At 34.5% G+C, this 115,343-nt stretch carries 90 protein-coding genes (2 of these 90 only partly in view); 47 read left to right on the top strand and 43 right to left on the bottom strand.

What is annotated here, in order from left to right:
• Positions 1–773: the 3' portion of an IMP dehydrogenase gene (gene guaB, locus BLV35_RS12415; protein WP_091090514.1), read on the top strand. 700 nt of this gene lie to the left of the window's left edge; 773 of the gene's 1,473 nt are visible here — the last part of the coding sequence; its start codon lies off the left edge, out of view; its stop codon occupies positions 771–773.
• An 88-nt stretch (positions 774–861) separates the two neighbouring features.
• Here guaB and BLV35_RS12410 read toward each other — a convergent pair whose 3' ends face one another.
• The 5 genes from BLV35_RS12410 to BLV35_RS12390 all read right to left on the bottom strand — a co-directional run bounded on the left by BLV35_RS12410 (position 862) and on the right by BLV35_RS12390 (position 7,772).
• Positions 862–1,596 (bottom strand): hypothetical protein, encoded by a 735-nt coding sequence (locus tag BLV35_RS12410; protein WP_091090510.1) that lies wholly within the window; start codon positions 1,594–1,596, stop codon positions 862–864.
• Positions 1,597–1,878: 282 nt separating this feature from the next.
• The gene (locus BLV35_RS12405) at positions 1,879–3,003 is read right to left on the bottom strand and encodes a lactonase family protein (protein ID WP_091090507.1); all 1,125 of its coding nucleotides are present in this window, start codon (positions 3,001–3,003) and stop codon (positions 1,879–1,881) included.
• A gap of 88 nt (positions 3,004–3,091) precedes the next feature.
• Entirely contained in the window at positions 3,092–5,332 is a 2,241-nt protein-coding gene (locus BLV35_RS12400) for a cation:proton antiporter (RefSeq protein WP_091090503.1), read from the bottom strand.
• Positions 5,333–5,664: 332 nt separating this feature from the next.
• Positions 5,665–7,011, bottom strand: a complete 1,347-nt coding sequence (purB, locus tag BLV35_RS12395) for an adenylosuccinate lyase (RefSeq protein WP_091090499.1) — start codon at positions 7,009–7,011, stop codon at positions 5,665–5,667.
• A gap of 68 nt (positions 7,012–7,079) precedes the next feature.
• Positions 7,080–7,772: an SIR2 family NAD-dependent protein deacylase gene (locus BLV35_RS12390; RefSeq protein WP_091090710.1), complete on the bottom strand. Its 693-nt coding sequence runs from the start codon at positions 7,770–7,772 to the stop codon at positions 7,080–7,082.
• Positions 7,773–8,161: 389 nt separating this feature from the next.
• On the opposite strand from BLV35_RS12390, the gene BLV35_RS12385 reads away from it, so the two are divergent.
• Positions 8,162–8,833: a TrmH family RNA methyltransferase gene (locus BLV35_RS12385; protein ID WP_091090496.1), complete on the top strand. Its 672-nt coding sequence runs from the start codon at positions 8,162–8,164 to the stop codon at positions 8,831–8,833.
• On the opposite strand, the gene BLV35_RS12380 is transcribed toward BLV35_RS12385, so the two are convergent.
• The 8 genes from BLV35_RS12380 to BLV35_RS12345 all read right to left on the bottom strand — a co-directional run bounded on the left by BLV35_RS12380 (position 8,828) and on the right by BLV35_RS12345 (position 17,859).
• On the bottom strand, positions 8,828–9,343 hold the full coding sequence (locus tag BLV35_RS12380) for a MepB family protein (protein ID WP_091090492.1): 516 nt from the start codon (positions 9,341–9,343) through the stop codon (positions 8,828–8,830). The two genes, BLV35_RS12385 and BLV35_RS12380, sit on opposite strands and share 6 nt — an antisense overlap.
• 373 nt (positions 9,344–9,716) lie before the next feature.
• Complete coding sequence (locus BLV35_RS12375) at positions 9,717–10,115, bottom strand: hypothetical protein (protein ID WP_176980615.1); 399 nt, start codon at positions 10,113–10,115, stop codon at positions 9,717–9,719.
• A gap of 238 nt (positions 10,116–10,353) precedes the next feature.
• Positions 10,354–10,893, bottom strand: a complete 540-nt coding sequence (locus tag BLV35_RS12370) for an STM3941 family protein (RefSeq protein ID WP_091090488.1) — start codon at positions 10,891–10,893, stop codon at positions 10,354–10,356.
• Positions 10,894–11,696: 803 nt separating this feature from the next.
• Positions 11,697–15,041 carry a preprotein translocase subunit SecA gene (gene secA, locus BLV35_RS12365; protein ID WP_091090484.1) on the bottom strand — a complete coding sequence of 1,115 codons (3,345 nt, stop codon included), beginning with the start codon at positions 15,039–15,041 and terminating at the stop codon, positions 11,697–11,699.
• An 84-nt stretch (positions 15,042–15,125) separates the two neighbouring features.
• A complete protein-coding gene (locus BLV35_RS12360) occupies positions 15,126–15,347 on the bottom strand; it encodes a DUF2795 domain-containing protein (protein WP_007138072.1) in 222 nt (73 codons plus the stop codon).
• A gap of 198 nt (positions 15,348–15,545) precedes the next feature.
• Positions 15,546–16,115, bottom strand: coding sequence for a cob(I)yrinic acid a,c-diamide adenosyltransferase (locus tag BLV35_RS12355; protein WP_091090479.1), 570 nt, complete (start codon positions 16,113–16,115; stop codon positions 15,546–15,548).
• Positions 16,116–16,170: 55 nt separating this feature from the next.
• The gene (locus BLV35_RS12350) at positions 16,171–17,028 is read right to left on the bottom strand and encodes an ATP-grasp domain-containing protein (RefSeq protein WP_091090476.1); all 858 of its coding nucleotides are present in this window, start codon (positions 17,026–17,028) and stop codon (positions 16,171–16,173) included.
• 144 nt (positions 17,029–17,172) lie between these two features.
• Complete coding sequence (locus tag BLV35_RS12345) at positions 17,173–17,859, bottom strand: ABC transporter ATP-binding protein (RefSeq protein ID WP_091090473.1); 687 nt, start codon at positions 17,857–17,859, stop codon at positions 17,173–17,175.
• Positions 17,860–18,282: 423 nt separating this feature from the next.
• Between BLV35_RS12345 and BLV35_RS12340 the strand changes: the two genes are divergently transcribed.
• The gene (locus tag BLV35_RS12340) at positions 18,283–18,942 is read left to right on the top strand and encodes a hypothetical protein (RefSeq protein ID WP_091090471.1); all 660 of its coding nucleotides are present in this window, start codon (positions 18,283–18,285) and stop codon (positions 18,940–18,942) included.
• Positions 18,943–19,003: 61 nt separating this feature from the next.
• Here BLV35_RS12340 and BLV35_RS12335 read toward each other — a convergent pair whose 3' ends face one another.
• The 5 genes from BLV35_RS12335 to BLV35_RS12315 form a co-directional block, all read right to left on the bottom strand.
• Positions 19,004–19,783, bottom strand: a complete 780-nt coding sequence (locus tag BLV35_RS12335; protein ID WP_091090468.1) for an O-methyltransferase — start codon at positions 19,781–19,783, stop codon at positions 19,004–19,006.
• 129 nt (positions 19,784–19,912) lie between these two features.
• Entirely contained in the window at positions 19,913–20,299 is a 387-nt protein-coding gene (locus tag BLV35_RS12330; protein ID WP_091090464.1) for a hypothetical protein, read from the bottom strand.
• Between the two features lie 205 nt (positions 20,300–20,504).
• Complete coding sequence (locus tag BLV35_RS12325; protein WP_091090461.1) at positions 20,505–22,367, bottom strand: ABC-F family ATP-binding cassette domain-containing protein; 1,863 nt, start codon at positions 22,365–22,367, stop codon at positions 20,505–20,507.
• Between the two features lie 230 nt (positions 22,368–22,597).
• The gene (locus tag BLV35_RS12320; protein ID WP_176980614.1) at positions 22,598–23,869 is read right to left on the bottom strand and encodes a DUF445 domain-containing protein; all 1,272 of its coding nucleotides are present in this window, start codon (positions 23,867–23,869) and stop codon (positions 22,598–22,600) included.
• A gap of 122 nt (positions 23,870–23,991) precedes the next feature.
• Positions 23,992–24,999 carry a T9SS C-terminal target domain-containing protein gene (locus tag BLV35_RS12315; RefSeq protein ID WP_317040175.1) on the bottom strand — a complete coding sequence of 336 codons (1,008 nt, stop codon included), beginning with the start codon at positions 24,997–24,999 and terminating at the stop codon, positions 23,992–23,994.
• Positions 25,000–25,122: 123 nt separating this feature from the next.
• Here BLV35_RS12315 and BLV35_RS12310 point away from each other — a divergent pair, with 123 nt between their 5' ends.
• The 16 genes from BLV35_RS12310 to BLV35_RS12235 all read left to right on the top strand — a co-directional run bounded on the left by BLV35_RS12310 (position 25,123) and on the right by BLV35_RS12235 (position 38,172).
• Positions 25,123–26,286: a glycosyltransferase family 2 protein gene (locus BLV35_RS12310; RefSeq protein ID WP_091090452.1), complete on the top strand. Its 1,164-nt coding sequence runs from the start codon at positions 25,123–25,125 to the stop codon at positions 26,284–26,286.
• 84 nt (positions 26,287–26,370) lie between these two features.
• Positions 26,371–27,681, top strand: coding sequence for a dihydrolipoamide acetyltransferase family protein (locus BLV35_RS12305; protein WP_091090449.1), 1,311 nt, complete (start codon positions 26,371–26,373; stop codon positions 27,679–27,681).
• A gap of 173 nt (positions 27,682–27,854) precedes the next feature.
• Positions 27,855–28,628, top strand: a complete 774-nt coding sequence (locus BLV35_RS12300; protein ID WP_091090446.1) for a 3'-5' exonuclease — start codon at positions 27,855–27,857, stop codon at positions 28,626–28,628.
• 69 nt (positions 28,629–28,697) lie between these two features.
• Entirely contained in the window at positions 28,698–29,309 is a 612-nt protein-coding gene (locus tag BLV35_RS12295; RefSeq protein WP_091090442.1) for a fumarylacetoacetate hydrolase family protein, read from the top strand.
• A complete protein-coding gene (locus tag BLV35_RS12290; RefSeq protein WP_091090440.1) occupies positions 29,309–29,653 on the top strand; it encodes an Hpt domain-containing protein in 345 nt (114 codons plus the stop codon). The genes BLV35_RS12295 and BLV35_RS12290 overlap by 1 nt, the downstream gene beginning before the upstream one ends.
• Before the next feature lie 102 nt (positions 29,654–29,755).
• Positions 29,756–31,009, top strand: a complete 1,254-nt coding sequence (locus BLV35_RS12285; RefSeq protein WP_091090437.1) for a CinA family nicotinamide mononucleotide deamidase-related protein — start codon at positions 29,756–29,758, stop codon at positions 31,007–31,009.
• A 72-nt stretch (positions 31,010–31,081) separates the two neighbouring features.
• Entirely contained in the window at positions 31,082–31,318 is a 237-nt protein-coding gene (rpmB, locus tag BLV35_RS12280; protein WP_007138096.1) for a 50S ribosomal protein L28, read from the top strand.
• Positions 31,319–31,347: 29 nt separating this feature from the next.
• Positions 31,348–31,530 (top strand): 50S ribosomal protein L33, encoded by a 183-nt coding sequence (gene rpmG, locus BLV35_RS12275; protein WP_016988713.1) that lies wholly within the window; start codon positions 31,348–31,350, stop codon positions 31,528–31,530.
• 75 nt (positions 31,531–31,605) lie between these two features.
• Positions 31,606–31,758, top strand: coding sequence for a DUF4295 domain-containing protein (locus BLV35_RS12270; protein WP_091090435.1), 153 nt, complete (start codon positions 31,606–31,608; stop codon positions 31,756–31,758).
• A gap of 128 nt (positions 31,759–31,886) precedes the next feature.
• A complete protein-coding gene (gene ftsY, locus BLV35_RS12265; protein ID WP_091090431.1) occupies positions 31,887–32,840 on the top strand; it encodes a signal recognition particle-docking protein FtsY in 954 nt (317 codons plus the stop codon).
• Positions 32,841–33,094: 254 nt separating this feature from the next.
• A complete protein-coding gene (locus tag BLV35_RS12260; RefSeq protein ID WP_091090428.1) occupies positions 33,095–34,195 on the top strand; it encodes a sensor histidine kinase in 1,101 nt (366 codons plus the stop codon).
• The gene (locus BLV35_RS12255; RefSeq protein ID WP_091090425.1) at positions 34,195–35,529 is read left to right on the top strand and encodes a sigma-54-dependent transcriptional regulator; all 1,335 of its coding nucleotides are present in this window, start codon (positions 34,195–34,197) and stop codon (positions 35,527–35,529) included. The genes BLV35_RS12260 and BLV35_RS12255 overlap by 1 nt, the downstream gene beginning before the upstream one ends.
• A gap of 130 nt (positions 35,530–35,659) precedes the next feature.
• On the top strand, positions 35,660–35,962 hold the full coding sequence (locus BLV35_RS12250) for a hypothetical protein (RefSeq protein ID WP_091090421.1): 303 nt from the start codon (positions 35,660–35,662) through the stop codon (positions 35,960–35,962).
• Between the two features lie 6 nt (positions 35,963–35,968).
• Complete coding sequence (locus BLV35_RS12245; protein ID WP_091090417.1) at positions 35,969–37,249, top strand: Glu/Leu/Phe/Val family dehydrogenase; 1,281 nt, start codon at positions 35,969–35,971, stop codon at positions 37,247–37,249.
• A gap of 90 nt (positions 37,250–37,339) precedes the next feature.
• A complete protein-coding gene (locus BLV35_RS12240) occupies positions 37,340–37,756 on the top strand; it encodes a GreA/GreB family elongation factor (protein WP_091090414.1) in 417 nt (138 codons plus the stop codon).
• A complete protein-coding gene (locus tag BLV35_RS12235) occupies positions 37,753–38,172 on the top strand; it encodes a hypothetical protein (protein ID WP_091090412.1) in 420 nt (139 codons plus the stop codon). Before BLV35_RS12240 ends, BLV35_RS12235 begins: the two co-directional genes overlap by 4 nt.
• A 108-nt stretch (positions 38,173–38,280) precedes the next feature.
• On the opposite strand, the gene BLV35_RS12230 is transcribed toward BLV35_RS12235, so the two are convergent.
• Positions 38,281–39,351: a serine hydrolase domain-containing protein gene (locus BLV35_RS12230; RefSeq protein WP_091090407.1), complete on the bottom strand. Its 1,071-nt coding sequence runs from the start codon at positions 39,349–39,351 to the stop codon at positions 38,281–38,283.
• A gap of 234 nt (positions 39,352–39,585) precedes the next feature.
• Here BLV35_RS12230 and BLV35_RS12225 point away from each other — a divergent pair, with 234 nt between their 5' ends.
• Positions 39,586–40,029, top strand: coding sequence for a lipocalin family protein (locus tag BLV35_RS12225; protein WP_091090403.1), 444 nt, complete (start codon positions 39,586–39,588; stop codon positions 40,027–40,029).
• Positions 40,010–40,306, top strand: coding sequence for a DciA family protein (locus tag BLV35_RS12220; protein WP_091090399.1), 297 nt, complete (start codon positions 40,010–40,012; stop codon positions 40,304–40,306). The genes BLV35_RS12225 and BLV35_RS12220 overlap by 20 nt, the downstream gene beginning before the upstream one ends.
• A gap of 141 nt (positions 40,307–40,447) precedes the next feature.
• Here BLV35_RS12220 and BLV35_RS12215 read toward each other — a convergent pair whose 3' ends face one another.
• The 3 genes from BLV35_RS12215 to bshC all read right to left on the bottom strand — a co-directional run bounded on the left by BLV35_RS12215 (position 40,448) and on the right by bshC (position 43,900).
• Complete coding sequence (locus tag BLV35_RS12215; protein ID WP_091090396.1) at positions 40,448–40,867, bottom strand: nucleoside-diphosphate kinase; 420 nt, start codon at positions 40,865–40,867, stop codon at positions 40,448–40,450.
• A gap of 110 nt (positions 40,868–40,977) precedes the next feature.
• Positions 40,978–42,249, bottom strand: a complete 1,272-nt coding sequence (locus BLV35_RS12210) for an acyltransferase family protein (protein WP_091090393.1) — start codon at positions 42,247–42,249, stop codon at positions 40,978–40,980.
• A gap of 58 nt (positions 42,250–42,307) precedes the next feature.
• A complete protein-coding gene (gene bshC / locus BLV35_RS12205; protein WP_091090389.1) occupies positions 42,308–43,900 on the bottom strand; it encodes a bacillithiol biosynthesis cysteine-adding enzyme BshC in 1,593 nt (530 codons plus the stop codon).
• Positions 43,901–43,995: 95 nt separating this feature from the next.
• On the opposite strand from bshC, the gene BLV35_RS12200 reads away from it, so the two are divergent.
• Both BLV35_RS12200 and BLV35_RS12195 read left to right on the top strand, forming a co-directional pair.
• The gene (locus tag BLV35_RS12200; RefSeq protein ID WP_074723884.1) at positions 43,996–44,250 is read left to right on the top strand and encodes an autorepressor SdpR family transcription factor; all 255 of its coding nucleotides are present in this window, start codon (positions 43,996–43,998) and stop codon (positions 44,248–44,250) included.
• A 4-nt stretch (positions 44,251–44,254) separates the two neighbouring features.
• Positions 44,255–44,902: an SdpI family protein gene (locus tag BLV35_RS12195; RefSeq protein ID WP_091090385.1), complete on the top strand. Its 648-nt coding sequence runs from the start codon at positions 44,255–44,257 to the stop codon at positions 44,900–44,902.
• A gap of 73 nt (positions 44,903–44,975) precedes the next feature.
• On the opposite strand, the gene BLV35_RS12190 is transcribed toward BLV35_RS12195, so the two are convergent.
• The 6 genes from BLV35_RS12190 to BLV35_RS12165 all read right to left on the bottom strand — a co-directional run bounded on the left by BLV35_RS12190 (position 44,976) and on the right by BLV35_RS12165 (position 54,425).
• Positions 44,976–46,313, bottom strand: a complete 1,338-nt coding sequence (locus BLV35_RS12190; protein WP_091090382.1) for a DUF4302 domain-containing protein — start codon at positions 46,311–46,313, stop codon at positions 44,976–44,978.
• A gap of 71 nt (positions 46,314–46,384) precedes the next feature.
• Positions 46,385–47,245: a zinc-binding metallopeptidase gene (locus BLV35_RS12185; RefSeq protein ID WP_091090378.1), complete on the bottom strand. Its 861-nt coding sequence runs from the start codon at positions 47,243–47,245 to the stop codon at positions 46,385–46,387.
• A 21-nt stretch (positions 47,246–47,266) separates the two neighbouring features.
• Positions 47,267–48,748: a RagB/SusD family nutrient uptake outer membrane protein gene (locus BLV35_RS12180; protein WP_091090374.1), complete on the bottom strand. Its 1,482-nt coding sequence runs from the start codon at positions 48,746–48,748 to the stop codon at positions 47,267–47,269.
• 9 nt (positions 48,749–48,757) lie between these two features.
• Positions 48,758–52,468, bottom strand: a complete 3,711-nt coding sequence (locus BLV35_RS12175) for a SusC/RagA family TonB-linked outer membrane protein (protein WP_091090371.1) — start codon at positions 52,466–52,468, stop codon at positions 48,758–48,760.
• A 160-nt stretch (positions 52,469–52,628) separates the two neighbouring features.
• Complete coding sequence (locus tag BLV35_RS12170) at positions 52,629–53,726, bottom strand: FecR family protein (protein WP_091090368.1); 1,098 nt, start codon at positions 53,724–53,726, stop codon at positions 52,629–52,631.
• Between the two features lie 90 nt (positions 53,727–53,816).
• The gene (locus BLV35_RS12165; RefSeq protein ID WP_091090364.1) at positions 53,817–54,425 is read right to left on the bottom strand and encodes an RNA polymerase sigma factor; all 609 of its coding nucleotides are present in this window, start codon (positions 54,423–54,425) and stop codon (positions 53,817–53,819) included.
• 550 nt (positions 54,426–54,975) lie between these two features.
• Between BLV35_RS12165 and BLV35_RS12160 the strand changes: the two genes are divergently transcribed.
• Complete coding sequence (locus BLV35_RS12160; protein WP_091090361.1) at positions 54,976–56,259, top strand: MFS transporter; 1,284 nt, start codon at positions 54,976–54,978, stop codon at positions 56,257–56,259.
• Positions 56,260–56,263: 4 nt separating this feature from the next.
• On the opposite strand, the gene BLV35_RS12155 is transcribed toward BLV35_RS12160, so the two are convergent.
• Together BLV35_RS12155 and BLV35_RS12150 are read right to left on the bottom strand one after the other, a co-directional pair.
• Positions 56,264–60,325 (bottom strand): DUF7948 domain-containing protein, encoded by a 4,062-nt coding sequence (locus BLV35_RS12155; RefSeq protein ID WP_091090355.1) that lies wholly within the window; start codon positions 60,323–60,325, stop codon positions 56,264–56,266.
• Positions 60,326–60,367: 42 nt separating this feature from the next.
• Positions 60,368–63,673 (bottom strand): Ig-like domain-containing protein, encoded by a 3,306-nt coding sequence (locus BLV35_RS12150; RefSeq protein ID WP_091090350.1) that lies wholly within the window; start codon positions 63,671–63,673, stop codon positions 60,368–60,370.
• Positions 63,674–63,840: 167 nt separating this feature from the next.
• Between BLV35_RS12150 and BLV35_RS12145 the strand changes: the two genes are divergently transcribed.
• The 4 genes from BLV35_RS12145 (at position 63,841) to BLV35_RS12130 (ending at position 69,689) form a co-directional block, all read left to right on the top strand.
• Complete coding sequence (locus BLV35_RS12145; protein WP_091090703.1) at positions 63,841–66,030, top strand: B12-binding domain-containing radical SAM protein; 2,190 nt, start codon at positions 63,841–63,843, stop codon at positions 66,028–66,030.
• 181 nt (positions 66,031–66,211) lie between these two features.
• On the top strand, positions 66,212–66,697 hold the full coding sequence (locus BLV35_RS12140; RefSeq protein ID WP_091090347.1) for an acyl-CoA carboxylase biotin carboxyl carrier protein subunit: 486 nt from the start codon (positions 66,212–66,214) through the stop codon (positions 66,695–66,697).
• 4 nt (positions 66,698–66,701) lie between these two features.
• Positions 66,702–68,144 (top strand): acetyl-CoA carboxylase biotin carboxylase subunit, encoded by a 1,443-nt coding sequence (accC, locus tag BLV35_RS12135; RefSeq protein ID WP_091090343.1) that lies wholly within the window; start codon positions 66,702–66,704, stop codon positions 68,142–68,144.
• A gap of 3 nt (positions 68,145–68,147) precedes the next feature.
• The gene (locus BLV35_RS12130; protein ID WP_091090339.1) at positions 68,148–69,689 is read left to right on the top strand and encodes an acyl-CoA carboxylase subunit beta; all 1,542 of its coding nucleotides are present in this window, start codon (positions 68,148–68,150) and stop codon (positions 69,687–69,689) included.
• 133 nt (positions 69,690–69,822) lie between these two features.
• Here the strand turns inward: BLV35_RS12130 and BLV35_RS12125 are convergent, their stop codons facing one another.
• Positions 69,823–70,257: a DUF4268 domain-containing protein gene (locus tag BLV35_RS12125; protein WP_091090700.1), complete on the bottom strand. Its 435-nt coding sequence runs from the start codon at positions 70,255–70,257 to the stop codon at positions 69,823–69,825.
• A gap of 84 nt (positions 70,258–70,341) precedes the next feature.
• Here BLV35_RS12125 and BLV35_RS12120 point away from each other — a divergent pair, with 84 nt between their 5' ends.
• On the top strand, positions 70,342–70,995 hold the full coding sequence (locus BLV35_RS12120) for an NUDIX hydrolase (protein WP_091090337.1): 654 nt from the start codon (positions 70,342–70,344) through the stop codon (positions 70,993–70,995).
• 118 nt (positions 70,996–71,113) lie between these two features.
• Positions 71,114–71,923: a lysophospholipid acyltransferase family protein gene (locus BLV35_RS12115; protein WP_091090334.1), complete on the top strand. Its 810-nt coding sequence runs from the start codon at positions 71,114–71,116 to the stop codon at positions 71,921–71,923.
• A gap of 92 nt (positions 71,924–72,015) precedes the next feature.
• Here BLV35_RS12115 and BLV35_RS12110 read toward each other — a convergent pair whose 3' ends face one another.
• The 3 genes from BLV35_RS12110 to BLV35_RS12100 all read right to left on the bottom strand — a co-directional run bounded on the left by BLV35_RS12110 (position 72,016) and on the right by BLV35_RS12100 (position 73,931).
• Positions 72,016–72,669 (bottom strand): hypothetical protein, encoded by a 654-nt coding sequence (locus tag BLV35_RS12110; protein ID WP_091090330.1) that lies wholly within the window; start codon positions 72,667–72,669, stop codon positions 72,016–72,018.
• 5 nt (positions 72,670–72,674) lie between these two features.
• Positions 72,675–73,169, bottom strand: a complete 495-nt coding sequence (locus BLV35_RS12105; RefSeq protein ID WP_074723875.1) for an RNA polymerase sigma factor — start codon at positions 73,167–73,169, stop codon at positions 72,675–72,677.
• Between the two features lie 333 nt (positions 73,170–73,502).
• Positions 73,503–73,931 carry a hypothetical protein gene (locus tag BLV35_RS12100; protein ID WP_091090326.1) on the bottom strand — a complete coding sequence of 143 codons (429 nt, stop codon included), beginning with the start codon at positions 73,929–73,931 and terminating at the stop codon, positions 73,503–73,505.
• Positions 73,932–74,126: 195 nt separating this feature from the next.
• Between BLV35_RS12100 and BLV35_RS12095 the strand changes: the two genes are divergently transcribed.
• The gene (locus BLV35_RS12095) at positions 74,127–75,431 is read left to right on the top strand and encodes an NAD(P)/FAD-dependent oxidoreductase (protein WP_091090322.1); all 1,305 of its coding nucleotides are present in this window, start codon (positions 74,127–74,129) and stop codon (positions 75,429–75,431) included.
• 338 nt (positions 75,432–75,769) lie between these two features.
• Positions 75,770–76,990: a 3-oxoacyl-[acyl-carrier-protein] synthase III C-terminal domain-containing protein gene (locus BLV35_RS12090; protein WP_091090319.1), complete on the top strand. Its 1,221-nt coding sequence runs from the start codon at positions 75,770–75,772 to the stop codon at positions 76,988–76,990.
• A gap of 114 nt (positions 76,991–77,104) precedes the next feature.
• Here BLV35_RS12090 and BLV35_RS12085 read toward each other — a convergent pair whose 3' ends face one another.
• Entirely contained in the window at positions 77,105–78,172 is a 1,068-nt protein-coding gene (locus tag BLV35_RS12085; protein WP_091090315.1) for a DUF3810 domain-containing protein, read from the bottom strand.
• A gap of 679 nt (positions 78,173–78,851) precedes the next feature.
• Between BLV35_RS12085 and BLV35_RS12080 the strand changes: the two genes are divergently transcribed.
• Positions 78,852–80,315, top strand: a complete 1,464-nt coding sequence (locus tag BLV35_RS12080) for an aminoacyl-histidine dipeptidase (RefSeq protein WP_091090313.1) — start codon at positions 78,852–78,854, stop codon at positions 80,313–80,315.
• 335 nt (positions 80,316–80,650) lie between these two features.
• On the opposite strand, the gene BLV35_RS12070 is transcribed toward BLV35_RS12080, so the two are convergent.
• The 4 genes from BLV35_RS12070 to BLV35_RS12055 form a co-directional block, all read right to left on the bottom strand.
• Positions 80,651–81,418 (bottom strand): carboxypeptidase-like regulatory domain-containing protein, encoded by a 768-nt coding sequence (locus BLV35_RS12070; protein ID WP_091090307.1) that lies wholly within the window; start codon positions 81,416–81,418, stop codon positions 80,651–80,653.
• A gap of 86 nt (positions 81,419–81,504) precedes the next feature.
• Entirely contained in the window at positions 81,505–83,430 is a 1,926-nt protein-coding gene (locus BLV35_RS12065) for a DEAD/DEAH box helicase (protein WP_091090303.1), read from the bottom strand.
• 203 nt (positions 83,431–83,633) lie between these two features.
• The gene (locus tag BLV35_RS12060) at positions 83,634–84,212 is read right to left on the bottom strand and encodes a non-canonical purine NTP diphosphatase (protein ID WP_091090299.1); all 579 of its coding nucleotides are present in this window, start codon (positions 84,210–84,212) and stop codon (positions 83,634–83,636) included.
• 678 nt (positions 84,213–84,890) lie between these two features.
• Positions 84,891–86,378 carry an FMN-binding glutamate synthase family protein gene (locus BLV35_RS12055; RefSeq protein ID WP_091090296.1) on the bottom strand — a complete coding sequence of 496 codons (1,488 nt, stop codon included), beginning with the start codon at positions 86,376–86,378 and terminating at the stop codon, positions 84,891–84,893.
• Positions 86,379–86,542: 164 nt separating this feature from the next.
• Here BLV35_RS12055 and BLV35_RS12050 point away from each other — a divergent pair, with 164 nt between their 5' ends.
• A complete protein-coding gene (locus BLV35_RS12050; RefSeq protein WP_091090293.1) occupies positions 86,543–88,918 on the top strand; it encodes a hybrid sensor histidine kinase/response regulator in 2,376 nt (791 codons plus the stop codon).
• Here BLV35_RS12050 and BLV35_RS12045 read toward each other — a convergent pair.
• A complete protein-coding gene (locus tag BLV35_RS12045) occupies positions 88,915–89,715 on the bottom strand; it encodes an NYN domain-containing protein (RefSeq protein WP_091090289.1) in 801 nt (266 codons plus the stop codon). The genes BLV35_RS12050 and BLV35_RS12045 overlap by 4 nt on opposite strands.
• A 216-nt stretch (positions 89,716–89,931) precedes the next feature.
• Here BLV35_RS12045 and BLV35_RS12040 point away from each other — a divergent pair, with 216 nt between their 5' ends.
• Both BLV35_RS12040 and BLV35_RS12035 read left to right on the top strand, forming a co-directional pair.
• Positions 89,932–91,194, top strand: a complete 1,263-nt coding sequence (locus BLV35_RS12040) for a cysteate-C-fatty acyltransferase (protein ID WP_091090286.1) — start codon at positions 89,932–89,934, stop codon at positions 91,192–91,194.
• Between the two features lie 119 nt (positions 91,195–91,313).
• A complete protein-coding gene (locus BLV35_RS12035; RefSeq protein WP_143031857.1) occupies positions 91,314–91,712 on the top strand; it encodes a hypothetical protein in 399 nt (132 codons plus the stop codon).
• Positions 91,713–91,812: 100 nt separating this feature from the next.
• On the opposite strand, the gene BLV35_RS12030 is transcribed toward BLV35_RS12035, so the two are convergent.
• The gene (locus BLV35_RS12030; protein WP_091090281.1) at positions 91,813–92,931 is read right to left on the bottom strand and encodes a GTP cyclohydrolase; all 1,119 of its coding nucleotides are present in this window, start codon (positions 92,929–92,931) and stop codon (positions 91,813–91,815) included.
• Between the two features lie 9 nt (positions 92,932–92,940).
• Positions 92,941–93,906 (bottom strand): transporter, encoded by a 966-nt coding sequence (locus BLV35_RS12025; protein ID WP_176980613.1) that lies wholly within the window; start codon positions 93,904–93,906, stop codon positions 92,941–92,943.
• Positions 93,907–94,038: 132 nt separating this feature from the next.
• Here BLV35_RS12025 and BLV35_RS12020 point away from each other — a divergent pair, with 132 nt between their 5' ends.
• The 6 genes from BLV35_RS12020 to BLV35_RS11995 all read left to right on the top strand — a co-directional run bounded on the left by BLV35_RS12020 (position 94,039) and on the right by BLV35_RS11995 (position 101,231).
• Entirely contained in the window at positions 94,039–94,320 is a 282-nt protein-coding gene (locus tag BLV35_RS12020) for a DUF4834 family protein (RefSeq protein WP_091090277.1), read from the top strand.
• 47 nt (positions 94,321–94,367) lie between these two features.
• On the top strand, positions 94,368–96,800 hold the full coding sequence (locus BLV35_RS12015; RefSeq protein ID WP_091090274.1) for a YfhO family protein: 2,433 nt from the start codon (positions 94,368–94,370) through the stop codon (positions 96,798–96,800).
• 65 nt (positions 96,801–96,865) lie between these two features.
• Positions 96,866–98,149 carry a glycosyltransferase family 4 protein gene (locus tag BLV35_RS12010; RefSeq protein ID WP_091090270.1) on the top strand — a complete coding sequence of 428 codons (1,284 nt, stop codon included), beginning with the start codon at positions 96,866–96,868 and terminating at the stop codon, positions 98,147–98,149.
• A gap of 36 nt (positions 98,150–98,185) precedes the next feature.
• Positions 98,186–99,655, top strand: coding sequence for a lipopolysaccharide biosynthesis protein (locus tag BLV35_RS12005; RefSeq protein ID WP_091090266.1), 1,470 nt, complete (start codon positions 98,186–98,188; stop codon positions 99,653–99,655).
• Between the two features lie 444 nt (positions 99,656–100,099).
• Positions 100,100–100,393 carry a hypothetical protein gene (locus BLV35_RS12000; RefSeq protein ID WP_091090694.1) on the top strand — a complete coding sequence of 98 codons (294 nt, stop codon included), beginning with the start codon at positions 100,100–100,102 and terminating at the stop codon, positions 100,391–100,393.
• 49 nt (positions 100,394–100,442) lie between these two features.
• On the top strand, positions 100,443–101,231 hold the full coding sequence (locus BLV35_RS11995) for a hypothetical protein (protein ID WP_091090263.1): 789 nt from the start codon (positions 100,443–100,445) through the stop codon (positions 101,229–101,231).
• A gap of 50 nt (positions 101,232–101,281) precedes the next feature.
• Here BLV35_RS11995 and uvrA read toward each other — a convergent pair whose 3' ends face one another.
• Positions 101,282–104,074 (bottom strand): excinuclease ABC subunit UvrA, encoded by a 2,793-nt coding sequence (gene uvrA / locus BLV35_RS11990; protein ID WP_091090260.1) that lies wholly within the window; start codon positions 104,072–104,074, stop codon positions 101,282–101,284.
• 207 nt (positions 104,075–104,281) lie between these two features.
• Here uvrA and BLV35_RS11985 point away from each other — a divergent pair, with 207 nt between their 5' ends.
• The 5 genes from BLV35_RS11985 to BLV35_RS11965 form a co-directional block, all read left to right on the top strand.
• A complete protein-coding gene (locus BLV35_RS11985) occupies positions 104,282–107,083 on the top strand; it encodes a helix-turn-helix and ligand-binding sensor domain-containing protein (protein ID WP_091090259.1) in 2,802 nt (933 codons plus the stop codon).
• Between the two features lie 1,066 nt (positions 107,084–108,149).
• Positions 108,150–111,194 (top strand): SusC/RagA family TonB-linked outer membrane protein, encoded by a 3,045-nt coding sequence (locus BLV35_RS11980; RefSeq protein WP_091090256.1) that lies wholly within the window; start codon positions 108,150–108,152, stop codon positions 111,192–111,194.
• Between the two features lie 11 nt (positions 111,195–111,205).
• Positions 111,206–112,684: a RagB/SusD family nutrient uptake outer membrane protein gene (locus tag BLV35_RS11975; RefSeq protein ID WP_091090252.1), complete on the top strand. Its 1,479-nt coding sequence runs from the start codon at positions 111,206–111,208 to the stop codon at positions 112,682–112,684.
• Between the two features lie 11 nt (positions 112,685–112,695).
• Entirely contained in the window at positions 112,696–114,321 is a 1,626-nt protein-coding gene (locus BLV35_RS11970; RefSeq protein WP_091090249.1) for a hypothetical protein, read from the top strand.
• Between the two features lie 11 nt (positions 114,322–114,332).
• Positions 114,333–115,343 carry the 5' portion of a glycoside hydrolase family 16 protein gene (locus BLV35_RS11965; RefSeq protein ID WP_091090246.1) on the top strand. 630 nt of this gene lie beyond the right edge of the window, so only the first 1,011 of its 1,641 coding nucleotides appear in the window; its start codon is at positions 114,333–114,335; its stop codon lies beyond the right edge, outside the window.

Raw genomic sequence — 115,343 nt, 5'->3', positions numbered from 1 at the left:
TAGAAAGAGCAACCGCTTTAGTAAATGCGGGTGTTGATGCCATCATTATTGATACGGCTCATGGTCATACGCAAGGTGTGGTAAATACATTGAAAGAAGTAAAAGCTAAATTCCCTCAAATAGATGTTATCGTAGGTAATATTGCCACTCCTGAAGCGGCAAAATTCCTAGTTGAAAACGGTGCTGACGGTGTGAAAGTAGGAATTGGACCTGGTTCAATTTGTACAACACGTATCGTAGCGGGTGTTGGTTTTCCTCAGTTCTCTGCAGTTCTTGAAGTTGCAGCGGCATTAAAAGGAACTGGAGTTCCGGTTATCGCTGATGGAGGAATACGTTACACAGGAGATATTCCTAAAGCAATTGCTGCAGGTGCTGACTGTGTGATGTTAGGATCACTTCTTGCAGGTACTAAAGAATCTCCTGGAGAAACTATTATTTTTGAAGGAAGAAAATTCAAATCCTACCGCGGTATGGGATCTGTAGAAGCGATGGAAGGTGGTTCTAAAGACCGTTATTTCCAAGATGTAGAAGATGATGTAAAGAAACTGGTTCCTGAAGGAATTGTAGGTCGCGTGCCTTACAAAGGAGAACTAAACGAAAGTATGCTTCAGTTCATTGGCGGTCTTCGTGCAGGAATGGGATATTGTGGTTCTAAAGATATTCCGACTTTGCAAGAAACAGGGCGTTTTGTTCGTATCACGGCAAGTGGTATCAACGAAAGTCACCCGCATAACGTAACGATTACAAAAGAGTCTCCTAATTACTCGAGATAATATCAAGCTTAAAGTATAAAAAGGCTGTCTAAAGTGTTAAAACTTTATGACAGCCTTTTTTTTATTCGAAGTGTTGCGCGATTCGCACTTAATTAGTTTCGATTATATTTTTTATTTTTCCATCGTTGTCAATAACTTCAATTTTTCCAATTCCATCTTTATCAACATAGATTTTCAATTTAGGTTTTCCATTTTCATCGTATAGAAATAATCCCGAGCTATTCTCTTTATTTCGTCCTACAAAAAGCCTTCTTTTTGATCCTTCTTTATTCCAAAGCGCATCCATTTTTTCGTCACGCTCTTTTTGGTTTTCAATTTTTTCAAGTTCGTTAAACTTATTATTCCGTTCTACTATATTAGAGCCAATGGGAAATTCATTTATAATTAAACCTCTTTGAATTGATCCTTTTCCGTTTTCGTAACTTTCATCATTTAGGATTTGAATTACTTGATCATCATGGTAATTGTCCATTGTAAATGACATTCCTGAGCTAATTTTATTGTCTTTAGTCTTTCCTGCAAAAATTAAGCCTCCGCATTCATCGCCTTCTTCATTGAAAAAAATCATCCCAGCTGGTCTTTTTCTTTTTGGAAAGTCTACTCCATTCATTCTTCCAGAATGCTGTCTCGTTTCATTGCTTAATACCATTCTTAAACTGCCGTCTTCTCCTATTAAGTTGATTTTTTTTGTTGTGATCTCATCAAAAGTTTCTTTTTTATCTTCTTTTCCAAAAGAAGACAATAGTATTAAGCTAAAAATTAAACTGCTAGCAATTGCATAGATCGTTAAAAAATTGACTCGTTTTTCTAATTTTGATTTCATGTTTTTTGTTAAGTTTATAATTTATTGAATTCTCTTTAGGCGGTTAAAGCGCGCCAAAATCGTTCCTATTTTCAAATATATGCAACCTTTTTAGTTTAAGGTAGTTTATTAGAAACTTATTCTTGTTAATTTTAGAAAGAGTTTTCCTGGCCGTTTATTGTACGCAGCTTGAATTTTTAAATAGATACCGCTGCTTTAGTTTTACTATTTTATTATAGAAAAACAAATAGTTTTATAGTTTATAGGTATTGAAACGGTGTTTTTCGAGCTGTGCGTTTTCTTCTAATAGATTCTCGTTTTTACACAAGAAACATTTTTTATTTTTACTGGTTTACCTACTTTTTTTAGTAAGCCTGTTTCTAAATTTCTTCTGAAAACGACAACGTTTTGGGTGATGACGTTGGTGACAATTATAAATTTACCTGTTTGGTCAATAGCAAATGTTCTGGGATGTTTCCCTAATGTTGATTGGTAACCAATAAGTTCTATAAATCCATTTGGCGCTATTGTATAGATGGCAATATTGTTTTCCTTTCCTCTATTTGATGCGTACAAAAATTTGCCGTCTGGAGAAATATGAATATCTGAACTTTCAAAACCTTCTTTTAGGTTTTTAGAATGAGTTTCGAGTCTTTGGATTTTTTTAAGTTCATTTTCTGCGTAACTAAATGCACAAATAGTTCCTGAAATTTCCTCGATGCAGTAGGCGAATTGTCCATTTGGACTAAAAGTAAAATGTCTTGGCCCACTTCCTAATTCGGTGTTTATTAAACTTGACTTTTCTAAATTCAGCGGTGCTTTTTGAGAATTGTAAAAAGGATAAACTCTTATTTTGTCTGCGCCTAAATCTGTAAGAAATAGACAATCAAATTTTGGAGAGAAAACAGCGGAATGAATATGTGATTTTTCTTGTCTTTTAGAATTTATACTTCCTCCTATAAATTTAATGTTTTGCGCTATTGAATCAATTGCGCCATTTTCTAAAATCGGATAGACAGAAACACTTCCATCGGTATAATTTACATTTACTAACCATTTCCCGTTTTCGTGTACATTTAAGTAAACAGGATTTTCTCCTCCGCTTTGTTGGCTGTTTATGAAAGTCAATGATTTGTTATCAGAATCAAATTTATAGGCTGAAACACTTCCTGCATTTGGAATTTTACTTTCCGTACAAGCATAAATGTACTTTCCATTCGGAGAGATGGTTAAATATGATGGATTTAAAACGTCTTTAACGGACGTTAATTTTGTTAGTTTTCCATTTATGGTGTCTAATTGGTACACATAAATTCCTTCGATTTTTTTGTCCCAATTATAGGAACCAAAAAAAACATATTCTTTTTGAGAGTATAGATTTAGACAAAATAGTAAGCAAATTATTAAGCTGAATTTATCTGCTTTCATTTAAATTTAGGAATTATTCTTTAATTCGAAAGCTATAAATAATATGGTTATGCACTGTAATACAATAGAAATAGGCAAAGCCTAAAAGCTACTCCTTAAAGAACTGATTCAACCTTTTTTTGTCTCCCACTACCCATAAAACATCGTCTTTCTCTAATATTAAGTTGGATTCCGGATTCAGCAAACGTTTTCCACCGCGCTCGATACCCACGACCATACCGTTCGTTCTTTCTCTTATTTTGGATTGGCTGATACTTTTTCCAACAAACTCGTCTCTTTTTAATTCCAGTTGTTGCAATACAATTTCTGCTTTTTTAACATTTTTAGGTGGGTCAAATTCGTGTTGGTGCAAGTAGTTATCAAATTCTTTTACCTGAGCATCAGAACCGATGACACAAATTTCATCACCCGGAAAAAGTCGCTCATTCTTAGTAGGGATTTTTACCATAATCTCCCCTCTTTTTATAAAAGCGATGTTAATCCCCATTTCCTCCCTAATGCGCAATTCTTCTAGTGTTTTACCGGCGATATTAGATTCTTTGGCTATTTGAAAGGTGGTCATGTGACCATCCCAAGGTGTTAAGCTGGCGTAGCGACGTTTTATACTTACCTCGTCTCTGGTATTAAGATTTTTCAGGAAATGACTTTCAATTTTGTGATATTGACGATGCAATTGCTTGGGATAGAAAAAATAAATTGCAACAGCCGTTACCAAGGCAAAAAAGGCAATTATTGGAGAGAAAAAGATATTCAATAAAAAACCAATATAGAATAACGCCAATCCCATCCTAAAAAAGATCATCATCATTATTGGTCCTCTGTACTTGCGTTCTTTAAATAATATTTCGACTTCCTTTACCGCTACACGTCTAAGGGCTAATGCCCATAAAAAAGGTGCGATGATTATAATCGTTATTAATGCAGCAATAGGATTCCCAAATTTATAGTTCTCCACTAATGGCAAAAGATATTTAGAAGACAGCAGGATGATTGCAGTTATAATTATAGTATGAATTATAATTTGTGACATATAAGCTCTTAGTACGATTTGCCAAGTGCTTACAGATCGAATGGCTTGTGCATTTGCACTGTATCGCGCTATTCTTTTTACCCATCTTCTAGGTAGTTTTTTTTCTAAATATTCAGAGAAAGGCACCGCCATTTTTACCATAAACGGAGTCGTAAAAGTGGTCACGGCAGAAACGGCTACGACAATAGGATATAAGAAATCACTGGTAACATTTAGCGACATCCCCAATGTAGCGATGATAAAGGAGAATTCTCCAATTTGTGCTAATGTCATTCCTATTTGGATCGACTGCTTTAAGGGCTGTCCAGAAATTAACGCACCAATTATGGAACTGATGGATTGACCAAAAATAACCACCAAAGTAAGTATTGCTACCGGCCAAGCGTGAGTGTATAATGTTGTAGGGTCGATAAGCATACCAACGGACACGAAGAAAACGGCCGCAAATAAATCCTTTACCGGTTTTACCAAGTGTTCGATATGTTCTGCCTGCGTCGTTTCGGCAATGATAGAACCCATGATAAAGGCACCCAATGCTGGAGAAAAGCCAACATTTGCCGCTAAAATTACCATCATTAAACATAAAGCCAGTGAAATAATCAACATCATTTCATCTGTCAATAGCGGTTTGGCTTTCTTTAATAAAGTAGGAATGAAGAAAATTCCTCCTACAAACCATGCGGTTAGGAAGAATGCTAATTTCAATACAGACTGTAGTAATTCCATACCAGAAAACTGCTGACTTGCCGCAACTGTCGAGAGTAAAACCATCATTAAAATGGCTACAATGTCCTGAACAATAAGCGATCCAATAACGATCCCGGCAAATTTTTGTGATTTAACGCCTAGTTCGTCAAAGGTTTTTAGAATAATTGTCGTCGAGGAAATGGAGAGGATTACCCCAAGAAAAATACTGTCCATTTGGCGCCAACCCATCCATTGACCCACTAAATAACCGACGATAACCATCGTAATAATTTGGGTCATGGCATTGATAGAGGCGGTTCCGCCCACTTTCATCAATTTCTTAAAACTAAATTCGAGTCCCAAACTGAACAGTAGAAAGATTACTCCAATTTCTGCCCACACTTCGACACTTTTAACATCAGATACAGATGGAAAAAAATCAAAATGGGTTCCCGCAAGGAAACCGGCAATCAAATACCCCAAAACTAAGGGTTGTTTTAATTTTTTAAATATTAAAACAGCAATTCCAGCGGTCATAAGAATTAATCCTAAGTCACTTATTAAAGGTTCTAAATGGTGTGATGCTTCAGCAACTGTTGCGACAGTACTCATATTTTATTTTTTTAGGAGCTGTTTCCAGCCTTCCATTTTAAGCTTTTGTATAAAAACTTTTTTATTAGGCATTTGCAGGAGCTTCCTTCGGTCGCTCTGCAATTTGCCATAAAAATAGTTTTTATCCTGCAAGGCTTTCCATTGCAGTCTGGGCTATACTTTTGCCGTTCCTCTTGTCAATCCATTTCAATCAGAGGATTAGCAAAAAAAAAGCTATCGTTTAAAGATAGCTTTTTTTGGAGTTATTCTATTTAAAATAGTAGCTGCCCGATTTATTTTTATGAAATTCAAAAAAATATAAAGAAACAATTTTCTATTCTCTTGTATTGCTATTAGATTCCTACGAAATTACTTGGTGTGATTTGCATTAATTCAGCTCTTACTTCTTCAGTTACATCTAACGTAGCAATAAAACCATGAATCGCTTTTTTATCAATCGCTTCATTTGTTCTCGTCAATCCTTTTAGTGCTTCATACGGATTAGGGTAGGCTTCACGACGTAAAATAGTTTGAATTGCCTCAGCAACTACAGCCCAGTTTTTTTCTAAATCTTCGTGAAATTTTGGTTCGTTCAATAATAATTTATTCAAACCTTTCAACGTAGCTTCAAATGCAATGATGGTATGACCTATTGGTACACCTACATTTCTCAATACCGTACTGTCCGTCAAATCACGTTGTAATCTTGATAATGGTAATTTTGCCGAAAGGTGTTCAAAAATAGCGTTTGCTATTCCTAAATTCCCTTCAGAGTTTTCAAAGTCAATCGGGTTTACCTTGTGTGGCATCGCTGATGATCCTATTTCTCCTGCTTTGATTTTTTGTTTGAAATATTCCATAGAAACATACGTCCAGATATCTCTGTCTAAATCGATGATAATGGTATTGATTCTTTTCAACGCGTCAAAAAAGGCTGCAAAATGATCGTAATGCTCGATTTGTGTTGTTGGGAAAGAGTGGTGTAAACCTAAAATATCCTCAACAAACTTACCACCAAATTTTCTCCAGTCAATTTGTGGGTAAGCCACATGATGTGCATTGTAATTTCCAGTTGCTCCACCAAATTTAGCAGCGAAAGGGATATTAAACAACAAACGCATTTGCTCTTCTAAACGTTCTACAAAAACACCAATTTCTTTACCCAAACGAGTAGGAGAGGCCGGTTGTCCGTGTGTACGTGCTAGCATTGGTATGTCCTTCCATTCGACACTTAAATCTTTCAATTTAGAAGTTAAAGTAATTAGCGAAGGCATGTATACTTTTTCGAATGCATCTTTTGTTGAAAGAGGAATTGCTGTATTGTTAATGTCTTGAGAAGTCAATCCAAAATGGATGAACTCCTTGTATTGAGATAAACCTAATTTTTCAAAAGCGTCTTTGATAAAGTACTCTACCGCTTTTACATCGTGGTTAGTTACTTTCTCCGTTTCTTTGATCCAAAGTGCATCTTCAGTAGAAAAGTTTTTATAGATATTTCTTAAAGTATCAAAAAGCTCAGGATTTACACCTGAAAGTTGTGGCAAAGGCACTTCGCACAAAGCAATGAAATATTCAATTTCAACTAATACGCGGTATTTGATTAATGCTTCTTCCGAGAAAAAAGGAGCCAAAGAAAGAGTCTTGTTTCTATATCTTCCGTCAATTGGAGAAATAGCATTCAATTCGTTTAAAGTAGTCATTGTTTTGTTGTTTGTTCGAAAGGCACAAATATAAACCTTTAAAGGCAATTTCGAAAAGGATTGTTTTTTTAAATAAGGGCAATAAGTGCCTTTTGTAGAAGTTTCATTCCTTCAGAAGCAACTTCGGGAATAACTTGGAGTGAATTTCTCAAATTCGGAATTTTAACAGGCTTTGGATCAATGTAAAAAACAGGAGTTTTAGAATTTGTAAAATCGATTAGTCCCGCTGCTGGATAGACTTGTAATGAAGTACCAATAACGGCAAAATAATCCGCAGTTTCTGTAATATTGATTGCTTCTTCAAGAGCGGGAACTTCCTCGCCAAACCAAACAATATGTGGACGTAATTGATTTTGATTATTATCGAAATCACCAAAATTCAAATCTTCTGTCCAATCTAAAATGTAATTTGGATTTGCAGTACTTCGCACTTTTAACAATTCGCCATGCAAGTGCAATACGTTTTTACTTCCTGCGCGTTCGTGTAAATCATCTACATTTTGCGTAATTACAAAAACGTCAAAATGAGCTTCTAATTCAGCTAAAATCTGATGTCCTAAATTGGGTTGCACTTCTTTGAGTTGTTTTCGCCTTTGATTGTAAAAATCAAGGACTAAAGCTGGATTTTTGTTCCATCCTTCGGGAGTGGCGACATCTTGAACATTATGTCCTTCCCAAAGTCCATCGCTGTCTCTGAAAGTTTTAATTCCGCTTTCAGCACTAATTCCGGCTCCAGTCAAGACTACTAATTTCTTTTTCATTTTTTCATTTCGATATTTATCCATACAGTTTGTCACGCTGAAAGCGTCTCAGCAAAGTTGCTCACATTATGTAAAGACGTTTTCTGCGAGACAAACTAAGTCAAATGGCTTTTTTGTAAAAATAAAGTAATTATCATTACGGATATTACTAGGTACAGCATTTGTCGATTTTAGTTGAAAACACTCATTCAAAGTGAATCAAATGAAGGAAAAGCGAGAGCTGTTGCAGTAAACGTGATTGCTTCATTCTTCGCAATGACTTTGCCGAGTTGGTTTGCGCAACAACACTTATATGTTCTTCTATTTCTCATATGTTTTCAAAAAAAAATATGCCTCGCTTGAAACTTAAATTTTAAAGTTAGTATTTTTGCCGCAAAACAAATGGAATTATGATTGATATCGATTACTTACATTTTCTGGAGAACATACTAACGGATAACCGCAAAGAGAAATTCTTGAAAGTACTAGAAAATAGAACCAATCATTTTACCATTGCAGTAGAAGATATTTTTCAGATGCATAATACGAGTGCGGTAATGCGTAGCTGTGAGGTTTTTGGAATTCAAGAATTAAATGTAATCGAACAGCGTTACGGTAAAAGTATCGATAAGGAAATTGCGATGGGTGCTCAGAAATGGGTTGATATTAATACTTTCGACAGTATTACAGATTGTTTGGATACAGTAAAGAATAAAGGATACCAAATCATTGCGACCACGCCACATGATAATGATTGCTTATTAGAAGATTTTGATATTTCGAAACCGAGTGCCTTGTTTTTTGGGACGGAGCGTGATGGATTATCGGAAGAAATTTTGCAGCGTGCCGATGGTTTTCTTAAAATCCCGATGGTAGGTTTTACGGAGAGTTTGAATATTTCTGTGTCAGCTGCGATTATTATTCAAGATTTGACAAACCGGCTACGAAAATCAGATATTGATTGGCATTTGTCTGAAGAAGAAATTCTAGTAAAAAGATTGGCTTGGGCCAAGAACTCCATTAAAGATATTAAACGAATAGAGGAGAGGTATTTTTTAGAAAATAACAAAACGGTTTTATAGGCCGTAAAGCATTTTTACACGGTCTACATTGATTGGTTTGTCAGATGGGATTTCTAAGAAATAATCCAATTGCCATTTTTGGGTTTTCTGTGCTTGTGTATTGTTTGCTTGATCCCAAGGTGGATATACCCGAATGGCTCGCTTGCCTTCTTTTTTGCTTGTCGTTATTACGCCTCGTTCACACAATACCGATTTTGGCAATACAAATTGACCCAAACGCTCGCCTTTTCTCGTGTTAATAATAACGAGATCAATTGGATCTGTGAAGTCAAAAGGTTGAATCGGCCCTTTTTCAATTCTTTTCCATAGCGTAACAAATTGGCCTGTTTTAGTTGGAGTTGTTTTTGCATTTCGGTATGTAATGGATAGACCATTTAACTCAAATATGGCAGCTCCATACTCAGTACTTTCGACTTCTTTTTCTAATGAAGAAAAATTAAAACCACACGGGTCATATATAAGTTCCTTTGTGATAAACAGGTCGTTGTAGATGGCAGTAGCAGTTTTCAAAGACTTTTGATTTTAAGAATTTTCAAATATAAAAAAATACCCAGCTACGTTGTAGATTGAAGTCAATAGATTTTTTACTTTTTTTATATTTCATAGATTCCGTATTTCCATTGGCTACTTGTTTGGCGTTAATTGGATTGTTACAGCTAATCTCCGTTAAACGAAAGTCATTGCGAGGAACGAAGCAATCTCATCCAGTATTTCAAAAGGTGTGGATTTAAAATACCGCGTTAAAAACGCTACGATTTGTTTTCTAATCAAAGTAGGTACTCGTCGCAAACGAGCACCAGGGGCACTAACTGAAAAATACGCGAGGATTTTCGTAAGTAGGCGAGCAGAAGCAATTAATTTTATATGATATTGTAGCAGACTTTTATTGATGCTTTATTTTCATAAATGTCACTTTGTTCGAATCATAAAGATTGAAAATAATTTTTTCATTTCCATCTCCTCCAAAAGGTGAAGCGAACTCAATAAGTCTTTTGTTATTGTCGTAAAACTCGAACTGACCATCAATTCCGCCAGTTTTCCAAGTTCCATTTTTTTCAAGACTAAAACCTTTCATCCCTTCAAATTTATATGTTCCATCCTCAAGTAGAATCAATTTGTTATTAGTTAATAATTCATTTTCAGATTTGTAACTTTCATATGTTCCTGAAAAAGTCTCCATTTGACTATTATTAAATGATGGAATTGCAATTACATACCAAAATGCAATCATACCAAAACAGATTATTGGAACAACTCCAATTACGAATGCAATTTTTTTCAATTTCGATGATTTATGAATTGCTCCAAAAATCAAAAAAATTAGAGAAATTATAAAAAATAGTCCTCCCACAAAAGTCAGAATTATAAATAGTACACTTTCTAGCATAATTTTTTCAGCTTTTGTACGATGCCCCGAGGCTTTTAGCGGGCGGGGAGTTGATAGCATATTTTTTTCGTCGAAACGAAGATATGAAAATTAACCTCGCTTGCACTATTGCCCTGCTTGTTCAAAATCGGTGTTAGCTGTTCGGCTTTTCTTTATACTTTTCAAATTCTGTTTCAATTAGATTCTCAAGATTCTCAAAGCTGTATTTCAAAGCTGTTGAGCTTACTGATAGTGGAGTGTTGTACATTTTCATATTAGCTTTCATTAACAAAGCTTTTATTGTAGAGGCGTTTTTAATGAACTTTTCGGGATTTCGGACATCAATCAGTAAAAACTTTGTTGACATTACTTGTTCTGTTCTTATTCCAATTATTTCGTTCCATTCTATTAGTCCAACTTTGTTGTAATTTGAATTGTCAGTTATACCTTTCTGGTCTATTGTTAATCCTGGCTTTTTGTCAAATAATTTGATTGAAATATAAAGAATACATAAAGTTGAAAATATAATCGCTGCAATACCAGATATTCTAATTAATTCGGCATTTCTGAAAATATAGGAAACAAATTTTTCAGGATTGAGGATAAATGCCATTCCCAAAAGCGCAAAAATTAGTGAGCCCAATAAAGCTAAGAACATTTTTTTCTTACTAAGAGGGATTTCAATTTTGGTCATTTCTATTTTTGATTGCGTTTTTTTCTAAGCTGACAGCTAACTCGTTTATATATGCAAGGACATTAAAACTATAGTTCTTTCAAATATATAAAATAATCTCAGCTAAATACTATCTAATAATTAATAGCAATTATATTTATTCTACAGTCCAATGTTGTTTAGTTAACAATCATTGGCAGTATTTGTCACGCTTGAAGCATCTCAGCAAAGTTACTCAGCTATCTTGAGACGCTTTCAGCGTGACAAACTATTCGGTATAGTGTGGTTAAAAATAGAATGCTTGTATTATGGGGTTGTACAATATTAGCAGATAGTCTTTTATGTGCCATTATTACTGGAAGTAATACAATTTAAACTTAGGGATTAATGTAAAATTTTTCAAACGCTACATCTAGCAATTAGTTTGTCATTCCGATGAAGGTGGTACCTCGGTCACCTGAGTAGTTTGAGGAGATTCCTCCTGCGTCGGAATGACAAGTTTGTGGTTGTATTTTATTGCAGTATTTTCAAAAGTCAAATAGTATAACAATCACTTCCATTATTCTACAAAACGAATAGCCCTGACAGCAGCAGAAAGCCTATGCCGGTGGAAAGTCACTTTTTTCTGGTGGTGGCAGAGCGACCAAAGGAAGCTCCTGCAAGCGCCTAGAAAAAGGTCTTGACACCAAATAGCTTGCAGCGTAGGGCAGGAATAGCTCCTTAAAAAAAACAACAAAAAAATCCCCAACTACATTTCGTAATTGGGGATTGTATTATTTACGGCTCTTTTTCAAGGCCTAAAAACGGTAACAGAAAAGGAGTTGTTATTTTATAACAACCCATTGGCCACTAGCGATTAAGCTTTCGGCTTTTTTGTATTTCATTTCTTGTGTTTGACCGTTAGCCACATTTTGGATAGTAACGTTATCGTTACGATTAATTTTAGGCATATCTCTCACTATAGTTTCAGTAACTTGTCGTTGTTGCGTTTCACCGGCTTCACGATTGGCACTTTCGCTATTTGGAATCTCATCTTTGCTTAATTGTAGTTTTTCTTTTGGACGAACTTCTTCTCTAGCTTCTTGAATTTCAGGAGCACTTTGTTGTGGTAAATCCCCTTTGAATAAGAAGGAGATTACCTCTTTATTTACACCGTTCAACATAGCGTTGAAAAGGTTAAATGCTTCAAATTTATAGATAAGCAAAGGATCTTTTTGTTCGTGAACGGCAAGTTGAACGGATTGTTTCAACTCATCCATTTTACGTAAATGCTTTTTCCAAGCTTCATCAACGATAGATAAAGTGATGTTTTTCTCGAAATCAGCAATAAGTTGTTTTCCTTCCGTCTCGTATGCTTTTTTCAAATCAGTAACCACGCTCAATGATTTCACACCATCAGTAAATGGTACTACGATACGTTCAAACTGGTTGTTTTTATCTTCGTATACATTCTTAATAATAGGAAACGCTTCTCTTGCGCTACGCTCTGTTTTCTCTTGATAGTATTTTAAAGCTTCTTTATATACTTTCCCTGTCAATTCGATGTCAGTCATTTTCATGAAATCACTTTCACTAACTGGAGAAGTGATTGAGAAGTAACGAATCACGTCAAATTCAAAGTTTTTGAAGTTATTCGTTGCTTTTGCGTTTTGGATAATTAACTCACAAGTATCATATAACATGTTAGCGATATCGAGTTTCAAACGTTCTCCAAATAAAGCATGACGACGACGTTTGTAAACTACTTCACGTTGTGCATTCATAACATCATCGTATTCCAATAGACGTTTACGAACACCAAAGTTGTTTTCTTCTACTTTTTTCTGTGCGCGCTCGATAGATTTGGTCATCATAGAATGCTGAATTACTTCACCTTCTTCAAGTCCCATTCTGTCCATTACTTTGGCTACTTTTTCAGAACCAAACAAACGCATCAAGTTATCTTCAAGAGACACATAAAATTGTGAACTTCCTGGATCTCCTTGACGACCAGCACGACCTCTTAACTGTCTGTCAACACGACGTGAATCGTGACGTTCTGTACCTACAATTGCAAGTCCGCCAGCTGCTTTTACTTCGGCAGATAATTTAATATCGGTTCCACGACCAGCCATATTAGTTGCAATAGTAACCACTCCGGCTTTTCCTGCTTCTTCTACGATTTGCGCTTCTTGTTTGTGCATTTTTGCATTCAAGACATTGTGCGTAACCCCTCGCATTTTAAGCATACGGCTTAATAATTCAGAAATCTCAACAGAAGTAGTACCAATAAGAACTGGTCTTCCTGCATTTGATAATTGTGTTACATCTTCAATAACCGCATTGAATTTTTCACGAGTCGTTTTATAAATAAAATCCTCTTTGTCTTGTCTTGCCATTGGTCTGTTAGTAGGAATTTCTACTACATCCAATTTATATATTGTCCATAACTCACCTGCTTCAGTAACAGCAGTACCAGTCATACCGGCAAGTTTGTTGTACATTCTAAAGTAATTCTGTAAAGTAACCGTAGCAAAAGTTTGAGTTGCAGCTTCGATTTTTACATTTTCCTTCGCTTCAATCGCCTGGTGTAATCCGTCAGAATAACGACGACCATCCATGATACGACCTGTTTGCTCATCAACAATCATGATTTTATTGTCCATGATTACATACTCTACATCTTTTTCAAAAAGGCTGTATGCTTTCAAAAGTTGAGTCAAAGTGTGAATACGTTCACTTTTTATTCCGAAATCTTGAAATAATCTTTCTTTTTCCTCTGCTTCAGCATCTTTGTCTAATTTTTTCTTTTCGATAGCGGCAATTTCAGTTCCGATATCTGGAAGAACGAAAAAGTCAGAATCAGTATCTCCTGAAAGGAATTTAATTCCGTTATCAGTTAATTCAACCTGGTTGTTTTTTTCTTCAATTACAAAATACAAGGCTTCATCAATCTTATGCATTTCGCGATTGTTGTCTTGCATGTAAGAGTTCTCCGTTTTTTGAAGCAATTGTCTTATTCCTTCTTCACTTAAAAACTTAATTAACGCTTTGTTTTTAGGTAAACTTCTGTAAGCTCTTAAAAGCAAGAAACCACCTTCTTTAGTGTTTCCTTCTTTAAGTAATTTTTTAGCTTCCGATAAAAAACCATTCGCTAATTGACGTTGTAAACTTACTAAGTTTTCAATTTTTGGTTTCAATTCATTGAATTCGTGACGATCTCCTTGTGGTACTGGACCAGATATAATAAGCGGAGTTCTAGCGTCATCAATCAATACAGAATCGACCTCATCGACAATCGCATAATTGTGTTTTCTTTGTACTAAATCATCAGGCGAATGTGTCATGTTATCTCTAAGATAATCAAAACCAAATTCGTTATTTGTACCGTAGGTGATATCAGAATTATACGCTTTTTTTCTTCCTTCAGAACTTGGCTGGTGGTTGTCAATACAATCCACAGTCATACCGTGAAATTCAAATAAAGGCGCTTTCCACGTGCTATCACGTTTAGCCAAGTAATCATTCACCGTTACTAAATGCACTCCGTTACCAGTTAATGCATTCAAGTATATTGGCAAGGTTGCTACTAATGTTTTTCCTTCACCCGTTTGCATCTCTGCTACTTTTCCTTCGTGAAGAACCATTCCTCCAATTAATTGAACATCATAATGAATCATGTCCCAAGTAATTTCTTTTCCGGCAGCATTCCATTTGTTCTGCCAGATTGCTTTGTCACCTTCAAGACTAACGTAAGCTTTATTTCCAGAAAACTCTCTGTCCATAGCAGTTGCTGTTACAGTAATTTCTGAGTTGTCCTTGAAACGTCTTGCTGTTTCCTTTACTACTGCAAAGGCTTCAGGAAGAATTTCCATTAAGGTTTTTTCAGATAATTCGTAAGCTTCTTTTTCTAAAGCATCGATTTCAAGATAGATGTCTTCTCTTTTATCAATATCTTCAACCGCTTCAACATCAGCTTTAAGTGCTGCGATTTTAGCATCGATTCCGGCACGGTTTACTTTTATTTTTTCCTTAAAAAAGTAAGTACGCTCTCTTAACTCGTCATGTGAAAGGGCGATAAGACTAATTTCAAAAGACTTGATTTTGTCAAGATAAGGTTGCAAAGCTTTAACATCTTTCTCGGACTTATCTCCAACAAAGGCTTTAATAATGCTATTTATGAAACTCATAATATGTTTGTATTTCTAATTTATTTAAAGTGTAAATTTAACCAAAAAAAAAGCCTCTTTTGAGACTTTTTCTTTGATTATTTTTTAATATTCATCCTCATTCCAAAGATAATCTTCGTCTGTAGGGTAATCCGGCCAAATTTCTTCCATCGACTCATATATCTCACCTTCGTCTTCAATAGACTGTAGGTTTTCTACCACTTCTAACGGAGCTCCTGCACGTATAGCGTAATCAATAAGTTCGTCTTTGTTAGCAGGCCACGGTGCATCACTTAAATAAGATGCTAATTCTAATGTCCAATACATTTTTTGTCGGTTTAGTTTTGTGCAAAAATAAAAATTTTACCGAAAAAGACAAGTAAAATTCTATTTATTTTTATAAAAAGTTAAGAACGTTTTTGTTTTAGTGTTCAGTAGTCCGTTTTTAGTGTTCAGCTTATGCTGTAAACGTATCGTATTCTCAGATTTTTTTTAACTGCGTTCTGAATACTTTTTTACGGATTACTATTTTCTGGGAATCCATTTAACTTCCTCAGCTTTCAAGTCATGAGACAACTTTCGTGCCAATACAAAAAGGTAGTCAGAAAGTCGGTTTAGGTACTTAATTGCAATTTCAGCGACTGGCTCATTATGGCTTAAATGCACGGCAAGGCGCTCTGCGCGGCGGCAGACGCATCTTGCAATATGACAATATGACACAGTAGTATGTCCACCAGGTAAGACAAAATGAGTCATTTGTGGAAGTGCTTCTTCCATAGTATCTATTTCATTTTCTAATAACTCGATATCAGTTTCAGTAATTCCAAGATTTTTAAGACGTAACTCGCCATTTTTCATCACTTCTTTTTCCGGAGGAGTAGCTAGAATTGCACCTACAGTAAATAAGCGATCTTGAATTTCGATTAGAATCTTTTTGTAGTGTGCATCCATATCTTGATCCCGTATTAACCCGATATGTGAATTTAATTCGTCTACCGTTCCGTAACTTTCAATGCGTATGTGGTCTTTAGGTACTCTTGTTCCGCCAAATAGGGCAGTGGTTCCTTTATCACCTGTTTTAGTATATACTTTCATATGCTGTTTATTTGTTTATTCGTGGATTTGCTTGTTTTTTCTAGGAACACCAAATTTACTTTATTAATTCTACTATGGCGCTAACAAATCGTTCTAAGGAACCTGCACTGAGGTTAAAATACAAATCAGGTTCAATGCATTCCACTTCCATGAGATGCAACTCATTGTCAATTACAATTCCGTCTACTCTGGCGTATAATAATTTTCCGGGATAGGTATCTACAATTTTTTGTGTTTTGGCTATCAGTTCGACATCAGGATGTGTTAGTCTGTATGTTCCTCCAAACTGTACTTGAATCCTAAAATCCCCTGGGACGGGTTTTTTATTGACTGCGTGGGAGAATTTTTTATTAAAGAATATAAAGGAAGTTTCGCCTACAGTTTGAATTTCAGGCATAAACTGCTGTATTAGCAATTCCTTTTCGGAAGCGATGCTTTTATATTGGGTATTTATTTTTTCAGCTTCGGCTGTTTCAAAGACTTCTGTTAGATATGATCCGGCAGAAAAGGCGGGTTTTATAACCGCTTTTTTCCAATGGGACGGTATAAGTGCTGGTAGATTTAAGTCAGTGGTTTTATTTATAAATACGGTAGGGAGAATTTTTATTCCTTGCTGCTCCATTTCACGCAAATAAAATTTGTGTTTATTCTGTTTTATGATGGCAATAGGATTAAGTGTTTTAATTCCTGATTTCTCTATTTGGTCAAGCCAAAGGTTGAATTCGGTTTCTTTTTCGAAATAATCCCAGGTATTTCGAAAAACCAAATAATCAAAATCAGTCCAGTTTATACTTGCATCATCCCAAATTTCAGCAGTTGCAGTAATGTTGTGCTTGGCGAGTTCTGGAATTAAAAGTTGGTCTTGTGGTGTTAATTCAGGTAGTTTTTCGCAGGTTAGTAAGGCTATCTTCATTTTCGATTAGTGTAATGGGTTATTGGATTCTATTTTGGAAACGATTCCCCTAGCCCGGATAGAAGTGAAAATCCTTTTTTATCTTGAACTCAGTTCAGGATAAAAAAGATTGTAGCGGATAGCCGGAAAAAGCTCCTAATAAAACTATTTTGTAGTGTCACTTTCAATCATACCATCGCGCAAACGGATTATTCTATGGGCGTAAGCGGCAACTTCCTCTTCGTGAGTTACTAAGATAACGGTATTACCCTCGGCATGAATGTCATTAAAAAGTTTCATAATCTCTTCGGAGGTTTTACTGTCTAAGTTCCCTGTAGGTTCATCAGCAAGAATGATAGACGGTTTATTGACTAAGGCTCTGGCAATGGCCACACGCTGGCGCTGCCCACCCGATAATTGATTGGGTTGGTGATCCATTCTGTCGCCAAGATTGACTTGCTCTAATACTTCGGAAGCGCGAGCGGTTCGTTCTGATTTAGAATATCCAGCATAAATCATAGGCAAAGCCACATTGGCCAATGCCGTTGTGCGGGGTAGCAGGTTGAAAGTTTGAAAAACAAAACCAATCTCTTTATTTCTGATTTCGGCTAACTCATCATCTTTTTGCTTGCTTACATCTTGTCCATTAAGAATATATGTTCCAGATGTAGGCGTGTCCAAACAACCTAAAAGATTCATCAAGGTAGACTTTCCAGAACCAGAAGGTCCCATCAGCGCTACATATTCGCCTTTATTAATTTCTAAATCAATACCTTTCAGTACATAAATAATCTCGTTACCAAGGACAAAATCTCTTTTGATATTGGTTATTTTTATTAATGGATTTGACATTGTTATTTGCAATTGATGAATTATGGTTTTTGAATTTTAAAAGTACAAAACACTTTTGAATTATAAGTAAGTTGCTTAAAATACATTTTTGTTACAAAAAAATAGAGGATAGCGTTTTTTATCTTTTAAGTAGTGCCTTTCTATATTTAGAGTGAATTAAGGCATTAGTTGGCCCGCTGTTGTGAGACACTAAACTATTATGACTAGTGCTTTGACGACTCTTGGTAATAGTAGCCGTTTTATGGACGAATAGTTAGGAAATAGGTGAATGTTATGCTGCTTCGTTGCTCTTGATCTGGTATCAATTCCAATTTATTTCACAATTTTGGGAATTGTTTATATAATTAACATGTTTATATTGAATGCAATACAATCTGCTGTACATTCGTTTTGTAATATTTAATAAATATAAAATCAAACATTATGAAAAGTACAAATTTAGTATTAGGAATGGCAGTTATAGCCTTAGGATTTACATCTTGTAAAGACGAAAAAACAGAAGCAGCAAACAAAACAGTTGAATCTTATGTTGTTTATGTTGACTCATTAGAAAATGTAGCTCCAGAAGATGCTAAAGCAAATTGGTCTGCAATTGAAGCTACTTATGAAGTAAGAAGCAGCCAAGCTGAAACAGCACTTTCGGATTTAAAAGAAAGCGAAGAAGCAAAAGCAAAAATCGAAGCAAGTAGAGCAAAATATGCTGCATTGCAAGCTAGAATGCAAGCAGAGATGGAAGCTTCAGCTCCAAATTCTAAACAACAAATGAGAAATGCATTGTTTGGTGAAGGAAAAATTGGTGATGATATGAATTTTGGTTGGGTAAATAAGGATAACATCCTTAGTGTATACAGACAATTTATTCATACTGCTGAAGATAATAAAGACAACTATTCTCGTGAAGACTGGGATGAAGTTAAATTGATGTATGAAGCACTAGATAGCAGAAAAAATACTGTTGAAAAAGAAGGTCTTTCTTCTTCTGATAACAGAGAAATTGCAGGTTTAAAATTCAAATTTGGTCCAATGTTAAAAGTTAACAGAATAGGTGCTAAATCTGAAGAAATGAAAGAAGCTAAACAATAAGGCTTTACTAATTCATATTGAAAAGAAAGACGGTCAGGGATGGCTGTCTTTTTTTTATGGATTAAACTCTTATGGTAAAATGCTCCTTTGGTTGTTCATATCTAAAGAAAACGAATCCCCACTGAAAGGTATCAATGGTTACCGTAACTTTTGGATGCTTTTTTATCGTTTCCCAAGCTTCCTCCATTCCTGGAGACCAATGTATATCATCAAAAATCCAAACGGTATCATTAGTTATTGTAGGTAATAATAGATCAAAGTAGTCTAATGTGGCCTGCTTCTGATGGTTGCCGTCGAAATAGATTAAGGAAAAGTGCTCCGTTGAAGTATTCACTTTTTCTAAATAACTACTGAACTCAGTCACTACAAACTCAACATTGGGTAAGCCAAATTTCTCTAATTGCTCTTGGGCAATTTTTGATGTTTCTGGACAGCCTTCAAGTGTCGTTATTTGTGCTTTTGGGTTTCCAACGGATAAGGAAACTGTTGCCAATCCTAGTGATGTTCCTATTTCTAAAATTGCATCAGGCTGAAAATAAGATGTAACTCGAAACAATAATCCCCCTCGTTTCTGTGTGATTCCGGCCGTTTTGGCAATCTTCGCGATTTCTCTTTTGTTGGATTTGAAGACTTTAGAACCAGCGCCAAAATCAGTGACCTCAATTGTATTTTTATTTTCTAAAAGTGACTTTTGATATTCCTTTAAGACCTGGTATTCCGGTTTTGGCTTGCGGTCGTAAAAACATTTTGTAATCAAAGTGAATACAAAAGGGGAGTGTACGGCGTGCTCATTCTTAGAGTGCCAAAGGAATTTAAGGTAGGATTTGATTTGGAATAGCATGCTTTAATTGGCTGTCAGCCTAAAAAAAAGATTTTTTAAGCGAGTATGAGAGTGTAAATATAGAAGAATTTCGCTGCTTAAAAAAATTGCTTCACTGTATCGAACATTACCGATTTTGGATACCTAAATTTAAACAACGCAGAAAATAATAAACGAACCAAAGAGTATTGAAAAGGGCGAAGTCAGCCGAATCAGGTTTGGCTTTAAAAGCGCAGCACAATACACTGCATAGGCATGATGTATTTTTCTTGGGATAACGTAAAGGACAAGTGAGGTAGCTATTATAAACCAACCTAGTACTGAAAACACTTCCGGATATTTTGAAAAATCGGCATATATCACTAATGCTGCAGCCGGAATCATCCGAATTGTAATTTCGGCATAATTGATGAAGTTTGTACTGCCTGCTTTACCTATAATTGCTCTTGCTTTTGATGGATAAAAAAGCATAAGGAAACCAGCGCTAATTAAAAAACATCCAAACAGGATTACGATCCATTTTGCAAGTAGTACCATAATCGTTTTTGCTTAATTGGGTTACAATGTACTTTGTTTTATTTGGTTTTCCAAAAGGGATAAAATAAGCTCTTAAGTTGTCTGGAAATTTGTGTTTTCTATTAAATAAACAAACCCCCAACATTTCTAGCATTACTGCAAAATGTTGAGGGTTTAATTTTATAAAGAATGTCTTTTTATTTCCGCTTCGGGGGCTAGGGGGATTTTATCCCTCAATCTTCGCGCTCAGTTCAAACCAGCGTTCTTCTCGATCTTCAATTTTATTATTGATGTTTTCGAGTTCTTTTGCTTTTTTTGAAATATCGGCATCCGGTACTTTCCCGTCCGTGAATAATTGCTCGATTGCAATTTTTTGAACTTCTAAATCCTTGATTTCTTTTTCTATTTTCTGATATTCTTTTTGCTCGTTGAAAGTCAAATTTCCTGTTGGGTTGTTTTGCTTCCAGTCTTTCTTCTCCGCTTTGTTTTCCTCTTTTTGAGCCACATCTGTACTGTCTTCGTAGGCTCTGAAATCAGAATAGTTTCCGGGGAAATCTTCGACCACACCATCGCCTCTAAAGATAAATAAGTGATCTACAATTTTATCCATGAAATATCTATCGTGAGAAACCACTAGTAAACAACCAGGATAATCAAGCAAGAAGCTTTCGAGTACATTTAAGGTTACAATATCCAAATCGTTTGTTGGCTCATCCAGAATCAAGAAGTTAGGGTTTTGAATCAAAACCGTACATAAGTACAAACGTTTCAATTCCCCACCGCTCAATCGATCTACAAAATCATATTGTTTTTTGGCATCAAAAAGAAAACGCTCTAGCAATTGCGATGCCGAAATCATTCTTCCTTTCATCAACGGAATAAATTCTCCGTATTCCTTGATCACATCAATTACACGTTGTCCCGGTTTTGGGTTGATTCCGCTTTGAGTATAATAGCCAACTTTTATTGTTTCACCAATCACCACTTTTCCACCATCAAGCGGAAGTGATCCAGTCAATAAGTTCAAAAAGGTTGATTTTCCTGTCCCATTTTTTCCAATGATTCCAATACGTTCTCCCGGTTGAAAGTCGTAACTGAAATTATCCATGATCACATGATCCTTGAATTTCTTGGAGATTTTGTGAAGCTCGATAATCTTACTTCCCATACGTTCCATGTTGATTTCCAGTTCCACCTTGTTCTCCTTACGGCGACTTTGTGCTTTTTCTTTAATGTCGTAGAAATCATCCTGACGCGATTTCGATTTAGTCGTTCTCGCTTTTGGCTGACGTCGCATCCATTCTAATTCTTTCACGAAAAGGTTTTGAGCCTTGTCCACACTTGAATTTTCAGAGGCAATGCGTTCTTCTTTTTTCTCTAAGTAGTAAGAGTAGTTTCCTTTGTAGGAATATAATTTTCCATTGTCTAGTTCGATGATTTCGTTACAAACACGCTCTAAAAAGAAACGGTCGTGCGTCACCATGAATAAGGTAATGTTTTCTTTGGCAAAATAAGCTTCTAACCATTCGATCATCTCTAAATCCAAGTGATTCGTAGGTTCATCCAGAATCAATAGGTCAGGACGGTTGATCAGAATTATAGCTAGAGACAAACGTTTTTGTTGTCCACCTGAAAGGTTTTTTACTTTCAGTTTGAAGTCTTCCAACTTCAGTTTGAACAAAATTTGCTTGTATTGGGTTTCAAAATCCCATGCATTGTGTTGGTCCATTCCGTCAAAAGCTTTTTGGTAGGCTTCTTCGTCTTCTGGGTTTTCCAATGCTTTTTCGTAGGCTTCAATTACTTTCAACGTTTCATTATCCGAGGCAAAAATACTTTCCTCAATGGTAAGTTCGTCCTGTAGATTATTGTTTTGCGACAAGAAAGCCATTTTGATTCCTTTTCTCAAAACTACCTGTCCAGTATCTGATTCGTCCAAACCATTAATGATACTCATTATAGTAGTTTTTCCCGAGCCATTCTTGGCTATAAAGGCAATTTTTTGGTCTTTGCTAATTCCAAAAGAGATATTTTCAAAAAGCGTTCTCTCACCGTAGGATTTCGAGATATTTTCAACTGATAAGTAATTCATGCGTGTAACGAGATGTATTTGTTATGATTAGGGCTTTTTTTTACTGTATAAAGGCTACTTAAATAGCTAATTATCAGGTGCCAAAAAAAAACCACCGTGCAAAGGTAGTTTATTATTTTTAGGTTAAAATTATTTGGAAAGAAGAACTTTCTCTAATTCAACGACTTTAAGTTGGTTAAATGAGTCTTCGTAGGGAATAGTTGACAGTTGTATAACATTCGAGCCTTAACTTAAAGCAATTTAAGCAAAGCAAGTACAATACCAACTAAACCACCCACAACAGCACCATTCAAGCGAATATATTGCAAATCATTGCCGACTTTATCTTCGATTTGCTCGACCAATTCTTTATTGTTGAGTTTCATCATGCTGGAGCGAACCATATTCCCGATTTCACTATGGAATTTTACCAACATTTCCGAAATGGTTTCACGTATCCAAATGTTTATTTTTTGTTGAGCGTCTAAATCCTGCTGCAAATCAGCTAACATGCGATTTAGATTCGAAATTAAGAATTGCATCAATGGAGTTTCATTATTTTCAAGCTGCGCTGCAAGAGTTTCTTTGGAACGACTTAAAAGAGTATGAATCACTTTTTCTTCTTCCACATGCTGCATAACACGTTCTTTTAGATTCTGGATTAGCGTAGTTGATTTTTCATCGCCAGAGGTCAGCTGTTCTGCAAAACCAAGAATATATTCGTCAAACTTGGTTCGTATGGGGTGATTAGCGTCTGCTTTGGCTTCCATCATCAGTTCTTTAGCTTTTTCGAGAAGCTCGTCCGCGATAAGATTTAAATCTATTCCGCCACTTTTTTCGGCTAAAAACAAGGCTGTTTTTTTGAAAAAACCTTTGTCGGAGTATTCATCGGCTGCATCTTTAAGTTTAGAAAGAAGCAGTTTTTTTGTGTCTGGATTAGTAATGGATTTTGAGCTTTCCTCGATAATCAGTTCCCATATTTGATGATGATCCCCATTTTTGATGGATTTTTCTAACCAAGTTCCCAATGGGGAAGCTAAATCTATACTGACAATCTGTTCTCTTAGTATTTTTTGCAAAGCATCTGCAAATTTTGGATTGTCTAATTCGTTGGCTAATTTTAAAACTATGTTCTGAATTAAACCAATTGCATTCTGCTGATGTTTGGGTTGTTGGATGAAATCCAAAATAGTTTTGGCTAAGTCCACTTCGTTTAGTTTTTCGGCAATAACGTCTGGAGAAAGCCATTTGTTGGTTACCAAATCGACTATTCCTTCTGTCAGTTTTTCTCGGTTTTTGGCGATAATGTTGGTGTGCTTACGTACAAAGGGAATTGGGATTTCATGAAACAAAGCACTAACCGCAAACCAGTCAGCAAATCCACCGATAGTTGCCGCCTCAAAACCTGCTGTGACAATTTTCCATCCTTGATGAGTGAGAATGTCCAAACGCAGCAGCGCTTCAAAAAGCACTAGGCCTCCAAAGGCAACAAGTAAAGAGATCGATCCAAGGTTATTTTTCATGAATGTTATTAGTTTAAAAGGACTTCGTAAGTGATAGAAATGTAAGTAATTATTGTGGAATATTTTCTGGAAAATTGTTTTTTTATAATAGAGAAGCATAAAAAATAATAGTTATACTCAAATTATCTTTGAAGATACTGCGACAGAAATGGACTTAGATCTAAGTGATGTAATTGTTGTGGTACAGCTATAAATGGTTTTCTTGTAAAATTTTCATTGGTTAGATAATATTGCAAACCATTTTGGGTAGTAATACCTTCGATTTGATGAAACGGAAGTGCTATTTTAATTTTTCTTTTATTGCCAGAAAAGAAATCTGAACGGTTATAATCATAAAACAAATAGGCGAATGGAGACAGCGTTTTACTATATCCGCTGAGGACAAGCAGTTTTTTGTCGGGTATAATTGTAGCCGAAGTAATCAAGCCTTTTACGTTGAAAGTTTCTTTCAGGCGGGCATTATATTGACCAGGAGTTTTAGGGATGGTATATACTGACGTTCTTTTTTGCTTCCATTGTTTTGTAAATAAATAGATGCTATCATCGACGATAACAAGGGCTTCGCAATCAAAATTAGTCGTGTTGGATTTTAGTTGTGTGAAATCAGTCTGATTGGAATAGGAGAATGAAATGGTATCAGTTTTTTGAATATTCCCTTCAATAGATTTTTTTTCAATTCTTAAAATATGCAGATCTTTTCTGTTACCCGAGACATTATTTCCAAAGTCGCCAATATAAAAATAACTGCTGTCTTGCGTAATCTCTTCCCAATCCTTATTGAATACTTTTTTAAGGGGTATTCTCTTTTGAATCACGCCGCTTGTATCTACTCCATAAAGAGTAGTGTCTGTATCGTCATTAGTCGTCCACATCATATTATCACTAAATACTAAACCAGATGTTTCGTGCAGTACGGCTGACAATTCCACAGAGTACTTCGGTTTTACTTTTATCGAATTATAGCTGCAGCTACCGTCATTTATAGTTGCTGAAGGATTGAAGTTTTTCGACATCGGGTCAGTGCAGCCCGAAATTTGGGCATGCATTTGACTGATCAAAAATAGGAATACTAATAAAAATGCTTTTTTCAATGACTTGGAATAGATTTGTTGCGGTCTTTTGTTTTTCAAAAGTAATTTATTCGCGGGATTAAAATTAGAATTGGGATTGAATCATTAGGTTTTATTTAGACAATTGCTGCTGTATTCTACTTTACCGTTGTGATTTTACATCTTAAAATATATCTTTGAGACATGCAAGTGTCAGTAATCATCCTCAACTATAACGTGCGCTATTTCTTAGAATTATGCGTTTTAAGTGTACAAAGTGCTTTAGCGCATATTGAGGGCGAAATAATCGTTGTCGATAACAACTCGCAAGATGATAGTTGCGAAATGATGAAGCAGCGTTTTCCAAATGTAAAACTTATAGAAAACAAAGACAATTCTGGTTTTCCAAAAGGGAATAATATAGGTGTTGCCGCCGCTCAGGGCAAATATATTTGCATCTTGAATCCTGATACCGTGGTTGCAGAGGATACCTTTGCAAAAGTGTTGGCTTTCGCCGAATGGCAAAACGACATAGGGGTAGTGGGAGTAAAGCTTATCGACGGCTCAGGGAATTTTCTACCGGAGAGTAAAAGAGGGGTTCCTACACCTTTTGTCGCCTTTACAAAAATGATGGGCTTGTACAAGTTATTTCCAAAAGTGAAATTGCTTGGAAAATACTATGCGCAGCAACTATCGGAAAATGAAACTGGGAAAGTTGATATTCTGGTGGGCGCTTTTATGCTGATGAAGCGAGATTTGTATCTGGAAATTGGAGGGTTTGATGAGAACTGTTTCATGTATTCAGACGACATAGATTTGTCCTATAGAATGCTGTTGAAAGGAAAATCTAATTATTATTATCACGAAACAACAGTAATACATTATAAGGGAGAAAGCACTGTTAAGGATGGGGTTTATATGAAACGGTTTCGGGAGGCTATGGAGTTTTTCTATAAAAAGCACTTCAAGGTTTCGCGGGTGTTCTCATCTTTTATGCAAGCAGGGATTATCTTTTTTTCTTTTATTAAAATGTTTCAAGGTCAAACTAAAGAAAAAAAGACAGCACAGTCTTATATATTTTATTCTTCTAGTGATGAGTTAATTAACAAAATAGCGTCAAAACTTCAAAAAAAAGTGGTTTTTCACGATTTGAAAACAGAAAAAATGGTAATTTCGTCAAAGATTTCATTGGGAACTAAGACAGAAATGTTGTTAGATAATAATTGCATTTCTTTTAAAGAGATTATAAATTTTATAGAATCGTTAAAAAACAAGGGGTTATCCTTTAAAGTGTTACCAAAAAACACTGCTTTTTTAATCGGCAGTGATAATTCTAATGAAAGAGGAGCGATTATAAAATTAGAGTGATAAATTACATTAAATGTAATTTATATTTAAAATATTTAGTAATTTCGCAAACTGAAAACAAAAACGCCTTCTTAGGTTAACAATATGGCAAAATTTGAATTAAAACTTCCTAAAATGGGAGAAAGTGTCGCAGAAGCAACCATTACAAACTGGTTAAAAGAAGTAGGCGACAAAATTGAAGCGGATGAAGCGGTACTTGAAATTGCAACTGATAAGGTTGACAGTGAGGTGCCTAGTGAAGTTTCAGGTATTTTGGTAGAGCAATTATTTGGTAAAGATGATTTAGTTCAAGTGGGTCAAACCATTGCTATTATTGAAACCGAAGGTGGAGAGATGGTTTCAGTTGTTAAAGCAGCTGCCACTTCTGAGGCTGTTGCCGAAGTAACAAAAACCGTTGATGCCGCTAAAGATAGCGTTGCAACACCGGCTGATTTTTCTGATTCTGATAAGTTCTTTTCTCCATTGGTAAAAAACATTGCTTCAGCAGAAGGTGTTTCTGTAGATGAGTTGGAACAGATTAATGGAACAGGAAAAGACGGTAGAGTTACTAAAAATGATATCTTAGAATACGTTAAAAATAAAGGAAGTCAAGCTGTTGTTGCTCCGGCAAAAACGGTTGAAGCTCCAAAAGCTGCGCAAGCAGCAGTTCCAGTAGCGAAAAAAGAAGCTCCTGTTTCTGTAAACGGTGGTGATGAAATTGTTGAAATGGACAGAATGCGTAAGCTTATTGCGGGTTATATGGTTGCTTCAGTACAAACTTCAGCACACGTTCAGTCTTTTATCGAAGTGGATGTGACTAATATTGTGAAATGGAGAGAAAAAAATAAAAATATTTTCGAAAAAAGAGAAGGGGAGAAGTTGACCTATACTCCAATATTCATGGAAGCGGTGGCTAAAGCATTGAAAGATTTTCCAGGTTTGAATATTTCTGTAGACGGTGATTACATCATCAAAAAGAAAAATATCAACTTGGGTATGGCTGCATCATTGCCTAACGGTAATTTAATTGTTCCTGTGATTAAAAATGCAGATCAATTGAACTTGGTGGGTATGGCAAAAGCCGTAAATGATCTTGGTGGACGTGCTAAAGCAGGGAAATTGAAACCGGACGATACACAAGGCGGAACTTACACGGTTACTAATGTAGGGACATTCGGGAGTGTTTTTGGTACGCCTATTTTGAATCAACCACAAGTTGGTATATTAGCTCTTGGAGCAATTAGAAAAGTACCGGCAGTTATAGAAACGCCAGAAGGTGATTTTATTGGAATTCGTCAAAAAATGTTCCTTTCTCACAGTTATGACCATCGTGTTGTAGATGGAGCGCTAGGAGGTGGGTTTGTAAAACGAGTTGCTGAATACCTAGAAGCATTTGATGTGAATAGAGATATTTAATATTTAAATAAATAGATAATAGAGCCCAACAGATTTTTTAAATTTGTTGGGTTTTGTTTTTTAGGAATAGTTTGCCGCATTAAAAAGCTTTGTTTTTTTGGAAGAAATTAATGCTTGATAATTGGTGAAACTCAGCTTTAAAATTTACATTTGTATGATAATAAAAACAAAAAATGGAACTTAAACTTAATAAACCAATTTGCTTTTTTGACCTTGAAACCACTGGAATTGATGTTGGAAAAGACAGAATTGTAGAAATATCAATATTTAAAGTTTTTCCTAACGGAAATAAAGAAAGTAAAACATGGTTAGTGAATCCGACAATTCCAATTCCGGCGCAAACAACTGCGGTACATGGAATCACGGATGAAAAAGTAGCGAATGAACCTACTTTTAACGAGTTGGCTTCACAGGTTCATAATATGATAAAAGACTGTGATTTGGCTGGATTTAACTCTGATCGTTTTGATATTCCTTTGCTGGCGGAAGAATTGCTTCGTGCAGGAGTTGATTTTGATATGAAAAATAGTGTCTCAGTTGATGTTCAAACGATTTTTCATAAAAAAGAAGAACGAACGTTAAGTGCGGCGTTAAAATTCTATTGTGGACAAAGTTTAGAAAATGCGCATTCCGCAGAAGCGGATACTATGGCGACTTATGAAATATTAAAAGCCCAGTTAGAACGCTATCCAGATTTACAGAATGACATGAAAGCATTGTCGGAGTTTTCGACAAGAAAGAAAATTGCTGATTTTGCAGGAATGATAGCATTTGATAAAGACGATGAAGAAATTTTTGCTTTTGGAAAACACAAAGGAGTAAAAGTGGATAAAATTTTAGAAACAGAACCGGGCTATTTTAGTTGGATTCAAAATGCAGATTTTCCTTTGTATACTAAAAAGGTCTTGACGGCGATTAAACTTAGAAAACTGAATACTAAAAACTAAGTAATTAGTAATTAGTGAATAGTGAAATAGACTATTTACTAATTACTATTTACTATTCACTATAAAGAAATGAAAATAATCTGTATTGGTAGAAATTATGCTAACCACATAGAAGAATTGCAGAATGAGCGGCCTACGGAGCCTGTTATTTTTATGAAGCCTGATTCGGCGATTTTATTAAAGCAGCATCCTTTTGTGATTCCTGAATTTTCGGAAGATATTCATCATGAAATCGAAATTATTGTTAAAATAAATAAGGTTGGGAAATACATAGAACCTAAGTTTGCTCATAAGTATTATGAGGAGATTAGTGTAGGTATTGATTTTACCGCTAGAGACTTACAAGCTAAGCTAAAAGCTAAAGGTTTACCTTGGGAAAAAGCCAAAGCATTTGACGGTTCTGCTGTAATTGGAGATTTTTTACAAAAAGAGCGATTTAGTTCGTTAGAAAATCTTACTTTTGAGTTAACCAATAACGGTAAAACAGTTCAAATCAGTAATTCTAGCTATATGTTGTGGAAAATTGATGAGCTTATTTCGTATGTTTCTCAGTTTTTTACATTAAAAATAGGAGATATTATTTTTACGGGAACACCTGAAGGGGTTGCTGCTGTGAAACCAGACGACGTATTGGAGGGATTTTTAGAGGGACAGAAACTATTTAGAATACAAGTAAAATAATGGCTTTAAACTACAACCTTGCAAAAGTGTACGCACTTTCAGATAATGACCCGGAATTTGTAAATGAAATTCTAACGTTGTTCGTTACTGAAGTTCCAGAGGATTTATCTCAAATCAAAGAAGGAATTAAAAAGAAAGATCATAAGCATGCCTATGCTTATGCACATAAAATTAAACCAACTCTAGACTTACTTGGGTTAAATGTTGCCTTTGAAGAAATTCTTCAAGTGGAAGCATGGACGAAAATTGAAGGAAAAAGAAAAGATATAGATCATACTTTTAAGAGCATAAAGTCTCAGGTTAAAGATGCAATCAAAGAAATAAAAAAGGATTTTGATCTGTAAAGTACTATCAACCCTTATTTTTTAAACGCTAAAATTCAACATTCAAATTATTTGGATGTTGAATTTTAGGTATAAAGCAAATCCTAAATCCATATCAAAAAAATGAAAGCAACCATAGTTACTATAGGCGATGAAATTTTAATTGGGCAAATTGTTGATACGAATTCGGCTTTTATAGCCAAATCATTAGATAGAATTGGAGTCGAAATAAGCGAAATGATTTCGATTAGCGACGATAAACAGCATATTCTGGATACGTTTTCAACCCTTCAAAATACGGTAGATTTAGTGATTATTACTGGAGGTCTAGGGCCTACAAAAGATGATGTTACTAAAAAGACCTTTTGTGATTATTTTGAAGATGAATTAGTTGTAAATCAGTCTGTTTTGGTACATGTTACGGAGATGATCGAAGGTTTCTATAAACGAGCGATTACTCAAATTAACAAAGATCAGGCGTTAGTTCCTTCAAAATGTACTGTGTTGCACAATGCGGTGGGAACCGCCCCAGGAATGTGGATGAAAAAAGAGAACACTGTTTTTATTTCGCTGCCGGGCGTACCTTATGAAATGAAATATCTGGTGGAAAGTGAAATAATTCCTAAGGTGGTGCGAGAGTACAGTCGCCCCTATATTATTCATAAAACAATTCTTACTTACGGGCAAGGAGAGAGTATGGTTGCAGAACGGATTGAAGATTGGGAAAACAGTCTTCCGGAGTTTTTGAAGCTGGCTTATTTACCGAGTCCTGGAAAAGTTCGTTTGCGTCTTTCCGCGAGAGGTACGAACAAAGAACTATTAGAAAATGCATTGGAGCAATATGTTAGTTCTTTAGATGCGATTATAAATGATATAATAGTTGGTTTTGAGGAGGAGGAAACAATCGAGTTCTTAGTGGGAAAGATGTTGAAACAACAACAAAAAACACTGGCTACTGCTGAAAGTTGTACCGGAGGTGCGATTGCATCGATATTAACTTCGATAGCGGGTGCTTCTGCGTATTTTAAGGGCAGTGTCGTTTCTTATGCTACGGAGGTTAAAACAGACGTGCTAGGGATTCCTGAGAGCTTGATAAAAGAGTTTTCTGTAGTAAGTAAAGAAGTGGCTTCGGCGATGGCTTTGCGGGTAAAAGAAATTATGAATACTGATTATGCGATTGCGACAACTGGGAACGCTGGTCCGACAAAAGGAGATGAAAATGCCGAAATTGGGACTGTCTTTATCGCTTTGGCAACGCCAAATGAAGTTATTGTCGAAGAATATAATTTTGGCCAACCCCGTGAGAAAGTGATAGATAGAGCGGTGATTAAAAGTTTAGAGTTATTGAAGAAAGAAATTTTTAAAAATGTCCTATAATTTTGTTGGTTTATAGGTTTATTTTTCTTTTCTTTGCACCCTGATTTTGAATAACGATAAAAGATAAGCATAATGTCAAGAGTTTGTGACCTTACAGGTAAAAGAGCGATGGTAGGAAATAACGTTTCTCACGCTATGAATAAAACTAAGAGAAAATTTTCTGTTAACTTAGTGAAAAAGCGTTTTTATCTTCCAGAAGAAGATAGATGGATTACTCTTAGAGTAGCAGCATCTACGGTAAAAACAATTAATAAAAATGGAATTGCTGCAGTTTTGAAAAAAGCTCAAGCACAAGGATTTATTAAATAATCTTTAAATTCTAAAAAAAAAATAGCAAGATGGCAAAGAAAGGTAATAGAATCCAGGTAATTTTAGAATGTACTGAGCACAAAACAAGTGGTGTGGCAGGAACTTCAAGATACATAACAACGAAGAACAAAAAAAATACACCTGATAGATTAGAGATTAAGAAATTTAATCCAGTTTTGAAACGTGTAACTGTTCACAAAGAAATTAAATAATAATTAGAGATTTTAATAAAAGTCTCAAATGGTAACATTTGAAGATTATATTTAAATTTAAATAACATTTGAATCATGGCAAAGAAAACCGTAGCATCGTTACAAACATCTTCTAAGAGATTATCAAAAGCCATCAAAATGGTGAAATCTCCAAAAACTGGCGCTTATACATTCGTAGAATCTATAATGGCACCTGAACTAGTTGATGAATTCTTGAAAAAGAAGTAATTAATAAAAGCATTATATAGAAAAGCTACTTTCATTCGGAAGTAGCTTTTTTATTTTATATCTTTACCGTTCTGAAGAGGGTGTTAGTTCATTGTGTCTAATGCTTCATTCCTAACACTGTTAATACAATGAGTTTTTTCAAAAGAATATTTTCATCGGAAAAAAAAGAGACTTTAGATAAAGGTCTTGAAAAATCAAAAACAACTTTCTTTTCTAAGTTAAGTAAAGCTGTTGCAGGTAAGTCTAAAGTTGACGATGCTGTGTTGGATAATTTAGAGGAAATTCTTGTTTCCTCTGATGTAGGGGTTGATACCACTCTTAAAATCATTACCCGTATTGAAAGTCGTGTTGCGGCTGACAAATATCTTGGTATTGAAGAACTCAATAAAATTCTACAAGAAGAAATTTCAGGTCTGCTTTCTGAGACCAATACAGGTGAAGCAACAGAGTTTGTAATTCCAAAAGATAAAAAACCATACGTTTTAATGGTAGTAGGCGTAAATGGTGTTGGTAAAACAACTACCATCGGAAAACTTGCGTTCCAATTTAAAAAAGCGGGTTATAAAGTAGTTTTAGGTGCTGGAGATACGTTTCGTGCCGCTGCAATAGATCAATTACAAATTTGGGCTGATAGAGTAGGAGTTCCTATTGTTAGGCAAAACATGGGTTCTGATCCCGCTTCTGTGGCATTTGACACCTTACAATCAGCGGTGGCTCAAGATGCCGATATTGTAATAATTGATACGGCAGGACGTTTACACAACAAAGTCAACCTTATGAATGAATTGACTAAAGTAAAACGTGTGATGCAAAAAGTCGTTTCTGATGCACCTCACGACGTTTTATTAGTTTTGGATGGTTCAACTGGTCAAAACGCTTTTGAGCAAGCTAAACAATTTACAGCGGCTACAGAGGTAACTTCTCTTGCTGTAACTAAATTAGACGGTACTGCAAAAGGGGGTGTTGTTATTGGAATTTCAGATCAATTTAAAATTCCCGTAAAATATATTGGTGTTGGTGAAGGAATTGAAGACCTGCAAGTATTCAACAAACATGAATTTGTAGATTCTTTCTTTAAATAAAATACCTTTATGAACTTCTCTTCCATTAAGAATGCAAACCCAATTATTTTGTATTTGATCAGCGTCATTTGCTTTGTTTTGTCAAATGTGGTTCGAGACAAAAATGTTGTTCTTTATTATGTATTATTAATTGCAGGGGCATTATTTTTTATTTTTGGTTTCTTTAAAGCCAGGAAAAAGTGACTTAGAAGTAGTGCTGTAATCACGGGTTATGTTTAAGCTGATTTTCTATATAATCTATCACTTTGAGAACTATGGATTCCACTATATCTACAGAAGAAATACTTCAAGAGCGAATTAAGGAATTATCTTGTTTGTATGATGTTTCGTCAGTGATTGTTCAGCATGAAGAATCGATCTCGGAGACTTTAGATAAGATTTGTTCTATTTTAAAAAATGCTTGGCGATTTTCAGAGCAATCAATAGTAGAGTTGCAGCTAGAGAATTACTATTACGCCACGAGTGCAATCCCTCAAAATACTGTTTTCCAAAAGTCATCTATCATCATTTTTAATGAAGAAAATGGATATGTAAAAGTGCATTATCCGTCAAATCAGTTTTCCAAAGATCACTTTTTGGACGATGAGCAAAAGCTACTTAATAAAGTGTCTTCAGATATTAGTGTGTTTTATGAGCGACAATTAAATAAAGGGAAAGAAGAATTGTTGAAACGAAGTGTGGAACGAGCAGATCGTCTCTCTATTTTAGGAGAAATTACAGCTGGTATCGCTCACGAATTAAATACGCCACTAGGAAACATTCTTGGTTTTGCAGAGTTTATTCGAGAACGAACTAAAGATAAACAATCACAATTAGACAGCGATAAGATTATTAAGGCAGCCATCTATTCCAGGGAGGTGGTTAAGAAGCTTATGTTTTTTTCCTGCGAAATGCCACAAAACATGAAGTTTGTTAAAATTATACCGATTGTTTCGGAAGCATTAAGTTTATTGGGGCCAAATTTCAAGAAAGCCGAAATTAGCTATGAGTTTGACTTTAATGACCCTCAATTAGAAGGACAGCTAGATTCTATTCAACTTACTCAAGTCTTGTTTAATATTCTGATAAATGCCATTTATGTGTCGCCTAGGGATAAGGTTATTAAAGTAAAAGTATATTCAGAGGAGTCGAATTTTATTATAGAAATAGCCGATCAAGGACCTGGTATTGAAGAAGCATTTAAGTCTAAAATATTTGAACCTTTTTTTACTACAAAACCTATTGGAGAGGGTTCTGGTTTAGGACTTAGTGTAGTACATGGAATTGTTAAAAGCCATAAAGGGGATATTCTCTCTATTGATAATGTACCTCAAGGAACTATTTTCCAAGTGAGATTACCCTTAAAGATGATGTAATGAAATTAAAGAAAGAAAACATTCTAATTGTTGACGATAATTATGATATGCTTGAGCTGCTTCATCGCAATTTGAAAGCCCAAAACTTTCATACTTATAAAGCTTCTTCTGTTATGGAAGCAATTGAGATATTAAAATTTAGTACCATAGATTTGCTAATTACTGATTTGCAAATGCCCGGTATTAATGGCATTGAGCTGATAAAGTATGTTCAGGAACATTTTCCTACTATTCCAAAACTTGTTATTACTGGATTTCCTTCTGTAGATAGCGCGATTGAGGCTGTAAAATCAGGAGCTTTAGATTATTTGGCAAAACCGTTTACCAACGATGAGTTAAAGAAGGCAGTGCAAGCTTTAATTGATTCGAAAGAGGATACTAAAACGAGTACTAATGAAACTAGTATTTCTTCTACTGATTATATAACGGAATACGCAGGAATCGTTGGGCAGTCTCAACAGATTGTCCAATTAGTAGATTTGATTCAGAGGGTTAAAGATAATAGAGCTACCGTATTGATTCAAGGCGAGAGTGGTACAGGAAAGGAATTAGTAGCTAGAGCCATTCATTATGAAGGAGCTTTTTCTTCGAAACCGTTTATTGCTGTAAATTGTGGTGCTATACCTGAGAATTTAATGGAATCGGAACTTTTTGGATACGTAAAAGGGGCTTTTACCGGTGCAAATGATACCCGAGATGGTTTTTTTCAAGCCGCAGCGGGTGGAACTATATTTTTAGATGAAATAGGAACGGCTCCATTAGCAGTTCAAACCAGATTACTGCGAGTGTTGCAAGAAAAGGAGGTCAGTATGATTGGTTCTCAGAAAACACAAAAAATAGAGCTGAGAATTATTGCTGCTACTAACAATGATTTGTATGAAATGTCTAGTAAAGGTAGTTTTCGTGAAGATCTTTATTATAGATTAAATGTAGTTAATATTGAAACGCCGCCGCTTCGCAATCGTAAAAGCGACATAAGACTATTGATAACCACTTTTCTTAATAAATACGGTGGCGAGTATAATAAATCTAAAATAACTATTTCAGAGAAGGCGATTCTGGTTTTAATGCGTCATTCTTGGCCAGGAAACGTGCGTGAATTAGAAAACGTAATTCAAAGAATGATTATCATGAGTGGTAATCAAATTGAAGTTGGTGATGTGCCTGAGTACTTAAAATACCCTATGCCCTTTGAAAAAGAAGAACTTAGAACATTAAAAGATATTGAGAAAGCGCATATTCTAAAAGTATTGGCGGCAGTTGATAATAATAAAACGCGAGCTGCAGAAATTCTTCAAATTGATCGAAAAACACTACGTCAAAAAATAGAGTAATATCTCCTATTTATCCGAGGAATTTTTCCTCTTTCGGGGAATTTCTCCCCGCTGCTTTTTAGCAAAATACAATCTGTTGTTTTTATAAACCCTTTGTTTGCAAGGGTTTTGTTGTTTGTACTATTCTGATATGCCCCATTGGCATGCAGTTTGTCTATTGTCATGGAAACAATTGCTGTTTTTTACTAAACAAACAATAAAATTAGATGAGATGAATATTCTAGAGAAACAAGGGATTGATTCTATTCCCGTAGCCATTAAAAGAAAAGTCAAAAGAGATAAAATGATCATTGACTTGGATTTTTCTGTCGTTGCAAAAGAAGAATCAGCTTTTAAAGGAGAAGTGAACGTTGGGTTATGTATCAATTGTGATAGCAATATCCATTGCACTTGGCAACGTAATAACAAAATGTTTTGTGAACATTATCAATAAAATAATATGATAGCTATAAAAGAAGCAACAAAAAGAAGCATGCTTGACAACGTAATGGAACAGTTTAATAAAACAGCTGATTCCATTAACTTAAACTCAAACATTAGAAAAATTTTATCAATAACAAATAATGAAATTATACTTCATTTTCCCGTAAAAATGGATAATGGTGAAGTTCAGATTTTCACAGGATATCGTGTACAGCATAATAATGCATTGGGACCATATAAAGGAGGATTACGTTATCATCCAACTGTAAATGTGGATGATGCCAAAGCGCTTGCGATGTGGATGACTTGGAAAACATCATTGGCGGGCTTGCCTTATGGTGGTGCAAAAGGAGGGATTCAAATTGATCCTCGAGATTATTCGATAGGGGAGTTAGAACGAATTACACGTCGTTTTACGTACGCTTTAGGAGAAAATATAGGACCTGAACATGATATTCCGGCACCAGATGTCAATACTAATGAACAAACGATGGCGTGGATGGCCGATACATTCATGTCTACTAAGTCATCATCAGAGCGCTCTCGTAATCAACATGTCGTAACAGGGAAACCAGTCGGTTCTGGTGGTTTAGAAGGGAGAAATCGTTCCACTGGTTACGGAGTGTATCTGACAATTAAATTGTTGTACAAAAGTAGAGGCGAAAGTTTGGAAGGCAAAAAGTTTATTGTTCAAGGTTTTGGTAATGTAGGCTATTGGACTTCTCATTTTTTAACACAAGAAGGAGCTGTTTTACTTGCTGTGCAAGATGCTCACGCCACGATCATTAATGAAAATGGAATAGCGGTAGAGGACTTATTCGAACATTCGAAACCAAGAAAAGGATCTATACAAGGATTCACAGGGGCAGAAGAAATTGACCCAGAGTTATTTTTTGGACTCGAATGTGATATTCTTATTCCCGCTGCATTAGGAAACCAAATTACCGCGGATAATGCTTATTTAGTCAAAGCGGATGTTATCGCTGAGGGTGCTAATGGACCAATCGATACGGAAGGTGAAAAAATATTGTTGCAGAATGGAATTACTATTATACCCGATATTCTTTGCAATTCTGGAGGTGTGATAGGTAGCTATTTTGAGTGGTTGCAAAACAGGAATGGAGAACTGTGGCAACTTGATGAAGTGATGCAAAAGATTGATAAAAAAGTTTCAGAGGTGTTTTATAAGGTAGAAGGGTTGGTTAAGGAAGGTAAAATAGACTGGAGAACTGCAGCTTATATTTTAGCAATTACAAGAATAGAAACCGCTTATATCCAAAGAGGTATTTTTCCTTAATCTTTTTATTAATTCTGTTAGATTTTAAAAACCTTTATAGTTATTACCCATTTCTATAAAGGTTTAAAATTTATACGCTATAACTAAATTATGAAATACGGTCAACTAATAATAGATAAGAGTGAGTATGATCTACTAAAAGGAAACATAGAAAACTCTAGGAGTCATGAAGATAAAATTTACAGAGACTCAATTAAAAAATTGAAGTTAGAGCTAGAAACGGCTAAAATTATAGAAGATGGTATGGTGCCAGCAGATGTGATTCGGTATAATTCTATTGTGTGCATTCGAACTTCTTTTAACGTAGAACGCAGCTATCAAATTGTAACGCCTGAAAAAAGCAATATTCAACAAAACAAAATATCGATTTTATCCCCTATGGCGTTGGCGCTCTTTGGTTATGCAGCTGGAGATGAAATTGTGTGGCAATTTCCATCAGGGATTAATACGATTAAAATTATTGGAGTAAAGCAACAAGGTAGAACTATAGAAAATGAAACAATATGAAAGATTTAATTTATAAGCACGAGACAATCGATGATATTCAAATGAAGTTCATGGACAGAGATATTGAGCGTTGGAAAGAAGATCTCTCTATTGTTAGGGTAGAGATTCTATTTTTTAAGAGAATGTTGCATTCCTCCATTTTTAGAGTTTTGAATTCCAATCAACAAAAGAAAGACAATTTGATTAATGATTTAACTAACGTTAAAAATATAAACGAATCCTACCATGACAGTTTAGTAGAATTTGTCAATAAATTAGAAATGATCAGGGAGTGTGATGACGTGCAATGTGAGACTTTTTATTTAAATAATCATACCAGGTTTAGAGCGGATATCGAGAGTCATTTTTCGGCCTACCGATTTTATAAGATTAATGTTATTTTGTTTTTTGATGTTTGTTTAGAAGATGAGATTTAAAAAACAAGGTTTGTTCTTGGCTTTTTTGCGAAAACATATTTGGAGTGTATTCAGATATGTTTTTTTTATTTGGGCTTATCGCCAAAAGAAAAACGAAACAATGAGCTTTTACTGATAAAGACTTTTTATTTTTACCCATAATGTTTCATCAAAATCGGATAATGCCAGATTTACATTATCGGCAGCATCCCCCATTCTTATTACCACCATATTCTTACTTGGAATAACGTAAATTTTCTGGTCGTTTTTTCCTAAAGCCATATACATATCATTTGGAGCAGATGGAATGATGCTTCCTGAAAATTGCAATTGTGATTGCGGTAAGTGGTAGCTACTTTTTCCGTTTAACCACCATAAATAGCCGTAACTTAGGTTGATGTTTTGTGATGTTGTAGTGGCAGCAATGCAATAGTTCTCATTGAGTATTATCGTGTTTTTCCATTTTCCTTTATTAAGCATTAATAGGCCAAAGCGAGCCATGCTTCTGGTTGTGCTGGCATAAACGGAATTATTACCAGAATCAAACCAAGCGCCATCCATACCAATCTTATCCCTTAGTCTAGTGTTGAAATAGTTGGGCCAAGTTTGTTTTGATGCTTTAGCCACAACATCTTGAAGTTTTACATATACATTATGATAGGCCCAACGTGTTCCTGCATCTGCTTTATATTGTAAACTTGCTGGAGCCACATCGTCGCCATTTGCAATGTCCTCAATGCCGGATGTCATGGCCAGCAAATGTTTATTGGTAATCAAGTTTTCTTTTGCCAGCGGTGCGCTGGTCCATCCGGTACCAATATAATCTGAAACTTTAGAATTGATGTTCAAATACCCTTCCTGTTCTGCAATTCCTGTCATTGCAGTCGTCAGTGTTTTTCCAGCACTTGCCCAATACCAATTAGCTGTTGCTGAATGCCCATTAAAATAGTTCTCCATGACTATTCTACCATTGATTAAAATAATAAAAGACTTAGAATTTTTGAGTTCTAAATAATCTAATAAGGGTTGAACAGCGCCTTGATTCCAATTTAAACTGGAAATCGATTGTGTCTCCCACTGGGTTCCTGTTAAAGGAGGGAAATAGTTGGTTGCAGAAGGTGAAGGGTTTGTTTCTGTATTTTCTTTGGTGCATCCAATACATAATAGCAGGATTAGTAGACATTGTATCGATTTTGGCATCTTGTACTAATTAGTCATTCTTTGATCAAAAATAATCAAAATAGTTTAATGTGTTTTGCTATTTTTGTTTTCTTTGAATTTAATAAGCTTAGCTTTGTGGCATAAAAAAAACGGACTTACTTATCCAAAAGCCCTAGCCCTGATTGAAGCGGAAATCCTTTTTATTTTTTTTAAAAAATAAAAAGATTATAGTGGAAAGCAGGATTAAGCTCCTAAAAAAAATAGATAATTGATATGATAAATACACTTAGAATTTTAGTGCTCTCTTTGTTTTTTGTGGGTTGTCAACAAAAGATTGAACCTACAGATATCTCCAAGTTGAATGGCTATTGGGAAATAGAAAAAGTGGTTTTTGACGACGGGGAAGACAAGGATTATAAAATGAATGAAAGTTATGATTATTTTGAGATTACCAAGAACAATAATGGCATCCGAAAGAAAGTGATGCCTCAATTAGACGGTAGTTTTTTAGTGAATGATGCTTATGAGAATGTGGTGGTACGATTTAAAGAGGGTAAAGCATTCTTAGATTATTCTACTCCTTATGCGAAATGGAGTGAAGAATTAATTGCTGTCTCTGATAAGGAGTTAGTGGTGCGAAATGAAGAGAAGAAGGAATATCATTATAAGAAAGCAGGACCAATAAATTTGACAAGCGATGGCGAAAAGACTAAATAATCAAAGTACGGTTGGGGATGTTTTAAAGCAAATTATCCAAGTTAACAAACTACAGCCGGGAATGGACCAGATAGACGTTAAGGATGCCTGGAAAAATCTAATGGGGAACGGTGTGAACAGTTATACTAAAAATGTGGTATTGAAAGGAAGTACGCTGTATGTTGAGTTGAGTTCGTCTGTACTTCGTGAAGAGTTGAGTCACGGGAAAAGTAAAATTGTCAAGATGATAAACGAAGAACTGCGTCGCGATGTGGTGAGAGATGTGGTGTTGAGATAAAGATTTTTGATTTCAGAATGCAGATTTTTGATTTCAGATTTTAGTAGATATAAAAAATTCCCGTTTCTTTTGGAAACGGGAATTTTTTATGTGATGATTTTTAAATCTGCAATCAAAAATCGTTAATCAACATTCTAAAATCTAGAATTGCTCTCTTCCTGCAAAATGAAAAGCACCTTCGATAGCTGCGTTTTCATCACTGTCAGAACCGTGAACTGCATTTTCTCCAATAGAAGTAGCATATGCTTTACGGATTGTACCTTCAGCAGCATCAGCTGGATTAGTAGCACCGATTAATGTTCTAAAATCTTCAACAGCGTTGTCTTTTTCTAAAATAGCAGCAACAATAGCTCCTCTTGACATAAATTCTACTAATTCACCGTAGAATGGTCTTGCAGCGTGTACTGAGTAAAATGCTTGAGCATCTGCTACAGTAAGTTGAGTTAATTTCAAAGAAACAATTTTGAAACCTGCGTTTGTAATCATTGCAAGTATGTTTCCGATGTGTCCGTTAGCAACAGCATCAGGCTTAATCATTGTAAATGTTCTATTTGTAGCCATTTTGTTTTGTATTTTTTAGATTTTGTGCAAAAGTAGACTTTTTTTTGAATTGAAATTAGGAAATCAGCAGTTTAGGCTTTTTTATTTGCTAATTATACTGTTTTTTTAGCCTACACTTTAAAAATTAAGCGGTTTTTGTAAAAGAGCCACAAAATGAAACTCCATATACATGAGTAAATTAAAGCCCCAGCTAAAGATGCCGTCATGGGATTATTGAAAGAGGGGAGAATCCAAAAACTATAGAGATATTGCTGCAGGTTTATCTGTTCCGATGGAATTTGTGTGTTTTGAAATTGAATCATTCTTAATCCTTGCGGTATGATTTGGGAAAATGAAAAAACAATCATTGGGTTTACACCCCAAATCAAGAATAATTTGAATCCATTCTTGATGTTTAAAGTGTCAATTATATAATAGAAAAAGGTAAAAACGAGTATACCCAGACCGGCAGTGAATAAAACATAGGAACTGGTCCACAGCGATTTGTTTATTGGGAAAATGCTATTCCAAAGCAATCCAAGTAGGAGCAGTACGCTTCCTGTAATTATCATTTTTTTTAAAACCTCAAGTTTACTGATGTTGCTATTTAGTAATTGCCCAATCAAGATTCCTATTATTCCAGTAGCGATAGCGGGTAGGGTACTTAGAATTCCTTCTGGATCCCATGTTTTTGAATACACCCACAAATGGTCTTTTAATAGAGCATTATCGAGCCAAGCGGCTAAATTAGTTCCTTTTTCAAGGTTTGCTTCGCCAATTCCAGGAACGGGTATAAGTGTCATTAACATCCAATACCCTAACAATAATGCTATGGCCGTTATTATTTGTGTTTTTTGATTTGTTTTGAGGTACAGTAGAGATATGAAAAAATAAACAATCCCTATGCGTTGCAGTACACCAGGAAGTCTAACTTCCTTATAGGCCTCGATACCACCAAAAGCCAAAAAGAGATATGCTGCAAAAATTGTAAGCGCGAGGTACAATTTGATTTTAGAATTAAAATTACCCAAAAGGGCATAGCCTACACCAAATGTTATTGCCAATCTTGCCAGTAATAATGGGATTCCCTCTAATTCGAAAAGTTGAATTTTACCAAAATAATTAAAAAAGATACCCAAGCAAATTATCCGAAGCGAGCGCGCTACTATTTTAGTGAAAGTGGCGACATCAAAAGTTTTTGATGGTAGAGCAAAGGGAATTGCTACCCCCATGATCAAAATAAAAAAAGGAAAAACTAGATCAGTTGGAGTCCAGCCATTCCAATCCGCATGTTCTAACGGTGGATATATGGCGGACCAATCACCTGGGTTATTGACTATGGTCATCATTAAAACAGTAAGCCCTCTAAATATATCCAATGAAATTAAGCGTTCTTTTACCATTGCTTTTCGTTTGATTATAATTAAAAGTACGTACTATTTTTTTAATGCTTGTATTCCTTTATGAAAGTGTAATTATATTAAAATCTTGTTCTAAAGGTTTCAAGGTATCGATTACTCTTGGAATTAAATTAGCGTCCGATTCCAAATAGTATTCTGAAAAATTAGCTTGACGTTCCTGCAGACTTTTATTAGGAAACAGTTCGTTTTGTAAGTCGGTGATGCGTTCTAATATATCGCTTAACTTTCTTTTTTGTGCTTTTAATAAGCGTTTTTCAAGATTGTTTAATCCTTTGGTTTGTTTTATTTCTTGTGCTTTTACTGCTCCAACGAAGGATTTATCGGTTAGTTTAGTAATCTCATACAATGCTTTGAATTGTTCTTGAAGCTGTTTTTTTAAAGTGGACATATCGATTGGGAATTCCGATAATTGTATTGTTTTAGTATTTACTAAATCGGCTTGTTTAGAAAATAAGTCACTCCAAGTTAATTCTAGTTTATCTGCCTTTTTTAGTTGCTTTTCAGACGCTAAAAGAACAGAGTTACGCACTAATAACATTGGGAAAGTAACCTTTACCGCGTCAAAAAATGATTTTAATTCCAACCAATAGGCAATTTCTCCACCTCCACCAATGTAACAAAGATTTGGTAAAATTACTTCCTGATATAATGGACGCATAATCACGTTAGGGCTGAATATTTCCGGGTTGGTATCTAGTAATGTCAAGATCTCGTCCTCAGAATATTCAATTTTAGTATTGTTTATTTTGTATTTCCCCTCTTCCAGAATAATGCGTTCTCGCATTTTATCTTCGATATAAAACAAATTGATTTCGCGTGGATTTACCTGTATGTTGTACTTGTTTAATTTTTCAGTTGTTTCAAGTACTGCTTTATGTGAAGTTTGGTGTAGTAATTCTTCTTTTGCAAAAGGAATAAAGCTACGCTTGAGATTGGTATCATCAGCATCAAGAATTACCAGACCTTGAGCTCCAAAAAGTGCATTCGCTAAATGACGTGTAGCATCTGCTAAATTGTCGTGATTTAGATAGGCATCTTTAAATAAGTTCTTCAAGGTTTCAGCATTCGTACTTGAACCTAATTCCTGGGAATATAGTTCAAAAACATCTGATAATCCTTCGGTAGACAATCTTCCCACAGGTCCAGTGCTTTCCTTGTTCCACCTGAATTTTTTTCCTTTAAAATTAAAATAATTAATCTCTTCAAAATCATGGTCTTCGGTCGCCATCCAATAGATAGGGACAAAGTTATAGGCAGGATATTTTGCCTTTAATTCCTTGGTAAGATTAATCGTGGAGATAATTTTATAAAGGAAATATAGAGGACCGGTAAATAGGTTTAATTGATGTCCGGTGGTTACTGTAAAAGTATTGTTCACTTTCAAAGCTTCAATATTTTGAAGTGTTAAATGGGAGCTTTCAATACCAGCATATTGTTTTTGTAGAACCGAAACTAAAGTGATTCTACTTGAATTGTCGAAATTGGTCTGCTTTTCGAGGATTTGTCCCTCAAAGTTTTCAAGTGTGGGGAAGCGATTGTATAAAGAGTGTAAATTGTTTTTTTGATCTAAATAATCATTCATCAACGGGGAGAAATACCCTGAATTTTGATAGCTGATACAGTCGGTAGGCATAGTTTAGTAATTTGTGTAAATGTACTAAATTCAAATTTAATTTTGTCATTCAAAATAATATTTAGATATTTGTCTAAATATATAAATACAAAATAATGAATGCCATTTTTAAAGCATTAAATGATGTAACCCGGAGGGAGATATTAGAACTTTTGAAAGTTAAGGATTTATCGGCAGGTGAAATTGCAGCTCATTTCAATATTTCAAAACCTAGTATTTCACATCATTTGGACATTTTGAAACGTGCGGATTTGATCACTTTCGAAAAAAACGGTCAATTCATCATTTATTCCATTAACACAACGGTGATGGAGGATGTATTGCAATGGATATTAACTTTTAAAAAATAAAATCATGAAATTAACCTTAAAAAAAGAGCTACCTTTAATTGGAATTGTAGTGGCACCTTTCATCTATTTAGCTATAATTTGGAATACATTACCAGAGAAAGTACCAACGCATTGGAATTACAAGGGAGAAGTTGATAAATGGGGAGATAAATATTCATTGATAACCTTGTTGTTTTTATTGCCTGTTTTGACTTATGTATTAATGGTAGTTGTTCCTAAAATTGATCCGAAAAAGAAAATCGAGCAAATGGGAGGGAAGTATTACCAATTAAAATTTATCTTGGTTTTGTTCATGTCGACTTTAGCTTTTATTATTTTACATATATCGGTAAATCAATCCACTTCAAGTGCGAATTTGATTTTCATTCCCATAGGTGTTTTGTTTATTGCGTTAGGTAATTATTTCAAAGTAATTCAGCCCAATTATTTTATTGGAATAAAAACTCCATGGACATTAGAGAGTAAGGAAGTTTGGAAATTAACGCACATAATGGCGGGTAAACTATGGATTGTTGGCGGGTTATTGATCGTGTTAGGGAGCTTGATTATAGATAAAAGCATTTTCATTTACATTCTTATCACAATTATTGCTGTCATTTCGATAGTGCCGGTGGTTTATTCGTATCTGAAATTTAAGGAATTGAGGAATTAGATTTTCATATTTATATATATAAAAATAGGCTGCCTTTGCAGGGCAGCCTATTTGACTAAATAAATAGATCTATTTATTGAAATGCATAAGTTGTTATTCTAAAGTTGCTTGAAGCGCTAGTAAAGGTGTAGATACTGTTAGAGAATGTTATTCTAAAACTTTCTTTTTTTACATATAAACCTTTTGTGTCTAATAATTGTTTGTCTAAATCCTTTAAAAGAGCAGGTTCACTTCCGCCAAGCCAGCCGTCATTAGTAAGTATTAAAGTTTTGTTTACAGGATCTTCTGTAACTTTTACAAAGTGGTATAGAGTTGCTTTTCCGCCAGTAAACGAATAAGAAATATAACTGCCATTCGCCCCATCATTAAAATTAAAAGTGACTCTATTCACTTTTTGAGTTGAAGGTAAACTTGCATTTATGGCATTTAATATTGAATTACAAAGTAATGAGTTAGTTGGTGCAGTTGCTAAATTTGCAGCTATATAAGCATAAACTGTTTTCGTATTTCCAGCTAATAGTGGTTTATAATCATCTGTTAATACTAAAGGTTTGTTGCTGTATCTGATTGATGCAGTAGCTCCTCCTGTACCTGTAGCATTAAAGTTTCCAGTTGCTGCATCAAAAGTAAATACTGATAGTTTTTGTGTGCCTACTTTTACAGCAGGACTAACAATAATCCCTGTTGGAGTATATGCAATCCCCATGTTGCTCGTTACAGAAGAACCAGTTTCAATAGAGTTAGCTGTTGCATATCGAGAGGGTGCTGTAAAAGAAAAATCGAATTGACTAACTTTTGTACCATCATTTGTTTCTAATAGTCTGAATAAAGGTCTTGTGGAAGCTCCAACTACATTAGGAATCATAGCTCTGTTTTTAGCTAAATCAGTCCAGTCTGTTGCGGTTGCTTTTACAAAACGTAATTCTTCAAAACTTCTGTTTGTTTTGAAAACGATTTGTCCGTTATCTTGTCCATAGTATGAAAACTGGAAGTCTCCCTTATATCCCTTACCTCTTAAGGCTGCCGTAGGATAATTATTAGAATCAGATAATAAATGAATTTTGTTTTTAGTTGTAAAAATAAGGCTAACCGTACTTCCTAAACCAATGCTGTACTCACTAGGATAGACTGCAGTATCATCATCAAAGTCTGATGCCATGTCAACTTTTCCATCTTTAAACTTGAATACATGTGTAAAACCACCTAACTGAGTAGTATCTGTAAAATAGATTGCTTTCCATCCAAACTCGGATGATTGTAATAGATCATTAAGTTCTTTTTGTTTTGCATTTAAACGCTCTGTAGGGGTAGCGTTAAAAGGAGAATCTAAAGTCTCCTTATTATCACAAGAGACCAATTGGACGGCTAAAATAGCTACCAAAAGATAATTTATTATAGTTTTTAATTTCATGATTTTTAATTTATGTTATGATAAATGAGATTTTTATAGGAGTCTTATAAACTAAAACTCCTATTTAATTACTAACCGTTTATAACAGCATTAGTGTTCTTTTCAGCTTCATCTCTTAGCTTATAAAAATCGATACCAAAATTGTCTTTGAAATATTTAACCACTACTGCTTCTTTAGCCTTGATGTTAGCTACAGCCGTTTGGCTTGTTATAGCTGCTAAAATTGCGGCATATTCAGCTTTAGAGTTAATCAACATTATTGCTGCCATTTCTGCAAAATCTTCATTTATATTAGATCTAGCATAGTCAGTAATAAAACCTTCCTCTCTTGCTACTGTTGTAGACGTCGCATACCAATTTGAAGTATATCCAGTTGGAGTAATTTTAGAAAGTGTTTTCTCATCAAAAGGTTTCGTTTGATTCAAAATGTGTATGTATTCGTGTTGGATAGTATGAATAAATCGCTTTACATTGGCACGATCTTTTTTATTTACATTATCGGTTTCGAATAAAGTAATTCTTTTACCACCTTCGGCTAATCCTAATGTAATAGTTCCTGTCGTATTTAAGTTGATACCTCCAACTAGTACAAATTCTCTAGGAGCAATTGTTTTTACAAAATTAGGACCTGCAATTGTCTTGTAGCTCTCTAACCAGATTTTTTGAACAATTTCTAATACCGGCTGTACTTTTGACTGTAGAGGTGGGTATAGAAAACGGTTGTTATCCACAGCGTTTTGGTTCCATTTGTATTGAACATTAATATTGTAAATATCTAGGTAGTTAGCATCTATCCATTTATCTAAATCTGATTTAGCAGGTGTGGATAAATCTAATTGACTTTCTTTAAGAGGTTCTTCACCAGAACAAGCTCCTAATAATAGCACTGTGCATAGTAATGCTATAATTTTATATTGTTTTTTTATTTTCATAATAGTAATTAGTTAAATTAATTAACGAGGGTTTTTTTCTACTCCAGTATTTGTAACATGCAATGGAATTTGAATTGCTTTACGTAAATCGTCTTTCGCTAAAACTTTATCAGGTTGATTGTATGTTTTATGAGTGACTTTTAGAGCAAAACGTTTGATGTCTAACCATCTTAATCCTTCATGAATAAATTCTCTACGTCTCATCTCGGCTATCGCCTTTATGTATGAAGTTTGTACGGCAGTCATGCTATAAAATGGTGTGTACTCATTTTCAATTACAGGATATTTAGCTACTATTTTAGCCTCAGTCATTTTATCCGTTGCTGCATTGTAAAGTTTTACACGAACAGATAAGAAGTAGTCCATTTCTTGATTAGCAAGGGCTAACTGATTAGTCATAACATGTGCTTCTATTCTGTTTAAGAACAGTTCGTCATTACTTAGTAATACTAAAGCGTCATAAGGAAGTCCAATTCCGGCATTAGCATTAGTGTATTTGAAATACTCAACAAATTTAGGAACAAAGATTGTTATCTGACCATTATAAGATAAAGGTCTGTAAAGGAATTCTTTATTTACTAAGTTAGTGTTATTTCCAAAAAGTTCATTTCGATCAGCTCCTGTTAATTGGAATCTATTAGAATAGAAACTTCTTGAATAAATAGAAGACGCAGATACTATTAAAAGATTTGTGTTTTCACTCTCTTGTGAATATTTTCTTTGACCAGTATTGAAATCTACATCTAGGTACGACTGATAATCTCTTAATTGTGCAACTGGTGTGTTACCTAATTCATTTGAAACTGCAATTACTTTGTCCCATTCTCCAGTTACAGCGTAAAAACGACTCGCAAAAGTATTTGCAGCTGCTTTGTTAAAATGGAATTTAGGAAGTGTGTAGTTACTTGTAACTATTGGTAGGCCTTCTTCGATGTCAGCTTTGATGTAAGCATATACTTCAGCAACAGTGTTACGGTTGTATTTTTGGATCAAAGCAGTTTCTGGTTCAAGGACATAAGGAATACCCAAGTCTGTATTAGCAGTTGCGGGATTGTATCTTTGAGACCAAAAAGAGACCAACATATAATGAGCATAAGCTCTTGCCATTAAAGCTTCTCCTCTTTGTGGATTCAAGTTAGCTGGATTACCAAGTTTTTTTATTGCATCCAAAGCTTGATTTGCATGAGCAATTGCTGTATAACAAGCATCCCAATATTGAGATGGGGTGTCGCGTTGAATATCATCAAGCATCTCCCAATTGTAACTTTGGCTGTTTTTAATGGTTGTTAATGTTAAATTTCCGCTGTCAAAAACATTATCTGACATTGTTTCTGCAAATTCCATGTAATTAGCTTCAGGATAAGCTTTAACTAATATTTCAGATATTTTTTCTGGAGTATCTAGCTGGGTTCTGTTGTCCGGAACTTCAGAAAGAAAATCATCACAACTACTGCTAAGTCCTACTAATAATAGGAGCGTTAGGGTTATTTTTATGTTTCTCATGTTTTTTTATTAAAATGATACGTTAATAGAGAATGTGTATTGGCTCGTGATTGGTTGTGAAACTCCTCCTGATCTATAAAACTCAGGGTCTTGGCCGTTTAGTTTTTTATCAGAATAAATTAAAAGCGGATTAGCAGTCGATGCTTTCATAGAGAAAACATTTAGTCCTAATTTTTTCTTTAAATCTTTAGGGAATTCATAACTTAAGGATACGTTTTTCAATCTTACAAAAGTTCCGTCAGCAACACGCTCATCTGAGAAATTATAAGCATTATATGCTCTTGTCAAATCTTTAGATTGTGCAGCATAATTAGCAATTAGTCTTTGATCAGCGATCACTGGGATGTTTGTCAAAGCTTCGTCACCTGCATTTATCCATCGGTTTGTGAATTCTTTTGTAAAAACAGTTAAATCATCATATACATCAGAGTATATAGGGTTTAAGCGAACTTTATTTCCTCCAGCGGCAACAATAAATACATTTAATGACCAATTGTCATAAGTGAATGTATTAGAGATACCAGCAGATTTATTAGGCTCGATTGACCCTTCATATTTTAAGTACTTCGTAACGTCATCAGAATCTTGGAAGTTTGCTCCAGCGATATTGTCGTCTTCACCATCAGCCATCACAAAAGTTGGTAAACCTTGATTGTTCAAACCAGTAAATTGATAAGAGTATAAGGCATTTCTTGGGTGACCTACTGTATTCCCACCTGTACCGTCAACAAGTCCTAGTACACTTGGGTTATTTTGTAACTTAGTAATTTCTTGATTGTAGATAGAGAAATTAAATGATGTTGACCATTTTAGTCTCGTGTTATTAAGGTTTTTAGTCGATAAAGACATTTCTATACCTCTTGTTTCCATATCGGCATTGTTACCTTGTTTTAATTTTTGTCCTCCAATACCTGAAGTAGTAACAAAATCTACTAAGTCAAACGCTTTACGGCTATAAACATCTGTTGTAAATTGAACTCGATTATCAAACAAACCTAAATCTAAACCAATGTTAGTTTCAAATTGTTTTTCCCAAGTCAAATCTGCATTTTGCAGTTCATCTATGTTTAATCCAGTTTCTCTATCTGATAAGTTAAGACGGTTTGTGATAAAACTTTTGTAAATTGCTAATGAGTTAGTTGCAGGTCCAGCTGTTGCTGTAAGACCATAAGACCCTCTTAGACTTAAATTAGTTATAGTTTTAGCATTTTTCATGAAATCTTCTTCCATGATATTCCATTTTCCACTGAAAGTGTAAGTAGGCAACCATCTTGATGAAGTACTATTACCTTGTCTGTTAGATCCATCATAACGACCTGTAACAGATCCTGTATATCGACGATCGTAAGTATATCCTACTTTACCAAAGAAACCAACTGTGCGTTCTCTTTCTTCATTAAATGCATAATATGATTCACCACCATTGATTAATTTCTCTAATATTCTAGGGTCAGTAAAAGCAGTTAATCCTCTATCATATTGTAATCCATATGCAGTAAAATTATTACTGTTTCTATCTACAGATCTAAGTTCTTGACCAAATAATGCTTCTAATTCGTGAGTGTCTTTGAAAACATTTTTATAATTAAAACTATTTCTAATATTATAAGATGTTAATTCATTAGTGAACTTTCTTAGAATTCCACCATTAGGTAATACAGAAACTTTTGGTGCAGTTAAGTTGTCTGGATCTTGGTACAAGAAGATATTTGCATCTCTTACAATTGTTGTTTCTTGAGCGTTATAAGCGCCTACAATATTGGAGTTTTCTAAGATATTGTGTTCTCTAGTTGTATTTGCATAACGAGCATTAGCTGTAAAGTTATACGTCAACTTTGGATTTATTTTGTAAGCTAAATCTGCTTGAAAACGAATGTCTTTAACCTTAATGTCCATATAGTTGTTTTTTAATTCTTCAACTATATTTAGTGGAGCCCAGTTGTTTCTATAGTACTCGTAGTTTCCATTATCGTCATAAGGACGTAAGGTTCTATTAGTATTTAACACATAGCTAAATGGGTTGATGTCAAAATCTCTAGTAGTGCTTCCGCTAACACCATCTTTAAGGCTGTCATAACTTCCTGGAGCTGATTGATCTCTTACCGAAGCTTGAGTTGATAATGTTAAGTTTAATTTATCATTGATAAAAAACGTGTTTTTGATATTAGATGTTAATTGGCTTACACCATCAGCAACAGTCCATCCTGGATCATTATAAAAACCAAGAGAAGCAAAATACGCATTGTTTTTTCCTCCACCAGAGAAACTTAACGAATGATTTTGAGTTATAGAAGGTCTAAATAAAACTTTAAACCAGTTCGTATTTCCTAATTCATATTTTTTTAGAAAAGCATTCCTACTAGGCTCATCATTTTTAACGCCATAAGTACCATTAGTTTGATCATAAGTATTAATTGCATTTGCTAATATATTATAAACACCTCCGTAACGTCCTTGTGAAGTAGATGGCAAACTAAGAAAACCTTTAGCTTCAATTTCTTTTAAAATACTCATTGTTTCTTGAGAATTCAAAATATCATATTGATTGTAGCTAGGAACTAATCTTGCTGTTTCTTCTAATGAATAAGTAACGCTTAAAGGCGACTCTCTTCTTCCTTGTTTTGTAGTTACAACAACAACTCCATTCAAGGATCTTGATCCGTAAATAGATGTCGCAGATGCATCTTTAAGTACTTCAATACTTAATACATCATTTGGGTTTAATCCTGCAATAGAAGAACTTAATAATGTTTCTGAATTTCCTGATGCTAGATCAGCAAAAGAAAGATTCACGATATCTTCTTGTACAATACCATCAATTACCCAAAGTGGTTTAGTATCTCCAAATATAGAAGAAGATCCACGTACAGTAATTTTTGGAGCTGTACCAAAAGTACCAGTAACGTTTTGAACAGTTACACCAGCTGCTTTTCCTTCAATCATTCTACTGATATCGACAACTCCTTCAACCAAAAGCTCTGTACCCGTAATTTTACTTACTGCTCCTGTAAAGGTTCTTTTAGATGTTTTTTCATAACCAGTTGTAATAACTACTTCGGATAAGTTATTGGCCTCATCAACTAAAACTACAGTAATTGGTGTAGTTTTTATACCAACTTCTTGAGATTGCATACCGATATAAGATATAACAAGTCTAGTACTGTTTGTAGGCATGTCAATAGTAAAATCACCATTGGCATCAGTTAGTACCGTTTTAGTTGTTCCTTTTGCTAATACCGTTGCACCAGGTAACGGGCTTCCTCTTTCATCAATTACTTTTCCTTTAACAATAGGTAAGGGTAATAAGTTTTGACTTAATGATTTTAGAGGTTCAAATCCCATAATCCCGTCTTCTGCAATTTTATTTTGCAATACTATTTGATTACTAACTTCGCTGTATTCGATGTTAAGTGGTTTTAAAATACTGCTTAGGATACTAGATAGAGTTTCGTCAGTAGCATTGATATTCACTTTTTGATCTAATTGGCTAATTCTAGAATTGTACGAGAATTTAACATTTGCATTTTTTTCAAGCTTGGATAGCGCATTGAATAAGCTTAAGTTAGAAATTGAAATGGTTACTTTGGTATCTAATTTCTTTTGCCCTTTAACGCTATTTGCCATGGTCACTGTGGAAAACACAAAGGCCAGGACAAATTGAAATAGTGTTATTTTCATGATTCGAAAGAGTAATCGTTGTTTAACAACAGGTTTTTTCATAATTTTGGTTAGTTTTAATTAATACTTTTTAATCGGGTATTTACGGAACACTCCAAGTTGCTTTTTACAGAAAGCAAATTGAATTCATTTAAGCGTCGAATGTGTTACAGCATATTCGGCGCTTTTTTATTTATAAGTTATTACATAGGCATGTTAATTATTAATTGCAACCATCAGAGGTTATGATGATTTGGTTTCCATTCATTTCATAACTGGTATTGTTTCCAAGACTTTTACAAATAATTTTTAATTTTTGAGGCAAGGGTTGGTCGTTTAATGACGTAGTTAGGTGGCAATTTTTTAATTTGCTTTCTGGGAAGTCTATGTCAACTAAATAAGCTTGTTCAATTGTTTTAAAGATTTGTGATACAGGAATGTCTGTGAAATCAAAACTCAGCTGTTCAATATTGTTTGTCGCATTAACTAGAGACTCGTCCTTTGTAATATCAGTAATTTTATTAAAAGTTGAATTTTTACGAACAAAGCGTAATGCTTGATTGGGTAACAAGACAATTTCTTCTTTCTTTGAGTTCGGAATTGATTTATTAGATTGTATTTTTACTTTACCTGTACGAACGAGAACTTCAATGTCAGGCTGATTATCGTAGGCTCTTATTCTAAAACTTGTTCCTACTACTTTAGTTACAATTTCATTAGCAAAGACAAAAAATGGTTTTTTTCGATTCTTACTGATTTCGAAAAAGGCTTCTCCTGAAAGATAAACTTTTCGTTCATTTCCAACAAAGATTTTAGGATAACTCAACTTGCTATCAGGTTGTAATAAAACAGAACTACCATCAGATAAAGTTATGATTTGAGGATTGTTAGAATTATTTGTTTGCTCAACTAGACCCTCATCATTAACAAGTTTATTGTAAATTTCTGTAGAATTATTAGGAATAAATAAATGGCTATAAGTCCATGAAGCGAGTAAACCAAAAACCAAAACTGCCGCAACAGACCTTAGCCAATTATTATTCCAAAGTTTAATTTCTTTCTTTTGAGTGTTTTCATTCTTTTCAATCTTACTCCAAGTTGCTACTAGAGCTGTTTGTAATGCTGAAGAGGATAAATTATTTTCAGGAACCTTCATCGCTAAGATCCAAAGTCTGGCTTCTTCAACTAATTTGGCGCGCATAGAATTTTCTAAAGTCCATTCTTCCCAGTTTTCTAGATCCGCATTATTGTGTACCCAAGACTGGAATGATTCGTCAGTTAAAAAATCTTCTATTTCTGTATAATTGTTACGTTTTTGCATCTAAAAATAAGGTTACAAATACATAAAGGACAGATTTAGTATTGTATACTCAGTAAATTAAGATTTTTTTTTAATTTATTTAAGGTAAATTTACAGTATGCCAGGTGAGAGCAGTACCAGTAAGGGAATTGTAGTATTCCACTCCTTGCGTAAGTTGAGTAATGCACGGTGCAATAAATTATTGGCCGATTGGTAATTTACATCGAGCATATCGGCAATTTCTTCAACGCTAAGACCTTGGTGGTATCTAAGGTATAATGCCTCTTTTTGTCTCGATGGTAACAGATTAATATATTTATTAAGTTGCTGCACTTTATCGGCAGTATTTTCGTCAATGATTAATTGATGTTCGATTGAGAAGTCAAATAAAAATTGAATAGAATCTGTAGATGTTGTATTTCTAAAAATATGGTCGCGTTCCTGAAGTCTAGCGATACGATTTCTCACACTTGATAATAAGTATGCTTTAACATTAGCATTTTCATTTAAAGAATTTTTATATAACCAGAGATCCGCAAATACATCTTGAATACAATCTTGCACTTTTTCAGCATGAGGTGAAAATGAATTACCATAACGAATCAAATGTTCATAATACTTTTCAAAAAGTAATGAAAAAGCTTTTTCATCACCTTTTTTTAGATTATTCCAAAGTGTCGAATCATCGGTTGTACGGTAGTATGTAGAATTAATTTTCAATATTTACTATGGTTATAGGGTATTAAATTAATGTTAATTTTATGTAATTTTACGGAGTTTAATATAGAAAAACAAGCAAAAGTTTTAAAATTATCTTAATTATGAGTTTTTGCTATTTTAAGAAGGCTTTAATTCTTTTAAAAATAATTTTTAGTAGCAAAAGTTATTAATTATTTTATCCTGGAGAGAATTAATTTTTGATTAAAGATTACTGACTTGAGAATCGAGAGTTAAATGTTTGACAACATCAAATGTGTAAAAATCATTATGAAATGTGTTTTATAAATCATTTTTTGTTTTCGAATAAAAGGATTGCTTATTAGTACTCCTTTTTAACCAGCTGAATGTTCATGTTAGACCAGTGCCTAAATGAACTAAACTTACCGTTAAGTTAGTTCAAGACGATTTAGGAATTGAGCTCATTTAAGATTTTAGTACGTCTAAATATTTAGGAGTTATTGTACTAGAGTTTAAACGTGTATTTACATCTTATTATATTTGTTACTTTCAAAAAATAGCGTCAATTTTATCCAAATATTTTAATAGACAAATGAAAGATAATACAAATCCGAAAAAAGAAAACTCATTAAAACATGTTCTTTTTGGTAGTTTAATTGGAACAACAATTGAGTTTTTTGATTTTTATATATACGCCAATGCAGCGGTCTTGGTGTTTCCTCAATTATTTTTCCCTTCTTCAGATAGTACCAATTCCGTTTTGTTATCCTTAGCTACTTTTTCAATAGCGTTTTTGTCAAGGCCATTAGGCTCGGCGGTATTTGGTCATTATGGTGATAAAGTGGGACGTAAAACGACCTTGGTAATTGCTTTGTTGACCATGGGGATTTCAACGGTCAGTATTGGTTTTTTGCCTAGTTATGCAAGCATAGGAATTGCAGCGCCTTTATTATTGATGCTATGCCGCTTTGGTCAAGGAGTTGGTTTGGGGGGCGAATGGGGTGGAGCTGTATTGCTAGCTATAGAAAATGCTCCGCCTAACAAGCGGGCTTGGTACGGTATGTTTCCGCAATTGGGTGCACCTATAGGATTATTACTTTCAGGTGGAACTTTCTTGATTTTAACAGATACGATGAGTGCCAAAGCTTTTCTTGATTATGGATGGAGAATTCCTTTTATCGCGAGTTCCTTACTAGTAGTAGTTGGTTTTTATATCCGATTAAAAATTACTGAAACTCCTGCTTTTGAAAATGCAAAAATAGAAAAGGAAGAAGTGAAAATTCCTTTTTTTACTTTATTGAAATTTTATAAAAATCAGTTGATTTTCGGAACATTTGCAGCCATTACGACTTTCTTAGTTTTCTATCTAATGACGGTTTTTACGCTCAGTTGGGCAACATCAGATTTGGGGTATTCCAAAAGAGATTTTTTATTAATGCAGTTATTTTCAGTCTTGTTTTTCGCCCTTTTTATTCCAGTTTCAGCTTTAATTGCTGATCGCATTGGGCGCAGAAAAATGCTTATCTATGCTACAGTTGCTATTGCTGTTTTTGGGTTTGTATTTTCTTTCTTCCTAAATTCAGGAAGTCCGTTTCTAGTAACGTTTTTTTTATGCATGGGGATGACTTTAATGGGTTTTACCTATGGCCCATTAGGTACTTTTCTTTCAGAATTGTTTCCTACTAGCGTTCGTTATTCTGGGACTTCATTAGCATTTAATATGGCAGGAATTATCGGAGCAGCATTTGCGCCTATGATTGCTATATGGCTGGCGACACATTACAGTTTGACTTATGTTGGTTTTTATTTAAGTGCAGCTGCTTGTATCTCTTTATTTTCGCTATTGATGATTAGTAAAGAGGAGCATAAGTTTTAATGAGTTATCGTTTCAACGTAAAATGCCCTTTGTATTCTTTTCCATCTGCTCTGGTTACGATAAACCAATAATCTGTTGATGGAAGTTCATGACCATTTAAAGTGCCGTCCCATGTCTGATTTTGATTCAATACGGTAATTAATTTACCATAACGATCAAATAGTTTCACGGTTAATCCAATTTCAGTATCTGAAAAATGAATGCTCCAGGTATCATTGTATCCATCACCGTTTGGAGTAAAGAATTTAGGATACATCAGTAGATAGACTTTATCGGTTACGATTCCGCATCCATTTTTGTCTCTGACATACACGGTGTATGCTCCGCTAAAGAGATTTTGAAATTGATTATTGCTTTGGTAATGCATTCCGTCAATGGAATACTCATAATCGCCGGTACCGCTTACATATATGCTAATTACGTTATTTTTATCTGTCCAATCTAGAGTTTCAATCGAAGTTATAGTTGCAATAATAGATTTTTTTACGCTAAATTTTTTCGAGCTGGAACAAGAAATAGGACCATAGTTTCTAGTTACAGTTACAACGTATTCACCAGGGTTTGCTATAGTGATTGAAGGAGTTGTTTCTCCTGTTGACCACAAAAAAGAATCTGTAGTTGCACCTGCGTTTATTGTAATGGTATTGTTTGTACAAATGGGAACAATATCTGCAATGGGAATAATTGGTTTAGCCACGACAGTCAGTTTTAATTCAGAAACTGCATAGCAAGGCGTATTCGAATTGATGCGAACATAAATTATGTTGGCTCCTAAATTTAATCTGTAGCTAGAAGTGTTTGTAATTTCATTTGCTGATAATTCGTTTTCAGCACTAGCTTTAGTTGAATAATAAGATAACGTATAAGTAGGATTGCTCGAAATTATATTCGATTTATAATTATTTAAATTCACAGTTTCGGTACCATCATTTAAATCGTCACAAAGTAATTCTTCATAATTGCTCGCAGGTAGAGTATTGATCAGTTCTATTTTTACGGCTAAGCGAGTAATGTTTTCACAGCCATTTTCTGTTTGGGAAGCATAATAAGTAATTCCATTTTGTAGCGGAGTCGTGGTTGGTAAAAGTAATCCACTAGTTGCGTTATCGTACCACCGTATAGCTGTTCCGGATACGGTAATAGTAGCTAGGGTAGGGTTTTGACTGCTACAAAATGTTTGCGGACTATTGCCAGTTGGTGCAGCGGTATTGACAATGTTAATTAAAATAGGAACCCTTTTGCTTTCACAACCATTGATTGTTTGCGAAGCGTAATAGGTGGTGCTGTTTTGTAGAATTGTGGTAGTTAATAAAAGAGTTCCGTTTGTTTGAGAATCATACCATTTTATGTTTTGTCCCGAAATAACAACAGCGGATAAAGTGGCATTTTTTTGGATACAGAAGATTTGTGGAGAAACGGCAGTAGGTAAGGGCTGAGTGTTTATTTTAACAGTTTGACTTTGTGTTGCTGTGTTTCCGTTTCCATCATTATAATTCCAAACAACAGTATACGTTCCAGGTAGGTTATATGAAAGCGGACTAGTCGTCGTTGCTGTAATTGCTCCTGCGCAGGCATCAGTTGCTGTTGGGATTGTATTAACTGTAGTTGTACAATCTCCTGTAATATTAGGTAAGTTTGCTAGATTGGGAATTGGAGCGACAAGATCTCCAACGACCACATCAATTTTTTTGGTATCGTCACAACCACCAGTTCCGGTAATAGTACAGCTATATTCACCACTATTTAAAGCAGCTGCATTTAGAATTATTGGGTTTTGCTCGGTAGAAGTAAATCCGTTTGGACCAGTCCATAAATAATTTGTTCCGCCGGAAGCAGTTAATTTTAATTCGTTGCCAATGCAGATTGGGGAGTTGCTAGATGCTATAGGATTGGTAAGGCAATCTTGGAACTTGGCCAGATAGACGTTGTATAATCCGCCAAGCGAATTTAATGAATAGTTCTCCTGATGTGAACCAGGTGTTGAAATACCTGAGGTACTTTCTGTATTTCCTACCAAATAAATATTATCTAATTTATCGATTGAAATTTTATTGTTAACATCAGCGGCACCATTATAACCTTCACTAAGGTTTCCTCCGTAATAAGTCCCCCATTCTCGCTGTCCATTTTCATCAAGTTTGATCATATAGGCGTCACCATATTGACGGACTGTAGAGTAGGCGCCTGCAGTTGCAATTCCACTATCAAAATCAGTGCAACCTTCAATTATAATTTTATTTTTAGAATTTACGGCCAAATCTTGTATGATTTCTCCAAAATAAGTGCCCCAAATTTGACTTTGAGTGTTTAAATCAAATTTAACTATAAAATTGTTAAAGTTACTTCCTAAAGAAAAAGAGGATCTTTGAAAAGTTTCGTTAAACGTACCAGAGCTGATCAAATTATTTTTAGAATCAGTTTTGCCTATTAAGTATAAAAAATTATTTTTTAATTCGGATTTAGTAATGGATGCAAATCTTTCTCCATTAAAATAACTACCCCAAATTCTTTCTCCATCTAGCGTAAATTTAGCAATTAATCCAGCCCCGTACCCTATTAAACTGGGCTGATAAGAGTTTGGTGTGGCAATGTTATTAGTACTATTACTAGTTCCAGTTATATATAAAAAACCATCCTCTGAAATATTAGAAGAAGTAATTTGATCACCATCTGATCCGCCATAATAGGTTCCCCAAATTCTGGTTCCTTGAGGATTAAATTTTGCGATAAAACCGTCATTATCAAGATAGCCTGGACCATGTGTAGGTTGAAATGCAGTATCGGTTGCAATGTTTTCTAAACTTTGTGCAGAGCCAACTAAGTAAACATTGTTAAGATTGTCAAAACTAATGTCTCTCCCTTGATCAGACCTTGTTCCTCCGTAATAAGTACCCCACTCTCGAACCCCAGACGAATTTAATTTTACCAAATAGGCATTATCATAATAACCACTACGCAACGGTTGATGAGATGCTGGAGTTGAAACATTAGTTTCGCCAGATGCGGCTCCAGTAAAGTACACGTTTTGGTTAGTATCTACTTTGATAGTGGAAGGTTTTGTGGAGTAATAAATTCCCCAAAGTCTAACTCCATTCGAATCGAACTTTGCAATATATCCATTTGTATAGTAATATGGAGTTGGAAAAGTACCCGTAGTAGCAATGTTTGTAGTACTTGATGTATAACCAGAAAAATAAACATTATTATTACTGTCATTGCATAAATCTAATGAGTAATCTCCATTGTTTCCGCCATAATATGTCCCCCATAACCTTACTGGAATAGGATCAATAATCAACGTTTTATTTAAAAACTGTATATCTGCCTCAAAACCATAAACATTGTTCTTGATTTTTTTGTAACCAATGGCAATGTCTTTTTTACCAGTTTTATCTTCCGTCCAGCTCGCTGGTAAGGTTTCATCCATCTCGCCAAAACGAACATGCATTCGGATTTTATTATCAATTAATTCTGTTTTGGCACCATTAAATTTGAGTTGGATATCGGAAATTTTTCCTTTTGGATGTACTATAAAATTGTATTCGACAGTTTTTGCAGCGTCAGCTGGAATAGTGAAAACTACGTCAATATTCGGGTAGATGTTTTTGTATGTTATTTGTTTGAAACTATGGACTCCCAGGACTCCTTCGGGTTTGTTTGGAATGTTATAATAATTATCAAAATCTTTTGATTCTTGTTCTTTAATGAATTCAACATTTGAATTTGAATTCAAAAAATCGATGTCAACGCGATGAAATACATACTCAAAATTATATTCGGGTTCTATTATTTCTTTTTGAGGACTCTGATTTGTTGTTTTTTTTGATGTTTGTAAAGGTAGTGCAGTCGTTTTTTTTATTTCATAAATATCATAAGAGAAGCCATTTTTTCTTAATTGTACATTTAATCCATTCGAATTCAATAAGAACTTTACTGCTGGGTTTGCCTTTTCCTTTTGGTCAATAATCTGCCCTTTGTTTTCCGTAAAACCAACTGATTTATTTTTGTATTGCGCAAATGAAGGAGCAATAATTAATAAAAAAAGGAAGAGTAATGTATGTTTCATTCGATTAATTTGACAATCGTAAATGTAATTAAATTTTCTATGCTATCGCTTTAACGTAAAATGCCCTTTGTATTCTTTTCCATCTGCTCTGGTTACGATAAACCAATAATCTGTTGATGGAAGTTCAAGACCATTAAAAGTGCCATCCCAAGTCTGATTTTGATTCAATACGGTGATTAATTTACCATAACGATCAAATAGTTGAACGGTTAATCCAATTTCAGTATCCGAAAAATGAATGCTCCAAGTATCATTGTATCCATCACCGTTTGGTGTAAAAAATTTAGGATACATCAGTAGATATACTTTGTCGGTTACGATTCCGCAGCCGTTTTTGTCTCTGACAAAAACCGTATAAGCACCGCTATTTAGATTTTGAAATTCATTACTGTCTTGATAGTGCGTTCCGTCAATGGAATATTCAAAATCACCGGCACCGCTTACATATACGGTAATCACGTTGTTTTTATCGGTCCAGTCGAGAGTTTTAATCGAAGTTATCGTTGCAATAGTGGATTTTTTAACGCTAAATCTTTTCGAACTTGAACAGGAAATAGTACCGTAGTTTTTGGTTACAGTTACGGCATATTCACCAGGGTTTGCTACTGTGATTGAAGGGGTAGTTGCTCCTGTAGACCACAAAAAAGATTCTGTAGCTGAACCTGCGTTTATTGTAATGGTATTGTTTTCGCAAATAGGGACAATATCAGGAATGAGAATAAGTGGTTTAGCGACGACAGAGAGTTTTAAAACTGCAATTGCATAACAAGGAGTGTTTGAATTTATGCGAACATAAATTATATTGGCTCCTAAATTTAAACTGAACTTAGAAGTATTTATAATTTTATTTACTGCCGATTCTTTTTCCGCGCCCGATAGTGTATTGTAGTAAGCGAATAAATAACCAGCGGTATTGGAAATTAAGTTGGAGTTATATGCCGTTAAATCGACGGTTTCTTTGCCGTCATTTAAATCATCGCAAAGTAGTTCTTCATAATTACTAGCAGGTAAAGTATTGATAAGTTGAATTTTTAGAGCTAAACGATTAGGGCTTTCACAGCTGTTTTCTGTTTGTGATGCATAATAAGTAATTCCGTCTTTAAGTGGAGTACTGCTTGGTAAAAAATTTCCATTTATGGCATTGTCATACCATCTAATAGCTGTTCCAGAGATAATAATAGTGGCTAGAGTTGGGTTTTGACTGCTGCAAAAAGTTTGCGGACTAATACCTATTGGTACAGTGGTATTTACGATGTTAATTAAAATAGGAATCCTTTTGCTTTCACAACTATTGATTGTTTGCGAAGCGTAATAGGTGATGCCGTTTTGAAGTGCTGTTGTATTTGGTAAAATATTCCCGTTCGTTAAAGCATCGTACCATTTTATGTTTTGTCCCGAAATAACAATAGTAGATAAAGTGGTGTTTTGCTGGATGCAGAAAGTTTGGGGAGAAGTTGTTGTGGGGGGAGCAGTATTATGGACAATGACCGGTATCGGACTTCTTCCACTTTCGCACCCATTAACAGTTTGGGATACATAATATGTTGTAGCATTTTGAAGTAGAGTTGTAATAGGAATACTTGATAAATCTGTTAAGTTTGTATACCATTTTATATTTTGACCTAAAATATTGATTTCTGACAATTTAGCATTTTCACTTAGACAAAATTCAGGGCTTAATAACATTGGCTCTTTTGGACTTGATGAAATATGGGCTGTAATTTCTAATCGTTCTGTGCTTTCAGGACAGTTACCATTTTTTCGTGCTGCATAATATTTCTTATTATCTGATAAAAGAGTTGTATTTGATAGCGGTGTAGTCGAAATTGCTGAATCATACCAAAGTACTGAGCTAGAGTTTGGACTGATAGAGCTTACTGTTGGATTTAAATCTGAACAGAAAGATTGGTTAGTTAAGCCCACAACTTTACTACTATTGCAAGGACCAAGTTTTACAATGAATCCATCAGTGCTTAAGACAATACCGCCATTAAGGGAACTAAAAGGTGCAACTTCTATTGAAGGATCTAAATCACAGTTGGAATTAAAATCACCCATGAGATAGATGTTTTCATTCTGTACTTTTAAATCTTTAATAACAAGTCTATAGTCAGATTCAAGTGAAAAGGCATTGTCAAAATTTCTATTTGAATCAAATTTTATTAAAAACCCATCTCCATATTGAGTACGACCCCGGGGATTTTCAATAAAAAATTCATTTGGTGAAGGGTCAGCATCTATTTTTCCACTAAAACGCCCCACTACGTATATATTATTATGAACGTCGCTTTGTATTTTATTCATATCAAGTTCATCTTGATACTCTCTAACGTTATATTCTTTTACATCTAAAAAACTACCGTTACTATTCAGCCATAATATATAGTTTTGGGAGGTAACTGAAACCGTGTTATTTGAAGGGTCTACATCAGCTGTTCCTTGATAAATATTTTTACCTGCAATGACAATATTTTGAAGGCGATCTAATTGGAAAGTAGTTGCAGATTGGTCTGTTAGTTTTTTTTCCCATACGACTGATCCATTTTGAGAATCGATGTTTAAAATTCGAATTAGGAGGTGACCTTCTTCAACACCATTTTGGATTGCAATTATATTCCCGTTAGATTTTGCGTGGATTTCACTAGTAGCTAAACTTGGATATTCAAATGTTTTTTGCCAAAGAAAATTACCAGTGTTGTCTAGTTTTAGAATGAAAGAAGCAAGTTGGTTCGATTGAAAATTAACACTAGTATTATTAAAATCAATTTGTTTTGAATTTGTAAACCATCCACTAATAATAAAATTGTTTTGATTATCAATGTCAAAACCATTTGTGAAAAAACCATCTGGATTTTTAATTTTTATTCTAGATAATTCATTTCCATTTGGGGCTAACTTTACAATAGTAGTGAAGGAATCAAATGTACTATTGGTTATCGAATACATAATTCTTAAAAACAAGTATATATTGCCATCATTTCCAATTTTAATTTCATACGCATATTGATCACGTTTTATGTCGCCAAATGTTTTTCCCCAAAGAAAGTCACCATTTTCATTTTGTTTTATTAAATAAATATCGCTTATCTGAGAATATTGTGAAAAACTATTATTAATAATTTGAGAACCGGTAGTTGTGGGGTTTAGATCAAATGAATTTGAATCAAATTCTCCTATTACATACGAATTACCTTCTTGATCAACTTCAATAGCAGTAGATTCATCAGTCCCCCGATCTCCAATTTGTCTTGCCCATTGAAAATCTTGCCCATTAGCTAGAAATGAATACAGTAAAATCAAAAACAAGAATGGTACTTTGCTACTTTTTTTATTGAAAAAAGATGTCATAAAATAATTTAAATAATAGTAAATGTAATTAAATATCTACAAATCTCATAATTATTAAATTTCGAAAGTGTTTCATTATTGAGGTCAAATGTGTAATTCGAATTGAGGACAATCTTTTCGTGGAAAGAAAACAAATAACCCTTATTTTTGCACAAAACAATTTCCTTTTGAAAACAAAACTCTTTCTTATTACGCCTCCTTTTACCCAATTGAATACTCCGTATCCAGCAACTGCCTATATAAAAGGGTTCCTGAATACAATTAATGTGGAATCAGTGCAAGCAGATTTAGGGATTGAAGTGATTTTGAAATTGTTTTCTAAAGTTGGATTGTCGGATTTATTTAAAATCGCAACGATAGACGATGCTATTTCAGATAATTCCAAAAGAATTTTTGCTTTGCAAGAGGAATACATCAAAACGATTGATGCGGTAATCCGTTTTCTACAAGGGAAAAATCCAACTTTGGCACTCCAAATCTGTCAAGAAGATTATCTGCCTGAAGCTTCCCGTTTTGCGCAACTAGAGGAACTTGATTGGGCTTTTGGAAGTATGGGAACGCAGGACAAAGCAAAGCATTTGGCTACCTTATATCTCGAAGATATTTCTGATTTTATTGTGGAATGTGTGGATGCTAATTTTGGCTTCAGCCGATATGCAGAGCGTTTAGGGCGAAGTGCTAATTCTTTCGATGAATTGTACGAAGCTTTACAACAAAAAACAACTTATATCGATGAGGTACTCCTTTCGATTCTGAAAGAAAAAATTGAGACAATCCAACCTACGATTTTCTTAATTTCTGTTCCATTTCCGGGGAATTTATACAGTGCTTTTAGATCAGCGCAATGGATTAAAAACTATCATCCTGAAATTAAAGTCACCATGGGAGGCGGTTTCCCTAATACCGAATTACGTTCTCTTTCAGATGAACGTGTTTTTGAGTTTTTCGATTTTATTACTTTAGATGACGGTGAAGCACCTGTTGAAGAATTAATAGCCAACGTCGAAAACCCAGCTCACAACTCTTTCAAAAGAACGTTTCTTCTAGAAGACGGGAAAGTCATTTATAAAAATAATTCGGCAAAACCAGATTACAAGCAAGCGCAAGTAGGCACACCAGATTATTCTGATTTGCCTTTGGATAAATACATTTCGGTTATTGAAATCGTAAACCCAATGCATCGTATGTGGTCTGACGGTCGCTGGAATAAACTCACCATGGCGCACGGATGCTATTGGGGGAAATGTACTTTTTGTGACATCTCCTTAGATTACATCAAAATTTATGAACCGGTTGCAGCCAGTTTACTTTGTGATCGCATGGAGCAGATGATGGAGCAAACCGGTGAAAATGGGTTTCATTATGTCGATGAAGCGGCACCTCCGGCACTGATGCGGGCATTAGCACTCGAAATACTTCGAAGAAAATTATCAGTGACTTGGTGGACTAACATTCGATTCGAAAAAAGTTTTTCTAGAGACTTATGCCTGCTGTTAAAAGCTTCCGGCTGTATTGCCGTTTCTGGCGGTCTCGAAGTAGCCTCAGATCGTTTGTTGAAATTGATAGACAAGGGGGTCACAGTGGAACAAGTAGCCAAAGTAACTAGAAATTTTACCGAAGCAGGGATTATGGTGCATTCTTATTTGATGTACGGCTATCCAACGCAAACGGTTCAAGAAACGATAGACAGTCTTGAAATGGTGCGCCAATTGTTTGAAGCAGGAGTATTGCAGTCGGGATTTTGGCATCAGTTTGCCATGACGGCGCACAGTCCCGTGGGATTGTATCCAGAGAAATTTGGCGTTGTAAAAGAAACTGAAGTCATTGGAACTTTTGCCAATAATGATATTAACTATATTGACTCGACAGGAATAGATCATGACAAGTTTAGTTTTGGACTAAAAAAATCATTGTTCAATTTCATGCACGGAATCTGTTTTGACTATGAGTTGCAAGATTGGTTTGAATTTAAAATTCCGAAGACTAAAATTCCGGAAGACTATATTTTTAATGCTTTAGAAGTGCCAGAAGATTTTAAAATTAAATCCACAGCCAAAATTGTTTGGTTGGGAGGGAAACCTTCTGTTGATCATTTTACCAAATCCAAAAAAGGAAATTCATGGGAAATGATGACACTGACTTTTCACGATAAAAAAGAAAGTTTTAGCATACAAACGAATAAGCAAGAAGGAGAATGGCTTGTGGAAATGTTGTTGAAAATTACTGTTTCAAACGCTAAGACCTATTCATTTCAGGAAGTTAAAGCTGATTTTGAAACTCAATTAGAGGACTTTGAACTGTTTTGGTACTCAAAACCAATTAACACTCTAAGGGAGTTTGGATTGTTGGTTCTTTAACTACTATACTAACTTTTTTCGTAAAAGAGTTTTTTATATAATTCGAAAAGTTAAAGGGAAGAGTCAAATTTATATTTTCAAAATATAAGCGCATAACTATATCTTTTTAGCATAAATCTATCTTTTTATCTTACGAAAACGTTTTCTTTTACTTATTTTTACGACCATAAAAATTGCATTAATGAGTGATAGCTATAAAGTAAAAGTAAATGATTCTTTTCAATTCGATTTTGATAAGGAACAAGTTTCACGGCTTGACGCTGTAAATATGGATGTTAAAACGTTCCATGTATTACACGAAAATAAGCCCTACAAAGCGGAGATTCTCTCGGCTGATTTCAATCATAAAACCTATACCGTCAAAGTAAATAACAATAGTTATACTGTTGCTATTTCCAATGATTTAGATCAGCTTATCCACGAACTGGGATTTGAGGTAGGATTGACCAAGCAGGTCAATGCGATCAAAGCACCTATGCCGGGATTGATTTTAGAAATTAGTGTGGTAGTAGGACAAACGGTAAAAGAAAATGACAGTCTGTTAATTCTAGAAGCCATGAAAATGGAAAACAGTTTTCTTTCTCCACGCGACGGAATTATCAAATCGATATCTATAGCATTGGGAGATGCTGTGGATAAAGGGCAGTTATTAATTGAATTTGAATAAGCGTATGAAAAAGATATTAGTTGCTAATAGAGGAGAAATTGCCATTAGAGTAATGAAGACCGCCCAGAAAATGGGTATTAAAACAGTGGCTGTTTATTCAACAGTCGATAGAAATGCACCACATGTTAAATTTGCTGATGAAGCCGTTTGGATTGGAGAATCACCTTCAAATCAGTCTTATTTATTAGGAGATAAAATTATAGAAGTTGCAAAATCTTTGGGCGTGGATGCCATTCATCCAGGATATGGGTTTTTAAGTGAAAATGCTGATTTTGCTGAAAAAGCCGAAAAAAATAACATCATTTTTATTGGGCCAAAATCGAAAGCCATACATATAATGGGAAGTAAGTTGGCTGCCAAAGAAGCAGTTAAAGCCTATAATATTCCAATGGTTCCCGGTTTAGACGAAGCAATTACCGATATTGATAAGGCAAAAGGAGTTGCCCGAGAAATAGGTTTCCCTATTTTGATTAAAGCTTCTGCCGGTGGTGGTGGAAAAGGAATGCGTGTGGTTGAGAATGAAGAAGAATTTGAATCCCAAATGAAAAGAGCGATTAGCGAGGCTATAAATGCTTTCGGTGATGGTTCTGTTTTTATAGAAAAATACGTTGCTTCTCCTCGTCATATCGAAATACAAATCATGGCTGATAGTCATGGGAATATTCTTTATTTATTCGAAAGAGAATGTAGTATTCAGCGTCGCCATCAAAAAGTAGTCGAAGAAGCTCCTTCTTCAGTTTTAACGCCGGAATTGCGTAAAGAAATGGGCGAAGCGGCCGTTATGGTGGCTAAATCTTGTGATTATCTAGGAGCTGGAACTGTGGAATTTTTATTGGATGAAAACAATAATTTCTACTTTCTTGAAATGAATACGCGTTTGCAAGTAGAGCATCCCGTAACCGAGTTGATTACGGGTACTGATTTAGTTGAAATGCAAATTAAAGTGGCTCGTGGAGAAGCTTTAATGATTAAGCAGGAAGACTTAGTGATTAAAGGTCACGCATTAGAATTGCGTGTATATGCCGAAGATCCTATGAATGATTTTCTTCCAAGTGTTGGACATTTAGAGGTGTACCAATTGCCTGTTGGAGACGGAATTCGCGTTGATAACGGTTTTGAGCAAGGAATGGATATTCCCATATATTATGACCCGATGCTTGCCAAGCTGATTACGTATGGTGACACTCGTGAAGAGGCTATCCAGCTTATGATCAAAGCAATTGATGGATATTTGGTCGAAGGAGTACAAACTACTTTGCCTTTCGGGAAATTTGTATGTGAACATGAAGCTTTCCGTTCTGGGAATTTTGACACGCATTTCGTGAAAAAATATTACAGTGCAGACTTGTTGAAAAACCAATTGGCACAAGAAGCGCAGATTGCCGCTATGATCGCTTTGAAACAATATTTTGAAGATCAAAAAATAGTACGATTACCAAATCAATAAATTATGGAGTCTAAGATAAAAGAATTAAACGATAAAATTGCTCAAGCCCATTTGGGTGGAGGTAAAAACAGAATTGCAAAACAACACCAAAAAAAGAAACTAACCGCCAGAGAGCGTGTTAACTATTTGATGGATGAAGGTTCTTTTGAAGAAATTGGAATATTGGTAACACATCGTACCACTGATTTCGGAATGGAGAAAGAACAATATTACGGGGATGGAGTGATCACGGGTTACGGAACCATCAACGGCAGATTAGTCTATGTTTTTGCTCAGGATTTCACTGTTTTTGGTGGAGCGCTGTCTGAAACACATGCTGAAAAAATCTGTAAAGTGATGGATATGGCAGTCAAAATGGGTGCGCCTATGATCGGATTAAACGATTCTGGAGGTGCTCGTATTCAAGAAGGAGTTCGTTCTTTGGGTGGATATGCCGATATTTTTTATAGAAATGTACAAGCAAGTGGAGTAATTCCGCAAATATCTGCTATTATGGGACCCTGCGCCGGTGGAGCGGTTTATTCTCCTGCTATGACTGATTTTACCATGATGGTAGAAGATACAAGTTATATGTTTGTGACTGGGCCTAATGTTGTAAAAACGGTTACGAATGAAACCGTAACGTCTGAGGAACTAGGAGGAGCAAGTACACATTCTACTAAGTCTGGTGTGGCACATTGTACTTCTGCAAATGATGTAGAATGTCTGGAAGATCTAAAAAAATTGTTGAGTTATTTACCGCAAAGTAATAAAGAGACGACTGCAAAGTTACCTTATGAACTAAACGATGAGGTGCGCGAGCAATTGGCAACGATTATTCCTGATAATCCAAACAAGCCGTATGACATGCATAATGTTATTGCTGGGATTATCGATGAAGATTCTTTCTTCGAAGTTCATAAAAACTATGCCGAAAATATTATTGTAGGTTTTGCTAGATTAGGCGGAAGAAGCATTGGTATTGTGGCCAATCAGCCGTTGTATTTAGCCGGAGTTTTAGATGTAAATAGTTCGATCAAAGCAGCTCGATTTACCCGTTTTTGCGATTGTTTTAATATTCCTTTGTTGGTTTTGGTAGATGTACCAGGTTTCTTACCGGGAACAGATCAAGAGTGGCACGGAATTATCGTACATGGAGCTAAATTGCTTTATGCATTAAGCGAAGCTACCGTACCAAGAATTACTGTTATTACCCGTAAAGCTTATGGTGGTGCTTATGATGTGATGAACTCGAAACACATTGGTGCCGACATGAATTATGCATGGCCAACTGCTGAAATTGCAGTAATGGGTGCAAAAGGAGCATCGGAAATTATCTTTAAAAAAGAAATCAATGAAGCAGCAGATCCTGCAGCTAAACTTTTAGAAAAGGAAGCTGAATACGCCAACTTATTTGCAAATCCTTATACAGCAGCGCAAAGAGGTTTTGTAGATGAGGTTATTCTACCACAAGATACGAGACGAAAGTTATTGAAAGCATTCAGTATGCTCGAAAATAAAGTAAGCGTTACTCCTAATAGAAAACACGGGAATATTCCGTTGTAGTTTTATATATGTATATTAGAAAAGCGATTGTTGAATAGAGGAAAATCTATTTAACAATCGCTTTTTTAGTTATAAGAATATAGTATAAGTGGTGTCGAAACCAAAAAAAACTAATAAAACCAGCCATTTCCAACTATGCTATGTCTTTTATGAAATCATCGTATTCAGAATAGAAAAGTTCTAAAGCAGTCATTTTTTCGTTATAAAAAGCAAATATTTCGTCCCAGTAGTTTCTGTTACTAACGCTTACTCCTAGCTTTTCAACCCAAATGCGACTGATTGTTTTTCCGTTTTCGAGAATGAAGTCTCTTTCGAATACTAAATCGGCTATGAATTCTTCAGACAATATGCTTTTTAAAGCTTCCAGCTTATCAAAATAAGCATTTCGGGTTTCATTATTTCGATGCTCAATATCAATTAAAACTTGGGCTTTTTTATTATCCACATAAAATTTAAAAGAGAAGTCTTTAATTTTGGTATCATATAATACCCATTTTCTTGGGAATTTTTCTGCGAATGTGACCCAGAACTCTCTCTTTAATTTTTGAGTTTCTTCTTTGCTATACATTTTGATTGTTTGATTATTAGAAAATTTGCGCACTTTAATTTTCTAGAGTATATTTACTTTAATATGCAAAAATAGACTTTGATTATGGATTTTCAACATTTTTTAGAATATGTTCCTCATTTCGCTCAAGCGAAACTTCCGGCGATGGAGGCGCATCTTAAAATGGCTCCATTTGAAAGAATGGAAAGCTTGAAAAATGCATTTAGCGGTAATAAAGACCCAAGAATGGCTGCTGTTATGATGTTGTTTTACCCAAAGAATGGGATGACGCATTTAGTTTTAATTGTTCGGAATGCCTATGAAGGTGTTCATTCTGGACAAATAGCATTTCCAGGAGGGAAGTGGGAAACAGAAGATGAAGATTTTTCTGTAACCGCATTACGGGAAACGCATGAAGAGGTAGGAATACGACCTAGTCAAATGGAAATTATTAAGTTATTTACGCCTACCTATATTCCTCCAAGTAACTTTATGGTCTATCCTTATTTAGGAATTTGTAAAGAGGAAGTTTGTTTTGTACTAGATCCAACTGAAGTTTCTAGTATCATTGAATTGCCGTTATCTGTTTTTCTAAGTGACAAAATAATCATTGAGGCAAAACTGACTACTTCTTATGCCGAAAACATAAGTGTTCCTGCTTTCGATATTGAAGGTCATGTTGTTTGGGGTGCTACGGCAATGATGCTTAGTGAGTTAAAAGATGTATTGAAGTCGGTTTTGGAGGCTGAAAAATGTTAGGATAAGCGACGACCAATCAAGGTTGATGTCTGTGCCCGTCATATAGGGATGAAAATAGAGTACAAAAAATAATTTCGTAAGTTTGTAATCCAAATTTACAAGATAAACACACAATTATATGGGGTTATTTAAGAGAAATCCTTTTGGTCACATCCTTTTTGTGAAGAGATGGTTGATTCGAGCTTTCGGGGGGGTTACCCATAGGCGTTATAGAGGTTTCAATGAATTGCAGATTGAAGGCTCAGAGATTATTAGAAACTTACCAGACACTAACGTGCTGTTCATATCTAATCATCAAACGTATTTTGCTGATGTCGTAGCGATGTTTCATGTATTTAATGCCAGCTTAAAGGGGAGAGAGAACAATATAAAAAATGTATTGTACTTATGGAATCCCAAGTTGAACATCTATTATGTGGCTGCCAAAGAAACGATGCAAGCTGGTTTGTTGCCCAGGATAATGGCGTATGCTGGTGCAATTACGGTTGAACGAACTTGGCGTGCAAAAGGTAAGGATGTTACTGATAAAAAAGATGTCAACCCTAATGATACGGAGAACATTAAAATTGCGCTTAAAGATGGTTGGGTGATCACTTTTCCGCAGGGAACGACTAAATCTTTCAAGCCTGTTCGTAAGGGAACAGCACATATAATTAAAGAGCACCGTCCTATCGTAATTCCTATTGTTATCGACGGTTTTCGCCGTTCATTTGATAAAAAAGGTTTGCGCATGAAAAAGAAGGGGATTTTACAATCCTTCATTATTAAAGAGCCTCTTGAGATTGACTATGACAATGATTCCATTGATGATATCGTGGAAAAAGTAGAATACGCAATCGAGCAACATTCCTCTTTTCTAAAAGTAATTCCAGTCGAAGAAGTCGAAGAGCAAGAGAAATTAAATAAGCTTCGTAAATGGGAATATTAATAGCTAAGAAATACCATTTTTCACATAAAATAAAAACCCAGCAATTACTTAAAATTGCTGGGTTTTTTATTTGAAAAAAATAAATACCGCTACTACAAGTCTATCTTCTTCAGTTCTTTATAATTGGCATGCAATCTTCGCAGTAAAATACCGTATAGCAGTCTGTAAAACAGCCATATTATTCCTATCACCACAGCTGTAATAGCTATAATTACTAAAAATGAAATAATATATATAGTATTCGATATATCAACTAAATGCTTTCCGTTTTCTAATGTTTTATGTAGAAGTGCGCTCTTAAGGCCAAAGGTTGTAATTGTAATAAAAAACGCTGCTAAAGTTATTAAGTTAAAAAGAATGTAATTTTGTACAGTCTTTCTAGTTTTGAGAATATTTTTCATCAATAGCTTAGTACTGTCAGTAGTGGCAACCGTCCTATACATAAGATAAAATTGTATGATAAAACATATAATTACAGCGTATAGTACAATCGTAAAAGCTTGATAGTATCCATAAATCCCAAGGCCTTTAATAAATTCCGTATTCTTTTCCTCTACTTTTGTAAATGATAATATTATATTTAAAATTATTCCTAAACTAAATTCTAATATACTGATGATTAAAATCCACTTCACAATAGAAGAAGATTGTTTATGAATCATCTTGTAAATTTCTTTTTCTGATATCTGCTCAAAAGAATCGTTGTTCTTTTGCCAGTCTTTTTTTAATAAATCCAGCTCTTTCATATTCCTTAAGGATTTAATATTTTTTTTAGTTTTCCCTTTATTCTATTCATTTTCACCCTGGCATTTACTTCACTAATCCCTAAAGTTTCCGCTATCTCGCGGTAATCCTTATCCTCAAGGTACATAAAAACCAACGCTTTTTCAATGTCGTTTAATTGATATACAGCCTTGTACATAAGCTTGATTTGCTCCTCTTCCTCATAATTATACTCGACGTCCTTAATAAAGTGCTGACGTCCCTCGTATTCAACGGTAGATAGTGATCGTTTGTTTTTTCTGTATAATGTGATTGCCGTATTCAGCGCTACACGATAGGCCCAAGTAGAAAATTTGCTGTCGCCTCTAAATTTTGGAAATGCTTTCCATAATTGAATCGTCACTTCTTGAAATAAGTCTTTATGAGAATCTTCACAATCAGTATATAGCCTACAAATTTTGTGGATTATATTCTGATTTTCCTTCAATTGCGTTACAAAAGAATGTTCTAGATTTTCACTCATAATTCATTAGTGTACTTCATGTCAATTTTGTTACAAAGTAATACAATTTTTAGGAGCACAACCATTTACTTTAACATTTGCGCCTTGTCCCGCTGTACATTACAATCTCCCGAAAAAACAAATCGGGAGGATTTCCATTTCCATCGGGGCTATTTAAGTATTTTTATTTTTCAGAATGACATTTTTTCTCAAATGTATTAAGGAAGTAATAAGGCAAAATGAAGACATGCTATAATTGAGGAGGTGTAAGTACTCCAATCGTGGTATAGAACTAATCATAAAAAAGCCCTTTATGAAATTTCATAAAGGGCTTTAGATTGTATGTTTTGTTGACTATTTGTTGCAGTCTGAATAATCTACATTAAAAGTGTATTTTTTATCACTCACTTTTTGAATAGCAGGATTGTTTTTGTGGTCTGGCTTGTAAGAAGCACCAGTGCCTAAATCAACTCCAATTCCTAGTAAACCCCATGAAATCACAGATAAAATGAAGTTACCGGTTCTGAAAGCATTATTAAATGTTTGTGTTTTTGTATCACAACCATCCTCTTTCATTTCTACGTTTAATGCTTTATTTCTAGGAAATAAACCAGTCACTTGACCGTTACCCATTTTTTGACCGTCAACATAGATTTGGGCATTTGGATGATCTTTAGCAACGATTGTTCCTTCGTAACGGCTTCCGCCAAACATAACGCCACAGCTATTTAAAAAAATAAGCATAGATAGTGACAAGGCGATAACTGTAAATCTTTTTTTCATGAATTTGTTTGTTAAATAATTAATATGGAACACGAAAATAGTAATATAAATAGTACAAGCAATAATTTGGACTTTATTTTTTTTAGTACTACATTTCAGACGCTTTTATTTTCGTGAATTATATTTATAAATTTTAATATGATCCATTTCTCAAATCTTCCTTAACTTTGTTTTTATATAACAGTAGATACAAACATGAATATCCCTAATTCAAATTTGCCGAGAATCGTAATTATTGGTGGTGGTTTTGCAGGAATCGCTCTAGCCAAAGAACTAAAGAATCAAAAAGTACAAGTAGTTCTTTTAGACAAGCATAATTACCACACTTTTCAGCCACTATTATATCAGGTGGCAACTGGAGGTCTTGAGGCAGGTTCTATTGCCTATCCCATCCGTAAGGTTATTCAGGAATATGATGATTGTTATTTCCGACTAACAAATGTGCAGGAAATCGATACTAAGAATAAAAAAATCATTACCGAAATTGGAGAATTAAGCTATGATTATCTTGTTATTGCTACAGGGTCAAAAACCAATTATTTTGGTAATAAAGACATTAAACGATACAGTATGGCGATGAAAACCATACCGCAATCCTTAAACATCAGAAGCCTTATTCTAGAGAACTTTGAGCAAGCAGTTTTAACGACTGACGTTGCCGAAAAGAATAGTTTAATCAATTTTGTACTTGTAGGTGGAGGCCCCACGGGAGTAGAGTTAGCTGGTGCTCTTGCCGAAATGAAAAAAGCAATTCTACAAAAGGATTATCCCGATTTAGACATTGCCAAAATGGAAATTAACCTAATTCAGAGCGGCGATAGGATTCTTAATACCATGACCGAAAAGTCATCAATGGCCGCCGAAAAATTCTTGGTCGAACTGGGGGTTAAGATTTGGAAAAATGTTCGGGTGACTAATTATGATGGTCGTACCATAACTACTAATTCTGATTTGGCTTTTGATACAGCCACTGTAATATGGACTGCGGGAGTTCAAGGAGCTGTAGTAGCGGGGCTTGATGCTAATTCTTTAGTGGAAAGAGTAGAACGCATCCGCGTCAATCAGTTCAGCCAAGTAAAAGGTTATGATGACATTTTTGCTGTAGGAGATATTGCTTCTATGGAAACAGAGGAGTATCCGCAAGGACATCCTATGATGGCTCAACCTGCTTTGCAACAAGGAAAACTACTGGGGGAAAATATTGTGAATTTAATTCAAAATAAAGCCATGGAACCATTCGAATACAATGATAAGGGATCGATGGCAACTATAGGTCGCAATAAAGCTGTAGTAGATTTACCTAATTACCATTTCAGCGGTGTTTTTGCTTGGTTTGTTTGGATGTTTGTGCATTTATTCTCGCTAATAGGATTCAAAAATAAAGCCGTGGTTTTCTTAAACTGGGTTTATAATTATATTCGTTTTGACCGTGAAGGCCGTCTGATTATCAGGCCCTACAAAAAGAAAAGCTTCACTGCTTTTACTAGTGATGAGGTTTGATTATAGTAGGAGTTATCGATATTTTATAAAGGACAGAGTTATTCTAATTTATTTACTTAAATACTTGGAAAATAATTTGGACCTAGGAGATGATTCTTGAAAAAAACGGATTTGCTAAAGGCTGTAATATCATTCTTACGAGGCTGATAATCAGCGTATATTGACCTGTGATACCATTCTTACAATGTATTGATTAACAGTAATTTAACTTATTTTTAATATTAGTAACTCATTGAAAATGAGCTCTTTATGTTTTTAAATGTTTATTACGTTTTGGCAAGCTGTTTTTTTAAACAGTTTTAAATTAATTTAGACTTTTAAACCAAGTCCTAAAATTAATGAAAAGCATTATTATTTCCAATTTCAAACCCGTTCTTGTGGGAAAATTAATCGATCAAGAAAAGCTTAATCAATACACCAAGTTTCTATACCATCATTTTCAACATCTAGGGAAATCATGTGAAACTTTAATTGATAAAGTGAAAATTGTACCGAGTAGTTTTGAGGAGATTTCAAATCAGGTTGATAAGTATTCAGTTTCTTCTGAAAACATCAATAAAAGGCAAATTCTAATTTTTGAAGAGGTGGAAGATTTTCTTGAAAATAAAATGGCCGCAACTTCACCTATAGACTATGACTTTCCTTCAAATTTGGCGACAAAGACAGGAGATACATTTGGACCCAAAATTGGAGTTCGAATGGAATGGTTCAAAAACAAAATGGGGTATGTTTTTGACGAGTTTTATTCAGATATTGATAAAGCTCCTGAAAACTTAGTTCACGTGACTTGTTCGGGATACTCATCTCCGAGTGTAGCACAACAGGCCGCAATAAGTAGAGAATGGGAAACGACCCAGGTTACACATTCTTACCAAATGGGGTGTTACGGTGCTTTTCCAGCTATTCGTACGGCGAGTAGCCTCATAAGTGGTAGTACAACTAATGGAAGAGCTGATGTGGTTCATACCGAGTTGCTTTCAGCGCATTTAAATTTAACTGAATTTTCTATAGCTAATACGATGATTTGTTCTCTTTTTGCTGATGGCTTTATTGGGTATTCTTTGTACGAAGAAGATTCTTTCATGAACGATGAGACGATATTAGAGAAAAAAGGTTTACGAATCTTAGCTTCACATGAAGTTATCATTCCAGATTCATTGGAGGACATGTCTTGGGAAATAGGCGAGTACAATTTTTTAATGACCCTTTCTAAGAGAGTTCCTGTTTTTATCCGTAAAAACATCAAGGGTTTTCTATCGACACTTTGTGCTAAAGTAGGTGTTGATCTTGAAGCAGAAAAATCCAAAATGCATTTCGCTATACATCCAGGTGGACCTAAAATTATTGATTATGTAGTAGATGCTATTGGAATAACTAAAGAACAAGCCAGTTGGTCCTATGATATATTGTATCGTCATGGAAATATGTCGTCAGCCACGGTACCTCATATTTTTAATGAAATCGTCAACGATTCAAATATACCAGCAGGAACTAAAATTGTTGCAATGGCATTTGGACCCGGTCTTACCGCCACAGGATTGCTACTGGAAAAAATATAAGTATCGTCTAGAATACAAACTAATAAATAAGTATTCTTCTTAGATAATTTAGAATGATAAGACTGTAATGAGTTATAAAAAGTAAGTTAGGCAATAATATGTCCGGGCTTGTTTTTATAACTCATTATTTTTTTTGCCGTAATAATTCACCATCAAATTCACAAACTTACTGTAACTCTCTATACCGTCTTTTTGCTGATTCAATTTCAGGAATTGATCATAAAACAGATGAAAACCAGTTTCAATAGGGGTTCTATATTGCTTTCTAAAATTGGTGCTTTCCTTATAGTTTTTTAATATTCCAGGATGAACGGTTTTCAGTATTTGGTCAAATGATTCCGGGTTGCTATATTCTAAAATTCCTAAACAATACCATAAAGCATAACTGTAACCTGAATATTTAATGTATACATTGTCGTTTTTTACAGAGGCTAGAAAACCAATAAAATTGCATTCGGTTTCGTTGGCAAATCCCATTTGGTGCGCCATTTCATGATTGGTAGTCATGGGAAAACTATACATGGGGCCTAAATAGTTCACATTTGCCTCGTTAGTAAACGGATTTAGATATCCTCCAAATCCCATATAAGTTAAGGGCAGACTAAACAATGATTTTTTAGTACTTAAAGTTATAAAATGAAAGTTCTGATGTTGCTTCGATAAGTTATTGTAACCATTTAAATTCATTACAAAAACCTGTTCTTGCGAATAAGGAAAAACTACTTTTGAGCTATCTGATTTTGTGATTTGTAATTGTATTTGGTTTGTTTTTGCAATCAATTTTTTAGTAAAATCCAACAAGTCAATATTTGTATACTCTCTTTTAATTTCCATTTTTTTAAATAATGGCTCGCGATAATAATTCAAAGCCCACAGAATATGAAACAAAAAATAAAATACGGAGAAAAAACGGAGCAACTGCAAGCTATTGTCTTTCCAATTTTGTTTCCAGGATTTTCTTTTGTTCCAGAACCATTTCAAAACAAAGAAAATTAAAAGGATATAAAGACAATCCCCTACCGAAAAAGGAATGCTGCCCAATGCAGTTCTTGAAAATTGAGATATGATTAAATAGATGCCATTACTGTAATAACGCTCCACACTTTCAGGGAAAAACGAAATAAGCTGCAGCAGAATTATTTGGACAATAAGGAAAAGAGGTAGTAAGTATTTTGATTTCACGAAGCGGAATTTTATTTACGGGGCATTTTTTTTGTGAATGGTAAATATAGTGACTTTTTGTTTCGCAGAAAGACGTTGACTTTTTTGTTTGACAGAGAAACGCAAAGTAAACACAGAGCGGCACAAAGTTTTTTTACTATATAAGTCATATAAGTTTTTGTTTCGCAGAGAAAGGGCAGCCATTCATAAAGATTTTCCACACAGCGTGTCATTTCGCAGAAATTTCGCGATGGCAGCTTGACTAGAGGAGCGCATATAAGTTTTCCTTGTGAAAAAAGACAGAAAAAGATAAAAAACGCCACAAAACAGGTCATTGCGAGGAACGAACCTATCACGACTGCGGCATCACATTATAGGTGTACTTTTCTAGCTTCAGTTTGTGATTTTTTTATCTAATGCCTCGTAATGACTAAGGTTGCTGATTTTTTTTTTTAAACGTTATCTATTTGCAGTTGATCGCGTGAAGGGGAGGAGCTAACTACCGAAGTAGTGCGTATCACCTGACAGCACTATAGAAAGGGGCTTTGTGAACGGAAAAATAAGAAAGCCCCTTTTTATAGTGGTGGCACGCCCAAAAAATTGTGCTAATTTTAAGGGAGAAATTTCCTTGTAAGGCTATAAACGAATTTAAACTTTGTAACTTTGAGCTTTAAAAATGTTAAACTTCAAACAACAATAAATGAGTCAAGAGATAAGAAATTTAGAACCAAAAGTACTTTGGAATAAGTTTGCCGATTTGAATGCTGTTCCTCGCCCTTCAAAAAAAGAAGAGCGTGTAATTGAATTTATGAAAAACTTTGGTGAGAGCCTTGGATTAGAGACTTTTGAAGATGATATTCGCAATGTAATTATCCGCAAGCCGGCGACTCTAGGAATGGAAAACCGTAAAGCGATAGTAATACAGGGACACTTAGATATGGTGCACCAAAAAAATTCGGATACTGTTTTTGATTTCGATACACAGGGAATTGATATGTATGTAGACGAAGACTGGGTTCGCGCTAGAGGAACTACACTTGGAGCAGATAATGGATTAGGAGTTGCCGCAATTATGGCGGTTTTAGAAAGCACTGATATTGCGCATCCTGCTATTGAAGCTTTGTTTACTATTGACGAAGAGACTGGAATGACGGGTGCTTTGAACCTTAAAGGCGGAATCCTGCAAGGACAAATTCTTTTGAATTTAGATACAGAAGAGGATGACGAAATCGACATTGGTTGTGCTGGTGGAATTGACGTTACTGCTACTGCTGAGTATGATGAAGAGGAAACTCCTGAAGGTTCTGTAGGGTATTCAATTACGGTAAAAGGATTAAATGGTGGGCATTCAGGAATGGATATTCACAAAGGACTTGGGAATGCTAATAAAATTATGAATCGCCTGTTATTTGATGGTTTTGATAATTTTGGATTGCAAATAGCTGAAATTAAAGGAGGAAGCCTTCGTAATGCTATTCCGCGTGAGAGTGTGGCGCAAGTAATTATTGCTTCGGTATTTGATGAAGCTTTTGTGTTTGATATGCAACAAGTGGTTAATGATATTAAAACAGAATTAAAAACGACTGAACCTAATTTAGAGGTGGTTTTTGAGAAACTAGATACTACACCGGCAAAAGTAATGCCGTCTATTGCTCAGTATTATTTTGTAAGAGCGATGTATACTGCTCACAACGGCGTGTATAGAATGAGCGCTGACTTTGCTGATTTAGTAGAAACGTCTAATAATATAGCTAAAGTAGTTTTAGGCGAAGGAAAGCTTTCTGTACAGTGTTTAACGCGTTCGTCTGTAGAGACGGCTAAGTTTGATTTGGCGAATGCTTTGACATCCGCTTTTGAATTGATGGGTTGTGAAGTGGAGCTTGCAGGATCATATCCTGGTTGGACGCCGAATGCTGAATCTGAGATTCTAGATGTGTTAGTGCCTATTTATGAGAAACAAACGGGTGAAAAACCAAGTGTTGTTGCTTGTCATGCAGGATTAGAATGTGGGATTCTGGGAACAAATTATCCAGAGATGGATATGATTTCTTTTGGTCCTACTATTCGTGGAGCACATTCCCCTGATGAAAGAGCGAGTATCTCATCTTCTCAAAAATTCTGGAAATTTTTATTAGAGATTCTAGCTAATATTCCTGTAAAATAATAATTAGATTTAATTACAAAAATTAACCCTCGTTTAGTAATAAACGAGGGTTTGTTATTTAAAAGAATTACTCTCTTTTGGGAGCGTTTTTTTTCTCTCTTTTTTCTTCTTTCTTTTCTTTAGCCGTTTTAAGAGGCTCTTTCTTGGCGGTTTTCTTCGCGTCTTGACTTTTTGCCATGATATCAGTATTTGGATTTTCTTGTTTAATGTAAGTAAATGTATGTAATATTTTGGTTTCTTCTAAATATTATTTTAAAAAATCCCCAATCACGTTAGTAATTGGGGATATATAGTTTTTATGTACGTGATTCATTAAAATCGAGAATATAGCTTAATTACCTTTTTTTCAAGATTTTATATTCTTCATAACAACCACTAATAGCATCCATTATCTGTAAGTCATTTGCTGTTTGAATAAAAGACTCAGAGTAATTACAGCGTTGCAATATTTCGGGTATTTCTTTTTTATCAATCCCCAGAAGTACCGCAAGGGTTTCTCTATCAAATTTAGATTCCAAAAGATTACGCACTGTATCGTCCTTCCTCATTTCTTTTAATTTTTTTAATTCTTTTGGGTTTTTACCAAAGAAATTATAAAGCATATCTGTGGGGTTGAAAATGGAGCCTAGAACTCTTCCAAATGCATTTGGAGAGTATTCACCAGCTTCATACCCATGCGTTAAGCCAGAAATACTGTAGCGGTAATTTTCGCTTGTAGGAATTGTTTTTGAATCTACTTCTAGATATCCTGTTAAGTTGAATGGTCTTATTACTACTTCTTCAAGCGCAATAGCACTCTCAGTCAGGAAAATTTTAGCTACTTTGTTTTTGATCCAGTCATTCGTCACTTTAACTCGAAGAGATTGAAAGCCTAGAAGGGAAATATGTAAAGTATCGGTTGGTTGGACATCAATTTCAAAATAACCATTAGAGTCGGTTCGAGCTCCTCTAACTTTATTGATATTGATAATATTTGCATTAATCAATGCCGACTTAGTGTTGTCGTTATAGATAAAGCCGGATACTTTTTGGGAGTGAACTATCTCTTGTGCAGTTGCGGTTAAGGATAGTGCTAAAAAAAAGAGAACTATAAAATATTTCATAAACTGATTTAAAACTTTAAAAGTAGTAAAACAGGATTAAATATTTTATAGTTCTCTTATAATTATAAGAAAATTAACAGTAGATGTTAGTCTCTTCTTGGTCTTCTTGGTCTAGGTGCGTCACCAAAACTTTCAGAACGTCTAGGAGCTCTGTCTGAAGAACCTTCGCTTCTTGGAGCTGAGCTTCTTCCGCCAAAACCACCTTCTCTAGGAGCTGAGCTTCTTCCGCCGAAACCACCTTCTCTTGGAGCAGAGTTTCTATCGCTTCTAAAACCACCACCACCAGAACCTTCTCTTCTTGGTGCAAAACTACCTTCTCTTCTTGGAGCAGAACTTCTTCCACCACCAAAACCACCACCAGAGCTTCTTCCGTTGTGATCACGTCTTCCGCCACCATCATTTTTAGAAATTTCAACATTGATACGACGTCCTTCTAATTGTACGTTGTTCAATACTTCCATAACTTTATCTGTATGCTCAGGATCTGTGTTAAAGAAAGAGAAACCTTCTTTTACGTCTACTTTGAAAACGTCATCACGACCTAAGTCTAATGTCTCTTTCAAGTAATCTTTTAATGACATCCAATCGAAGTTATCTCTAGAACCTATGTTCACAAAATATCTTGTTGCACCACCATTATTATCTCTTGGAGCGCCATCTCTGTCATCACGTCTTTCAGAACCTGAAGCTTGATTAGAGATGTCTCTAGTTTTCTTGTAATAGTTGATGAAACGGTTGAATTCAACTGAAACCATTTTCTTGATTAACTCTTCTTTCGATAAGTCTTCAAGTACGTTATTAATTGCAGGAAGATAGTTGTCAATTTCGTGATCAACTTCTACATCCTTAATCTTATTAGCTAAGTGCAATAATTGGATTTCGCAGATTTCGATTCCTGAAGGAACTGTTTTTTCTTCGAATTTTTGTTTGATGATTCTTTCAATAGAAGAAATCTTACGCAATTCGCTTTTAGTTACAATTACAATAGAAGTACCTAATTTACCAGCACGACCAGTACGACCTGAACGGTGATTGTAAGTTTCTATTTCGTCAGGTAGTTGATAGTTTACTACGTGAGTAATGTTATCAACGTCAATTCCACGTGCTGCAACATCAGTAGCTACAAGCATTTGGATTTGTCTTCCTCTAAAAGATTTCATTACACCATCACGTTGCGCTTGAGATAAATCTCCGTGCAATGCAGCAGCGCTGTATCCATCTTCTACTAATTTCTCAGCAACAGCTTGTGTATCACGTTTTGTTCTACAGAAAACTACAGAAAAGATATCTGGATTAGCATCAGCTAAACGTTTTAAAGCTTCATAACGGTCACGTGCGTTTACAAGGTAAAACTCATGTGAAACCGTAGCAGAACCTGAATTCTTAGCTCCTACAGTAATTTCAATTGGGTCACGCATGAATTGTTTTCCAATTCTAGCAACTTCTGCTGGCATTGTAGCCGAGAATAACCATGTGTTTTTTTCGTCTGGCGTAGTTGATAGGATGTTTACGATATCTTCGTAGAAACCCATGTTCAACATTTCGTCAGCTTCGTCAAGAATACAATAATTAATTTGAGAAATGTTTACCAATCCTCTGTTAATCATATCTTGCATTCTTCCTGGAGTTGCCACAATAATTTGTGCGCCTCTCTTAATTTCTCTTGCTTGGTCTGTTATGCTAGCTCCACCGTAAACTGCTACCACATTAATACCTTTTTCGTATTTAGAGTAGTTTTTAATTTCGTTGGTAATCTGCAAACAAAGTTCGCGTGTTGGAGATAAAATTAATGCTTGTGTATTTCTGTTGTCGGCATCAATTTTCTGAATAACTGGAAATCCAAATGCTGCCGTTTTCCCTGTCCCTGTTTGAGCCAACGCAACCATATCTGTGTCTTTTTCCAATAATAGGGGAATCGCTTTCTCCTGTACTTCGGTCGGATTCTCAAATCCTAGATCTAAAATCGCCTTCAGTAACGATTCACTCAATCCTAATTGTTCAAATTTATTCATATGTGTTTTTAAAATAGGGTGCAAAAGTACTGTTAATATTTGAGATAAACTAATGCTATTTCAAGTTTTGGTATTTTATTATTATTTGATTATCAGAAAGTTAGATTTTTATTTTTAGATTTAGCGCTCTGAATTTCGATTTGAATAAAGAAATAAGAGTGCGAACAGCAAATTTCCGAATTAAAATCGGTGGATTTTAACATTTATTTTTCATTTTTCAAAAAGCTGATTAGTAGTTGCGTTGCCTTTCCTCTGTGACTGATCTGATTTTTTAATTCAGACGATAGTTGCGCGAAAGTTTCCTCATACCCTACAGGTTGAAAGATAGGATCATAACCGAAACCTTCACTTCCAGCTCTGGCTAAGGAGATTTGGCCTTTGGCTATACCTGTAAAGTGATATTGGTTTCCCTTTATATTTAGCGTAATTACCGTTTTGAAATGCGCGCTCCTATTAGTTTTATCAGATAAGGCTTCCAGTAGTCTATCCATATTGTCTTCAGAACTGCGTTGTTCACCAGCATACCTAGCAGAGTATACCCCGGGAGCTCCGTTCAGCGCTTCCACTTCGAGTCCTGTATCATCAGCAAAACAATCGTAGCCATATTTTTCAGTTACATAATTAGCTTTTAAAATGGCGTTCCCTTCTATAGTATCAGCAGTTTCTGGAATCTCCTCATGACAACCGATATCTTCCAAGCTTACTATTTCTATACTTGATGGAAGTAGTTGTTGGATTTCCTTTATTTTGTTTTTGTTGTTTGAAGCGAAGACGAGTTTCATTTGTTTTTATTTTGGATGTATCAAAGGTAAGTGTTTTTTGAAATAGGCCTCAGTTATATTGGTTAGCTTAATTGTCTGGGATTTCTTTACCTTTTTTTTAAAGGCGTTAAATCAAAGTTAAAACACTGTTTTTTAATATATTAATGCTGTACTTGTCGTATCTTTGAGTATGATTTCGGTTTGTTATTGAATATGGCCATCTGAAAGGAGTAGCGTATTTGATAATCAGTTGTATCGAAAGGTATAAGTTGATGATGATAAACCAAAGTCTAAATATTGGAGGTCTGTAAAAAGACCTCCTTTTTTATTGGGATTAATCGTTAGAATAAGATTCCACATTAATCTGGTATTTATATAGTAATTTAATATTAGTATAAAAAGAACTCAATTGATGACTATAAATTATTGATTCGTCGACATAATTAACAATTGTGTAAAACCGTACGGAAATAGAGTTAATTATCGGTTAAAGTGTTGATTTACAGGGTTTTTTATTGAATTATTTGTATCTTTGATATGTGGTTTTGATTAATTACTTGTGTATTTCAATCTTCACATGAGAATGATAACGCAATATTCAGCTATACTATATTTTATGGATGAGTTGATAATGGTAAATCAGAACTAACAATTGGAGGGCTTTAATAGCCCTCCTTTTTTTTGACCTCGAAGTTTGCTTTAGTACTGCGTAACGCTTCCCAAGTTGTCTGGGAAATACAAATCAGAGAGATGTGTGAATTCATCCCCACGCATAAAAATACTACCGTCAACCTCTTTATAGCTAGATTTGCCCGCTGCTGCAAGTAGTTCATTTGCTGCATGTAAGGTGTTTTTATGGAAATGAAAAACTCGTTCTGACTTATCTGTTACAACCAAACCCTTCATTAACACCTTATCTTGTGTAGCAACGCCCGTAGGGCAGGTATTGCTATTGCATCTCAATGCCTGAATGCAGCCTAATGAAAACATAAAACCTCTGGCGCTGTTGCACATATCTGCTCCCATTGCGATTGCTCTAAGTATGGAGTAGCCTGAGATTATTTTGCCACTGCATATTACGCGTATTTTGTCTCGAATATTCAGCCTGATTAATGTTTTGTTTACAAAGATTAGTGCAGGTTCAAATGGCATTCCTACACCGTCCGAAAATTCCAATGGCGCAGCACCTGTTCCGCCCTCAGCACCATCAACCGTTATAAAGTCTGGGAAACAGTTCTGCAGTATCATTTCTTGGCAAATTAATTCAAATTCGTTTGTCTGACCGATGCATAGTTTAAAACCAATAGGTTTTCCATTAGATAATTGGCGTAACAAAACGACGAACTGTATTAAGCCTGTCGCATCATGAAACGCACTGTGACTAGGGGGAGAAAGAATGGTTGTGTGTGGTTTGACTCCTCTTATTTTTGCGATTTGGGCTGTGTTTTTTTTCGCGGGTAATACGCCTCCATGACCTGGTTTCGCGCCTTGTGATAATTTTATTTCAATCATCTTTACAAAAGGGTTGTTGGCTTTTTGGGTGAATTTTTCAGGATCAAAATTTCCCTCATCACTCCGGCAGCCAAAATATCCAGTACCTATTTGCCAAGTTACGTCACCGCCTTGTAGATGAAATTCAGTTAACCCACCTTCACCAGTATTGTGATAAAAATTTCCCTTTAGCGCTCCTTTATTGAGCGCTACAATTGCATTTTCGCTCAACGAACCAAAACTCATTGCAGAAATATTTAATATAGAAGCTGAATAAGGTTGGGTGCAATCTTGTCCGCCCACTAGAATTCGGGGTAAATCATGATTAACTTTAACTGCAAAGACGGAATGTCTTATGCCTTCGTAATTGGATTGGTTGATGTCTAATTGTGTTCCAAATGGAGTGGTGGCGTCTATATTTTTAGCTCTTTGATAAGCAAGAGCACGTTCATTTCTTGAAAATGGTTTTCCATCAGTATTTCGTTCAATAAAATACTGTTGTATCTCCGGTGCAATAGTTTCAAAGGAATATCTAAAATAACCTAAAATAGGGAAATTTCTAAGAATGGCATGTTTCTTCTGAATGCTATTTAAAAGACCAATAAATAATAGGACTAATAAAAAAATAGGTAAGACTAGCCCAATGTTAAAGTAGAAATACGCTGCCATTCCATAAGCGAAAAATTTGATTCTCATAGCAACGATTTTTGTAGACCTCTAATTTAGTAAGAATATAAGTTCTTTCGCATATTTAATTATTATAAAAAATATTATATAATTGCATAGACGGAAACGAATTAGTAAAACTAAAGAAGTAGTTTCTACGTAAATACGATTAATACAAAGAATAAAATACAAGAATGAAAAAATATACCACCACGAGTAATGCTTTTATAATTTTCTTTTTTATGTTCATTTTTAGTAATACATATTCGCAATATGTATTTCAGGCTGATACATTGCCTGAGGAAATATCTTTACATAAGTATACGACTATAGCAGATGTGGGTAAGAAAGAATTAAATATTCAATATATAATGAGCCATTATGATGCATTGAATCCTAGGGCATTAAAAACGGAAAATGATGATTTAGGTTTTACCCAAAATAATTTTTGGGCAAAATTGACACTTCAAAACCCAACTGATTCAGACTTACATTATTATTTAGAAACGGCATTGCCGATAACGGACCTCGTGGAGTTATATACGATTGACGAAGTTTCTGGTGAAATTACAAAGGCAGTAAGTGGAGATGTTTTAGCTTTTTCAAAAAGAGCATATGATAATCGCAGAACCATTTTTAAAATTGACATCCAGTCTAAGTCAAACTTAAAATTATTTCTGCATTTAAAAAGTGATGGAGAAGTACTTAAGATACCGTTGATTTTGCGCACGGCCGATAATTTTATACAGAAGATTTCTTTTGAACAATTAGTTTTCGGATTTTTTTACGGCATTTTGGCAATTGTGGCTGTTATTTACTTTTTTTTCTTTTATGCTTTAGGGAAAATTACCTTTTTGTATTATAGTTTATATGTTGTTTTTGTAGGTCTCTTGCAATTTGCATTAGATGGTTTTTTCTATGAATTTGTAACTCCTTTTGGCGGATGGTTTTCAAACTATTCCGTACTTTTTATTGCGATAATTGCCGTTTTTTTATCGGGAAAATATAGCGAAGTATTTTTGAAAATAAAAAAGTACAGTAGAACGATTTACATTTTGTTTAATGTTGCTTATGTATTACTCTTTACTTTATTAGCTTGTGTGATTTTATTTCCTTCACTCTTGTTACTTTGCTATATTTTAGTAAATGTACTTACACTAGTATTCCTGGTCTTGATCGTATATTCTATAATTTACCTGTACTACAACAGAAAACCGGTAGACTCTTTTTTCTCGGCCGGTATTTTGTTTTTGATTGTTGGGTTTAGCGTATTTATATTACATAATTTTGGGCTACTTCCTAGTAATTTTTTGACTCAAAATAGTTCTAAGTTGGGAACTGGCGTGGAAGTTATTTTCCTTTCACTGTCGATGTCTAATTTAATAAGAAGTTTAAAAAACGAAAAAAATGAGCTGAATCGAATTGCGTTAGTTCGCTCAGAGGAGATGAATGATCTAAAAACTTATTTTTTATCCAATATCAGCCACGAGTTGCGAACGCCATTAAATGCAATTATGAATTTAATAGATTCTGTTTCGAATGAAGTAGAAGATGAAAAAATCAGAAAGAATTGCCAAGTCATAAAATATTCGTCTCATAGTTTACTGAGTTCTGTTAATGATATTTTAGATTTTTCTAAAATTGAAAAAAAAGAAATGAAATTAGAGAAAGTCACCTTTACCCCAGGGAAAATTTTAGAGGGTTTAAAAAAGAATGCAGATATACGAGCGCGAGACAAAGGGCTAGACTTTCAATTTTCGATCTCAAATGATATGCCTGCAGTTATTAAGGGGGATGAAACTAGATTAGTACAAGTTGTAAATAACGTGCTTAGTAATGCCATTAAATTTACGTCCGAGGGCTTTGTGAATTTTAATGTGAGTGTTCTGATGAAAGAAGATAATAAGGTACGTTTAATATTGAAGGTTTCTGACTCAGGAGTGGGAATACCAAAAGAAAAAATGGATAGTATTTTTGATTCGTTTTCTCAAAATAATATCGATAATAAAAGAAAATTCGGTGGACTTGGTCTCGGGTTGTTTATTGTTAAGACGTTAGTGGATATGCAAGATGGGACAATAAAAATGGAAAGTAGAGTGGGTGAGGGTACAAGTTGTGAAATTTCAATTGATTATGATATTATCGAGTCAAAAAGAATTGAAGTAGTTTCTGCTGAACCTGCTGTTTATGACTTAGGAGGAAAAACTATTCTAGTGGTAGAAGACAATGCGATGAATCAGATGGTTATTAAGATGATTACAAAAAAATGGTTGAACACCACTGTCCTCTATGCTAATAATGGTCAGGAGGGATTAGATGTATTGAAGGAAAATAAAATTGATATTGTTTTAATGGATCTCCAAATGCCGGTTATGGATGGTTATGAAGCAACAATTGCGATAAGAAATGGTGAAGTAGGAATAGAAAATGCGAACATTCCTATTATCGCGGTAACTGCTGACGTCATGGAAAGCACAAAATCACGTGTCTCAGAAATAGGAATGAACCATTATTTATCTAAGCCAATTAAAAAAGAAGCTTTATATGATATAGTTAAGGAATTAGCCTAGCTAAAACGCAATCGTACGTAAACATGTTTGATTCCTTTTTTTTCTGAATCTCTTTCGTCAATTTCTAGGATATCGGTCAGCGATTTTAACATCGGAGTTAGTTTTGCAAAACCGTAATTACGTGGATCAAATTCGGGTTTTCTTTTTACGATAAAGTTCCCGACATCACCAAGAAAAGCCCAGCCGTCATCATCACAAATGTCTTCTATAGTACTTTCAATAAGTTCTATGGTTTGTGTGTCTATTTTATTAAGTGATGATTTTTCAATAGGTTTTTCAATCGTTTTTTCAACGGGTTTTCCAACTGGTTTTTTAGTGTCGGCAGAACGTTTTTTAGCTTTTTTCTGAATAGCACCATCCAAAACTTCGATATAAATAAATCGGTCACAGGCTACTATAAAAGAATTAGGGGTTTTTTTCTCTCCAATTCCAATAACTTTCATTCCAGATTCTCTTAATCGAATCGCTAATCGCGTAAAGTCTGAATCACTGGAAACGATACAAAATCCGTCCACTTTATCAGAATACAATAAGTCCATAGCGTCAATAATCATGGCAGAATCTGAAGAATTTTTCCCTACGGTGTAGCTATATTGTTGAATAGGTGTTATGGCATGTTCTAGTAAAACGCCTTTCCATCCATTTGCATTGGGTTTTGTCCAATCGGCATAAATCCGTTTTGTCGTTGGTGTTCCGTATTTGGCAATTTCTTCCATCATTCCTTTTACATTGCTGTAAGGAACATTGTCTGCGTCAATTAGAACAGCCAATTTTAATTCTTTTGTATCTTGTGCCATAAATTAAGTCGAATTGAAATATTTATTCAAAGGTACAAAGTTTATTACTGAAAACTAATTTTTGCGGTTCTCACCATGGCATATAGGCCGTTTTTGAGGGTGAAAAGTGTAGCGCGCGGGACGGGTACTAAAAAAAAATGACATAAAATCCTTTTTTAAGGTTTAAATAATTATTTTTGCAACTTCTTAAAATTAAAATTATTACTTAAATATATTATGGTAAAGGATTTATTCGAAAGAATTCAAAACAATAAAGGACCGTTAGGAAAATGGGCTTCACAAGCTGAAGGATATTTTGTTTTTCCAAAACTAGAAGGAGAATTAGGACCGAGAATGAAATTTCAAGGTAAAGAGGTTTTGAACTGGAGTTTGAACGACTATTTAGGTCTAGCAAATCACCCAGAAGTTCGAAAAGCGGATGCTGATGCTGCGTTAGAATTTGGTGCGGCTGCCCCAATGGGAGCTCGTATGATGAGTGGTCACACTAAATACCATGAGCAATTAGAGAATGAATTGGCTGCTTTTGTAATGAAAGAATCAGCTTATTTATTGAATTTTGGTTACCAAGGAATGGTGTCTATTATTGACGCTTTGGTTACTAGAAATGACGTAATTGTATATGATGTTGATGGACATGCTTGTATTATTGACGGAGTTCGCTTACACAGTGGAAAACGTTTTACGTACAAACACAATGACATTGAAAGCATGGAGAAAAACCTGCAACGTGCTACTAAAATAGCTGAAGCTACTGGAGGAGGAATCCTTTTTATTACTGAAGGTGTTTTTGGAATGCGCGGTCAACAAGGTAAATTGAAAGAAATTGTTGCTATGAAGCAAAAATACAATTTCCGTTTATTAGTTGATGATGCACATGGTTTCGGTACTCTTGGTGAAACAGGTGCTGGAGCAGGTGAAGAGCAAGGAGTTCAAGATGATATTGATGTTTACTTCTCTACTTTTGCAAAATCGATGGCTAACATTGGTGCATTTGTAGCGGCTGATAAAGATATTATTGATTATTTGAAATATAATTTACGTTCTCAAATGTTTGCAAAAGCATTGCCTATGATTCAAACTGTAGGTTCATTGAAACGATTAGAGTTATTGCGTAATCACCCAGAATTGAAAAACAAGCTTTGGGAAAATGTAAATGCGTTACAAAGTGGTTTAAGAGAAAAAGGATTTAATATTGGAGATACAAATACTTGTGTAACCCCAGTATATCTTGAAGGAAGTGTACCTGAAGCTATGGTGATGGTAAACGACTTGAGAGAGAATTACGGAATTTTCTTGTCGATTGTAATTTATCCAGTTATTCCAAAAGGGATGATTTTATTACGTGTGATTCCTACTGCTCCTCATACATTGTCTGACATTGATGAGACGTTAGTTGCTTTTGAAGCAATTCGTGAGAAGTTAGAAAACGGTACTTATAAAGAAATTGCATCAACAACTAAGGTTGATTTAGACGCTTAATACGTTATTTTCATATATTCTCTTCATGGGAATGTTATAACAAAAACCATTCATATTATGAATGGTTTTTTTTGTTTTTAGATAATTTCACTAATGTATTAACCATAAATAAAAAGGGTGTGAGTGTTCCTCAATTAGAAGTTGAAGCACCAGTGGAAACAGTAGTCCAAGAATGTTATCAAGCTATAATTGAAAAGGATACCATCACGTTAACTGTTGATGTTAATAATGTAAATCAATTTGAAGGAGAATTGGATTATTCTTATTATCAAAAAGACAAAAGCTTTGGAACAGTTTTTGGAAACGTAAAAGGCGATACTATTTTTGCGGATTATACTTTTCAGTCCGAAGGAAAAACGTCAGTAAGAGAGTTGGTCTTTCTAAAAAAAGATGCAAATACTTTTGTTGAAGGCTATGGTGAAATATTAGAAACTAAAGGGAAAATGGTATTTAAAGATAAAAGTAAAATCAAATTTGACGGAAATATAGTTTACAAAAAAATTAATTGCAAAGAATAAATTTTAAGTAAATATAAAATTAAAAAATATCCATTAGTTTACGCTAATGGATATTTTTTGTTCTAGTGCTAAATTTTAAAACTAAAAACGGAACACTTTTTTAAAGATCTTTTCTAAAAGTTTTTCTTCTGCAATGAACTTCTGGATGAAAGTGTTTCCATAGATTATGAACAGCAGTATTGTCAGCAAGTTCCGGTGTACGGAAACAGTTTAGTACTCCTTTTTCTTTGAAAGTAAGATAATATTCGTTGAATATGATTGCCGTTACCGCTTTGTTTTGAAAGTCAGGATGAACTCCAATTAAATAGAATATCATATCCTTACTTTGTTTTTTAGCTTTAAGTAAATGAATAAAACCAAAAGGGAATAATTTTCCTTTTGCTTTTTGTAAAGCTTTAGAAAATGAAGGCATAACAATGCTAAAAGCAACAATAGTATGGTCTTTGTCTTCTACAAATTTAATATACTCCGGATTTATTAAGCTGATGTATTTTTTCTTGAAGTATTCTTTTTGTATGTCAGTTATGGCTACAAACGAAGATAAGTTAGCATAGGATTCATTGAATAAATCAAACATTTTATCTACATGAGGCATTACTTCTTTGGTAGTCTTGAAATTAAGTGGACTTAGCTGGTATCTTCTTTTTACTAAATCATTGGCCTTTTCGAAAAATTCAGGCTTTACGTTTTCGAAAGGAAATTTACTTTCGATATATTCTTTTTCGGTAACATAACCCAGCTGTTCAAAATGGGTAGCGTAGTATGGATGGTTGTACCAGGTAATCATGGTTCCCAATTGGTCAAACCCTTCAGTAAGCACGCCTACTTTATCTAGATTTGAAAAGCCCATTGGTCCTTCTACGTACTCAAGACCATTTTTTTTTCCTAATTCATATACTTTTTCTAAAAGTGCCTTTGTAACTTCAATATCATCAATTACATCAAACCAGCCAAAACGGACTTTCTTTTTTTGTTGATCATTTACTTCACTCCAATTGACAATTGCCGAAATTCGCCCAACAATTTCATTGTTTTTATAGGCAAGAAAAAAATAAGCTTCCGCATTTTCGAAAGCCGGATTTTTTGTTTTGTCAAAGGATTCTAATTCGTCTGCAATAATGGGAGGAACCCAGAACTCATTGTCTTTATATAAGGAGAAAGGAAATTTGACATATGCCGTTAGTTCACTTTTTGTAATCGCTTCTTTTATAGTAATCATTATCGTTTTTTATTGTGTAGACTCAATTTGGTCTTTACGTTTTTTATTCTTCTTTTCTGCTTTCTTTTCCGCTTTTGATTTGGAGTTGTCACCGCTGTCAATGCTCATTCGCACTTCTTTATAATTCGCATCGTAGCGCCAAGAAAATCCAACACCTCCATACAGGACGGTTGGTGTGTCTTTAAAATTAGTGCTTATCGAGGCATCGATTTGCATGTCCTTGTTTAATAAGTAAGCAGCACCTCCTCTAATAATCGCATCACTGTAAAAATCACTTTTAAACCCTTGGTTTTCAACAAAACCAGACCATTTGTCATTGAATCCTTTTGTCAATGTTAGTACATAACCGTAACTTGGATATTCAGTGCCGATATAATCTGCTATGATGTTTGTTACAAAAACCCATGTCCCGTCACCCAAATGATTCTGAGTAATAAGCATGGCTTTTGGGGAGATATCTCCTTTAGGATTAAAATAATATGGATTATCAGAAAAAGATAAATTAGCTCCAGCAAATACAGAAACCGCTGGGATTAATTGATGCCAATTGAAAGAATGGTTGGCTTTCCAACTATAAATGTTAATGTTCTTTTCGTAATTTTTAAACGGATCGTAAACTAGATATTTAGCACCGAAAACAGTTTGCTTCAGCGCTGACTTTTTGACACTGCTAAATGGTGTGGTGAAATTTGCGTTTTGGTATTGCAAGTCGGCTATTAATTCTAGTCTTTCTAATAATACACCGTATCGCAAGGTAAGGTCTAATCCGAATCCTTTAGCATCATATTCTAATAAACGGTGGTTTTCTTGGATACCGTAAATACCAGTTTCTACTTGAATAACTGATTTTCCAACGGCAAAGGCTGACATAGTCTCGCCGGGTCTGTTTGAATTAATTTGATCCGTATGCTGTCCGTACTGAATTATCGGCAACATAAAAATTAAAGCAGCAAGTACTATTTTAAGTTTTGACATATTGTTTTTGGGTTTAAAAGTAATAACGCTGTTCAAATGTACTATATTTTATCATTTATTTAAGAATGATATTTTAATTTTGTCCCGAAATTTCGGGATGGATTTATTAATTTTGCTAAAAAATATTTGATTATGCAAACTGCCTCCTTTACAGGTTTTATAAGAATACTGTTTTACATTCTGGCTTCCTATTATATTTTTAAGTTTTTGGCAAAATTATTTTTGCCTTTATTAGTTAAAAAAGTAGTGCAAAAAGCGGGAGAGAATTTCCAGCAACAACAAAACAAGGCTCAAGATACTTCATGGAAGAAAGCACAATCTAGCGATGAGGTAATCTATAATACCAAAAACACTACAAAACCACGGGAGACCAAAAAGGTAGGAGATTATGTCGATTACGAAGAAATAGATTAGATTTGCTCTAGTTAATAGTCTCATATTTTAAAAATAAATCTGGAAATTTGAAAATTATAAATAAATTTTACCCGCACGCTTTAGCCATTCTTGGTTTTGTCCTTGTCTCTTTAATCTATTTTTATCCTGTTCTGCAGGGAAAACAAATTTACCAATCTGATATTGCTCAATATACGGGTATGGCCAAAGAGCAAAATGACTTTAGAGCCTCTGATCATGTCGAGCCTTTCTGGACAAATAGTGCTTTTGGTGGAATGCCTACCTATCAATTAGGGGCTAAGTATCCCTACGATTTTATTGGTGCAATAGACGACGCCTTGCGATTTTTACCACGTCCATCGGATTATTTATTTTTATACTTCTTGGGGTTTTATGGCTTGTTGTTAGTTTTAAAAACAGACCCACTAAAAGCCTTTTTTGGTGCATTAGCTTTTGGGTTCTCTACTTATCTGATTATTATACTTGGTGTAGGGCATAATGCTAAAGCGCATGCAATCGCTTATATGCCACTTGTGATTGCTGGTTTTATAATGGTGTACCGAAAAAAATATATTGTGGGTGGTTTGCTTACTATGTTTGCGACAGCATTAGAGATCAATGCCAATCACTTTCAAATGACTTATTATTTATTGATTTTCCTGCTGATCCTATCGGCTTATTTTATCTATTTAGATATTAAGGAGAAATCATATAAACCACTTTTAAATTCTCTTGGCGTTCTGGCAATTGCCGGGATATTCGCTATTGGTGCCAATGCTACAAACTTATTGGCAACTTCAGAATATGCTACTTTTAGTACCAGAGGTAAAAGCGAATTAAGCTTTAATCCTGATGGTTCAAAAAGCACTTCTTCAAGCGCTATGACTAGGGATTATATTACCGAATATAGTTATGGTCTGGCAGAAAGTTTCAATTTGATAGCGCCACGACTTTTTGGTGGATCAAATCACGAAGCACTAGGTAAAGACAGTAAAATGTATGAGTTCATGCTTGGGCAAGGAGTTACTGAAGGACAAGCAGCTGATTACGTAAAGGGAATGCCAACCTATTGGGGAGATCAGCCTATAGTAGCAGCACCAGCTTATATTGGGGCTATTGTTTTCTTCTTAGGAATTATAGCTTTATTTATTGATGAACGAAAAATTAAGTATGTTTTTCTCTCTGGAGCAATTACCGCATTATTACTTTCTTGGGGAAAAAATTTCCCAGTATTGACCGATTTCTTTATTGACTATGTTCCTATGTACAATAAGTTTAGAGCCGTCTCTTCGATACAGGTAATTTTAGAATTATGTTTCCCAGTTTTAGCAATTATGGGATTACAGTCGTTTTTTAAATTAGATAAAGAAATGCAATGGAAGGCGTTATGGCGTTCAGGAGCCGTAGCTTTAGGACTCATTGTGGCTTTGGTTTTAAGCAAAAGCATGTTTAGCTTTTCAGGAGCTAATGATGGATATTATCGAGAAAGTTACGGACCGGAATTTGTGGATGCGCTTAAAGGCGATAGAATGAGTTTGTATAGTGCAGATTTGCTGCGTTCTGGATTTTTTATCCTGCTAGCGGCCGGAGTTCTTTGGCTATTTATAAAAAATAAAATAGCTCAGAATACTGCAATAATTCTTGTGGGATTATTTATGGTTTCCGATTTGTTTTTTGTTGATAAAAACTATGTTTCATCAAAAGATTTTGTCAGTGGGAGAGAAGTTGAAGTTCCTTTTCAGGAAACTCCTTCGGATGCCATGATATTAAAAGATACTAGTCATTACCGCGTTTTTGAAGTAAGTGGTAATTTTTCGAGTGCGAGAGCCTCTTATTTCCATAAATCTATCGGGGGGTATCATGCCGCAAAACCGAGAAAAGTACAGCAGTTGTTTGATTACCAGATCGCTAAAAACAACATGGAAATTTTAAACATGCTGAATGTTAAATACATTATCCAGACCAATAAAGAAGGAAAAGAATTTCCAACTGTAAACCCTAATGCTAATGGGAATGCATGGTTTGTCAATGATGTCAAATTAGTTAATAAAGCTAATGATGAAATGAAATTGCTAAATGAGTTGGACACTAAACGTGCGGCTATTTTTAATATTCATTTGTACGGAGATAAATTTAAGAATGCCCGTTTAAAAAGAAATTTAGATACCTCAGGAACAATAAAAATAGATATATATAAGCCCAACTATATAAAATACACTTCGAGAAATAATAACGAAGGATTAGCGGTTTTTTCTGAAATCTATTATGAAAATGGATGGAACGCCTATATTGACGGTGTAAAAACGGAGCATTTTCCTGTTGATTATGTATTGAGAGCTTTGATTGTACCTGGAGGGGAACATACTATTGAATTCAAATTTGAACCACAAGTTATAAAAACAGGAAGTACTATTACCTTAATAAGTGCGGTAGGAATGTTATTGCTTTTACTGGGTGGGATTTATTATGAAAGAAAGAATAGATTTAAGAATGTTGATTAACGATTTTTGATTTAAGAGCTTTAGAGCGATTGGTCGTTAGTTTTATAATTCAACATTCATAGATAGTGGAAAACAAAAAAATCTTAATCATAACCTATTATTGGCCACCGGCAGGAGGACCAGGGGTGCAACGTTGGCTTAAATTTGTAAAATATTTGCCGGATTTTGGAATTCAACCTATAGTTTATGTTCCGGAGAATCCTACATATCCCATCGTTGATGAAAATTTAATAAAAGAAGTTTCTGATAAGGCAATTGTCTTGAAGCAAAAAATTTTCGAACCCTATCAATTGGCTTCTTTTTTTTCGAAAAATAAAACAAAAAAAATAAGTTCCGGAATTATTCCAAATCAGAAAAAACAGTCCTTTATGGATAAACTTTTTCTTTTGATAAGAGGAAATCTGTTTATTCCTGACGCCCGTTTTTTATGGGTAAAACCCTCTGTTTCTTATTTAGAAAAATACATTGTAGACAATAATATTAATACCATTATTACTTCAGGGCCACCGCATAGTTTACATCTCATCGGACTTGAATTAAAACAGAAGTTAGATTTAAAATGGTTTGCTGATTTTAGAGATCCTTGGACAACTATTGGTTATCATAAATCGTTGCGATTATCAAATTATGCCACTGAAAAGCATAAAATGCTAGAACGAAAAGTATTGAATACAGCAGATACTATTATTGTCACGAGCAAGACTACAAAAACGGAATTTGAAGCCATTACACGCAAACCTATTGCCGTAATTACAAATGGATATGATGTGGAGAATGTGGAAACACAGCCATTGGATACCAAGTTCAGTATGGCACACATTGGTTCATTTCTTTCGGAGCGAAATCCTATGATTTTATGGGAGAGTTTAGTGGAGTTAATTAATGAGGTTCCTGATTTTAAATCACATTTAGAGATAAAATTAATAGGAGCCGTAAGTCAGGAAGTTTTAGAAACGATTTCACAATTTGGATTGGATTCTTATTTGAATAATCTGGGATATGTTTCACATGGAGAAGCGATTGCTCATCAACGTAAATCACAAGTTTTGTTGTTGATCGAAATTGACTCTCAAGATACAAAAAGTATAATTCCGGGTAAATTATTTGAATATATGGTTTCCAATAGGCCAATTGTGGCTATCGGGCCCAAGAATTCTGATTTCGCGGAAATAATAACAACTACTAATACAGGGGTGTTTTTTAACTATTCAGAGAAAGTGAAGCTAAAAAGTGTAATTTTGGACTTTTACAATCAATTTTTGCAAGGTAAATTACAGGCAAATGGAGTAGGACTGCAACAGTATTCAAGAAAAAATCTAACTAAGGAATTAGCTGCTTTAATAAAGTAAGCTTTTAAAATCTAACATATAACTTCTAATCTCCGAATGGGAATAGTATTAAATCAGTCGTTAAAAAATACAATAATAACATATATCGGTTTCGGTATTGGGGCTATAAATACAATTTATTTATATCCCTTTTTTCTTGGTGCTACGTATTATGCATTAACTAATTATGTGCTTTCAGCATCCAGTATCATTATGCCGTTATTGGCTTTTGGAATGCAAAACACCTTGGTTAAGTTCTATTCTCAATGTAAAACAGAGCAGGAGCAATCACAGTTTTTGTCTTTTACCGTACTACTTCCTCTATTGCTAAGTATTCCATTAATTTCAATAGGCATTTTCTTTTATAGCGCTATTTCTGATTTTCTATCTAAGGAAAATCCAATAGTGAAGGATTACTTATGGTTAATACCATTCACTGGCTTATGCATGGCCTATTTCGAAATTTTCTACGCTTGGGCTAGAGTACATATGCACTCTGTCTTTGGGAATTTTATTAAAGAAGTGGGTTTGCGTTCCTTTTCTCTTCTTGCCCTGATTGCCGTATATTATAATTGGATTACAGTTATACAATTTGTTTATGTTACTGCAGGGATTTACTTCATTGCGTTCATAGTTACTATGTTGTATGCTTTTTATCTTAAAAAACCGGAGTTTCAGTTTTCAGTTCCTCATAATGTGAAGGATATAATGGTGTATACTTTTTTCATAATTTTGTCAGGTAGTGTAGCCACTTTGCTTTTAGATATTGATAAATTAATGCTGAATCAGTACATTAAAATTGAAAACATAGCCTATTATTCGGTGGCAACTTACATTGCTTTGGTTATTTCAGTTCCTAGCAGGGCGATGCACCAAATAGTGTATCCGATAACCGCAAAATTAATGCATGAGGATAAATTTGAAGATTTAAATGTGCTATATAAGAAGACCTCTATCAATCTTCAAGTCGTGGGTGGGTTTGTTATGTTGTGCATTTTTGTTAATATCAAGCAGTTGTATGAGATGGTTCCTGCGGAGTATGGTGGGGGAATTTTAGTTGTTTTTATGATTGGATTATCAAAGTATTTTGATTTGATATTAGGTAATAATAATGCAATAATTTTCAATACTAAATATTATCGTGCAGTTTTATTTCTCGGAGTGATTTTGGTTTTTCTAACTGTTGGTTTGAATATGATTTTCATCCCGATTTATGGTATTTTAGGCTCTGCGTTTGCGACTTTGTTATCAATAACCTTATATAGTTTAGCTAAATTAATGTTTGTGGTTAAAAGACTGCATTTGTATCCTTTTACAAAGCAAACCTTGTATTCGATGGCACTTACGCTTGTTTTATTTTTAATGTTTTATTTTTGGCAATTTCCTTTTATACCTATCATCGCCATCGCATTGAAATCAATTCTTGTTACTCTTGCCTATCTCTATGTCAACTATAAGTTTGTTATTTCGATTGAGATAAATGAAGTTATTGATAGTGTATTCAAGAAATTGAACATTAAATTGTAATATCAAAACTGTGAGAGGATTGCTAATATAATTATAAGCTTCTTTCATTTGTTAGATGATACCAAATCTTTCAAACCTATAGTTAATTGTGTTTTTGACCAATATTTAATCACTTTATCCTTTATCGACTTTTTTGCGCTAAAATTTCTTGGTTTCCCTTTCTTGTTATTTAGTTTTATAATATTTGTTTTTTTAGTAATACTATTTTATAGTTGTTGCTGTAGGACAGTAAATTTTACAAACTAATTGAATTATTGTGTAAGAATTATATTGGCTTTAAAAAATACATTTGTAGACATAAACTGAAAACCAGAAGTGTAGAAGAATATTAGGTCTTAAATATCACTAAAAGTGGGTATTGTGGTAGTCACTCTAAGTTCTTAATTTTGGGTTGTCATTATTGTTCGAGTAAAAACAATGTTGAAATTAAATCATATGATTATTATGAAGAACCAAGCATTAACTTTGGATGAGAATAGAATTAAGTTCTCAAAAATTATAACCGAAAAAATTAGTAAGGGTTTTGTAATAGAAGAGAGAAATGATAAGTTGCCTTTTGCTGTTTTATCAAAAAAAGGAATCAAAGTAAACCACAATATTAATTTTGTCTTTTCATGTGCTACATTGGGTTTGTGGTCAATTCCTTGGATGTACAAAAGTTTTATTTCTTCTCGCGAGAAAAGAATATTAGTTGCCATTGATGAAGATGGAAATGCATTTGAAGACAAATGTTTTTAATATATTTGTGTACGATTTAAATCAAAAATAATATTATACACCATTTTTTATGAAAAAAATTTTACTAACTCTAACAGTAATTTTATTCAATTTTTTTATTGCTTCTTCGCAAACGAATACCGCAACATCCATTGATTCTTTATCAATAAATAACGAATTGATTATACCGAAAAAAAACAATGTTAAAATCAGTTTAACGAGTCTTGTTTTTAAGAATTTTCAATTTCAATATGAAAGAAGTCTTACAAAACGTATAGGTTTTGTATTAGGATATAGTTTTATACCAAAAGGGAGTGTTCCTTTTAAAAGCCAAATAAATGATTTAGCATCAAGTGATCCTGATACGCAAAATATGTTTACTAATGCGGAATTAGGGTACACTGCAATCACACCTGAAGTTCGATTTTATTTGGGTAAAGGATATGGTAAAGGATTTTATATTGCCCCTTTTTATAGACATTTACAATACGATATTACCGGTGTGAATTTTACTTATACAACTGATCTAGGCGGTCAAGCTGATATCGATATGGGAGGTAAACTCTCGGCAAATACGTTTGGATTACAATTTGGAGCACAATTCAATTTAGGTAAAAATCTTATTTTAGATTGGTGGATCATCGGACCTCATTATGGTACTTCGAAAGGGGATTTTGTAGGTGTCACTGATGGGACGTTATCTACTTTTGAACAAGCAGAACTGCAAAAGGAGTTAGATAAAATAGAGCTTCCTTTATCTGATGTTAATGCCAAAGCGAATGCAAATGGAGCAACATTAAATATTAGTGGGCCGTGGGGAGGAATTCGTAGCGGTTTAAGTTTAGGATATAGATTCTAGAGAATATATAAAAAAGCAGAAAAATCAGTTACGATTTTTCTGCTTTGTTTTTATAGTTTTAAGGCTGTTTTTAAGTAAGTGCCAGTAATGGATTTTTTGTTTTTTACAATTTCCTCTGGTGTTCCTACAGCTAGTAATTGCCCTCCATTTTCTCCGCCTTCAGGTCCTAAATCAATAATCCAATCTGCACATTTTATAAGGTCTAAATTGTGTTCTATTACCATTATCGAATGTCCTTTCTCTATCAGCGCATCAAAAGAGGCTAAAAGTTTCTTTATATCATGAAAATGCAATCCTGTTGTAGGTTCGTCAAATACAAACAATGCTTTTTCTTTTGTCGCTCCTTTTACCAGAAAAGAAGCTAGTTTTATTCTTTGGGCTTCACCACCAGAAAGAGTAGAAGAGGATTGTCCTAATTGAACATACCCCAAACCAACATCTTGCAATGGTTTTAATTTCTGTGTGATTTTTTGTTGGGCATTAGTTTCGAAAAAAGCAACTGCATCATCGATTGTCATGGTCAGAATATCATTGATATTTTTTCCGGCAAAAGTAACTTCAAGTACTTCCTTCTTAAATCGTTTGCCGTTGCAGGTTTCGCAAGGTAGCTGAACATCGGCCATAAAAACCATTTCTACATTGATGGAACCTTCTCCTTTACAAGTTTCGCATCGACCGCCATCTACATTGAAAGAAAAATGTTTTGGGAGATATCCTCTTATTTTTGATAATTTCTCTTTTGCATACAATTCTCTAATGTCATCATAAGCCTTGATGTAGGTTACTGGATTAGAACGGGAGCTTCTCCCTATCGGATTTTGATCTACATACTCTATATGCTTTATTTGTGAAAAAGAGCCTGATATCTCACTAAACTGACCTGCTTTTTCGCCTGCGTTATCTAGTTTCTTTTGCATTGCAGGAAACAGGATCTTCTTGATTAGCGTACTTTTTCCACTTCCGGATACACCTGTAATTACAGTTAATACGTCTAATGGGAAAGTAACATCAATATTTTGCAAGTTATTTTCTCTCGCCCCTTTTATTTCAATAAAATTTTTGAATTTTCTACGTTTTTTAGGAATGGAAATTTCTAAATCTCCGTTGAGATATTTGGCAGTTAGCGAAGTTGATTTTAAAATTTCTTCAAAGGTACCTTGAGCTACTAATTCTCCACCGAATGAACCAGCTTCTGGACCAATATCAATAATCATGTCAGCAGCTTTCATAATATCCTCATCGTGTTCAACAACTATTACCGTATTGCCTAAATCACGCAATGATATCAAGACTTTTATTAATCGTTCCGTATCTTTTGGGTGTAACCCAATACTCGGCTCGTCCAAAATATACATCGATCCTACTAAACTACTTCCTAGTGAAGTAGCCAAGTTAATACGTTGCGACTCTCCACCTGAAAGTGTAGCAGAATTTCTATTTAAGGTTAAGTAATCTAAACCTACTTCAGTTAAAAAAGACAATCTGTTATTGATTTCTAATAGCAAACGTCTTGCAATCTGTTTTTCATAGACATCCAATTCGATTCCTTCGAAAAAAGTCACTAAATGCTTTATTGGCAAATCCACTAAGTCAGAAACCGTTTTTGAATTGATTTTTACATAAGAAGCTTCAATGCGCAAACGCTTTCCTTTGCAGGAATGGCACTTGGTTTTACCGCGGTAACGACTAAGCATGACGCGATTTTGTATTTTATAATTTTTTTCTTCTAGTTCTTTAAAAAAATCATTTAGACCTTGAAAATATTGGTTTCCTTTCCATATCAACTCTTTCTGTTCTTCGGTCAATTGATAGAAAGGTTTGTGAATAGGGAAATCAAATTTGTAAGCGTTGTTTACTAGTTCATCACGGAACCAACTCATACTTTCTCCCCTCCAAGGGAAAATGGCATTCTCATATACAGATAAAGAGGTGTTCGGGGTAACTAGTTCAGCATCGATACCTATTATGTTTCCATATCCTTCACATACGGGACAAGCACCGTAAGGATTATTGAAACTAAACAAGTGTACATTTGGCGCCAAGAAAGTGATTCCGTCGAGTTCAAAATTATTGGAATAAGAAAACCTTGTGTCTGAATTTAATTCTTGTAAATGACAGATGCCTTTTCCTTCATAGAAAGCGGTTTGTACCGCATCTGCAAGACGATTATAGAATTCCTCTTCGTCTTTTACTACAATTCGGTCAATGATTAGCAATATATCTTTATTGTCAAGTGTATGCTGATCGATTTCGTCTAAACGAATCATTTGATTGTCAACTAAAATTCGAGCAAACCCTTGATGCAGTAATGCTTTTAGTTTATCCTCTAGTTTGCGCCCTTCTTCGAGATGAATTGGAGCAAGGAGTAGCCATTTACTCTCTAAATCAAATTTTTTGACGTCAGAAACAACATCAGTAACCGTGTTCTTTTTTACTTCTTGACCTGAAATTGGTGAAAAGGTTCTCCCAATTCGGGCAAATAGCAATTTCATATAATCATAGATCTCAGTAGAAGTTCCCACTGTAGAACGGGCGTTTGTAGTGTTTACTTTTTGCTCAATGGCAATCGCAGGTGCAATACCTTTGATATATTCTACTTTAGGTTTGTCTAACCTTCCCAGGAATTGTCTGGCATAAGACGATAAACTTTCTACATAACGGCGTTGCCCCTCAGCATATAAAGTATCAAAGGCCAAACTGGATTTTCCGGAACCGGAAAGACCTGTAATAACAACTAATTTGTTGCGTGGAATCACAACATCCACATTCTTTAAATTGTGTACTTGCGCCCCTTTTATAATTATGTTTTTCTTTGGATCTATTTTGGAAAAGTCAACTTGCATAAAAAATAATGTATTTTCACAAAAGTAATCAATTTTGAACAGAGAAAAGGGATTGAACAAATCACAAATTTTAGCTAATTCTATTATTTTAAATTAGTTTTGGATTTAGAATCCTAATTTTTCTTGCCATGTCGTTTAAAAAAGAACTTTCTCACGATAATTTCCGTTTTTAGTTTTATTTTTGAAATGTAATAAAATCCTCATCCATTGAAAACAAATTTTTTTATACTTTTCTTTTTACTTACTTCTTTTGCTTTTTCACAGGAGTTGCCTCCAATTGTGAAATACACACCGAATTTCTACGGTGCAGGAAATCAAAATTGGATGATTTCTCAGGATCAAAATCATTATTTATTCTTTGCAAACAATGAAGGACTTTTGGAATATAATGGTTCTAACTGGAAGCTATATCCATCTCCTAATGAAACAATAATTCGTTCTGTAAAAGTAATAGACAATAAAATTTATACGGGGAGTTACATGGAATTTGGTTTTTGGACAAGAAAATCAGATGGACAACTTAAGTACACTTCGTTAAGTCAAACCATAAAAAATAAAATTCTCGACGACGAGCAATTTTGGAATATATTAAATTTAGATCAGTGGGTAATATTTCAGTCGTTGAATAGAATATATATCTATGATTCGAAGGCTGGCACTTTTAAAATCATTTCGCCTAAGACAGGCGTAAATAAATCGTTTAAAACAAATAATTCTATTTATTTTCAAACGATTGCTGGAAAGCTTTTTGAAATTGAAAGTGGTAAAGGACGATTAGTTTCTGAGGAGCCTATTTTGATAAAGAATAGAATAATCAATATTATCTCTATCAATGAGGGACTTTTAATCCAGACCCAATTAAATGGATTTTATACGCTAATAGGAAGTGATTTGTCTAAGTTTTCAACTGAAGCAGATGTCCAGTTGTCAGTAAGCAGTGTGTATAGTAGTCAATTGCTTTCGGATGGTACGATTGCAATTGGTACAGTATCGAATGGAATTTTTATTATAAATAGCGTCGGTAAAATAATATATCATATAACGCAAAGTCAAGGACTGAGTAATAATACCGCATTATGCTTGTTTGAAGATGCAGATAAAAATCTTTGGGCTGGTCTAGACAATGGTATAAACTGTATTAACCTTCAGTCGCCTATTCATAATTTTGTTGATAATACAGGTGTTCTGGGAACAGTTTATTGTTCTAAATTGTATAATGGTAAATTATATATTGGAACAAATCAAGGGTTATTCTACAAAAACTATCACAGTAGTGATTTTTTTAAATTAATTTCAGGGACTAAAGGTCAGGTGTGGTCTTTATTTGAATATGACGGAAGTTTATTTTGTGGTCATGACTCAGGAACATTTGTTGTAGGAGACGGTACTGCAAAAAACATCTTTCCTTTTTCTGGAACGTGGAAGTTTGAAGCTGTTCCACATAAAAAAGACTTATTGCTTCAAGGAAATTACTATGGTATTTCAGTATTAGAAAAAATCAATAATCAATGGACTTTTAGAAACAAAATTGCAGGTTTTGACTATTCATCAAAGTATTTTGAAATTTTAAACACAAATGAAATATATATCAGTCATGAATATAAAGGTGTTTTTAGATTGCAATTAGACAATAAATTTTCGAAAGTAAGTTCTTTTACTTCTTATGAAACTCCAAAAAAAGGAAAAAATGCCAGTTTAGTAAAATTTAATAATAAAATCTATTACGCTTACAAAGAAGGTGTTTTCAAGTTAAATGATAAAACCAAGCTATTTGAAAAAGATAAGTTATTAAGTGCTGTTTTTGAAAAAGACGAATATACATCGGGGAAATTGATTTTAGATGATTCGAATAAAATCTGGTTGTTTTCAAAAAATTATATTCATTATTTTTCTTTGAGTAAAATTAATAACCAGCTAAAGCAAAATGTGATTTCTATTCCTTCGTCATTGACCAATTCAATGTTGGGGTATGAAAACATAGCGCAGTTGTCAAAGTCTGAGTACCTTATAGGAACAACTGATGGTTATTATATCATGAATATTAATGATCTTAGTTTTAAAAACTATACTATTTCAATAGCTAACATAGCTATAAACAAACTGAATGAAACCATTGTTAGTCAGTCAATCAAAGAAAATGGGGAGTTTAAGTACGATGACAATAACATTAGCTTTAGTTATACTGTGCCGGAGTACAATAAATATATTAATGTTGAGTACCAGTATTTATTAAAAGGATTTCAAGACCAGTGGAGTGAATGGAGTGCAAAGCCTACAGTAAATTTTAAAAACTTGCCGCCGGGTGATTATTCCTTTAAAGTTAAAGCAAAATTTGCGAATGCAACTTTAGATAATACCGCCATATACTCGTTTACGATTCTTAAACCTTGGTATCGAACTAACTTTGCGATTTTTATATATCTCGTTTTCATCCTGGTAATGGGGTATTATATTCATAAAGCATATAGGAATTATTATCATAAACAGAAGGAAAAGCTGATTGAAGAAAACAATCTTTTATTAGAGATAAAAGAATTAGAGAATGAACAGCAGATGATGCGAATTAGAAACGAACAACTTTCTCAGGATGTAGATTCTAAAAGTAGAGAATTAGCAGTATCAACGATGAGTTTAAACAGTAAAAATGAATTGTTAGCTTACATCAAAGAAGATTTGAAGAAAACAAATGAAAATGAAAGCAGAAGTATAAAATCAGTCATTTCAACGATTAATAAAAACATTTCCAAGGACGATACTTGGAATGTCTTTAAAGAAGCTTTTGACAGTGCTGACAAAGATTTCTTGAAAAAAATAAAATTGGCTCATCCTTCTTTAACCCCAAATGATCTTAGACTTTGTGCCTACCTAAGATTGAACCTCTCTTCTAAGGAAGTTGCTCCATTATTGAATATTTCTGTACGCAGTGTCGAAATTAAAAGATACCGTTTGAGAAAAAAAATGGAGTTGTCTCATGAACAAGGTCTTGTAGAGTATATTTTAGCTGTATAGTTTTTCTTATATACAGCTAAAAAAACTAAATTATACTCTTGATACAAAGCTGGATCCAAGTAAATACATTTTTGCTTGGTATTTTGAAGGGGTACTTATTCCTAATGCGATTAATAGTACTTATGATGCCAATAAAATAGAGAAGTATGCTGTAGAAGCTACGAATCTTGTGACTGGACGTACTTCTTTAGTTGGTTATGCCACCACCATAAGTAAATTTGTAAAAGGGGAGGATTTATTAATACAACAAGGAGAAGCATTTACTGACAACCGTACAATTACAATCAAACGATTATTGGTTTTCTACCGATTATATTGAAAATGGAGTTAATAAAAACTTTAAGTCTCATTTTACCTTAAAACGATAGCGTTTAACTTCTATTAAAAATGGATGTTCTAACAAATTTTAGTAAGCATGCTATTATTGACTAAAAAAAACATTTTTAATTTCCGTCAAAAAGAACTAACCAGTAGTTTTAAATTATGACATCCTTTATCTTCTTATATCCAGTGATTCTTTGGTAGGTATGTAATTGGTTTTTATTTAATCGATATTTGTTTGCGTGTAATTGGATCATCTGCTTCATCAAGACGATAAATTCGATAGGTCGAAAATAATTTCACCCTAATATTTTAACTATTATTTTAATATATAATCATTTTATGATTCATTATGAAATGATGGTTAAAATGCCCAAAGAACCATTTTTATTAGACTCGTATCGATATCCAAAGCTCATTTTTAAATGTTAAAATTTTTGGGTTTTGTGGTGTTTTGGTCAATAGTTAATCGAATAGATTATTTTTTCATTATTTGAATTGTATAGTTACTAATAAAAAGGGACAATAAAACTATACATTACCACAACATTCACGTTGTAGTAGCTATTTTTCCTTATATCATGTGTGAATGTCTCATTCCTAAATCCTTAGTAAACTCGTATGTTTTTATCAAAATGAATAAAAATATGTGTTTTTTTTTGCGATGTATGTTTTTTGTAAAGGTAATTTTTAACAGATTGTTTTGTTTCTGTCTTATTTTTATAATTCACAAAAAACATAAATTATGAAGTCGAATTATCTATTAATTATTTTTCTATTCCTCTCTACTTTTGGTTTCGCCCAGAGTTTTGATATTGGAGGAACTGTAAAAGAAAACAGTTCTGGTTTATCAATACCAGGAGTAAATGTTCAAATTAAAAATACCAATAAAGGAGTCTCAACTGATTTTGATGGTAAATTTTCTTTAAAAGGAATTCCATCAGGTTCTGTTGTTGTTTTTACGTTTATTGGATATAAAACATTTGAATATAAAGTAACGGCTAGTAATAATAATATGAGCGTCTTGATGCAAGACGATGCTAAAGCTTTAGACGAAGTTGTTGTTATTGGTTATGGTAGTCAAAAAAGAAGAGAAATTACTGGTGCTGTTTCTGTTGTAGACAGTAAGACACTAGAAATTTTAAAGCCTGTTAAAATTGAGCAAGCCTTACAAGGAACAGTTTCGGGTGTGAATGTTACGACACAATCTGGTTCCCCGGGTGCTGCGTTAGATATTAGAATTCGTGGTATCGCTACAAATGGTGAAAACCGTCCGACGACTATTATTGATGGTTATGTTGGAGAATTAGGATTGTTGAATCCTAATGACATTGAGTCAATTACAGTTCTTAAAGATGCTCAAGCCGCCATATATGGTACTATCGGTGCCAATGGAGTTATCTTAATAACGACCAAAACAGGAAAAAAGAATTCGAAATCTAGAATTTCTTATAACACCTATACTGGTTTTCAAGAAACTTCTCAAAAATTAAATTTATTAAATGCTACTGAATATGCGTTGTTGCTTAATGAAAGCTACGCAAATGGTGGTAAAGCATTACCTTATACTAATGTAAGCGGTTTAGGGAAAGGCACTAATTGGCAAAATGAAGTTATCAGTAAAGGTGTTCCTATCATCAATCACGATTTATCTATTTCTGGTGGTTCTGATAAAGTTACGTATGCAGTAAGCGGTTCTCATTTAGACCAAGAAGGAATTGTAGGTCAAAGTAAATCTGGTTTTTTAAGAAATACTGCCAGAGTCTCTTTAAATGCCGATGTAAGTGATAAATTAAAACTGAAAACCAATGTTATTTATACTTATTTTAACCGCAAAACGTTAAGTGAAAATGGATTAGGTTCTGTTTTGTTTAATGCGTTAAATATTCCTTCTACATTGAGTCCTTATAATGCGAATGGTGATTTTACAGTAGTGCCAAACACAACAGGATTAGGAAATGAAATTATCAATCCATTGGCGCAAGTTGCCAATACGAATAACGATTACAATTTCAAAAAATTAAACGGAAACTTTGGATTAGAGTACAAACTAATAGATGGTTTGGTATTGTCTAGTTCTATGGGATTTAATAGTTCAAATAGTAAATCAAGAGATTTTGCAAAACAAATCAGTTACGGAGGAAAAGTATTTGATGTTGTTAGAAGTTCTGTTACTCAAGGTGCAGTAAATGATAATAATTATTCGTTTGATGCCTTTGCTACCTATACTAAGAAAATTGCTGACCACAATTTTGTAACCACAATTGGTAACACTATTTTTAAAGAATGGGGTAGCGGTTTGTATGCTACAGGATATGATGTTCCTAATAATTCATGGGATTATGCTGATATTTCGTTAACCACAGGAATATTAGATGCTAAAACCAATAGCGCTTACTCATACGATGAAAGACGTCTTTCTTATTTTGGAAGAATGCAATATGATTTCAAAGGGAAATACCTTTTGTCAGGGATGATAAGACGTGATGCTTCTACTAAATTTGGTACAGGTAATAAAGTAGGTTACTTTCCTTCTTTTACTGCAGGATGGGTAATTTCAGATGAAGGCTTTTTTGGTGAAGACAAGAAAATCAATTTCATGAAATTAAGAGCTAGTTATGGTACATTAGGAAATGACCAAATACCAAATAATGGTTATGTAAGTTTATTATCTGGAGAAGCAACCTATGTTTTTGACGGTTCTTTGGTTAATGGTACTGCAACAGGTCAAATTGCTAATCCTGACTTGAAATGGGAAGAGGCAAGAAAATTTGATGTTGGATTGGATTTAAAATTATTCAATAATAAAGTTTCTATTGTAACGGATTATTTTATTGATACTCGTAAGGATTTATTAATTCCTAACATTCCTGTTTCAGGAATTACAGGAAATTATGCTCCAGGAGCTTCTGCACCTACAGTTAATGCAGGTACAGTTCGCAATTCGGGGCTTGAATTCTCTGTAGATTATAAAAATAAATTTTCGGAAAATTTTAATATGAGTGTAGGGTACAATGTTACTTTCTTGAAAAATGAAGTTTTGGAAGTGAACAACGGTACTGGATTTATCGAAGGTGGCTCTTTCGGAGTTGGACAACCCTCTCCGTCTAGAATGCAAGTAGGATTGCCAATTGGGTATTTCTACGGATACAAAACGGATGGTGTTTTTCAAAATCAAGCAGAAATTAATGCGCATCCTTCACAAGTAGCTTTAGGTGCTAATGCTGCTCCTGGTGATATTCGTTTTGTGGATGTGAATAATGATGGTGTTATTAATTCTAGTGATAGAACGAATATTGGAAATCCAATACCTACAGCGACAATGGGTTTCAATTTGCAAATGAATTATAAAAATCTTGATTTTGCTGTTTATACTTTCGCTTCGGTAGGGAATGATATGGTAAGAAACTATGAAAGAACATTATCTGATGCAAATCGTCTAAATTATGTTTTGGACAGATGGACAGGAGAAGGTACTAGCAATTCTGTTCCAAGAGTAACGACTGGAGCGACTGCTAACAATGTTTTCTCTGATTATTTTGTAGAGGATGCTTCGTACTTGAGAATCCAAAACATTCAATTAGGATATACTTTAAATCCTGAAGTATCTGAAATCGTCAAAATAACAAAATTACGTTTATATGCTGGAGTAAATAATTTGTACACCTTCACTAAATACAAAGGTTTTGACCCAGGAGCTTCAAACGGTAACCCAATAGGTGGTGGAATCGATTACGGTTTTTATCCTGTTCCTAGAACCTTTTTGTTAGGTCTAAATATTAATTTCTAATTCAACTTAAGATGAAAAAGTACATATATATATCAATTACAGCAGTAGCGCTCTTTTCGTTGCTAACTGTTTCATGTAGCGATGATTTTGTTAATCGCGACCCAGTTTACTCTATTGATTCTGAAAATTATTTCAATTCAAAAACAGATTATGAAAATGCTTTAGTAGCTGCTTATGATCCACTTCAATCATCGTATGTAAACGTAATGTTAGGGGAGATAGCTTCTGATAATACCCTAGCAGGTGGAGAAAGTCAAACAGATGTTATCGGTTTTCAACAAATTGATGACATGATTCATACGCCAGTAAATAGCAATTTGAGAGATATCTGGAATTGGATGTTTGCAGGTGTAAGCAGAGCCAATTATATTTTAGAATTTCAAAATAAAACCACATTCGAGGGTAAAACACAAATCATTGCCGAAGCTCGTTTTTTAAGAGCTTACTATCAATTCGAATTGGTAAAATGGTTTGGTGGAATTCCATTAAAAGGAGATGCTCGTTTCAAAATTGGAGATGAGAAAACTATTGCCCGTTCTTCAGTGGCAGATGTTTATGCGGCAATTGAAGCTGATTTAGTTTACGCTTCGGCTAATTTAAATGCCACTGCTTCACAAAAAGGAAGAGCAACTAAAGGAGCTGCGCTAGCTTTATTAGGAAAAGCGTATTTATATCAAGATAAATTTGCAAAAGCGGCTACCACTTTTGATAGCGCTATTGGATTACAAAAATACTCTTTAGTAGCAGACTATAATTCAATATTTGAATCTGAAGGTGAAAACGGTCTTGAATCAGTTTTTGAAGTACAATACACAGATGTGGAAGGTGCTGGATTTGGTTGTCTACAGTGTAGTGAAGGAAATGTAGCAGTTGGTTTTAACGGACCTAGAAATTACAGTGGAACTTTATTTACTTCAGGATTTAGTTTTAATGTACCTACATCTAAAATTGTTAATGCTTTTGAAGTAGGTGACAATCGTAAGGATGTTGCCATTTTGGACATGAAAGATTGGGGATTAAAAACTGGTGCAACTTACGGAAAAGGGTATGAAGACACAGGTTATTTTAATAGAAAATACATTCCAAGAAAAAGAAGTGCCTCAGCAGCAGGAGATTTGAATTTGACTAATCCTAATAATTACAGAGCTATTCGTTATGCTGATGTGTTATTAATGGCGGCTGAAGCTTATAATCGTGGTAAACTTGATGATGCAAAAGCAAGAGGATACTTAAATCAAGTAAGAAGAAGAGCTTTTGGAGATTTAAATCATGATATTTCTTCTTCAGGGGATGCTTTAACTGATTTTATTTTGGCAGAAAGAAGATTGGAATTAGTAGGTGAAGGACACCGTTTCTTTGATTTAGTTCGTACTGGTAAAGCGGCTAAAGAAATACCTGGATTTACCGCTGGTAAAAACGAATTGTTTCCAATACCAATTGAAGAAATTCAATTTTCTAGTGGAAACTGGAAACAAAATCCTAACTATTAAAAATCAATATCATGAAAAATATAAAATATATAACAAGTCTTATCGTGGCTGCGCTAGTTTTTAGTTGCTCAACAGAGAATGATCTGATTGATTTAGATACTCTTGGAGCGCCAACTAATATCTCAGCATTGACCACAGTGACTCAGGATAATACCGGAAAAGTAACTTTTTTACCTCGTGGGGAAGGTGTTACACAATATGAAATCTATTTTGGAGATGGAACTACGACTCTAGCTTCTGTAAGTGCGGGAGGAACCGTAGATCATACTTATAAAGAAGGGATTTATGATGCCAAAATTATAGGGACTACCCTAAACGGTAAAAGAACAGAAGTAGTTCAAAGAGTGGTTGTTTCTTTTAAAGCACCAGAAAAATTAGTTGTCACTATTGAAAATGATTTGTCAGTTTCTAAAAAAGTAAATGTAAAAGCAACGGCGGATTATGCTTTGTTTTACGATGTTTATTTTGGTGAAGCTGGGAAACCAGAGCCAGTAACAGCTAATAATGGAGAGTCACTTTCTTATACTTACCAAAATGCTGGGGTTTATACCATCAGAGTGGTTTCTAAAAGTGCTGCCGTTAAAACTACCGAATTTACTAAGGTGTTTACAGTAACTGTAGTGAATAAGCCTTTTACTTCTGCAGCGACTCCTCCTAATAGACAAGCATCAGATGTGATTTCTATTTACAGTTCAAAATATACAGATGTTACTGGAACGAATTACTTCCCAGATTGGGGACAAGCGGGTCAAGGTAGTAGCTGGACAGAATTTGATTTGAACGGTGATAAAATGCTTAATTATATTAAGTTGAGTTACCAAGGAATAGCTTTAGCTGATGGAAAAACTGTTAATGTAACAGGAATGGAATTCATTCATATGGATGTTTGGACAGTAGATTTACAAAAGCTAGAAACGTCTTTGATTAGCAAAACTAATGGGGAGAAACCAGTAGTAAAAAACTTAGTTGCTAATCAATGGAATAGTATTGATATTCCAATTTCAGCTTTTACAAGTCAAGGGTTAACTGTTGCTGATATTTTTCAATTGAAATTTGTAGGTACACCATGGGCAGCAGGAAGTGTGTTTATTGACAACATCTATTTCTATAAAGCTCCTACTGCATTAATTGAAATGCCAATTGATTTTGAATCGACTACTTTGACATATCCATGGGCTGGTTTTGGAGCTGCTGATTTTAGTGGCATACCAGTTTCTGTAGTAACAAATCCTGACAAAACAGGAAATAATGTTTCGAATAAAGTGGTTAAAATAGAAAAAACTGCAGGAGCGCAAGTTTGGGCAGGAGCAAGTTTGAATTTAGATTCAAAAGTTGATTTTTCTAAAGGAACTAAAGTAAACGTAAATGTTTGGTCACCTAAGGCAGGAGCAAAAATATTATTAAAAATGGAAGTCTCAACATCTCCAAAAGATGGAAATGGAAATCCAACTGTTTTTGTAGAGGTTGAAGCCACTGCTACTGTTGCTAATTCTTGGCAAGTACTAACCTTTGATCTTACTAGTTTTGCGGCATTTAAAACGACAAACGCTTATGACAGAGTAATATTATTTCCTGACTTTAATGTAAGTGGTACTGGAACAAGTTATTATTTTGACGACATTAAACAATCCAACTAAAAATATAAAAGATGAAAAAGATATTAATAAATACAATTACCATTTTTACATTGCTATTGATGGTCAATTGTTCCAAAGATGATTATTCTTTTGGGGAATTAACTTCCCCTACTAATTTAACTGTTACCTATGAGATGATTGGAAAAACAACTGCAATGCCAGATGGTGATGGAACAGGAAAAGTAAAGTTTACCGTAAAAGCAGATGATGCAATATCCTATAAATTTGTTTTTAGCGACGGTACTACTGAAAACGCACCTAGCGGTGTATTTGAAAAACGATTTACAAAAACAGGTGTTAATACTTATACGGTTATCGTAATTGCCTCAGGAAAAGCTGGAGTAACATCTAATACAACTGTTGACGTTAAGGTGTTGAGTACTTTTAGTGATGATGAAGCAGTTACTTTGTTAACAGGAGGTACGTCTAAAAAATGGTATTTTTCTGCTTCCGAAGTAGGACATTTAGGGGTAGGCCCAAACAATTCAGATGCAACGCAAAACTATTATGGGTTTTGGTACCAAGCAGCCGCTTTTGAAAAAGCAGGAGCAGCAAGTAGTAGTTGTTTGTATGATAATGTAATGACTTTCTCATTAGTTGGAGGACAATTGAAATTTAATTTAGACAATGGAGGAAAAACTTTCTTTAATGCATCGTACTTAAGTGTAGGTGGTGGATCAGGTAGTGAAGACTCTTGTTTGAATTACACGGTTTCTGGAACAAAATCAGTTTCACTAAGCCCATCTGAGTCGGTTATCTTAAAAAACCCAAATGCCGCTACTCAAACAAGAGGTACATCAATGACTATTGCTGATTCTGGTTTTATGGGGTATTATATTGGACAAAGCACGTATGAAATTTTGTCGATTACTGAAAACAGAATGGTGGTTAGAGGCCTTATGGGTGGAGACGCAGGAGTTGCATGGTATCACACTTTTACTACAACTAAACCAACACAAACAGTTACTGATTATACAAAATTAGTTTGGTTTGATGAGTTTAATACAGATGGAGCTCCTGAT

Origin of the sequence: Flavobacterium gillisiae (genome assembly GCF_900107635.1) — a bacterium.
GTDB lineage: Bacteria > Bacteroidota > Bacteroidia > Flavobacteriales > Flavobacteriaceae > Flavobacterium > Flavobacterium gillisiae.
This window is presented reverse-complemented; position numbering and strand designations above follow the sequence as displayed.

Coding starts and splice junctions, on each gene's coding strand:
- BLV35_RS12160 (WP_091090361.1), top strand. CDS start 54,976: ATGAAAGATAATACAAATCCGAAAAAAGAAAACTCATTAAAACATGTT.
- BLV35_RS12325 (WP_091090461.1), bottom strand. CDS start 22,367: ATGAATTACTTATCAGTTGAAAATATCTCGAAATCCTACGGTGAGAGA.
- BLV35_RS12335 (WP_091090468.1), bottom strand. CDS start 19,783: ATGCTATTCCAAATCAAATCCTACCTTAAATTCCTTTGGCACTCTAAG.
- BLV35_RS12240 (WP_091090414.1), top strand. CDS start 37,340: ATGAAATACGGTCAACTAATAATAGATAAGAGTGAGTATGATCTACTA.
- BLV35_RS12260 (WP_091090428.1), top strand. CDS start 33,095: ATGGATTCCACTATATCTACAGAAGAAATACTTCAAGAGCGAATTAAG.
- BLV35_RS12030 (WP_091090281.1), bottom strand. CDS start 92,931: ATGATTACTATAAAAGAAGCGATTACAAAAAGTGAACTAACGGCATAT.
- BLV35_RS12115 (WP_091090334.1), top strand. CDS start 71,114: ATGGGGTTATTTAAGAGAAATCCTTTTGGTCACATCCTTTTTGTGAAG.
- uvrA (WP_091090260.1), bottom strand. CDS start 104,074: ATGCAAGTTGACTTTTCCAAAATAGATCCAAAGAAAAACATAATTATA.
- BLV35_RS12055 (WP_091090296.1), bottom strand. CDS start 86,378: ATGAGAATCAAATTTTTCGCTTATGGAATGGCAGCGTATTTCTACTTT.
- BLV35_RS12190 (WP_091090382.1), bottom strand. CDS start 46,313: ATGAAATTAAAAACTATAATAAATTATCTTTTGGTAGCTATTTTAGCC.
- BLV35_RS12250 (WP_091090421.1), top strand. CDS start 35,660: ATGCCCCATTGGCATGCAGTTTGTCTATTGTCATGGAAACAATTGCTG.
- BLV35_RS12140 (WP_091090347.1), top strand. CDS start 66,212: ATGAGTGATAGCTATAAAGTAAAAGTAAATGATTCTTTTCAATTCGAT.
- BLV35_RS12175 (WP_091090371.1), bottom strand. CDS start 52,468: ATGAAAAAACCTGTTGTTAAACAACGATTACTCTTTCGAATCATGAAA.
- BLV35_RS12170 (WP_091090368.1), bottom strand. CDS start 53,726: ATGCAAAAACGTAACAATTATACAGAAATAGAAGATTTTTTAACTGAC.
- BLV35_RS12125 (WP_091090700.1), bottom strand. CDS start 70,257: ATGTATAGCAAAGAAGAAACTCAAAAATTAAAGAGAGAGTTCTGGGTC.
- BLV35_RS12045 (WP_091090289.1), bottom strand. CDS start 89,715: ATGGCACAAGATACAAAAGAATTAAAATTGGCTGTTCTAATTGACGCA.
- BLV35_RS12020 (WP_091090277.1), top strand. CDS start 94,039: ATGCAAACTGCCTCCTTTACAGGTTTTATAAGAATACTGTTTTACATT.
- BLV35_RS11995 (WP_091090263.1), top strand. CDS start 100,443: ATGAAAAAAATTTTACTAACTCTAACAGTAATTTTATTCAATTTTTTT.
- BLV35_RS12150 (WP_091090350.1), bottom strand. CDS start 63,673: ATGACATCTTTTTTCAATAAAAAAAGTAGCAAAGTACCATTCTTGTTT.
- BLV35_RS12405 (WP_091090507.1), bottom strand. CDS start 3,003: ATGAAAGCAGATAAATTCAGCTTAATAATTTGCTTACTATTTTGTCTA.
- BLV35_RS12235 (WP_091090412.1), top strand. CDS start 37,753: ATGAAAGATTTAATTTATAAGCACGAGACAATCGATGATATTCAAATG.
- BLV35_RS12025 (WP_176980613.1), bottom strand. CDS start 93,906: ATGTCAAAACTTAAAATAGTACTTGCTGCTTTAATTTTTATGTTGCCG.
- BLV35_RS12155 (WP_091090355.1), bottom strand. CDS start 60,325: ATGAAACATACATTACTCTTCCTTTTTTTATTAATTATTGCTCCTTCA.
- BLV35_RS12065 (WP_091090303.1), bottom strand. CDS start 83,430: ATGAATAAATTTGAACAATTAGGATTGAGTGAATCGTTACTGAAGGCG.
- purB (WP_091090499.1), bottom strand. CDS start 7,011: ATGACTACTTTAAACGAATTGAATGCTATTTCTCCAATTGACGGAAGA.
- BLV35_RS12390 (WP_091090710.1), bottom strand. CDS start 7,772: ATGAAAAAGAAATTAGTAGTCTTGACTGGAGCCGGAATTAGTGCTGAA.
- BLV35_RS12355 (WP_091090479.1), bottom strand. CDS start 16,115: ATGAAAGTATATACTAAAACAGGTGATAAAGGAACCACTGCCCTATTT.
- BLV35_RS12270 (WP_091090435.1), top strand. CDS start 31,606: ATGGCAAAGAAAACCGTAGCATCGTTACAAACATCTTCTAAGAGATTA.
- BLV35_RS12095 (WP_091090322.1), top strand. CDS start 74,127: ATGAATATCCCTAATTCAAATTTGCCGAGAATCGTAATTATTGGTGGT.
- BLV35_RS12330 (WP_091090464.1), bottom strand. CDS start 20,299: ATGGTACTACTTGCAAAATGGATCGTAATCCTGTTTGGATGTTTTTTA.
- BLV35_RS12000 (WP_091090694.1), top strand. CDS start 100,100: ATGAAGAACCAAGCATTAACTTTGGATGAGAATAGAATTAAGTTCTCA.
- BLV35_RS12225 (WP_091090403.1), top strand. CDS start 39,586: ATGATAAATACACTTAGAATTTTAGTGCTCTCTTTGTTTTTTGTGGGT.
- BLV35_RS12220 (WP_091090399.1), top strand. CDS start 40,010: ATGGCGAAAAGACTAAATAATCAAAGTACGGTTGGGGATGTTTTAAAG.
- BLV35_RS12130 (WP_091090339.1), top strand. CDS start 68,148: ATGGAGTCTAAGATAAAAGAATTAAACGATAAAATTGCTCAAGCCCAT.
- accC (WP_091090343.1), top strand. CDS start 66,702: ATGAAAAAGATATTAGTTGCTAATAGAGGAGAAATTGCCATTAGAGTA.
- BLV35_RS12090 (WP_091090319.1), top strand. CDS start 75,770: ATGAAAAGCATTATTATTTCCAATTTCAAACCCGTTCTTGTGGGAAAA.
- BLV35_RS12245 (WP_091090417.1), top strand. CDS start 35,969: ATGATAGCTATAAAAGAAGCAACAAAAAGAAGCATGCTTGACAACGTA.
- secA (WP_091090484.1), bottom strand. CDS start 15,041: ATGAGTTTCATAAATAGCATTATTAAAGCCTTTGTTGGAGATAAGTCC.
- BLV35_RS12100 (WP_091090326.1), bottom strand. CDS start 73,931: ATGAAAAAAAGATTTACAGTTATCGCCTTGTCACTATCTATGCTTATT.
- BLV35_RS12290 (WP_091090440.1), top strand. CDS start 29,309: ATGGCTTTAAACTACAACCTTGCAAAAGTGTACGCACTTTCAGATAAT.
- BLV35_RS12230 (WP_091090407.1), bottom strand. CDS start 39,351: ATGCCAAAATCGATACAATGTCTACTAATCCTGCTATTATGTATTGGA.
- BLV35_RS12195 (WP_091090385.1), top strand. CDS start 44,255: ATGAAATTAACCTTAAAAAAAGAGCTACCTTTAATTGGAATTGTAGTG.
- BLV35_RS11970 (WP_091090249.1), top strand. CDS start 112,696: ATGAAAAATATAAAATATATAACAAGTCTTATCGTGGCTGCGCTAGTT.
- BLV35_RS12410 (WP_091090510.1), bottom strand. CDS start 1,596: ATGAAATCAAAATTAGAAAAACGAGTCAATTTTTTAACGATCTATGCA.
- BLV35_RS12300 (WP_091090446.1), top strand. CDS start 27,855: ATGGAACTTAAACTTAATAAACCAATTTGCTTTTTTGACCTTGAAACC.
- BLV35_RS12080 (WP_091090313.1), top strand. CDS start 78,852: ATGAGTCAAGAGATAAGAAATTTAGAACCAAAAGTACTTTGGAATAAG.
- BLV35_RS12050 (WP_091090293.1), top strand. CDS start 86,543: ATGAAAAAATATACCACCACGAGTAATGCTTTTATAATTTTCTTTTTT.
- BLV35_RS12350 (WP_091090476.1), bottom strand. CDS start 17,028: ATGAAGATAGCCTTACTAACCTGCGAAAAACTACCTGAATTAACACCA.
- BLV35_RS12340 (WP_091090471.1), top strand. CDS start 18,283: ATGAAAAGTACAAATTTAGTATTAGGAATGGCAGTTATAGCCTTAGGA.
- BLV35_RS12040 (WP_091090286.1), top strand. CDS start 89,932: ATGGTAAAGGATTTATTCGAAAGAATTCAAAACAATAAAGGACCGTTA.
- BLV35_RS12385 (WP_091090496.1), top strand. CDS start 8,162: ATGATTGATATCGATTACTTACATTTTCTGGAGAACATACTAACGGAT.
- BLV35_RS12255 (WP_091090425.1), top strand. CDS start 34,195: ATGAAATTAAAGAAAGAAAACATTCTAATTGTTGACGATAATTATGAT.
- BLV35_RS12180 (WP_091090374.1), bottom strand. CDS start 48,748: ATGAGAAACATAAAAATAACCCTAACGCTCCTATTATTAGTAGGACTT.
- BLV35_RS12210 (WP_091090393.1), bottom strand. CDS start 42,249: ATGGTAAAAGAACGCTTAATTTCATTGGATATATTTAGAGGGCTTACT.
- BLV35_RS12345 (WP_091090473.1), bottom strand. CDS start 17,859: ATGTCAAATCCATTAATAAAAATAACCAATATCAAAAGAGATTTTGTC.
- BLV35_RS11975 (WP_091090252.1), top strand. CDS start 111,206: ATGAAAAAGTACATATATATATCAATTACAGCAGTAGCGCTCTTTTCG.
- BLV35_RS12400 (WP_091090503.1), bottom strand. CDS start 5,332: ATGAGTACTGTCGCAACAGTTGCTGAAGCATCACACCATTTAGAACCT.
- BLV35_RS11980 (WP_091090256.1), top strand. CDS start 108,150: ATGAAGTCGAATTATCTATTAATTATTTTTCTATTCCTCTCTACTTTT.
- BLV35_RS12200 (WP_074723884.1), top strand. CDS start 43,996: ATGAATGCCATTTTTAAAGCATTAAATGATGTAACCCGGAGGGAGATA.
- BLV35_RS12005 (WP_091090266.1), top strand. CDS start 98,186: ATGGGAATAGTATTAAATCAGTCGTTAAAAAATACAATAATAACATAT.
- BLV35_RS12295 (WP_091090442.1), top strand. CDS start 28,698: ATGAAAATAATCTGTATTGGTAGAAATTATGCTAACCACATAGAAGAA.
- ftsY (WP_091090431.1), top strand. CDS start 31,887: ATGAGTTTTTTCAAAAGAATATTTTCATCGGAAAAAAAAGAGACTTTA.
- BLV35_RS12105 (WP_074723875.1), bottom strand. CDS start 73,169: ATGAGTGAAAATCTAGAACATTCTTTTGTAACGCAATTGAAGGAAAAT.
- BLV35_RS12370 (WP_091090488.1), bottom strand. CDS start 10,893: ATGACCAAAATTGAAATCCCTCTTAGTAAGAAAAAAATGTTCTTAGCT.
- BLV35_RS12215 (WP_091090396.1), bottom strand. CDS start 40,867: ATGGCTACAAATAGAACATTTACAATGATTAAGCCTGATGCTGTTGCT.
- BLV35_RS12285 (WP_091090437.1), top strand. CDS start 29,756: ATGAAAGCAACCATAGTTACTATAGGCGATGAAATTTTAATTGGGCAA.
- BLV35_RS12360 (WP_007138072.1), bottom strand. CDS start 15,347: ATGTATTGGACATTAGAATTAGCATCTTATTTAAGTGATGCACCGTGG.
- BLV35_RS12120 (WP_091090337.1), top strand. CDS start 70,342: ATGGATTTTCAACATTTTTTAGAATATGTTCCTCATTTCGCTCAAGCG.
- BLV35_RS12060 (WP_091090299.1), bottom strand. CDS start 84,212: ATGAAACTCGTCTTCGCTTCAAACAACAAAAACAAAATAAAGGAAATC.
- BLV35_RS12310 (WP_091090452.1), top strand. CDS start 25,123: ATGCAAGTGTCAGTAATCATCCTCAACTATAACGTGCGCTATTTCTTA.
- bshC (WP_091090389.1), bottom strand. CDS start 43,900: ATGCCTACCGACTGTATCAGCTATCAAAATTCAGGGTATTTCTCCCCG.
- BLV35_RS12305 (WP_091090449.1), top strand. CDS start 26,371: ATGGCAAAATTTGAATTAAAACTTCCTAAAATGGGAGAAAGTGTCGCA.
- BLV35_RS12320 (WP_176980614.1), bottom strand. CDS start 23,869: ATGAAAAATAACCTTGGATCGATCTCTTTACTTGTTGCCTTTGGAGGC.
- rpmG (WP_016988713.1), top strand. CDS start 31,348: ATGGCAAAGAAAGGTAATAGAATCCAGGTAATTTTAGAATGTACTGAG.
- BLV35_RS12185 (WP_091090378.1), bottom strand. CDS start 47,245: ATGAAAATAAAAAAACAATATAAAATTATAGCATTACTATGCACAGTG.
- rpmB (WP_007138096.1), top strand. CDS start 31,082: ATGTCAAGAGTTTGTGACCTTACAGGTAAAAGAGCGATGGTAGGAAAT.
- BLV35_RS12110 (WP_091090330.1), bottom strand. CDS start 72,669: ATGAAAGAGCTGGATTTATTAAAAAAAGACTGGCAAAAGAACAACGAT.
- BLV35_RS12070 (WP_091090307.1), bottom strand. CDS start 81,418: ATGAAATATTTTATAGTTCTCTTTTTTTTAGCACTATCCTTAACCGCA.